The sequence below is a fragment of the Leisingera sp. S132 genome (genome assembly GCF_025144465.1).
Taxonomy (GTDB): Bacteria; Pseudomonadota; Alphaproteobacteria; order Rhodobacterales; family Rhodobacteraceae; genus Leisingera.
The window spans coordinates 82501-195388 of the sequence record NZ_CP083553.1 but is presented as its reverse complement, the minus strand read 5'-3'; the positions used below and the strand labels follow the sequence as shown (position 1 = coordinate 195388).

Annotated in this window: 106 protein-coding genes, 3 tRNA genes and 2 rRNA genes (2 of these 111 running past the window's edge); 63 read left to right on the top strand and 48 right to left on the bottom strand. The window is 64.6% G+C overall.

The window, feature by feature from the left end:
* The 3 genes in view from fghA to K3725_RS00935 are tightly spaced (at most 18 nt apart) and all read left to right on the top strand, a layout consistent with a single transcriptional unit that may run on beyond the window.
* Positions 1 to 606: the 3' portion of an S-formylglutathione hydrolase gene (fghA, locus tag K3725_RS00945; protein WP_260017035.1), read on the top strand. The gene continues 228 nt to the left of window position 1, outside the view; the window shows 606 of its 834 coding nt (coding positions 229-834); its start codon lies off the left edge, out of view; its stop codon occupies positions 604 to 606.
* 18 nt (positions 607 to 624) lie between these two features.
* Entirely contained in the window at positions 625 to 2121 is a 1497-nt protein-coding gene (gene sthA / locus K3725_RS00940; protein ID WP_260017034.1) for a Si-specific NAD(P)(+) transhydrogenase, read from the top strand.
* Entirely contained in the window at positions 2118 to 2576 is a 459-nt protein-coding gene (locus tag K3725_RS00935) for a YaiI/YqxD family protein (protein WP_260017033.1), read from the top strand. Before sthA ends, K3725_RS00935 begins: the two co-directional genes overlap by 4 nt.
* Here K3725_RS00935 and K3725_RS00930 read toward each other — a convergent pair.
* Positions 2573 to 2911, bottom strand: a complete 339-nt coding sequence (locus K3725_RS00930) for an NIPSNAP family protein (protein ID WP_260017032.1) — start codon at positions 2909 to 2911, stop codon at positions 2573 to 2575. The genes K3725_RS00935 and K3725_RS00930 overlap by 4 nt on opposite strands.
* Positions 2912 to 3310: 399 nt before the next feature.
* On the opposite strand from K3725_RS00930, the gene K3725_RS00925 reads away from it, so the two are divergent.
* The 4 genes from K3725_RS00925 to K3725_RS00910 are packed head-to-tail and all read left to right on the top strand — an operon-like array spanning position 3311 to position 6774.
* Complete coding sequence (locus K3725_RS00925) at positions 3311 to 4273, top strand: DMT family transporter (protein WP_260017031.1); 963 nt, start codon at positions 3311 to 3313, stop codon at positions 4271 to 4273.
* A gap of 5 nt (positions 4274 to 4278) precedes the next feature.
* Entirely contained in the window at positions 4279 to 4899 is a 621-nt protein-coding gene (locus K3725_RS00920) for an HAD family phosphatase (RefSeq protein WP_260017030.1), read from the top strand.
* Positions 4900 to 4930: 31 nt separating this feature from the next.
* Positions 4931 to 5848 (top strand): ornithine cyclodeaminase family protein, encoded by a 918-nt coding sequence (locus K3725_RS00915; protein WP_260017029.1) that lies wholly within the window; start codon positions 4931 to 4933, stop codon positions 5846 to 5848.
* The gene (locus K3725_RS00910; protein ID WP_260017028.1) at positions 5845 to 6774 is read left to right on the top strand and encodes an alpha/beta fold hydrolase; all 930 of its coding nucleotides are present in this window, start codon (positions 5845 to 5847) and stop codon (positions 6772 to 6774) included. Before K3725_RS00915 ends, K3725_RS00910 begins: the two co-directional genes overlap by 4 nt.
* 84 nt (positions 6775 to 6858) lie before the next feature.
* Here K3725_RS00910 and K3725_RS00905 read toward each other — a convergent pair whose 3' ends face one another.
* Positions 6859 to 8112, bottom strand: a complete 1254-nt coding sequence (locus K3725_RS00905) for an MFS transporter (protein ID WP_260017027.1) — start codon at positions 8110 to 8112, stop codon at positions 6859 to 6861.
* Between the two features lie 121 nt (positions 8113 to 8233).
* The gene (locus K3725_RS00900) at positions 8234 to 8755 is read right to left on the bottom strand and encodes a hypothetical protein (protein ID WP_260017026.1); all 522 of its coding nucleotides are present in this window, start codon (positions 8753 to 8755) and stop codon (positions 8234 to 8236) included.
* 204 nt (positions 8756 to 8959) lie between these two features.
* Between K3725_RS00900 and zapE the strand changes: the two genes are divergently transcribed.
* Positions 8960 to 10036, top strand: coding sequence for a cell division protein ZapE (gene zapE / locus K3725_RS00895; protein ID WP_260017025.1), 1077 nt, complete (start codon positions 8960 to 8962; stop codon positions 10034 to 10036).
* The gene (locus tag K3725_RS00890; protein ID WP_260017024.1) at positions 10033 to 10938 is read left to right on the top strand and encodes a bestrophin family protein; all 906 of its coding nucleotides are present in this window, start codon (positions 10033 to 10035) and stop codon (positions 10936 to 10938) included. Before zapE ends, K3725_RS00890 begins: the two co-directional genes overlap by 4 nt.
* Positions 10939 to 11103: 165 nt before the next feature.
* Here K3725_RS00890 and K3725_RS00885 read toward each other — a convergent pair whose 3' ends face one another.
* The 3 genes from K3725_RS00885 to K3725_RS00875 all read right to left on the bottom strand — a co-directional run bounded on the left by K3725_RS00885 (position 11104) and on the right by K3725_RS00875 (position 14389).
* Complete coding sequence (locus tag K3725_RS00885; protein ID WP_260017023.1) at positions 11104 to 12372, bottom strand: folylpolyglutamate synthase/dihydrofolate synthase family protein; 1269 nt, start codon at positions 12370 to 12372, stop codon at positions 11104 to 11106.
* Between the two features lie 112 nt (positions 12373 to 12484).
* Positions 12485 to 13435 carry an acetyl-CoA carboxylase, carboxyltransferase subunit beta gene (gene accD, locus K3725_RS00880; RefSeq protein WP_260017022.1) on the bottom strand — a complete coding sequence of 317 codons (951 nt, stop codon included), beginning with the start codon at positions 13433 to 13435 and terminating at the stop codon, positions 12485 to 12487.
* A gap of 63 nt (positions 13436 to 13498) precedes the next feature.
* A complete protein-coding gene (locus tag K3725_RS00875; RefSeq protein WP_260017021.1) occupies positions 13499 to 14389 on the bottom strand; it encodes a CPBP family intramembrane glutamic endopeptidase in 891 nt (296 codons plus the stop codon).
* 163 nt (positions 14390 to 14552) lie between these two features.
* On the opposite strand from K3725_RS00875, the gene K3725_RS00870 reads away from it, so the two are divergent.
* From K3725_RS00870 to K3725_RS00860, 3 genes are all read left to right on the top strand, one after another.
* Positions 14553 to 15392, top strand: a complete 840-nt coding sequence (locus K3725_RS00870; protein WP_260017020.1) for a hypothetical protein — start codon at positions 14553 to 14555, stop codon at positions 15390 to 15392.
* Between the two features lie 82 nt (positions 15393 to 15474).
* Complete coding sequence (locus K3725_RS00865; RefSeq protein ID WP_260017019.1) at positions 15475 to 16236, top strand: DUF6478 family protein; 762 nt, start codon at positions 15475 to 15477, stop codon at positions 16234 to 16236.
* A gap of 27 nt (positions 16237 to 16263) precedes the next feature.
* Positions 16264 to 16641: a hypothetical protein gene (locus K3725_RS00860; RefSeq protein WP_260017018.1), complete on the top strand. Its 378-nt coding sequence runs from the start codon at positions 16264 to 16266 to the stop codon at positions 16639 to 16641.
* 18 nt (positions 16642 to 16659) lie between these two features.
* Here K3725_RS00860 and K3725_RS00855 read toward each other — a convergent pair whose 3' ends face one another.
* From K3725_RS00855 to K3725_RS00830, 6 genes are all read right to left on the bottom strand, one after another.
* Complete coding sequence (locus tag K3725_RS00855) at positions 16660 to 17403, bottom strand: isocitrate lyase/phosphoenolpyruvate mutase family protein (protein ID WP_260017017.1); 744 nt, start codon at positions 17401 to 17403, stop codon at positions 16660 to 16662.
* A complete protein-coding gene (locus tag K3725_RS00850) occupies positions 17400 to 18464 on the bottom strand; it encodes a bifunctional transcriptional activator/DNA repair enzyme AdaA (RefSeq protein WP_260018545.1) in 1065 nt (354 codons plus the stop codon). The genes K3725_RS00855 and K3725_RS00850 overlap by 4 nt, the downstream gene beginning before the upstream one ends.
* Positions 18465 to 19091: 627 nt before the next feature.
* The gene (locus tag K3725_RS00845) at positions 19092 to 20426 is read right to left on the bottom strand and encodes a S41 family peptidase (protein WP_260017016.1); all 1335 of its coding nucleotides are present in this window, start codon (positions 20424 to 20426) and stop codon (positions 19092 to 19094) included.
* A 7-nt stretch (positions 20427 to 20433) separates the two neighbouring features.
* On the bottom strand, positions 20434 to 21567 hold the full coding sequence (locus tag K3725_RS00840; RefSeq protein WP_260017015.1) for a murein hydrolase activator EnvC: 1134 nt from the start codon (positions 21565 to 21567) through the stop codon (positions 20434 to 20436).
* A complete protein-coding gene (gene gpmI / locus K3725_RS00835; RefSeq protein ID WP_260017014.1) occupies positions 21564 to 23081 on the bottom strand; it encodes a 2,3-bisphosphoglycerate-independent phosphoglycerate mutase in 1518 nt (505 codons plus the stop codon). Before gpmI ends, K3725_RS00840 begins: the two co-directional genes overlap by 4 nt.
* 147 nt (positions 23082 to 23228) lie before the next feature.
* The gene (locus K3725_RS00830; protein WP_260017013.1) at positions 23229 to 26156 is read right to left on the bottom strand and encodes an error-prone DNA polymerase; all 2928 of its coding nucleotides are present in this window, start codon (positions 26154 to 26156) and stop codon (positions 23229 to 23231) included.
* Positions 26157 to 26389: 233 nt separating this feature from the next.
* On the opposite strand from K3725_RS00830, the gene K3725_RS00825 reads away from it, so the two are divergent.
* Positions 26390 to 26854: a DUF1203 domain-containing protein gene (locus K3725_RS00825; RefSeq protein ID WP_260017012.1), complete on the top strand. Its 465-nt coding sequence runs from the start codon at positions 26390 to 26392 to the stop codon at positions 26852 to 26854.
* A gap of 56 nt (positions 26855 to 26910) precedes the next feature.
* Here the strand turns inward: K3725_RS00825 and K3725_RS00820 are convergent, their stop codons facing one another.
* Positions 26911 to 28557: a helix-turn-helix transcriptional regulator gene (locus K3725_RS00820; RefSeq protein ID WP_260017011.1), complete on the bottom strand. Its 1647-nt coding sequence runs from the start codon at positions 28555 to 28557 to the stop codon at positions 26911 to 26913.
* Between the two features lie 25 nt (positions 28558 to 28582).
* Between K3725_RS00820 and K3725_RS00815 the strand changes: the two genes are divergently transcribed.
* Positions 28583 to 28834 carry a hypothetical protein gene (locus tag K3725_RS00815; RefSeq protein WP_260017010.1) on the top strand — a complete coding sequence of 84 codons (252 nt, stop codon included), beginning with the start codon at positions 28583 to 28585 and terminating at the stop codon, positions 28832 to 28834.
* 36 nt (positions 28835 to 28870) lie between these two features.
* Here K3725_RS00815 and K3725_RS00810 read toward each other — a convergent pair whose 3' ends face one another.
* Entirely contained in the window at positions 28871 to 29800 is a 930-nt protein-coding gene (locus K3725_RS00810) for an ABC transporter ATP-binding protein (RefSeq protein ID WP_260017009.1), read from the bottom strand.
* Positions 29801 to 29871: 71 nt separating this feature from the next.
* Between K3725_RS00810 and K3725_RS00805 the strand changes: the two genes are divergently transcribed.
* From K3725_RS00805 to polA, 3 genes are all read left to right on the top strand, one after another.
* Complete coding sequence (locus K3725_RS00805; RefSeq protein WP_260017008.1) at positions 29872 to 30054, top strand: zinc-finger domain-containing protein; 183 nt, start codon at positions 29872 to 29874, stop codon at positions 30052 to 30054.
* A 43-nt stretch (positions 30055 to 30097) separates the two neighbouring features.
* Entirely contained in the window at positions 30098 to 30583 is a 486-nt protein-coding gene (locus K3725_RS00800; RefSeq protein WP_260017007.1) for a flavodoxin family protein, read from the top strand.
* Positions 30584 to 30802: 219 nt separating this feature from the next.
* Complete coding sequence (polA, locus tag K3725_RS00795) at positions 30803 to 33610, top strand: DNA polymerase I (RefSeq protein WP_260017006.1); 2808 nt, start codon at positions 30803 to 30805, stop codon at positions 33608 to 33610.
* Between the two features lie 340 nt (positions 33611 to 33950).
* Here the strand turns inward: polA and K3725_RS00790 are convergent, their stop codons facing one another.
* The 4 genes from K3725_RS00790 to K3725_RS00775 form a co-directional block, all read right to left on the bottom strand.
* Positions 33951 to 34187 carry a DUF2798 domain-containing protein gene (locus K3725_RS00790; RefSeq protein ID WP_260017005.1) on the bottom strand — a complete coding sequence of 79 codons (237 nt, stop codon included), beginning with the start codon at positions 34185 to 34187 and terminating at the stop codon, positions 33951 to 33953.
* A 90-nt stretch (positions 34188 to 34277) separates the two neighbouring features.
* On the bottom strand, positions 34278 to 34514 hold the full coding sequence (locus tag K3725_RS00785; RefSeq protein WP_260017004.1) for a DUF2798 domain-containing protein: 237 nt from the start codon (positions 34512 to 34514) through the stop codon (positions 34278 to 34280).
* A 113-nt stretch (positions 34515 to 34627) separates the two neighbouring features.
* The gene (locus K3725_RS00780; RefSeq protein WP_260017003.1) at positions 34628 to 35380 is read right to left on the bottom strand and encodes a hydroxypyruvate isomerase family protein; all 753 of its coding nucleotides are present in this window, start codon (positions 35378 to 35380) and stop codon (positions 34628 to 34630) included.
* Positions 35381 to 35457: 77 nt separating this feature from the next.
* A complete protein-coding gene (locus tag K3725_RS00775; RefSeq protein ID WP_260017002.1) occupies positions 35458 to 35640 on the bottom strand; it encodes a hypothetical protein in 183 nt (60 codons plus the stop codon).
* A gap of 13 nt (positions 35641 to 35653) precedes the next feature.
* Between K3725_RS00775 and K3725_RS00770 the strand changes: the two genes are divergently transcribed.
* Positions 35654 to 35908: a cupin gene (locus K3725_RS00770; RefSeq protein WP_260017001.1), complete on the top strand. Its 255-nt coding sequence runs from the start codon at positions 35654 to 35656 to the stop codon at positions 35906 to 35908.
* A 3-nt stretch (positions 35909 to 35911) separates the two neighbouring features.
* Here K3725_RS00770 and K3725_RS00765 read toward each other — a convergent pair whose 3' ends face one another.
* Positions 35912 to 36496, bottom strand: coding sequence for a DUF1285 domain-containing protein (locus tag K3725_RS00765; RefSeq protein ID WP_260017000.1), 585 nt, complete (start codon positions 36494 to 36496; stop codon positions 35912 to 35914).
* Between the two features lie 64 nt (positions 36497 to 36560).
* Here K3725_RS00765 and K3725_RS00760 point away from each other — a divergent pair, with 64 nt between their 5' ends.
* From K3725_RS00760 to K3725_RS00745, 4 genes are read left to right on the top strand one after another with little or no spacing between them, the layout of a single operon-like run.
* A complete protein-coding gene (locus tag K3725_RS00760) occupies positions 36561 to 37568 on the top strand; it encodes a MoxR family ATPase (protein WP_260016999.1) in 1008 nt (335 codons plus the stop codon).
* On the top strand, positions 37565 to 38458 hold the full coding sequence (locus K3725_RS00755; protein WP_260016998.1) for a DUF58 domain-containing protein: 894 nt from the start codon (positions 37565 to 37567) through the stop codon (positions 38456 to 38458). The genes K3725_RS00760 and K3725_RS00755 overlap by 4 nt, the downstream gene beginning before the upstream one ends.
* On the top strand, positions 38455 to 41256 hold the full coding sequence (locus K3725_RS00750) for a DUF4159 domain-containing protein (protein ID WP_260016997.1): 2802 nt from the start codon (positions 38455 to 38457) through the stop codon (positions 41254 to 41256). Before K3725_RS00755 ends, K3725_RS00750 begins: the two co-directional genes overlap by 4 nt.
* A gap of 10 nt (positions 41257 to 41266) precedes the next feature.
* Positions 41267 to 43309: a hypothetical protein gene (locus tag K3725_RS00745; protein ID WP_260016996.1), complete on the top strand. Its 2043-nt coding sequence runs from the start codon at positions 41267 to 41269 to the stop codon at positions 43307 to 43309.
* 145 nt (positions 43310 to 43454) lie between these two features.
* Here the strand turns inward: K3725_RS00745 and K3725_RS00740 are convergent, their stop codons facing one another.
* From K3725_RS00740 to K3725_RS00730, 3 genes are all read right to left on the bottom strand, one after another.
* On the bottom strand, positions 43455 to 44303 hold the full coding sequence (locus K3725_RS00740) for a 2-keto-4-pentenoate hydratase (RefSeq protein WP_260016995.1): 849 nt from the start codon (positions 44301 to 44303) through the stop codon (positions 43455 to 43457).
* Between the two features lie 26 nt (positions 44304 to 44329).
* Positions 44330 to 46351 carry a penicillin-binding protein 1C gene (gene pbpC, locus K3725_RS00735; protein ID WP_260016994.1) on the bottom strand — a complete coding sequence of 674 codons (2022 nt, stop codon included), beginning with the start codon at positions 46349 to 46351 and terminating at the stop codon, positions 44330 to 44332.
* A gap of 122 nt (positions 46352 to 46473) precedes the next feature.
* Entirely contained in the window at positions 46474 to 51924 is a 5451-nt protein-coding gene (locus K3725_RS00730; protein WP_260016993.1) for an alpha-2-macroglobulin, read from the bottom strand.
* A gap of 150 nt (positions 51925 to 52074) precedes the next feature.
* Here K3725_RS00730 and K3725_RS00725 point away from each other — a divergent pair, with 150 nt between their 5' ends.
* Positions 52075 to 54399, top strand: coding sequence for a response regulator (locus K3725_RS00725; protein WP_260016992.1), 2325 nt, complete (start codon positions 52075 to 52077; stop codon positions 54397 to 54399).
* 397 nt (positions 54400 to 54796) lie between these two features.
* Here the strand turns inward: K3725_RS00725 and yaaA are convergent, their stop codons facing one another.
* From yaaA to K3725_RS00710, 3 genes are all read right to left on the bottom strand, one after another.
* Positions 54797 to 55561 (bottom strand): peroxide stress protein YaaA, encoded by a 765-nt coding sequence (gene yaaA / locus K3725_RS00720; RefSeq protein WP_260016991.1) that lies wholly within the window; start codon positions 55559 to 55561, stop codon positions 54797 to 54799.
* Positions 55562 to 55603: 42 nt separating this feature from the next.
* A complete protein-coding gene (recQ, locus tag K3725_RS00715; protein WP_260016990.1) occupies positions 55604 to 57661 on the bottom strand; it encodes a DNA helicase RecQ in 2058 nt (685 codons plus the stop codon).
* Between the two features lie 125 nt (positions 57662 to 57786).
* Positions 57787 to 58074: a YggT family protein gene (locus tag K3725_RS00710; protein ID WP_222509473.1), complete on the bottom strand. Its 288-nt coding sequence runs from the start codon at positions 58072 to 58074 to the stop codon at positions 57787 to 57789.
* A 133-nt stretch (positions 58075 to 58207) separates the two neighbouring features.
* Here K3725_RS00710 and K3725_RS00705 point away from each other — a divergent pair, with 133 nt between their 5' ends.
* The 12 genes from K3725_RS00705 to K3725_RS00650 all read left to right on the top strand — a co-directional run bounded on the left by K3725_RS00705 (position 58208) and on the right by K3725_RS00650 (position 68270).
* Positions 58208 to 58756, top strand: coding sequence for an acyl-CoA thioesterase (locus K3725_RS00705; RefSeq protein ID WP_260018544.1), 549 nt, complete (start codon positions 58208 to 58210; stop codon positions 58754 to 58756).
* Positions 58757 to 58835: 79 nt separating this feature from the next.
* Positions 58836 to 60200: an MFS transporter gene (locus K3725_RS00700; protein ID WP_260016989.1), complete on the top strand. Its 1365-nt coding sequence runs from the start codon at positions 58836 to 58838 to the stop codon at positions 60198 to 60200.
* Positions 60197 to 61066 (top strand): penicillin-insensitive murein endopeptidase, encoded by an 870-nt coding sequence (mepA, locus tag K3725_RS00695; RefSeq protein WP_409201580.1) that lies wholly within the window; start codon positions 60197 to 60199, stop codon positions 61064 to 61066. Before K3725_RS00700 ends, mepA begins: the two co-directional genes overlap by 4 nt.
* Positions 61039 to 61950 carry an esterase-like activity of phytase family protein gene (locus tag K3725_RS00690; RefSeq protein WP_260016988.1) on the top strand — a complete coding sequence of 304 codons (912 nt, stop codon included), beginning with the start codon at positions 61039 to 61041 and terminating at the stop codon, positions 61948 to 61950. The genes mepA and K3725_RS00690 overlap by 28 nt, the downstream gene beginning before the upstream one ends.
* Positions 61951 to 62145: 195 nt before the next feature.
* Positions 62146 to 62781, top strand: coding sequence for a queuosine precursor transporter (locus K3725_RS00685; protein ID WP_260016987.1), 636 nt, complete (start codon positions 62146 to 62148; stop codon positions 62779 to 62781).
* A 264-nt stretch (positions 62782 to 63045) separates the two neighbouring features.
* Positions 63046 to 63465: an alternative ribosome rescue aminoacyl-tRNA hydrolase ArfB gene (arfB, locus tag K3725_RS00680; protein WP_260016986.1), complete on the top strand. Its 420-nt coding sequence runs from the start codon at positions 63046 to 63048 to the stop codon at positions 63463 to 63465.
* A gap of 75 nt (positions 63466 to 63540) precedes the next feature.
* On the top strand, positions 63541 to 64287 hold the full coding sequence (locus K3725_RS00675) for an SDR family oxidoreductase (RefSeq protein ID WP_260016985.1): 747 nt from the start codon (positions 63541 to 63543) through the stop codon (positions 64285 to 64287).
* Positions 64288 to 64316: 29 nt separating this feature from the next.
* Complete coding sequence (locus K3725_RS00670) at positions 64317 to 64547, top strand: hypothetical protein (protein WP_260016984.1); 231 nt, start codon at positions 64317 to 64319, stop codon at positions 64545 to 64547.
* Between the two features lie 83 nt (positions 64548 to 64630).
* Entirely contained in the window at positions 64631 to 65653 is a 1023-nt protein-coding gene (locus K3725_RS00665) for a P1 family peptidase (protein ID WP_260016983.1), read from the top strand.
* Between the two features lie 109 nt (positions 65654 to 65762).
* Positions 65763 to 66239 carry a cytochrome c family protein gene (locus tag K3725_RS00660; RefSeq protein ID WP_260016982.1) on the top strand — a complete coding sequence of 159 codons (477 nt, stop codon included), beginning with the start codon at positions 65763 to 65765 and terminating at the stop codon, positions 66237 to 66239.
* 153 nt (positions 66240 to 66392) lie between these two features.
* Positions 66393 to 66935, top strand: a complete 543-nt coding sequence (gene idi / locus K3725_RS00655) for an isopentenyl-diphosphate Delta-isomerase (RefSeq protein WP_260016981.1) — start codon at positions 66393 to 66395, stop codon at positions 66933 to 66935.
* A gap of 78 nt (positions 66936 to 67013) precedes the next feature.
* Positions 67014 to 68270 carry a flavin-dependent oxidoreductase gene (locus tag K3725_RS00650; protein WP_260016980.1) on the top strand — a complete coding sequence of 419 codons (1257 nt, stop codon included), beginning with the start codon at positions 67014 to 67016 and terminating at the stop codon, positions 68268 to 68270.
* A gap of 251 nt (positions 68271 to 68521) precedes the next feature.
* Here K3725_RS00650 and glpK read toward each other — a convergent pair whose 3' ends face one another.
* The 3 genes from glpK to panB form a co-directional block, all read right to left on the bottom strand.
* Entirely contained in the window at positions 68522 to 70012 is a 1491-nt protein-coding gene (glpK, locus tag K3725_RS00645; protein ID WP_260016979.1) for a glycerol kinase GlpK, read from the bottom strand.
* Positions 70013 to 70079: 67 nt separating this feature from the next.
* On the bottom strand, positions 70080 to 70940 hold the full coding sequence (gene panC, locus K3725_RS00640; protein ID WP_260016978.1) for a pantoate--beta-alanine ligase: 861 nt from the start codon (positions 70938 to 70940) through the stop codon (positions 70080 to 70082).
* 8 nt (positions 70941 to 70948) lie between these two features.
* Complete coding sequence (gene panB / locus K3725_RS00635; protein WP_260016977.1) at positions 70949 to 71779, bottom strand: 3-methyl-2-oxobutanoate hydroxymethyltransferase; 831 nt, start codon at positions 71777 to 71779, stop codon at positions 70949 to 70951.
* Between the two features lie 164 nt (positions 71780 to 71943).
* On the opposite strand from panB, the gene K3725_RS00630 reads away from it, so the two are divergent.
* Positions 71944 to 73422 (top strand): ABC transporter substrate-binding protein, encoded by a 1479-nt coding sequence (locus K3725_RS00630; protein ID WP_260016976.1) that lies wholly within the window; start codon positions 71944 to 71946, stop codon positions 73420 to 73422.
* Positions 73423 to 73557: 135 nt separating this feature from the next.
* Here K3725_RS00630 and K3725_RS00625 read toward each other — a convergent pair whose 3' ends face one another.
* Complete coding sequence (locus K3725_RS00625) at positions 73558 to 74676, bottom strand: acetoin utilization protein AcuC (RefSeq protein WP_260016975.1); 1119 nt, start codon at positions 74674 to 74676, stop codon at positions 73558 to 73560.
* 139 nt (positions 74677 to 74815) lie between these two features.
* Between K3725_RS00625 and K3725_RS00620 the strand changes: the two genes are divergently transcribed.
* The 4 genes from K3725_RS00620 (at position 74816) to K3725_RS00605 (ending at position 79766) form a co-directional block, all read left to right on the top strand.
* The gene (locus K3725_RS00620; protein ID WP_260016974.1) at positions 74816 to 75763 is read left to right on the top strand and encodes an ABC transporter permease; all 948 of its coding nucleotides are present in this window, start codon (positions 74816 to 74818) and stop codon (positions 75761 to 75763) included.
* A 139-nt stretch (positions 75764 to 75902) separates the two neighbouring features.
* The gene (locus K3725_RS00615; protein WP_260016973.1) at positions 75903 to 76718 is read left to right on the top strand and encodes an ABC transporter permease; all 816 of its coding nucleotides are present in this window, start codon (positions 75903 to 75905) and stop codon (positions 76716 to 76718) included.
* Entirely contained in the window at positions 76715 to 78322 is a 1608-nt protein-coding gene (locus K3725_RS00610; RefSeq protein ID WP_260016972.1) for an ABC transporter ATP-binding protein, read from the top strand. The genes K3725_RS00615 and K3725_RS00610 overlap by 4 nt, the downstream gene beginning before the upstream one ends.
* Positions 78315 to 79766 carry an aldehyde dehydrogenase family protein gene (locus K3725_RS00605; RefSeq protein ID WP_260016971.1) on the top strand — a complete coding sequence of 484 codons (1452 nt, stop codon included), beginning with the start codon at positions 78315 to 78317 and terminating at the stop codon, positions 79764 to 79766. The genes K3725_RS00610 and K3725_RS00605 overlap by 8 nt, the downstream gene beginning before the upstream one ends.
* Before the next feature lie 120 nt (positions 79767 to 79886).
* On the opposite strand, the gene pncB is transcribed toward K3725_RS00605, so the two are convergent.
* From pncB to pncA, 3 genes are all read right to left on the bottom strand, one after another.
* The gene (gene pncB / locus K3725_RS00600) at positions 79887 to 81176 is read right to left on the bottom strand and encodes a nicotinate phosphoribosyltransferase (protein WP_260016970.1); all 1290 of its coding nucleotides are present in this window, start codon (positions 81174 to 81176) and stop codon (positions 79887 to 79889) included.
* A gap of 62 nt (positions 81177 to 81238) precedes the next feature.
* On the bottom strand, positions 81239 to 83503 hold the full coding sequence (locus K3725_RS00595) for an ATP-binding protein (RefSeq protein WP_260016969.1): 2265 nt from the start codon (positions 83501 to 83503) through the stop codon (positions 81239 to 81241).
* Between the two features lie 69 nt (positions 83504 to 83572).
* Positions 83573 to 84169: a bifunctional nicotinamidase/pyrazinamidase gene (pncA, locus tag K3725_RS00590; protein WP_260016968.1), complete on the bottom strand. Its 597-nt coding sequence runs from the start codon at positions 84167 to 84169 to the stop codon at positions 83573 to 83575.
* 177 nt (positions 84170 to 84346) lie between these two features.
* On the opposite strand from pncA, the gene K3725_RS00585 reads away from it, so the two are divergent.
* On the top strand, positions 84347 to 85258 hold the full coding sequence (locus K3725_RS00585; protein ID WP_260016967.1) for a rhodanese-related sulfurtransferase: 912 nt from the start codon (positions 84347 to 84349) through the stop codon (positions 85256 to 85258).
* 81 nt (positions 85259 to 85339) lie between these two features.
* Here the strand turns inward: K3725_RS00585 and K3725_RS00580 are convergent, their stop codons facing one another.
* Genes K3725_RS00580 through napE form a run of 6 tightly spaced genes read right to left on the bottom strand, consistent with a single transcriptional unit; the run spans position 85340 to position 89934 of the window.
* Entirely contained in the window at positions 85340 to 86008 is a 669-nt protein-coding gene (locus K3725_RS00580) for a NapC/NirT family cytochrome c (RefSeq protein ID WP_260016966.1), read from the bottom strand.
* Positions 86008 to 86478 (bottom strand): nitrate reductase cytochrome c-type subunit, encoded by a 471-nt coding sequence (locus tag K3725_RS00575; RefSeq protein WP_260016965.1) that lies wholly within the window; start codon positions 86476 to 86478, stop codon positions 86008 to 86010. Before K3725_RS00575 ends, K3725_RS00580 begins: the two co-directional genes overlap by 1 nt.
* 8 nt (positions 86479 to 86486) lie before the next feature.
* Positions 86487 to 88985, bottom strand: coding sequence for a nitrate reductase catalytic subunit NapA (napA, locus tag K3725_RS00570; protein ID WP_260016964.1), 2499 nt, complete (start codon positions 88983 to 88985; stop codon positions 86487 to 86489).
* On the bottom strand, positions 88982 to 89260 hold the full coding sequence (locus tag K3725_RS00565; RefSeq protein ID WP_260016963.1) for a chaperone NapD: 279 nt from the start codon (positions 89258 to 89260) through the stop codon (positions 88982 to 88984). The genes napA and K3725_RS00565 overlap by 4 nt, the downstream gene beginning before the upstream one ends.
* Positions 89257 to 89772 carry a ferredoxin-type protein NapF gene (gene napF, locus K3725_RS00560; RefSeq protein ID WP_260016962.1) on the bottom strand — a complete coding sequence of 172 codons (516 nt, stop codon included), beginning with the start codon at positions 89770 to 89772 and terminating at the stop codon, positions 89257 to 89259. The genes K3725_RS00565 and napF overlap by 4 nt, the downstream gene beginning before the upstream one ends.
* 12 nt (positions 89773 to 89784) lie before the next feature.
* Positions 89785 to 89934: a periplasmic nitrate reductase, NapE protein gene (gene napE, locus K3725_RS00555; protein ID WP_039128533.1), complete on the bottom strand. Its 150-nt coding sequence runs from the start codon at positions 89932 to 89934 to the stop codon at positions 89785 to 89787.
* Between the two features lie 218 nt (positions 89935 to 90152).
* On the opposite strand from napE, the gene K3725_RS00550 reads away from it, so the two are divergent.
* Positions 90153 to 90554: a hypothetical protein gene (locus K3725_RS00550; protein ID WP_260016961.1), complete on the top strand. Its 402-nt coding sequence runs from the start codon at positions 90153 to 90155 to the stop codon at positions 90552 to 90554.
* Here K3725_RS00550 and K3725_RS00545 read toward each other — a convergent pair.
* Positions 90533 to 90607, bottom strand: a tRNA-Thr gene (locus K3725_RS00545). The genes K3725_RS00550 and K3725_RS00545 overlap by 22 nt on opposite strands.
* An 85-nt stretch (positions 90608 to 90692) precedes the next feature.
* Here K3725_RS00545 and K3725_RS00540 point away from each other — a divergent pair.
* The 5 genes from K3725_RS00540 (at position 90693) to hisD (ending at position 94538) form a co-directional block, all read left to right on the top strand.
* On the top strand, positions 90693 to 90848 hold the full coding sequence (locus K3725_RS00540; RefSeq protein WP_260016960.1) for a hypothetical protein: 156 nt from the start codon (positions 90693 to 90695) through the stop codon (positions 90846 to 90848).
* Positions 90849 to 90854: 6 nt separating this feature from the next.
* Entirely contained in the window at positions 90855 to 92126 is a 1272-nt protein-coding gene (gene murA, locus K3725_RS00535) for a UDP-N-acetylglucosamine 1-carboxyvinyltransferase (RefSeq protein ID WP_260016959.1), read from the top strand.
* Positions 92123 to 92599: a DUF2948 family protein gene (locus tag K3725_RS00530; RefSeq protein ID WP_260016958.1), complete on the top strand. Its 477-nt coding sequence runs from the start codon at positions 92123 to 92125 to the stop codon at positions 92597 to 92599. Before murA ends, K3725_RS00530 begins: the two co-directional genes overlap by 4 nt.
* Before the next feature lie 3 nt (positions 92600 to 92602).
* Positions 92603 to 93115 (top strand): GNAT family N-acetyltransferase, encoded by a 513-nt coding sequence (locus K3725_RS00525; RefSeq protein ID WP_260016957.1) that lies wholly within the window; start codon positions 92603 to 92605, stop codon positions 93113 to 93115.
* 121 nt (positions 93116 to 93236) lie between these two features.
* Positions 93237 to 94538, top strand: coding sequence for a histidinol dehydrogenase (gene hisD, locus K3725_RS00520; protein WP_260016956.1), 1302 nt, complete (start codon positions 93237 to 93239; stop codon positions 94536 to 94538).
* Positions 94539 to 94568: 30 nt separating this feature from the next.
* Here the strand turns inward: hisD and K3725_RS00515 are convergent, their stop codons facing one another.
* The gene (locus K3725_RS00515) at positions 94569 to 95327 is read right to left on the bottom strand and encodes an SDR family oxidoreductase (protein ID WP_260016955.1); all 759 of its coding nucleotides are present in this window, start codon (positions 95325 to 95327) and stop codon (positions 94569 to 94571) included.
* A gap of 160 nt (positions 95328 to 95487) precedes the next feature.
* Here K3725_RS00515 and K3725_RS00510 point away from each other — a divergent pair, with 160 nt between their 5' ends.
* The 4 genes from K3725_RS00510 to K3725_RS00495 are packed head-to-tail and all read left to right on the top strand — an operon-like array spanning position 95488 to position 97408.
* Positions 95488 to 95967, top strand: a complete 480-nt coding sequence (locus tag K3725_RS00510; RefSeq protein ID WP_260016954.1) for a UPF0262 family protein — start codon at positions 95488 to 95490, stop codon at positions 95965 to 95967.
* Between the two features lie 3 nt (positions 95968 to 95970).
* Positions 95971 to 96429, top strand: coding sequence for a low molecular weight phosphatase family protein (locus K3725_RS00505; RefSeq protein ID WP_019295067.1), 459 nt, complete (start codon positions 95971 to 95973; stop codon positions 96427 to 96429).
* Positions 96426 to 96824 carry a ketosteroid isomerase-related protein gene (locus K3725_RS00500; protein WP_260016953.1) on the top strand — a complete coding sequence of 133 codons (399 nt, stop codon included), beginning with the start codon at positions 96426 to 96428 and terminating at the stop codon, positions 96822 to 96824. The genes K3725_RS00505 and K3725_RS00500 overlap by 4 nt, the downstream gene beginning before the upstream one ends.
* Positions 96821 to 97408, top strand: a complete 588-nt coding sequence (locus K3725_RS00495; RefSeq protein ID WP_260016952.1) for a GNAT family N-acetyltransferase — start codon at positions 96821 to 96823, stop codon at positions 97406 to 97408. Before K3725_RS00500 ends, K3725_RS00495 begins: the two co-directional genes overlap by 4 nt.
* A gap of 39 nt (positions 97409 to 97447) precedes the next feature.
* Here the strand turns inward: K3725_RS00495 and K3725_RS00490 are convergent, their stop codons facing one another.
* Positions 97448 to 98368, bottom strand: a complete 921-nt coding sequence (locus tag K3725_RS00490; protein WP_260016951.1) for a hypothetical protein — start codon at positions 98366 to 98368, stop codon at positions 97448 to 97450.
* A gap of 49 nt (positions 98369 to 98417) precedes the next feature.
* Here K3725_RS00490 and K3725_RS00485 point away from each other — a divergent pair, with 49 nt between their 5' ends.
* The 9 genes from K3725_RS00485 to K3725_RS00445 all read left to right on the top strand — a co-directional run bounded on the left by K3725_RS00485 (position 98418) and on the right by K3725_RS00445 (position 104090).
* Positions 98418 to 98609, top strand: coding sequence for a hypothetical protein (locus K3725_RS00485; RefSeq protein ID WP_260016950.1), 192 nt, complete (start codon positions 98418 to 98420; stop codon positions 98607 to 98609).
* Between the two features lie 16 nt (positions 98610 to 98625).
* A complete protein-coding gene (locus tag K3725_RS00480; RefSeq protein WP_260016949.1) occupies positions 98626 to 99504 on the top strand; it encodes a carbon-nitrogen hydrolase family protein in 879 nt (292 codons plus the stop codon).
* 83 nt (positions 99505 to 99587) lie between these two features.
* Positions 99588 to 99806, top strand: a complete 219-nt coding sequence (infA, locus tag K3725_RS00475) for a translation initiation factor IF-1 (RefSeq protein ID WP_005978431.1) — start codon at positions 99588 to 99590, stop codon at positions 99804 to 99806.
* A gap of 176 nt (positions 99807 to 99982) precedes the next feature.
* A complete protein-coding gene (locus K3725_RS00470) occupies positions 99983 to 100564 on the top strand; it encodes a nucleoside triphosphate pyrophosphatase (RefSeq protein ID WP_260016948.1) in 582 nt (193 codons plus the stop codon).
* Complete coding sequence (locus K3725_RS00465; RefSeq protein ID WP_260016947.1) at positions 100561 to 101583, top strand: ribonuclease E/G; 1023 nt, start codon at positions 100561 to 100563, stop codon at positions 101581 to 101583. The genes K3725_RS00470 and K3725_RS00465 overlap by 4 nt, the downstream gene beginning before the upstream one ends.
* Entirely contained in the window at positions 101580 to 101783 is a 204-nt protein-coding gene (locus K3725_RS00460; RefSeq protein WP_260016946.1) for a DNA gyrase inhibitor YacG, read from the top strand. Before K3725_RS00465 ends, K3725_RS00460 begins: the two co-directional genes overlap by 4 nt.
* Before the next feature lie 81 nt (positions 101784 to 101864).
* Positions 101865 to 101939 (top strand) — tRNA-Phe (locus K3725_RS00455).
* A 162-nt stretch (positions 101940 to 102101) separates the two neighbouring features.
* Complete coding sequence (locus K3725_RS00450) at positions 102102 to 103118, top strand: site-specific integrase (protein WP_260016945.1); 1017 nt, start codon at positions 102102 to 102104, stop codon at positions 103116 to 103118.
* Between the two features lie 39 nt (positions 103119 to 103157).
* Complete coding sequence (locus tag K3725_RS00445) at positions 103158 to 104090, top strand: IS5 family transposase (RefSeq protein WP_260016944.1); 933 nt, start codon at positions 103158 to 103160, stop codon at positions 104088 to 104090.
* Here the strand turns inward: K3725_RS00445 and K3725_RS00440 are convergent.
* From K3725_RS00440 to K3725_RS00425, 4 genes are all read right to left on the bottom strand, one after another.
* Positions 104021 to 104776 (bottom strand): recombinase family protein, encoded by a 756-nt coding sequence (locus K3725_RS00440; protein ID WP_260016943.1) that lies wholly within the window; start codon positions 104774 to 104776, stop codon positions 104021 to 104023. The genes K3725_RS00445 and K3725_RS00440 overlap by 70 nt on opposite strands.
* A 106-nt stretch (positions 104777 to 104882) precedes the next feature.
* Positions 104883 to 105311, bottom strand: a complete 429-nt coding sequence (locus K3725_RS00435) for a hypothetical protein (RefSeq protein WP_260016942.1) — start codon at positions 105309 to 105311, stop codon at positions 104883 to 104885.
* A complete protein-coding gene (locus K3725_RS00430) occupies positions 105308 to 107185 on the bottom strand; it encodes a hypothetical protein (RefSeq protein ID WP_260016941.1) in 1878 nt (625 codons plus the stop codon). The genes K3725_RS00435 and K3725_RS00430 overlap by 4 nt, the downstream gene beginning before the upstream one ends.
* Positions 107175 to 108248 (bottom strand): DUF4123 domain-containing protein, encoded by a 1074-nt coding sequence (locus K3725_RS00425; RefSeq protein WP_260016940.1) that lies wholly within the window; start codon positions 108246 to 108248, stop codon positions 107175 to 107177. The genes K3725_RS00430 and K3725_RS00425 overlap by 11 nt, the downstream gene beginning before the upstream one ends.
* Positions 108249 to 108517: 269 nt before the next feature.
* On the opposite strand from K3725_RS00425, the gene K3725_RS00420 reads away from it, so the two are divergent.
* From K3725_RS00420 to K3725_RS00410, 3 genes are all read left to right on the top strand, one after another.
* A complete protein-coding gene (locus K3725_RS00420) occupies positions 108518 to 109450 on the top strand; it encodes an IS5 family transposase (protein WP_260015482.1) in 933 nt (310 codons plus the stop codon).
* Between the two features lie 288 nt (positions 109451 to 109738).
* Positions 109739 to 110038, top strand: a complete 300-nt coding sequence (locus tag K3725_RS00415) for a hypothetical protein (RefSeq protein ID WP_260016939.1) — start codon at positions 109739 to 109741, stop codon at positions 110036 to 110038.
* Between the two features lie 29 nt (positions 110039 to 110067).
* Positions 110068 to 110382 (top strand): hypothetical protein, encoded by a 315-nt coding sequence (locus K3725_RS00410; RefSeq protein WP_260016938.1) that lies wholly within the window; start codon positions 110068 to 110070, stop codon positions 110380 to 110382.
* Between the two features lie 509 nt (positions 110383 to 110891).
* Here the strand turns inward: K3725_RS00410 and K3725_RS00405 are convergent.
* The 3 genes from K3725_RS00405 to K3725_RS00395 all read right to left on the bottom strand — a co-directional run.
* Positions 110892 to 110968, bottom strand: a tRNA-Met gene (locus K3725_RS00405).
* A gap of 45 nt (positions 110969 to 111013) precedes the next feature.
* Positions 111014 to 111128, bottom strand: a 5S ribosomal RNA gene (gene rrf, locus K3725_RS00400).
* A gap of 218 nt (positions 111129 to 111346) precedes the next feature.
* Positions 111347 to 112888, bottom strand: a 23S ribosomal RNA gene (locus K3725_RS00395); it runs 1286 nt beyond the window's last position.

The following is a 112888-nucleotide window of genomic DNA, read 5'->3' as shown; positions in this document are numbered from 1 at the left end:
GTCTTCCCCGACACCTCCCCCCGCGGTGAAGGCGTGGCCGACGATGACGCCTATGACCTGGGCCAGGGCGCAGGCTTCTACGTGAACGCCACGCAGGACCCCTGGGCGCCGCATTTCCGCATGTGGGACTACGTCGCCGAGGAACTGCCTGCACTCCTGGGCGAGACCTTCGCCATCGACCTGGACCGCCAGGCGATCACCGGCCACTCCATGGGCGGCCACGGCGCGCTGACCCTGGCGATGAACCTGCCTGGCCGCTACAAGTCGGTCTCTGCTTTCGCGCCGATTTCCAACCCGACCGCATCGGACTGGGGCCGCAAGCAGCTGAGCGCCTATCTGGGCGACGATGAAGCCGCCTGGGCCAAGCATGACGCCACCCTCCTGATGCGCGAGAAAGGGTTTGACGGCCCGGTCCTGATCGACACCGGAACCGCCGACCAGTTCATCGATCTGCTGAAGCCCGAGGCGCTGGCCCACGCGGCCGCCGAACGCCGCCAGCAGGCCACCCTGCGGATGCAGCCAGGCTATGACCACAGCTATTTCTTCGTGTCGACCTTCATGGAGGAGCACGTCTCCTTCCACGCCGACGCGCTGTACCAGAACTAAGAAACGAAGGACGCGGCCATGAGTGAAGACTTTGATTATGACCTGATCATCATCGGCTCCGGCCCCTCGGGCCGCGCCGCCGCCATCCAGGCGGGCAAACTGCACCGCCGGGTGCTGGTGATCGACCGCAAGGACCGGCTGGGGGGCGTGTCGGTGCACACCGGCACCATCCCGTCAAAGACCCTGCGCGAAACCGTGCTGAACCTCTCCGGCTGGCGCGAGCGGTCGTTCTACGGCCGCTCCTACCGGGTGAAGGACCAGATCGAGGCCAACGACCTGAAGGCGCGCCTGCACATGACCCTCGATTACGAGGTCGACGTGCTGGAGCACCAGTTCAACCGCAATCACGTGGACACCCTGCTGGGGCTGGCGAAATTCATCGGCCCGAATGAGGTCGAGGTGGCGACCGAGGCCGGCGAAACCACCCGCCTGACGGCAGAGAAATTCCTGATCTCCACCGGCACCAAGACCTACCGCCCGGACTACGTGCCCTTCAACGGCAGGACCGTGGTGGACGGTGACGAGTTCCTGGAGATGGCAGAAATCCCGCGCTCGCTAGTGGTGATCGGCGCCGGGGTGATCGGGGTGGAATACGCCACCATGTTCTCCGCTCTCGACGTGCGCGTCACCCTGATCGAGCCGCGCGAGACCTTCCTCGACTTCATCGACAAGACCCTGATCCAGGACTTCACCCACCAGATACGCGAAAACGGCGTTGACCTGCGGCTCGGCTCCGCCGTCGAAAGCATCGAGGACGCAGGCGAGCATATCGAAGTCACCCTCGACAACGGCCGCCACGTGCGCGCCGAGATGCTGCTGTTTGCAGCCGGCCGGATGGGCGCCACCTCCGCCCTGAACCTTGAGGCCGTCGGCCTCAAGACCGACCACCGCGGCCGCCTCAGCGTGGACCGCAAGACCTACCAGACCGCGGTGCCGCATATCTATGCGGCGGGTGATGTGATCGGCCACCCGTCGCTGGCCTCCACTTCGCTGCAGCAGGGCCGCGTTGCCGCCTGCCACGCGCTGGAAACCCCGACCCTGCCGGAAAGCCCCTGGTACCCCTACGGCATCTACTCGGTGCCGGAAATGTCCACCTGCGGCATGTCCGAGGAGGAGCTGAAGGAGCGCGGCATCCCTTACGAGGTCGGCGTCGCCCGCTTCCGCGAAACCTCCCGCGGCCACATCATGGGGCTGGAGCACGGCATGCTCAAGATGCTGTTCTCGCTGAAGACCCGCCGGGTGCTGGGCGTGCAGATCGTCGGCGAAGGCGCGACGGAACTGATCCACATCGCCCAGGCGGTGCTGAACCTCAAGGGCACGGTGGACTACTTCGTGCAGAACACCTTCAACTACCCGACCCTGGCCGAGGCCTATAAAATCGCCGGCCTCGACGCCTTCAACCGGATGCCGATCCCGGAAGAGTTCAAGGTCAGGAAACCCGCCCGCAAGACCAAAGCCAAACCCGAGGCCAAGGCGGAGAAAGCCCCCGCGGCCGAGAAGAAGGCGGCAGAGTGACCGCGCTTTACATCGACGCCGACGCCTGCCCGGTCAAGCAGGAGGCCGAGCGGATCGCCACCCGCCACGGGCTGCGCATGTTCGTGGTCTCCAACGGCGGGTTGCGCCCCTCGCAGAATCCGCTGGTGGAGAATGTGATCGTGTCTGAGGGCGCCGATGTGGCCGACATGTGGATCGCAGACCGCTGCGGCCCCGGCGACGTGGTGGTGACGGGGGATATCCCCTTGGCCGCCAAATGCATCGCGGCCGGCGCCCGCGTGCTGCGCCACAACGGCGAGCGGTTCACCGAAGCCAACATCGGCCAGCAGCTGGCGATGCGCGACCTGATGGCCGACCTGCGCGCCGCCAACCCCCTGGGCATGCAGGGCGGCGGCAAGGGCTTCACCAAGGCCGACCGCTCCCGCTTCCTGGATGCGCTGGAGCGCGAACTGCGCGCCGCCAAGGCGGGCCGCTAGGACATCGCGGCCTTAAGCGGCGCCAGATCCCCCTCCAGAACAGGGCGCAGGAAGGTCCGGTCATAGCGCCGGACAATGCCGTTTTCTCTGGCGAACCGGAATGCCGCCAGGCAGTCCTCATCCTCAAAACTCTTTGCGCGGTAGTCTTCATAAGCCGCCAGCGACGGGAAGGAAAACAGCGCCACCGCGAGATCATTGGCGCTTTCATGCGGCAGGAAATAGCCATGATGGGTGCCGCCGAAGCGCTCTACCAGCGGGATCCACGCCTTGGCGTAGACCTCAAAGGCCTCAACCTTGTCCGGGTGAATTTCGTAAGTGATGTAACAGGTGATCATGGCCGCCTCATGTGCTGGTTTGCAGCCAAACCTAAGCGCCGCTGCCCGCCGTGCCCAATGACTTTGCGTGATCCCTCTGTTCGCAAACGCAAATACACGCGCCCGCAGGCCAGCTCCCGGGTCAAGGCTCCGCGCCAGCGGACCGTGCTTTAGCACGGCTTGGCCTTGACGCGGGATCAGGCCGCCCCACACTCGGGCAGGCGCGTTCAGGGCAGACCTGCCCCTGAACCGCTTCTCAGCAGAAAGTCCAGCCTTTCCCCTACCCCAAACTGCCATGTTCCGCGGCCTAAAATTCCGCCCGGAATTTTGCCCGGAAAATTGCATTTTTCCGCCTCCGCCCATTGCCCGGCCAGATCAAATCCGCCACTGATCAAGGACAGCAGACGGGAGGGCAACCGCATGAGCGCAGAAGTCAAAATCAGCGTCCCCGGCCTGTTTGCCGCCGCCGGGGCCGGCATTGCCTTCTCTGTCATCGACATGATCTTCAAGTTCCTGTCCGGCGACTATCCGCTCTATGAAATGGTGCTGTTCCGCTCCGTCATCGCGGTGGCCGTCATGCTCGCCATCATCATGCCGCTGGAGGGCGGCTATCACCTGTTGCGCACCCATCAGCCCAAGCTGCACCTATTGCGCTGCCTAGTGGTGTTCTTTGCCAACATCTGCTTTTTCACCGGCCTCACCCTGCTGCCGCTGGCCGAAGCGGTGGCAATCGCCTTTGCCACGCCCCTTATCGTCACCACCCTGTCAGCCCTGTTCCTGGGCGAGCGCCCCGGCCCCTGGCGCTGGGGCGCGGTGGTGGCCGGGTTCCTGGGCGTGCTGATCATCATGCGCCCTGGTGCAGACACGTTCCAGCCCGCCGCCATCCTGCCGCTGCTGGGTGCCTGCGGCTATGCCACCCTGCATGTGCTGACCCGCCGCGCAGGCGGGTCCGAGGCCGGGGCGACGCTCGCCTTCTACCCGATGCTGGGCTTTCTGCTGCTCAGCGCGCTGGCCGGGCTGATCTTTGGCGACGGGCGTTTTGCCACCGGCGACAGCCCCGCCTTCGACTTCATCCTACGCGCCTGGATCTGGCCCGCGGCTGAGGACTGGCCCTATCTGATCGGTGTCGGCATCGCGGGCTCCGCCGGCGGCTATCTGGTCAGCCAGGCCTACCGCATGAACGAGGCCGCGCTGGCAGCCCCCTTTGAATACATCGCGATGCCGATGTCGGTCCTCTGGGGCGTGCTGATCTTCAACGAATGGCCCGACCTGCAGGTCTGGCTCGGCAGCGCCCTGATCATTGCCTCGGGCCTGGTCTCCGTCTGGCGCGAAACCCGCAAGAACCGCCCCGCCCCGCGGCCCCGCCCGCGCGCAGAAGGATAACCCCAATGCCCATTGACGCCGTCGTCTTCGACATTGGCCGCGTGCTGATCGAGTGGGAGCCGGAACGCTTCTACGACAGCCGCATCGGCGCCGCCCGCCGCAAGCAGCTGTTCGACGAGGTGCCGCTGGAGGAAATGAACCTGAACGTCGACCGCGGCCACCCCTTCCGCGGCAGCGTCTATGCGCTGGCAGAGCAGCACCCCGAATGGTCTGAGGAAATCCGCTGGTGGCACGACTGCTGGCTGCAGATGGTCCCGCGCGGCATCCCCCATTCCGTCCGCCTGATGCAGGCACTGCAGGCCAAAGGCATACCGGTCTTTGCTCTCAGCAACTTCGGCGCCGAGACCTTTGAGCTCGCCTGCAACACCTACCCCGCCTTGCGTGGCTTTGACCGCACATTTGTCTCCGCGCATCTGAAATGCATCAAGCCGGAGCCGGAAATCTATGCCATTCTCGAACGCGAAACCGGGGTGGCGCCGGGCAGGCTGCTGTTCACCGACGACCGCCCGGAAAACATCGAGGCCGCCGCTGCACGCGGCTGGCAGACCCACCTGTTCACCGCCCCCGCGCCGTTTGCGGCGCTGCTGGTGCAGGCGGGGCTGCTGACAGAGCAGGACGCCGCCTGAGACGGCCCGCAGGATGAAGGACAACATGCCCATGACCATCCCGTTCATCAGCTTTGACGAGGGCGAGGCGCTGCTCGACTGGATCACCTTCACGGACGCGCTGGCCGCCAGCCACGATCTGCCCAAGGCAGAGATCGGCGATACCTTCCTCTACCGCGGGTCTGACACGCTGCTCAGCCGCTCTGCCTGGATCGATGGCATGGGCCTGGCGGTGAAGACCGCCAATGTCTTCCCCGGCAACCCCGATGCGGGCAAGCCGATGATCAACGGCTCGGTGTGCCTCTACTCCGATGCGGACGGCACCCTTGAGGCCCTCGTGGATTTCCATCTGGTCACCAAGTGGAAGACCGCTGGCGACAGCCTGCTCGGCGCGCTGCGGCTCGCCAACCCCGATGCGCAAGAAGTGCTGATCGTCGGCGCCGGCACCGTCGGCGGCTCCCTGATCGAGGCCTTCTCCGCCGGTTTCCCGCAGGCGCAGATCCGGGTCTGGAACCGCACCGCGTCCAAGGCGCAGGAGCTCTGCGCCCAGTACCCCGGCACTAAACACGCCCCCGATCTGGAACCCGCCGTCAGGGCAGCGGATATCATTGTCACCTGCACCATGTCCCCGGTCCCGGTGATCAAGGGCGCATGGCTCCGCCCCGGCCAGCACCTCAACTTGATCGGCGCCTACCGCCCCGACATGCGTGAGGCCGATGACGAAGCCCTTACACGTGCGCAAATCTATTGCGACAGCTTCGGCACCACCCTGGACCACATCGGCGAATTCATGACACCGCTGGCCGCAGGCACCATCCAGCGCAGCGATGTGCTGGCGGATTTCTACAGCCTCAGCCGGTTCCCCGCCTATGACCCCGGGCAAATCACCCTGTTCAAGAACGGCGGCGGTGCCCATCTGGACCTGATGGCCAGCCACCACATCCTGCAAAAGTGGAAGGCCCGCACATGATCTGGCTGCTGCTTCTGGCCGTCCTTGCCATCGGCCTCGCCCCCTTCCTGCGCGAACATTTGCGCAAGCCGATGGATGCCCGGGCCCGCCAGACCGCCCCCGGCGCGCTGGCGCAGCTGCCCGGCGGCTGCACCCACTACCGTTGGACCGGCCCCCACCGCGGCCCGGTTGCGGTCTGCGTGCACGGGCTCACCACGCCGTCCTTCGTCTGGAACGGCATCGCCAAGGGGCTGGGCGCCATGGGCTACCGGGTGCTGACCTACGACCTTTACGGGCGCGGCTACTCTGACCGGCCCTCCGGCCTGCAGGACCGCGCCTTTTTCCTCAGCCAGCTGGAAGAGCTGCTGGTGGATCAGGAGGCCGGCGATGATATCACCCTGATCGGCTATTCCATGGGCGGCGCCATCGCCACTGCCTTTGCCGCCGCCCATCCCGAACGCCTGCGCGAGGTGATCCTGCTGGCGCCTGCTGGCTTCGGGCGCAGCCCGGACCGGGTGACGCAGATCATCCGCCATGTTCCGCTGATCGGCAGCTGGCTGATGCACGCAATCTACCCGTCCCTGCACATCCGCGGCACCGAGGCAGAGCGCACTCTCCCCTCCTCGGTGCCCGGCATCACCGAGCTGCAGCAGCAGGAATTGCGGTACCGCGGCTTCATCCCCGCGGTACTCGCCTCGCTGCGCGGCATCCTGAACGAGGATTTCACTGCCGAATTGCGCGGCCTTCACCAGAAAGGCGTGCCCGCACTGGCGATCTGGGGACAGGACGACGCAGTGATCCCGCCCACTTCAGCCGGCCGCCTGACAGAGCGCGCCCGCTCCGTCCGCCAGGAGGAGGTCCCCGGCGCCGGCCACGGCCTGCCCTATACCCACACCGACCAAGTGCTGGAGATCATCGCGGCAAACCACCGCCGCGGGTTGCTCTGAAAGCAGCGGCTGGGCGCGGTTGCTGCTTCTTTCTGGTCAATAATACCCGCAACGCACGGCCTGCCTCCCGGCAGGCCAGCCGCGTTACGCCGCCACCGGGGCTGCAGCCGGCTGACCCAGCGGACGCTCCTTCACCGGCAGATGCACAATCGCGCTGAACGCGCCGACACCAACGCCAATCCACCAGACCAGGGTGTAGTCGCCATAGGCATCATACATCCGCCCGCCCAGCCAAACGCCCAGGAAACTGCCCAGCTGGTGGCTGAAGAACACGATGCCATAGAGCGTCCCCATGTAACGCAGGCCATAGATATGCGCGACCAGCCCTGAGGTCAGCGGCACCGTCGCCAGCCACAGCGACCCCATCGCAACGGAGAAGATGATGACGCTCAGCGGCGTGATCGGGAACAGGATGAAGGCCGCCGCCGCAATCGTGCGCCCGGTATAGATCGCCGCCAGCAGGTATTTTTTGGAATAGCGCTTGCCCAGATAGCCCGCCAGCAGGGTGCCGCCCACATTGGCCGCCCCGATCAGTGAAATCGCCGCCGCGCCCAGCGCCGAGGTGGTGGTGATGCCAATGGAATGCAGCGCCCCGCCCGGCAGGATCGGCCCGCACATCTCAGTGACAAAGGCCGGAAAATGCGCGGTGACAAAGGCCAGCTGGTAACCGCAGCTGAAAAAGCCCAGGAAGATCAGCGTGTAAGACGGATCCTTGAACGCCTTCTTCAGGATCGCCCCCATGCTCTCTTCCAGTTCCGCCTTGCTGGCGGCCTCCGGCGCCCGCATCAAGGGCAACAGCGCAATCAGCGCCAGCACCACACCTGCAAACAGCAGAAAAATCGTTTGCCAGGGCAGAAAGCCCAGCAGCCACTCCGCCGTCGGCGCGCCGAAAATCTGCCCGGCGGACCCGGCCGCGGTGACAATCGCCAGCGACATCGAACGGTTCTCGTCCGAGCTCGCCCGCCCGACCACCGCCAGCACCACGCCGAACCCGGTGCCCGCAATGCCGAAGCCCACCAGCCATTCATAGGATTGCATCTCAAACGGCGTCGTTGACCAGGCGCTCAGCACCAGGCCCGCGGCATAGACAATCGCCCCCATGATGATCGCCTTGCGGTCGCCGATCTTCTCGGCAATGGCGCCGAAGATCGGCTGCCCGATGCCCCAGGCCAGGTTCTGGATTGCAATCGCCAGGGAGAACTCCGACCTGAGCCAGCCGAACTCCTCCGCAATCGGGATCTGAAAGACGCCAAAGGAGGCCCGCACGGCAAAGCTTGCCATGATAATGATGCAGCCCACGATCAGAACGGGGGTAAACAGCGGCGCGGAACGGTCCATGGGCTCTCTCCTGACAAGCCGGTGAACTGTCAGGGAAATCTGCCACCCGGTCAAATCAGGAATTTTGCGAGCATCATTAAGAAATTTTGATGTGAGAGCGGCTGCTCTTGCCTTTGCGCCTTCAATACCAAATCGTCGGCCGAGCCATGTGATGCAGAAACATAGAGCTAGGATCGTGTTCCAGCTCAACTCCTCTGTCCATCTGGATCGTTGTATGGATGAGTTCGGGACCAGACCCATACTCATGATAGAACAGGCCAATTGAGATCACACGATACGCGTCCGTTTCATGTACTGATCTGAAGCCCGTCAATGCGCCGCCACGCAACTTCTTTGCCTCAGTCGACACGCAGCGTCCTTCTCGTGAAGCAGCCAAATCAGCGCAGAACTGCTTTCGCTCCGCAAGATACCTTTGCCAGACTGATGCATGCGAGCCAGTGCCATAGGGTGCCAAAACCTCCAATCTCGCCTTCACTCGGCCCACACAAGTCAGACAGGTGTAGTGGATAGCTTCAGATGAAACACGAGCCTCCCATTCCCCTTTTTCCGCCATGCGCTGCAACAAGGGAGAGGCCGCCAGCCCCGAAATCCGCCCCTCCGAAGCAATGACTATTTGCGGCAAGAGCAGCACTGCCGCCGTCAATGAGGCCACAACTGTTTTCTTCTGAAAAATGTGCCGTCTTCCCATAAGGTACCAGCTCCAGCGCTAAGCAATTTTCAATCGGCCAATTGATCTTCAAAATCGATGCAAGCCAATAAAGCCGAACAAGATCTATCAACCAGCTTTGGCGCGGCATAGTCAAAGCCCTATCTTTCCATCCCCCGCGCCCCGCGCTATCCCTGTGCCATGACCCATCTGACCACGCTCTGCCGGCGGAAGATCGACGCGGGCGAATTGAAGCCCGACCCGGCCCAGGAGGCCGTGCTGCCCCATTTCGACCGCATCGCCGCAGGGCTGATGGCACCGCCGGTGAAACGCGGCTTCTTCCGCAAGGCGGAGTTTGAACCGGTGCAGGGGCTCTACCTCTGGGGCGGGGTCGGGCGCGGCAAGTCGATGCTGATGGATCTGTTTGTCGACAGTCTGGACGGCATCCCCGCGCGGCGGGTGCATTTCCATGCCTTCATGCAGGAAATCCACGCCAGGATGCACCAGGCACGCCAGGACGGTGTCGAGGACGCGCTGGCCCCGGCAGCGGCAGAGGTGGCGCAGTCGGTGCGGCTCTTGGCCTTTGACGAGATGCAGATCACCGACATCACCGATGCGATGATCGTCGGCCGTCTGTTCGAGGCGCTGTTTGCCGCTGGCGTTACGGTGATCACCACTTCCAACCGGGTGCCGGACGACCTTTATAAAAACGGCCTCAACCGGCAGCTGTTCCTGCCCTTCATCGGTCTGATCAAGGAGCATATGGCGGTGCATGAGATGGTCAGCGCCACCGACTACCGGCAGGACCGGCTGACCGGCGCCCAGGTCTATTTCGCGCCTGTGGACGGCGAGGCCCGGGCGCAGATCCGGGCGATCTGGCAGGATCTGTCGGGCGGCGGCGCGGCGCAGCCGCTGACGCTGGAGGTGAAGGGCCGCGAAGTCACCCTGCCCGCCTTCCGCAACGGGGTGGCGCGCGCCACCTTCTATGACCTCTGCGGCAAGATGCTGGGACCGGGCGACTACCTTGCCATCGCCGAGGAGGTGAAGGTTCTGGTTCTGGAGGACATCCCGCGCCTGTCCCGCAACAACTTCAACGAGGCCAAGCGGTTTGTGACCCTGATCGACGCTTTGTATGAGGCCAAGGTGCGGCTGATCTGCTCCGCTGCGGCACAGCCCGAGATGCTCTATGTCGAGGGCGAGGGCACCTTTGAGTTCGAACGCACCGCCTCCCGCCTGCGTGAGATGCAGGACAAGGACTGGGGCAGCGAAACCCCATGATCGTGCGTGAGACGCCCCGGCGGCGGGAGATTTTCCTGATCCTGAACGGATCGGTTGTGCCGCGTATCCTGCCCAACATCATCGGCGCCGCGCTCTGGGCGCTCCTCGTACTGGTGCTCGACCGCTATGTCATTGCGATGCCGCAGATTTCCATCGCCGCGATGGGCGTGTTCGGCCTGTCGCTGTCGCTGTTCCTCAGCTTCCGCAACAACGCCGCCTATGACCGCTGGTGGGAGGCGCGGCGGATCTGGGGCCGCATGGTATCGGATGTGCGCAGCCTGGCGCAGGAGCTCAGGATCTTTGCAGGCCACGGCCCGGACGAGGACTTCATCCTGACCCGCATCCTTGCCTTCCACCACCTGCACCGCGCCCAGCTGCGCGGTGACGAAGTGCGGGAGACGGTGGAGCATTGGGTTGGGCCGGAAGCCGCAGAGCCGCTGATGCAGGCGGAGAACAGCCCCAACGCCGCCCTGCGCGACATCGCCGCCCGCCTGCGCGAAATGGCAGAGGAGGGACGCATCGACGGCTTTGGCCAGCGCGCCCTGGCCGAACGGCTGGCCGCCTTCCCCGCCGCCCAGGCCGGGAACGAGCGGCTGCTGACCACGCCCTTGCCCTTCGTCTATTCGCTGCTGGTCTGGCGCACGACCTATCTCTACTGCCTGCTCTTGCCCTTTGCGCTCCTGGACAGCGCCGGCTGGTTCGAGCCGCTGGTGGCGGCGGTGGTGGCCTATGTGTTCTTCGGCCTCGCCGAGGTCACCCATGAGCTGGAGCACCCGTTCCGCAAACAGGCCAACTCAGTGCCGCTCAGCGCCCTGTGCCGGGTGATGGAAATCTCGGTTTGCAATGCGCTGGGGCGCGAGGCGCCGCCCAGGCTGGAGCCGGTGGATTACGTACTGGACTAGGAGCGGAGGGAAAAAAGGGGCGCTGCCCCCTCGGCCTTACGGCCTCCCCCCCGGAGTATTTGCAGAAAGATGAAGAATAGCCGCGCCAGCGGCGCCGGGCTGGGCGGGGTGAGACCGGCAGGTCGAAGCCGGGCGGGAGAACTTTCCCCGCCGCAGCCGTAAGCCTCAGCCGTTTTCGCGCAGGATATGGCCCGCCAGATAGAGCGAGCCGCAGATCAGCACCCGCGCCTGCGGGTCCTTGGCGGTGATCGCCTGCAGCGCCGCCATCGTGCTCTCCGCCGTGCCGGCCGCGATGCCCACGGATTTGGCCGCGGCCTCGGTCTCTTCGGCGCTCAGCGTGTTGATCTCATCCGGGATCGAAATCGCAGTCAGGCTTGCAACATGCGGCGCCAGCGGGGCCATGTAGCCGCTCACGTCCTTGGTGTTCAGCATGCCGCAGATCAGATGGGTGGGGCGTGCCGGCAGTTTCGCCAGCACATCCGCCAGCGCAATGCCCGCCGCGGCGTTGTGGCCGCCGTCCAGCCACAGTTCGGCCTCGGGTGCCGCCCCGATCAGCGGGCCGGTTTTCAGCTTCTGCATCCGGGCGGGCCATTCGGCGTTCGCCATTGCCGCCTCGCAAGCCGCCTCATCCGCGCCCAGATGGCGCAGTGCCGCCAGCGCCGCACCGGCGTTCTGAATCTGATGCGCACCCAAGAGCGCCGGCAGCGGCAGGTCCAGCAGGCCGTTTTCATCCTGGAACACCAGCCGGCCGCGCTCCTCCCAGACATGCCAGTGCTGGCCGTATGCAATCAGCGGCGCGCCAAGGCGGGCGGCAGTGGCTTCGATCACCTCCATCGCCTCCTCGGGCTGCGGGCCAACCACAACCGGCACGCCGCGCTTGATGATGCCGGCCTTCTCGCCTGCGATCTTGGCCAGCGTGTTGCCCAGGAACTGCTCATGATCGATGGAGATGGGGGTGATCACCGACACCTTGGGCGTGATCACATTGGTCGCATCCAGGCGCCCGCCCAGGCCAACCTCCAGCAGGGTGTAATCCGCCGGCGTGCGCGAAAACGCCAGGAGGCCGGCCACCGTGGTGATCTCGAAATAGGTGATGTTTTCGCCGCCGTTCCTGGCATAGCACTCGTCCAGCACCTCGGTGAGATGCGCCTCGCTGATCAGCTCCCCCGCCAGCCGGATCCGCTCATGGAACCGCGCCAGATGCGGCGAGGTATAGGCGTGCACGCTCTTGCCCATCCCCTCAAGCCCTGCCCGGATCATCGCCTGGGTCGAGCCCTTGCCGTTGGTGCCGGCCAGGTGGATCACCGGCGGCAGCTTGTCCTGCGGGTTGTCCAGCGCCGCCAAGAGCCGCCAGACCCGGTCCAGCGTCAGGTCGATGATCTTGGGGTGCAGCGCCATCATGCGGGCGAGGATCGCGTCGGAGGTCTGGGTCATCAGCCTGGGTCCTGTCAGGTCGGAAAGTCGTGTGTGGCAAAGAACAGCGCCCGCCCTGGAAGGGACGGGCGCTGACCGGCCTTCTCGGCCATGCGTATCTATCTAAACCGGTTTACTCGGCAGCTTCTTCGCTGACTGCGCCATCCGCCGGCGCGTTTGCGGCCTTGGCGGCGGCTTCCGCCTCCGGCGCGGGCAGATCACCCGCCACTTGCGGCGGCAGCCCCAGCAGCATGCGGATGATGGTGATCAGCTCTTCGCGCATCTCGGTGCGCGGGGTCACCCGGTCCAGCATGCCGTGGTCCAGCAGGTATTCAGCGCGCTGGAAGCCCTCGGGCAGCTTCTCGCGGATGGTCTGCTCGATCACCCGGGGGCCTGCAAAGCAGATCAGCGCATTGGGCTCGGCGATATGCACATCGCCCAGCATCGCATAAGACGCGGTCACCCCGCCGGTGGTCGGATGGGTCAGCACCACGATATAGGGCAGCCCCGCCTCTTTCAGCATCTCCACCGCAACGGTGGTGCGCGGCATCTGCATCAGCGACAGGATGCCTTCCTGCATCCGCGCGCCGCCGGCAGCCGAGAACAAGACCAGCGGGCGGCCCAGCTTCACCGCTTCCTCAGCCGCGGCGATGATGGCGTTGCCCACATACATGCCCATGGACCCGCCCATATAGGAGAAGTCCTGCGCGGCGGCGATAATGGGCGTGCGGCCGATCTCGCCCGCGGCCACCAGCATCGCGTCTTTCTCGCCGGTCTTCTTCTGCGCCGCCTTGATCCGCTCGGGGTATTTCTTCTGATCCTTGAACTTCAAGGGATCGGCCAGCGGCTCCGGCACCGCGATCTCGGTGAAGACACCGCCGTCAAACAGCGCTGTGAAGCGGTCCCGCGGGGTGATGTTCATGTGATGGCCGCAGCTGGTGCAGACGTTCTGGTTGTCGCTCAGCTCGCGGTGAAACAGCATGGTGCCGCATTCATCGCATTTCTGCCAAAGGTTCTCGGGCACTTCGCGGCGCGAAAAGATCGAGTTGATCTTGGGCCGGACGTAGTTGGTGATCCAGTTCATATTGCTTGCCTCTCCGGGGGCGCGGTTTGCCCCCCAGATAAGGCGCATTTGCCGCAATTGCAATCAGCGGCGTATGGCAAGCCGCGCGCAAAGCCAGCTGACCCCCATCAGAAGGAAATCCACCGCCATCCACGGCCGCAGCGCCTGCACGTCCGCCAGATCAAAGGGGATCAGATAGAGCGCAAGCCCATTGAGGCTGGTGGGAGAGCCGAACAAGAGCAGCGCCGTGACGTTGTTGAAGAAATGCACCGCCATTGCCGGGCCAAGGGTGCCGGCCCGCGCGGTCAGGTCCGCCATCAGCACCCCGAACAGCCCGGCCCAGGCGGTGATCACCAGCGCGTTGTCCCCGGCCTCGGCCGGCAGGTAATGGCCCAGCGCAAACAGCGCCGAGGGCACCAGCAGCCAGACAGCCGGATGGCGGAACCGGGCCGCCAGCGCCTGCTGGATATAGCCCCGGAACAGGATCTCCTCCGATCCGGTCTGCACCAGCACCGCGGCAATGGACAGCGGCAGCAGGCCGAGCCAGGTCCAGAACGGCAGGTTCCGGGTCATCGGCGGCCCCATGTCATAGGGCGGCAGGGCCATCAGCAGCAGGCTGAGCCCCAGAAGATACAGGCTGACCCGCCCGAACTGATGCACCAGCGGACGCAGATGGCCGGTCACGGTGGCAAAGCCGCGCTGGTGGAACAGCCGCGCCGCCATTGCCACCCCCAGCGACAGAAAGGCAAAGCTGCCCAGCAGCACCAGCATCGCGCCCGGCGTGCTGCCATCGGCCAGTCCCAGCAGCCAGTCGCCCGGGAACATCCCCGCCACCGCCACCTGCAGCGCCGCCGTCAGGGCAAAGCTGACCGAAGCCACCATCACCAGCCCCAGCATCAGGCGCCACAGCGCCGGCTGATGCCGGGCATAGCGCACCAGCGCCTCATGCGCCCTGTAGCTGTGCCTGTCGTGCATTGGTCCTCCGCGCCGCATCAGGATCAGGCGGCAATCCGGCCCACGTTATGCATTGCTGCAACGCCAAGGCAAGTCAGGCCCGCCTGCCGGCGGTTCTGGCTTGCCGCCCCGCCCCCCGCTCCGTAATGATTCCCGTAAAAAAACAAGACCGGCAGGACCAGCAGTGATCAGAACAAGCAACGGGAAACCCGTGCCTTTTGCCGCGCCCGGCGGAAAGGCGCCCAAGCGGCGCGGCGCAGCGGCGGCGATTGTGCTCGCAGCCCTCGCAGCGGCGGGATGCAGCCCCGCGCCCCAGGGGATGCCCTTTGCCTCCCGCACCGCCAGCCAGACGCCGCAGGCCGGGGTCCAGGTGATGTCCTTTGGCGGCGGCAATGTGCTTCTGGCCGCACCCGGCGCCTATTGCTTCGACCGGCGCAGCAGCCAGACCGACAAGGACGGCGGCTTTGCCCTTCTGGCCCATTGCAGCCGGATGGGCCGTCAAAACTGGTTCGGCGCCCGTAAGTCGGCGGTGCTCACCGCCTCGATCGGCCCGGCCAAACCCGCCGCCGCCGCCCCGCAGGCCGCTGACATCGCCGCCATGTTCCCGGGCGCCACGGTGCTGGAAACCCGCGAGGACCAGCTCCTGCCGCTGGTCAAGCTGGAGTTCCCCGGCGCCGTCGCCGACAGCGCCAGCCCGGTGCACTGGCGCGGCGCCTTCGTGCTCGACCGCCACCTTGTCGCGCTGGCGCTTTATGCGCCAGAGGGCAGCCGGGCGCTTGGCGGCCACGGCGCCGCCCTCCTGAACGAGATGACCCACCGCACGCTGGAGGCCTCCACCCTGCCATCGCTGGAAACCGCGGCGGCCCCGCCGCGCAGCGCCTCTGCCTCCGCCCTCCCGGCGCCCGCACCTGGCCTGCGCCCGCAGCCGCGCCCGGCTGAACTGCAGGCACTGGCAGCAAACAGCACAGAAGAGACAGGCAAAAAACGCGGGCTGCGCCAGCGGATTGCCGGTTTATTTCAATAGCCCCGACCGGTTACACTGCCGCCAGCCCCGCAGCGGGACCGGACAGGCACACAAGACCTTTTAACAGGCAAGAGAGAGCACTATGGGCAGGATCATGGACCGGTTGTTTCACCTGCGCAGCCTGCGCCGCTGGCGCGCCGCGGCTGAGGACTCCTCGCGCGCGCCGCTTGCCGAACTGCGCCGCCAGCGCAACCAGGCGCGCCAGCTGCGCACCCATCTGGACCGGCTCATCCACACTGCCGACGGCCGCCTGGCGCTGCCGCAGATCGGCTCATCTTTTTTTCCGCGCCCGCATGGCACCGACTGGTCCTGGCGGCCCCAGATGTGGCGCGGCCCCTTGCCGGAGCGCGGTCTTGCCGAAGTCCCGCCCAAGGCCCGCCTGGGCGATGAGGTGCAGCTGTTCCACGACTGCAGCGTTTCCGAACTGACCCTGCGCCAGCTCCGTAACACCCGCGAGGAGGATCTTGCCCCCTTCGGCCTGCGCATGGATGTGTTCAAATTCGACGGTTCCTTCCTGTCGCTGGTGATCGACCTGCCGCCCGAGGCGGTGCAGGGCATCACCCGTCAGCACCTGCTGCGGATCGACAGCATCATCGAATCCGAAAAACCGATCGAGATCTTCGCCCGCCTCAACATCCAGCACGGCCCCAACACCGAACAGCTGGTGCGCGAATTGCCCCAGGACGACAAGAACATCGTGGTCGAATTCGACCTCGCCTATTCCAAGCTGAACGAAAAACGGATCGAGAAGATCTGGCTCGACTTGATCTTTGAAGCCCCCGACCTGAACCAGGTGGTCCTGCGCGACCTGACCTTCTCGCGCCACCGCCGCGCGGCGATCTGAGGAACCCTGCCCCATGAGTGACCTGACATGAGCCGCCTGACACTGACCAAGATCCGCTTCCGCAACGGCATTTGGGAGGGCAAGATCGGCAACGCCCCCGCCACCGGCGCGCGGCCCGAAATCACCGTGATGTTCCAGGATCAGCCGGTCCGGGACGTGATCCTGACCGAGGGCCAGAAAGACGGCGACTGGCTGGTGGCCGTGCCGGTGCCGGCGGAGGCCGTAGCCGACGGCGTGCAGACCTTCGTGATCTTCGATGCCGCAGACAGCACCCGGCTGGGCGATTTCACCCTGATCGCGGGCGAGGCAGTGGCGGACGACCTGCGCGCCGAGGTGGAGCTGCTGCGTGCCGAGCTCGACATGCTGAAACGCGCCTTCCGCCGCCACTGCCTGGAAACGATGTAAGGTCCTGGCCCTCAGGGCTTATTCCAGCGCCTGAAAATGCGCGGCCAGCACCTGCATCAGTTTCGCATGCGGGATCGGGCCATAGCTGCAGCGTGCCACACCCGCCTGCCGCGCGGTCTCCAGCGTGATGCCGCGCATCATCGTGTTGACCGGCAGGGGGCAGCCCTCGCAGACCTGTGCAATCAGATCAGGATCACTCAGCCCCGGCACAAACAACCCGTTGCCGCCGGCCTCCGCATAGGCCGCCGCGCGCTCCAGCGCTTCGCCGACCAGCCCGGCGTGTTTTCCGGCGTCTTTTTCCTTCAGAAACAGATCGGTGCGCGCATTCACAAAGATATCCGCATCGGCTGCCCGCACCGCGGCCACCCGCCGCGCCTGCTCCTCGATGCTGTAAAAGCCCTCGCCGCCGACCACCTGATCCTCAAAGTTGAGGCCAACCGCGCCGGTCTCTGCCAGCCGTTTCACATTGGCGGTCAGCTGCTCCGGTTCGCGGGCGTATCCGCCCTCGAAATCGATGGTCACCGGCAGCTCCGTGGCGGCCACGATGCGCTCTGCATTGCCCAGCACAAACTCCAGCGGCACCTGTTCGCCATCCGCAAACCCCTGCGCTGCTGCCACCGGGAAGCTGCCGGTCGCCAGGGCCTTGGCGCCCGCCCCGGCAATCGCCCTGGCACTGCCTGCATCCCAGATGTTGTACAAAACCATCGGGTTGCCCGGCTGGTGCAGCGCCGCAAATGCCTTGGCGCGGTCGGAAAATGTCATGCTGAAATCCTCTGTCTGTAGCCTGTTTCAATCTCAATAAGCCGCTGCTTGCGCCACAACCCGCCGCCATAGCCGGTCAGCGCGCCGTCAGCTGCAATCACCCTATGGCAAGGCACCACCAGCGCCAGCTGATTTGCGCCGTTTGCGCGTGCAACTGCGCGTGTGGCCGAGGCGCGGCCCAGTTCGCGCGCGATCTGCGAGTAACTGCGCGTCTCGCCTGCCGGGATGGTCAGCAGATAGCGCCAGACCTCGCGCTCGAACCCGGTGCCATGCAGCGCCAGCGGGGTCCGGAACTCCGCGCCTTCGCCTGCAAAGAACCGGCGCAGCTCCTCCGCAATCTGCTCCGTCGGCGCCGGGCGGCCAAACCCCAGGCCGCCGGGCTGGCGTTGCTGCAGCTTGGCCACCTCGCGGGGCAGCGCCTTGCGGTCGGCAAACTCCAGGAGATGCAGCTGATGGGCACAGCTGATCGCAATCATCGCGCCCAGCGGCGTGTCGATCCAATCCGCCAGCAGAAGCGCATCCTTGCGGAACACGCCCGGCGCAATCCCAACCAGCTTGGCAAAGGCCGCACGGAAGGCGCTGGCGCTTTCGAAACCGGCATCAATCTGCGCCGCAATCACCGGCTCCCCGGCCTTCAGCGCCGTGAACCCCTCGCGCAACCGCCGCTGGCGTGCCATCTCCAGAAAGGTCATGCCGAAATGCCGCTTGAAGGCGCGCCGCACGGTCGAGGCATCCAGCCCCAGCCGCAGCAGATCATCCTCGCCCCAGCGGTAGGCAGGCCGCGCCTCCAGCCGCGCCAGCAGGTCCTGCACCATCGGATCATCGCCCGCGGCGGCAGCCAGCGGCCTGCAGCGCTTGCAGGCGCGGAAGCCCGCCTCGATGCACGCGCCCGGCGTGGCAAAAAACCGGCAGTTCTCAAACTTCGGCTTGCGCGCCGGGCAGGTCAGCCGGCAGAAGATGCCGGTGGAGGTCACACCGACATAGGCGCGCCCTTCATAGGCAGCGTCGCGGTCAAGCAGCGCCTGGTAGAGCGTGCGGGAATCAGGCAGGTCAAACATCATGCGCCGACCATAGCCCAGCCCGCCGCGCCAGTACGCCGGATATCGGGCGTTGATTTTCAAAACATTGCGATCCAGCCGGGCGGGCGCCTGCCCGCGGGGGGGCGCTGCAACACTGGTGCTGGGCAGTTTATCCCAGCCGCGTCCGTACGAGTTTTCAATGGAACACCACGTCCGCCAAAGCGACAGCCCGTGCGGGCGGGCCGGCGCTCGCCCGGCGGCGCTGCGCGCCTTGTTCCGGGCGGGATAGCTCACTTCCGCCAGGGTGTTGCGTACCCACCGTACGCCCTCTTCACGTGATCCTCATTTCCCTCCGCAATACTCCCAAAAGATCGCGATCCCCCGCCATGGCTCCGCGCATGGGCCATGATACGAGGCGCAGGTATCTGTGGAGCTGCCTGCGCGACACCCCGGAGACCGGCCCTGATAAAAAGGGGGTCGTCCAGGATATCCTGTCCGAGCAGGCCCCCCGTGGGGTCTGTCCACCTCCCCCCGGCGGCGCCGCCCCCTTAACTGGGACACAGCGCATGAACGGCACAGCAACCACCCCCGCCCAACCCGGCGGCACAGCAAAAATGAAAAAGGCCGCCCAACCGGACGGCCCCTTCCTGATGCGTGTCTGCTTCGGGCTTACTTCGGCCCCAGCGCCACCATCCCCTTCAGGATGTCGATGGCATAGGCCAGCTGGTAATCCTGCTCGCGCAGTTCCGCGGCTTTCTCGGCCTTCTCGCGCTCTTCCTCGATCTGGCGGATTTCATCCTCGGACAGGCTGTCGTTGTTCAGGCTGCCGCGCAGGTCGGCCTCTGAACGCGACCGGCGGGCAGGCGAGTCATTATCTTCCTCGGCTTCCGCGGTCCGGCGAGGCTGCGCTACCATGATGTCGGGCGACACGCCCAGCGCCTGGATCGAGCGGCCCGACGGCGTGTAATAGCGCGCGGTGGTCAGGCGCATCGCACCCTCGCCCTTCAGCGGCATCACGGTCTGGACCGACCCCTTGCCGAACGACTTGGTGCCCACCACGATGGCGCGGCGGTGATCCTGCAGTGCGCCCGCAACGATTTCCGAGGCCGAGGCCGAACCGCCGTTGATCAGCACCACAATCGGCTTGCCCTCTGCCAGGTCGCCGGGGGTGGCGTTGAACCGCTCGCCGTCTTCCGGGTCGCGGCCGCGGGTAGAGACGATCTCACCGGATTCCAGGAAGCTGTCGGCCACCTTGATCGCCTGGGTCAAGAGGCCGCCCGGGTTGTTGCGCAGGTCCAGCACGATGCCGTTGACGTTGTCGATGCCGCCGGCTTCCTCGATCTGCTTCTTGAGGTTTTCCTCAAGGTTCGGCGTGGTCTGGTCGTTGAATGTGGTGATCCGCATCACCACGGTGTCGCCCTCGGTGCGGGCACGCACCGCGGTCAGCTTGATGGTGTCGCGGATGATCGAGACATCAAACGGCTCCGCCTCGCCCTCGCGCACCACGGTGATCACGATTTCCGAGCCGACCGGCCCGCGCATCAGCTCCACCGCGTCGTCCAGCGACAGGCCCAGAACGCTTTCGCCGTCCACATGGGTGATGAAATCGCCGGCTTCCATCCCGGCCTCATCCGCCGGGGTGCCGTCGATCGGGGAGACAACTTTGACAAAGCCCTCTTCCTGGGTGACCTCGATCCCCAGGCCGCCGAACTCGCCGCGGGTCTGCACCCGCATGCTGGCCGCGTCATCCGGCGACAGATAGCTGGAATGCGGATCCAGCGAGGCCAGCATGCCGCTGATCGCCGCCTCGATCAGCTCCTTCTCGTCGACCTCCTCGACATATTGCGCACGGATGCGCTCGAAGATGTCGCCGAACAGGTCCAGCTGCTCATAGACGTTTGCCTCGCGCACGCCTTCCTGCGCCAGCAAGGGGCCCGCCACATAGGTTGTCGCCACGATCCCTGCCAGCGTGCCGCCAACGGCGGCCATCGCAAATTTCTTCATCAAGCCTTCATCCACCTTTTCCAGTGCGGAACCACGTTTCGGGGTCCACCGGGCTGTTGTCCATTCTCACTTCTATATAGAGCGTTTCTGTCCGGTCAGTTCCACCCCCTTCACCGCTTGTTGACAGAATTGCGTCCGGTTTCGGGTTTTCTCCGCTCATCAATCCGACCGGCGTGCCCTCGGGGATCACCTGCCCCGCCTCGCCAAAGACCTCAGCCAGGCCCGACAGCACAAACAGCGTTTCCGGCTGCGGCTCCAGAATCACCACGTTGCCCAGGTCCAAGAGCGGCCCGCGGTAACGGATGGTGGCCGCGGTGGGCGATGTCACCAGCGCCCGCGGGCGGGCGGCAATCAGCCAGCCGGGCCGGGCAATGCCCGCGGCATCGCGCTCGCCGTAACCGCGCAGCAGCAGCCCTTCGACCGGCAGCGGCAGCGCGCCGCGCAAACCGCTGATGTCCCCCTCGCTGGCGGAGATTTCCCCGCCGGCAATCTCGGCCAGCCCGTCGGCAAAGCCCGACAGTGTCTCGGTCGAGGAGATCAGGATGGCGGTGCGCACCGGGTCCTCGGTGAAGCGTTTCGGCAAAGTGGTGCGGTCGGCGATGGCAGTGGACAGCTGCACCCGCGCGCTTTGCACGCCCGCCAGCCCCTCCTCCAGCGTCCTGGCGGCGTTCTGCTGCAGCAGGCGCAAGGACTGCACCTCGTCCAGATCCGCCTTCAGCATCTCAGCCCGCGCCTGCAGCGCCGGCGTCACCTCTGCCAGCATCATCGCCGAGCGCGCCGCGCCCAGCGGCCCGGACGGATGCACCATCAGCACCGGCGGCGGCGAGGTCTCAATGGTCTGGATGATCCCCAGCAGACCCGAGACCTCCTCCTGCCGCGCTGCCAGCTGGGCGCTCAGCTGCCCTTCGCGCCGCGCCACCCGGCGCAGGCCCTCGCGCATCGCCGCCAGCCCCGCCTCATAGGCCTGCACGGTAGAGGTCAGCGCCTTCACCCGGTCGCGGGAACTGCCGGCATCCTGCAGCTGAACCGAGGCCGCTTCCAGCTGCTGCGCCGCATCCCGCGCAGCATCCGCCGGGTCCGCTGCGGTCTGCAGCGGCGCGGCCAGCAGGGCCAGCAGCATCAGGCCCGCACGCCGGATCATGACAGCAGGCTCTCCCCGGTCATCTCCGCCGGCTTCTCCAGCCCCATCAGCTCCAGAATGGTCGGCGCTAGATCGGCCAGGCGGCCATCGCGCAGGCGCGCGCCTTCGGGCCCGCCGACCAGCGCCACCGGCACCAGATTGAGCGTATGGGCGGTGTGCGCGCCGCCGGTTTCCGGGTCCACCATCATCTCGCAGTTGCCGTGGTCGGCGGTGACGATCATCGCGCCGCCCGCCTTCTCCAGCGCCTGAACCACCTTGGCCAGCCCCTGGTCCACCGCCTCGCAGGCGCGGATCGCCGCCTTCAGATCGCCGGTGTGGCCGACCATGTCGGGATTGGCGTAGTTGGTCACGATGAGATCATAGCCCGCCTCGATCGCCTCGACGAATTTCTCCGTCACCTCCGGCGCCGACATCTCCGGCTGCAAATCATAGGTCGCCACATTCGGCGACTTCGGCATAAAGCGGTCCTCGCCCTCCTCCGGCTCTTCCTTGCCGCCGTTGAGGAAGAAGGTCACATGCGGGTATTTCTCGGTTTCGGCCAGGCGGAACTGGGTCTTGCCGTGCTTGGCGACCCAGGCGCCCAGCGTGTTGACAATCGCCGCCTTCGGGTAGGCGGTAGACATATAATCATTGTGGGCATCGGAGTACTCCACCATGCCCAGAAGGCCCGCCAGCCTGGGCCGCACGCCGGTGTCGAATTCTTCAAAACCCGGCTCACCAATGGCGCGCAGGATCTCCCGCGCCCGGTCGGCGCGGAAGTTGAGACAGAAGAACCCGTCGCCGTCCTTCACCCCCTCAAAGCCCTGCAGCACGGTGGCGGCGATGAACTCATCGGTTTCTGACTGGTTGTAGGCATGGTCCACGGCGCCATGGGCATTCAGCCCCGGCCGCCCCTTGGCGTGGATCATCGCATCATAGGCCTCAGCCACGCGGCCCCAGCGGTTGTCGCGGTCCATTGCGAAATAGCGCCCGGTGACAGTGGCAATCCGCACGCCTTCGGGCAGTTTCTCCTCCAGCCGCCGGAAGTGGCGGAAGGCCGATTTCGGCGCCACGTCGCGCCCGTCAGTGATCGCATGCAGCCAGACCGGCACGCCGGCCTCATGAATGGCCTTCACCGCCGCCAGGATGTGGTTGATATGGCCGTGCACGCCGCCGTCAGAGACCAGCCCCATCAGATGCGCCGCACCGCCGCTTTCCTTCAGCTGCGCAATAAACGCCTGCAGCGCTTCGTTTTCAAAGAAGCTGCCATCCTCGATCGCCAGGTCGATCTGGCCCAGGTCCATCGCCACCACCCGGCCCGCGCCGATGTTGGTGTGGCCCACCTCGGAGTTGCCCATCTGCCCGGTCGGCAGCCCCACATCCGGCCCGTGGGTGATCAGCCGGGCGCTCGGCCCCTTGGCCATGATCGCATCAAAAGTTGGGGTCTGCGCCAGATACGGCGCATTCGCCTTGCCGGGCTCGCCGCTGCCCCAGCCATCAAGAATGCACAGGACAACGGGTTTGGGTGCGGTCATGGGTCAGCTCCGGGGCAGGGCAAGGTTGGGCAATGTTCGCAAGCCTTCTAGCGCCTTGCCGCGCCGGGGTGAACCGGCTTTCCTGCCACAGTTGGCGTTATCACGGCGCGGCACCCGGGCAATGCCGCTTCATCTTTCCCGAAATACTCAATCGCCCGGCCCGCCCTGCGCGCCGCCGCCCCTGTCCTGCGGCGTCAGCAAATGCCGGATCAGCGCTACCGGATGCGCCCGCAGGGACAGGCGCATAGCGACATAATCCTCCACCACCTCCTCGCCCAAGCCCATCTTCGGCAGGTCGGCGTCCGGCTCATAGATCCCCTCGCCCTCCAGCTCGCGGGCAAACAGCGGCAGCGGTTTGCGGGCGGTGATCGCCTTGGCGGCCCACAAGGCCTCGCGCCGGTTCAGGCCAAGGGCGGCAAAGGCATCCGCCTCGGCCAGCCGCTCGATCACCGGCGGCGCGATACCGGCCTTGCGCCAGATGTCCTCGACCTCATGGTAGCCGTTGCCACGGGCGGCCGTGAGCCAAGCGGCGTCCTCATCGCGCAGGCCCTTCACCTGCCGGAACCCCAGCCGCAGCGCCAGCCCGCCGTGGCCGTCCGGCTCCATCACGTTGTCCCAGTAGGAGTTGTTGATGCAGACCGGGCGCACATCGACTCCGTGCTCGCGGGCGTCGCGGACGATCTGTGCGGGCGCGTAAAATCCCATCGGCTGGGAGTTCAGCAGCGCGCAGGCAAAGATGCCCGGATGGTGGCACTTGATCCAGGCCGAGGCATAGACCAGCAGCGCGAAACTCGCCGCATGGCTTTCCGGAAACCCGTAGGAGCCGAAGCCCTCGATCTGGGAAAAGCAGCGTTCGGAGAACTCCTGATCATAGCCGTTCCTGGCCATGCCGCGCAGGAACAGGCTGCGGAATTCGCTGACATTGCCATGCTTCTTGAAGGTCGCCAAAGACCGCCGCAGCCGGTCGGCCTGCTCCGGGGTGAAGCCGGCGCCGACGATGGCGATCTGCATCGCCTGCTCCTGAAACAGCGGCACGCCGAGGGTCTTGCCCAAGACCTCGCCCAGCGCATCCGATGGGAAATGCACCGGCTCCTCCTTGTTCCTGCGGCGGATATAGGGGTGCACCATGTCGCCCTGGATCGGGCCGGGGCGGACGATGGCGACCTCGATCACCAGATCATAGAAATGGCGCGGCCGCATCCGGGGCAGAAAGTTCATCTGCGCCCGGCTTTCGACCTGAAACACCCCGATGCTGTCGGCGCGGCACAGCATGTTGTAGACCGCCGGGTCCTCGGGCGGCAGGGTGGCCAGGCTGTAGTCCAGCTGGTGGTGCTGGCGCATCAGATCAAACGCCTTGCGGATGCAAGTGAGCATGCCCAGCGACAGCACATCGACCTTGAGGATGCCCAGCGTGTCGATGTCGTCCTTGTCCCAGCAGATGACCGTGCGCCCCTCCATGGTGGCGTTTTCAATGGGCACCAGTTCGTCCAAGCGCCCCTGGGTGATGATGAAGCCGCCCACATGCTGGCTGAGGTGGCGCGGGAAGCCGATGATCTGCTCCACCAGCTGCAGGGTCAGCTGCAGGCGGCGGCTCGCGGGGTCCAGCCCGATCTCGCGCATCCGCTCGGCCTCTACCCCCTTGCTGCTGAAGAACCCCCAGAGCTGCGAGGACATGGCAGAGATGGTATCCTCGGTCAGTCCCATGGCGCGGCCCACCTCGCGGATGGCGCGTTTGCCGCGGTAGTGGATCACCGTGGCGCAGAGCCCTGCGCGCTCACGGCCGTAGCGTTCATAGATCCACTGGATCACCTCCTCGCGCCGCTCGTGTTCGAAATCGACGTCGATGTCGGGCGGCTCGTCGCGGGCCTCGGAGACGAAACGCTCGAACACCATGGTGCCCAGTTCCGGGCTGACGGAGGTGACGCCCAGACAGTAGCAGACCACCGAATTCGCCGCCGAGCCGCGCCCCTGGCAGAGGATCCCGCGGGAGCGGGCAAAGGCGACGATGTCGCGCACGGTGAGGAAATAGGGGTCGTATTTCAGCTTGGCGATCAGGGCGAGTTCATGCTCCAGCAGGCCGCGCACCTTGTCCGGCGCGCCGCCCGGGTAGCGCCAGCGGAGCCCCTCCTCCGCCAGCCGCCGCAGGCGCTGGGGCGGGGTTTCGCTTTCGCGGCCCTCGTCCGGGTAATCATAACGCAGCTCATCCAGCGAGAAGGTCAGCTGCGCTGCCAGAAGGGCGGCATTGTCCACCGCGGCCTCATGCCCCCGGAACAGGCGGCGCATCTCGGCCTCTGACCGCAGGCGCTGCTCCGCGTTGGCCATGGCGGCGCGGCCCAGCTCCTCCACCTTGCAGCGCAGCCGGATGGCACTCAGCACGTCGCCCAGGCGGCGGCGGCTGCCGTGGTGCATTCTGGGGGCGGCGCTGGCCAGGGGCAGCAGGTTCAGACGGGCGGCGAGGTCCGCCAGCCGGGCAAAGCGCGCCCGGTCGCCGCCGTCATAAGCAGGCGCCATCATCAGGTGCATGCGGGAGCCAAAGCGGCGCGTCAGCCCATCCATATGCGGCACCCATCCATCCGCGCCGCCGGGCAGATGCTGCGCCTGCGGCAGCAGGAGCAGGTGCAGGCCCTCCGCAAAGTCCAGGAGGTCCGAGAGATGCAGGGTGCAGCTGCCCTTTTCCGCCCTGAGCCGCCCGGTTGAGAGCAGCCGGGTCAGGCTGCCCCAGCCCGCGCGGGTCACCGGCAGGGCAATGACGTCCGGCGCATCGGTGAAGATCAGCTTTGCGGCCGGGATCAGCCGCACGGTTTCATAAACCGGGAAGGAGGCGGGCTGCGCAATACCCGCGGGCCGCGGCGGGCCGATCGGGGTGTTCTGCCGGTCCCAGGCCTGCCGCTCTGCCACCCGGCGGGCGATATCGCGGCACTCCGCATGGGCGCGCACGATGCCCGCCACCGAGTTTTCGTCCGCAATGGCAAAGGCACCCAAGCCCAGCGTCAGCGCGCGCGCCGCATACTCCTCCGGGTGGGAGGCCCCGGTGAGGAAGGTGAAGTTCGAGAGACAGGCGAATTCGGCAAACATGATCCACATGATATTCCCGTTTTGTTCTCATGTGGAGTCCTGCTGGACTGCGGTGCCGCGCCGCGCGCCAGCGCGGCGCCGCGCCCAACCGCCGCAGGGCATTTCAATGCCTGCACGGCGGGCGGGAGAGCCTTGCTTCAGGCGCCGCATGGCCCGGCTGCGGGATGCGCAGGATCCGGGTCGATTGCCGCCGCATGGTTCGGGCAGGGTGCTGGCAGCAAAGGAGAAACCCCATGACCAAGATCACCGCCCTGCCCACTGACACCGTCCGCGCCCTGCAGAATGGCGGTCCCGACGCCCATGGCCAGATGCCGGAGCGCACGGTGTCGGACGGCGGCGGCAACCCCTGCCGCCACTGCCTGCAATACATCCCCGAAGGCCAGGAGATGCTGATCCTCGCCCACCGCCCCTTCCCCGAGGCGCAGCCCTATGCCGAGACCGGACCCATATTCCTGTGCGCGGACCCTTGCGAACGCCATGAAGGGACAGAGGTGCCGGAGGTGCTGGAGAACGCGCCGGACTATCTGATCAAGGGCTACAGCACCGGGCACCGCATCGTTTACGGCACCGGCATTGTCATTCCGCAGGCGGAGATGATGGCACGGGCGGAGGCGATTTTTGCCGATGAACGGGTGGACTACATCCACATCCGGTCGTCGCGCAACAACTGCTATCAGGCGCGGATCGACCGGGGGTGAGGGCTGGGGGCGGGCGTGAAAAACTGAAGCGCTCCGCCCCAGCCCCATTCAAAAGCTTAGGTGCCGCCAAGCCCGCAGCGGGCTCCGGCGATCTTGGAGAGCAGGTCGTCAATCCGGTCATTCAGAACTTCATCTGACTTGGACATGATTGATTTTGCCTCCATCAGACGCGCTTCAGCTTCATCCAGCAGGTTTGGGTCAGGATCGACTGCAAACCGGTCCAGGGCAAGTTCGCCAAGACCGCCCACTGTGTTGGCCCAGTCATAGGGAGCCGTGTCAGGTTTGAGGATCTGTAGCGCCTTGCCATAGGCATCCTCAGCTTGATCAAAAAACACATGATCTCCCAAAATTCGAGCCAGATGCCGGTAGCAAATGGCAATGCTTACAGTTATTCGCGCCCGCTGTTCTAGCGTCATCTTCGAAGTGAATACCGGCAATGCAGCCTGATAAGCCTCCATTGCTGCCCAGCATCCGTCCGCGTCCTGCTCCAACGCCCCGAGACCAGAAAGCGCGCTACCAAGATTCCTTTGTGCGGTTGCCCAGTCTTCGACTTTGTTATCCTTTGAGCTCATATCAAGGACTTTGAGGTGACAGGCAATTGCTTCCCGGTGTGTAACAGGATCCTCTCTACGCCTTCCAATAACTGCCAGTACACTGCCTAGATTGCCAAGTGTCGCAGACCAGTTTCCTCGGTCACGCTTCTTGTCCATGAATTTCAAAGCAGCACGATAAGCTTGCTCCGCAGACTGCAACATCTCCAAACCGGCTCGGCGGCGCCCAATTGATTCTCTACAGATTCCAAGAGAATTTAGTGCTATGCCCTTTTGCCAGCCTTTTGCGCGTTTGAAATTCCGATTTGCAAGAACCAATGCGACCCTCAGATCAAACGGATCGCCCTGGCGCTCTCCGTTCCTACACCATTCGTGCAACGTGTCATCGGTCGACTTGACTATTCCCCCGGCAGGCGCGCGCCGGTGCAGATCACGGATCAACCTGTCCGCCGCAGCAGCCGGATCATCCCGAAGCCGGTCCTGGTCCAGGCGCCGCTCCAGCAGCAGCTGCGCCTGCTGCTCCATGCGGTCGCGTTCTGCCTTGTGGAGCTGAAGCATGCGCTTTTCTTCGGCTTCAAGCAGCGCGTCGGCGGCATCAACTTCGCCATGGGCGTTGAGCTGCGCCACCTCTTTCATGACGGCGTTGAACTGTGAGTCCGCATTGCCCGCAGGCATTTCACCCCGCTCACGGATCCGTTCCGCAGCCCGCAAGGCTTCGCGCAGGCCGACAAAAGCGGTGATCCGGTCGGTGTAACTCCCCTGTGCATGCTGGTTGGCGAGCAAGATCAGCAGGTCTTCACTGCCCTGCGGAATCGAGGGATCGTGCGCGACCGCTTTCATCAGCCGGTCGGCTTCCTGCTCCGTTTCGGTTTCATCGCTGTCCGCGCTGTCCTCCACATCAAGGAAGCGGTCAATCCAATCGGCATCCAAGCCCAGCGCGTTGATGAACCGGCCCACTGTGCGCGCGCTCAGGGCCTCCTTCTTTCCCTTTTCAACCTTGGAGATGAAAGATTTGCCGACAGGCGGATCAAACTCTGCGCCCAGCTGGTCCAGCGTCCAGCCACGCAGGGTCCGGTGCCTTTTGACGGCCAGGCCAAAGGCTTTGAGATCATCGGGGGAAACTTTGGGCAACTTCAGGAAACCGGGGGCCACTCTTCGCTATCAACGGAAACTCTGTGTGACTGAAACAGAAGTCAAAATCCACGATATTTTCAGTGTCGACAACGTCTTAACCAAGGCGGGCCCGCCGCAACTTAATGGAGATTACCCTATGTTGTGGCAACTGCAACCCTTCCTTGCGTGGTGTTTCACCGCGCAAAACCTGAACCTGGCCTTTGCGCTGATCTGCGTGCTGGCAATGCTTGATTTTCCACCGCGCTGGATCGCGGGGCTTTCTGCACTCCTCTATGTGGCGCTGGCCTTTGCTTAAATCTGTGGATGAGGCTAAGAAGGGGCGGCCCGCCCCTCACCCCGCCTTGGTCAGCGACAGGAACACATCTTCCAGATCGGCTTCCTCAGTCTTGACGTCGCGGATCGAAATGCCGGCGGCGTGGACCGCGGCCAGCACGTCCTCGGCGCTGGTGGCCTGGCTGCGGTAACGCAAGCAGACGGCGCCGTCTTCGCGCAGTTCGGCCTCGATGCCGTCGCCCTGCGGCAGCACCGTAACCGGCACCGCGGGCTGCACCACCATGGTCTTGGCGTCGAGCCGTCCCAGGAGGCTGGACTTGCTGTCGCGCGCCACCACCTCGCCCTGGTTGATGATGGCGATCTCGTCGCACATCTCCTCGGCTTCCTCCAGATAATGGGTGGTGAGGATGATGGTCATGCCTTGGGCGTTCAGTCTGCGGATGTTCTCCCACAGCATCTGGCGCAGTTCGATGTCGACGCCCGCGGTGGGTTCGTCCAGCACCAGCACGCTGGGACGGTGGACCAGCGCCTTGCCCAGCAAAAGCCGCCGCCGCATGCCGCCGCTCAGGGTCCGGGCATAGGCCTCTGCCTTGTCCTCCAGCCCGATCATCCTCAGAATCTCGTCGCTGTGGCGCTCGTGCTTGGGCACGCCGTAAAGACCAGCCTGCACCTCCAGCGCGCCGCGCGGGGTGAAGAACGGATCCAGGTTCAGTTCCTGCGGCATCACCCCGATGGCGGCACGGGCCTGGCGCGGGTTTGCGTCCTGGTCAAAGCCCCAGATCGAAACCGAGCCGGAGGTCTTGCGCACCAGGCCTGCGAGGATGTTGATCAGGGTGGATTTGCCCGCGCCGTTGGGGCCGAGCAGGCCGAACACAGAACCGCGCGGCACCGTCAGGTCAACGCCCTTGAGCGCGTGTTTCTCCGGCTGGCCTTTGTGGCCCTTGTAGATTTTCCGCAAAGCTTTGATCTGGATTGCGTCCGCACTCATCGCCGCACTTGCCCCCGGTTTTTCCTTGGCTCATAAAAGCGCCTAGCCGAAAAGTGAAAGGACTGCCAGCCATGAGCACCGAAGCGCCGGAAACCAGGATCGTGAACAGCCGCAAGGTGGCCTGCGACGGCAGCGAGGGCGCGCTGGGGCATCCGCGGGTCTATCTGCAGATCCCGGAGGAGCAGGGCTGGGTCGAATGCCCCTATTGCGACTGCAAATACGTCTATGAGGACGCGGCCAAGGCGGCGGAGTGATCCGGGCTTCCTGCCTGCTCGTTGACCGCTTAGGCTGCTGCCTATGACAAAGCTCCTGATCGTTTATCACTCACGGACCGGCGGCAGCCGCCGGATGGCGGAGGCGGCGGCGGAAGCTGCGCGCGGTGAGACCCGGACGGTTCTGAAGCGGGCCGAAGACACCATGCCGCAGGATCTGCTGGCGGCGGATGGCTACCTCTTCTGCGCGCCGGAGAACCTGGCGGCACTGTCCGGCCAGATGAAGGAATTCTTTGACCGCTGCTATTATCCGGTGCTGGGCCAAATAGAGGGGCGGCCTTATGCGCAGATGGTCTGCGCCGGCTCCGACGGGGAGAACGCGGCCCGGCAATGCGCGCGGATTGCCACCGGCTGGCGTCTGAAAGAGGTACAGAAGCCGCTGATTATCTGCACGCATGCTCAGACACCCGAGGCCATTCTGGCCGAGAAGGTGATCCCGGAGGAACAGCTGGAGGCCTGCCGCGAGCTGGGGCTGGCACTGGGCGCGGGGCTGGCGATGGGGGTGTTTTGAGTTGTAGCGCGCCCCTGCACGCATTGCTCGAAAAATTGTACCGCCCGGCGGCACCGCCCTTTCCATAAAATTACCGTCCGCCGGGCGCGGCCCGGGCTTGCAACCCGTGCCAGCCGGCATGGACCCGCGTCCGCCCCAAACACCAATTGCCCTTCCCTCCCGGATCACCGATAACCGGGAAACAGAACACGAACGGATTTTCCAGGGAGCGCGGCGCACATGAGCGGAACACACTTCGGCAAGGGCTGCCATCTGCATCTGATCGACGGCTCGGCCTTCATCTTCCGCGCCTATCACGCGCTGCCGCCCTTGACGCGCAAGTCCGATGGGCTGCCGATTGGAGCCGTGGCGGGGTTCTGCAACATGCTGTTCAAGCAGGTGGAGGACAACAAGGGCCCGGATGCGCCGACCCATGTGGCGGTGATTTTCGACTATTCCGGCAAGTCGTTCCGCAATGAGATGTACGATTTGTACAAGGCCAACCGTCCGCCTGCGCCGGAGGATCTGGTGCCGCAGTTCCCGCTGACCCGTGAGGCGACCCGCGCCTTCAACATCGCCTGCAAGGAGATCGAGGGCTTCGAGGCCGACGACATCATCGCAACGCTGGCACATCAGGCCCGTGATGCGGGCGGGCGGGTGACCATCATCTCCTCGGACAAGGACCTGATGCAGCTGGTCGGCGGCGGTGTCGAGATGCTGGACGCGATGAAGAACAAGCGCATCGATAGCGACGGCGTGGTGGAGAAGTTCGGCGTTGGTCCTGATCGGGTGGTGGATGTGCAGGCGCTGGCCGGCGACAGCGTCGACAACGTGCCGGGCGCGCCGGGCATCGGCATCAAGACTGCGGCGCTGCTGATCAACGAATTCGGCTCGCTGGAGGAGCTCTTGGACCGGGCGGAGGAGATCAAGCAGCCCAAGCGCCGCCAGACCCTGATCGAGAAGCGGGACCAGATCGAGCTCAGCAAGAAGCTGGTGCAGCTGGACTGCAATATGGAGCTGGATTTCACCCTGGACGATCTGGAGGTGAAGGAGCCGGATGCGGAAACCCTGCTAACGTTCCTGTCTGAGATGGAGTTCCGCACGCTGTCGAAACGCATGGCGGATCAGCTGGGCATGGAGGCGCCGGCCATTCCGGAAGCCCCCGCCGCAGCGGCAGCGTCCAGTGCGGCGGCGCCGGAAGCGGTGCCGTTCGACAAGGAAAAATACGAATGCGTCCGCGATGCCGCGGCGCTTCAGGCCTGGATCGGCCGCATCCGCGAGCGCGGCTGGGTGGCGGTAGATACCGAGACCACCGGCCTGGATGAGATGGTGGTGGATCTGGTCGGCATCTCGCTGTGTGTGGAGGCCGGCGAGGCCTGCTACATCCCCTTGGCGCATAAGGCTGGGAGTGATGATCTGTTCGGCGGCGAAGGGCTGTCCGAAGGGCAGATGCCGCTGGAAGAGGCGGTGGCGATGCTGAAACCGGTTCTGGAAGACCCGGCGATCCTCAAGATCGGCCAGAACATGAAATATGACGCCAAGATCCTGCACCGCTACGGGGTGGATGTGGCGCCGATTGATGACACCATGCTGATGTCCTATGCGCTGCATGCAGGCATGCACGGGCATGGCATGGACGCGCTGTCCGAACGCTATCTGGATCACACGCCGATCCCAATCAAGCCGCTGTTGGGCTCTGGCAAATCGGCGATCACCTTTGACCGGGTGCCGATCGAGGATGCGGTGCCTTATGCAGCGGAGGACGCCGACATCACCCTGCGCCTGTGGCAGACTTTCAAACCGCAGCTGCATCAGGAGCGCGTGACCACGGTCTATGAAACGCTGGAACGCCCGCTGGTGCCGGTACTGGCGGACATGGAGCGCAACGGCATCAAGGTGGACCGCGACACGCTCTCGCGCATGTCCAACGCCTTTGCCCAGAAGATGGCAGGGCTGGAGGCGGAGATTCACGAGCTGGCAGGGGAGACATTCAACGTCGGCTCGCCTGCTCAGCTGGGCGAGATCCTGTTCGACAAGATGGGATTGGAAGGCGGCAAGCGCGGTAAAAACGGGAAATACTCCACCGGCGCCGACATTCTGGAAGATCTGGCAACCGAGCACGATCTAGCTAGGCGGGTGCTGGACTGGCGCCAGCTGTCGAAGCTGAAATCGACCTATACGGACGCGCTGCAGGACCACATCAATCCCGACACAGGCCGGGTGCATACATCCTATGCCCAGACCGGGGCCAGCACCGGGCGCATGGCCTCCACCGATCCGAACCTGCAGAACATCCCGGTGCGCACCGAAGAAGGCCGCCGCATCCGCGAGGCGTTTGTGGCGGAAGAGGGCAATGTGCTCCTGTCGCTCGACTACAGCCAGATCGAGTTGCGGATTCTGGCGCATATGGCGGGTATTGACGCGCTGAAACAGGCTTTTGCGGAAGGGGTTGATATTCACGCGATGACCGCCTCCGAGATGTTCGAGGTGCCGCTGGAGGAGATGACGCCGGAAATCCGCCGTCAGGCCAAGGCGATCAACTTTGGTGTGATCTACGGCATCTCGGGCTTTGGCCTGGCGCGGAACCTGCGCATTCCGCGCAAGGATGCGCAGGGGTTCATCGACCGCTATTTCGACCGCTTCCCAGGCATCCGCAAATACATGGACTCGACGGTGGAATTCGCCAAGGAGCATGGCTACGTCCAGACCCTGTTCGGGCGCAAGATCCACACCGCGGAGATCAACGCCAAGGGGCCGAAGGCGGGTTTTGCCAAACGCGCGGCGATCAATGCGCCGATCCAGGGCACCGCAGCAGACGTGATCCGCCGGGCAATGATCCGGATGCCGGAGGCGATTGCTCATCTGCCTGCGCGGATGCTGCTGCAGGTGCACGACGAACTGCTGTTTGAGGTGCCGGAAGCGGCGGTGGAGGAGACCATCGAGACTGCGCGCCAGGTAATGGAAAACGCCGCCGATCCGGCTGTGCATCTGGACGTGAAGCTGGTGGTGGACGCAGGCCGCGGCTCGAACTGGGCCGAAGCGCACTAAGAGCCGACCCGAGAAGCCGGCGGGGCACTCCCGCCCGGCCTCGATCTGATGATCTCATCCCGTTGGGCATGGCGCCGCTGGCGCGGCGCGAAAGGATTTTTGCTGAGAAGCCCCTAAGGGCAGGTCTGCCCTTGAGGGGCGTTTGCGATTGTTTTCAGGGCCGGCCGCGTCAAGGGCAAGCCGCGCGGGACGCGCGGAGGCTGCGCCTCCCTTGACCCGGTGAGGCGAGTGTGCGGCACAATCCGCGCCGCGCCAGCGGCGCCACGCCCAACGGCTGCTCCTGCATCTTTGATGCAGCTTGCAGCGGGCGGGAGAGCCCCTGCCCTTTGACCGCCCGGTTTCAGCTGCCCGCAGGCTGCTTGACCAGTTTCGCCACCAGCCTGCGCACCATGGGCGCGGCAGTGAAGGCGACGGCGAAGGCGATCGGCCAGCTGACCATCCAGGCTTGCATCCAGGCCCCGCCGAAACCTGCGGAGAAACTCAGCGCCTTCCAGGTCGCCACACAGGTCACGATGCAGGACATCAGACCAGACAGGATCAGGCTGAACAGAACCGGGGCAAAACGGGCGGGGAGCATGGGCGGGGTCCTTTTACTGTTACGGCAGCTTATGCCGTTGCGGATCACACATTTCAATTCACGAATATGTATTCCGGCCTGCCGGAGCCATCATGCCGCATCCGGCGGGCGGATGGCGATAGCCACGATGCGGCGCACCAGCGGTGCCACCACCAGCACAACCGGGAAGGCCACCGGCCAGCTGAAGGCCCAGGCGGCCAGCCAGGCGGCGGCAAAACCCTGATCCGCGCCGGCAACCCGCAAGGCCGAGATGCCGGATACGATTGAGGACATCATCAGCGACATCAGGAAACCGGACAGAAGCGGGGCATAGCGGGCGGGGATCATGGCGGTCTCCGTGACGGCAGGGCATGGGGTGCTGCCTCGGATATGCGGAGCCTTGACTGCGGGACAATCTGCGCCGCTGCACAGATATCTGCGCGGGCGGGCTGGAAGGGCGGTCAGCGCATCCAGCCCAGGCTGTCCTCGGTGCGCCGGGTCGTGGGGGTGTATTCGGCGCTGACCCAGCCGCCGTAGCCGCTTTCGTCGATGGCTTCGAACAGCTCCTGGAAATCCACCGGGCCGGTGCCCGGCTCGCAGCGGCCCGGGGCGGCGCCGATCTGCACATGCACGGCGCGGGGGCCGAAGGTCTCCCACACTTTGAGCGCGTCGCCGTGGATCATCTGCGCATGGTAGGCGTCGTATTGCAGGCCGACGTTGGGGCGGTCCACCGCATCCAGAACCTCCACCGCGAGATTGTAGTCGTCGAGGAAATAGCCGGGCTGGTCGCCGCTGTTCAGCGGTTCGATGGTGAACTGCTGCTCCGGCGCGCGGTCGGCGGCCCATTGCAGGTTTTCGATGAATGTCTGCTGCGCCGCATCGCCCTTGGCATAGCCCGCCATCACATGGATCTTGCCCGCCTTCAGCGCCTCGGCGTAGCGCAGCACCCGGCGGATGTCGCGCTGGAAGCGGTCGGTGCCTTCGGGCACCGCCGCATAGCCGGGCATGCCGCCGGTGTAATTGGGCGGCGGCGCATTGATCAGCAAAAGCCGCAGCCCGTTGGCCATCAGCGCGCGCTGGGTTTCCTTGGCGGCGATTTCATAGGGAAACAGGATCTCCACCGCCTCAAACCCTGCCGCGGCGGCGGCCTGGAAGCGGTCGAGATAGGGCAGCTCAGCAAACAGCAGCGAGATATTGGCCGCGAAGCGGGGCATAGGATTCTCCTTGTTGCCTGATGGTCTAGCGCTGCGCGGCGGGGCAGCCAAGGCGTCAAAAGAGCAGAATTTTCATGTTAAACTTTCGTTAACCTGAGGCGGGCTGTTTTATTGCCGTCCGGCTGCTGGAAACTGGCAGCATCGGCGCGGGCAACTGGAGATAACGCCTTGGCCTGAAGCTGCCCTAGGCTGGCCGCATCAGAGGAGGCCACCATGTGCGATGCGAAGGGAACCGCCAAGCCGGTCAGCAGAATTGACAATAGCCGGGTCCGCGTGACCGAGTGGCGTTTTGCCAAGCGAGGCGACAATACCGGCTGGCACCGGCACGAGTTCGACTATGTCGTGGTGCCTCTGTTTGACGGCATTCTGGAGATTGCGCATCCCGACGGGTCGCGTACTGAAGCGGTGATGCAGCACGGGGTGCCCTACTTCCGTCAGGCCGGAGTCGAACACGACGTAATCAACGGCAATGACTTTGCCTGTGCCTTTGTCGAAACTGAGCTTTTGGAGAAAGCTCCCTCCACCTAGGGTTCAGTCCCCACCCAGCTCAGCGGAGGGAATCAGCCGGAAGAACGTGCCGCCGGACCAGACGCCGAACCAGCCGTCATGGTGCGCGCCCAGGTCCGCCAGCCGGTAGAAGCTCTTGCGGTCGATCAGCGCCTCAAGGCCCGCGCGGATCATGACATAAGGGGATGGTTCGCCGCTTTCCGGGTCGCGTTCTGCCCGGATCATATGCTCCGGCCCGGCCGCGGCACTGTCGCCGATGCTGGTGGTGAAGGTAATGACCTGATCGCGCCCCTGCCCGGCCACATCGAAATCCACCGCCACAAAGGGCGCGTCCTCAACCGTGATGCCGACCTTTTCGACTGGAGTCACAAGGTAATACTTGCCGTCCTCCAGCTTGAGGATGGAGGCAAACAGCTTGACCAGTTCGAACCGGGTAAACGGCGTGCCGAGGTAGTACCAAGCACCGTCGCGGGCAATGCGGATGTCCAGATCGCCGCAGAACGGCGGGTTCCACAGGTGGACGGGCGGCAACCCCTTGCCTTTGCCGGCTGCTTTTGCCGCCGCGGCGAGGCCCTCGGCATCGGGGGTCACGGGTTTTTGTCCGCTCATTGCTTTTGCCATTTCCTGTCAGCACGATAGAGTAACAGCATATATCCGGGAAACGAGGAATGTCATGCCTGAAACGGACGATCTGCTGGGGGGTATCGAAGCGCTGGAAGCCAAGCTGCAACAGGCGCGCGCGTCGATCACCAGGCGCTTTATCGGACAGGAGCGGGTGGTGGACCTCACGCTCTCGGTGCTGCTCTGCGGCGGCCACGGGCTGCTGATCGGCCTGCCGGGGCTGGGCAAGACCCGGCTGGTGGAGACGCTGAGCACGGTGATGGGGCTGGATGGCAACCGGATCCAGTTCACACCCGATCTGATGCCCGCCGACATTCTGGGCTCCGAGGTGCTGGACACCGCCGCCGACGGGCACCGGTCGTTCCGGTTTGTGCCGGGGCCGGTGTTCTGCCAGCTCCTGATGGCGGATGAGATCAACCGGGCGAGCCCGAGGACCCAGTCGGCGCTGCTGCAGGCGATGCAGGAGCGGGTGGTGACGGTGGCGGGCGAGGACCGGTCCCTGGGGGCGCCGTTCCATGTGCTGGCAACCCAGAACCCGATCGAGCAGGAGGGCACCTATCCGCTGCCGGAGGCGCAGCTGGACCGGTTCCTGCTGCAGATCGACGTGAATTACCCGGACCGCGCGACCGAGCGGGATATCCTGCTGGCGACCACCGGCGTTGAGGAGGACGAGGCCTTCCAGGTGTTCACGGCGGGAGAGCTGATCGCGGCGCAGACCCTGCTGCGGCGGATGCCGGTGGGGGAATCGGTTGTCGAGATGATCCTGGACCTGGTGCGCGCCTTCCGCCCGGATGAGCTGGGCGTGTCGGACCATGTGGCGCAGACCGTCGCCTGGGGGCCGGGTCCGCGGGCGGCGCAGGCGCTGATGCTGGCGGTACGGGCGCGGGCGCTGCTGCAGGGGCGGCTGGCGCCCAACGCCGAGGACGTGCTGGACATGGCGAAACCGGTCCTCAGCCACCGGATGCAGCTGAACTTTGCCGCGCGCGCACGGGGGGAAAGCCTGGCGGCGCTGATTGAGGAAACCGCGAGCGAACTGGCCCGGACCGGGGCCGCCGCGTGACCAGGCCTGCGGCCTCTGACGCTGCAACCGGATTGCGGCACCGGGCGGAGGCCGAGGCCAGCGCCCTGCCGCCGCTCCTGGTGCAGGCACGGCATCTGGCAGGCTCTGTCCTGATGGGCGAGCATGGCCGCCGCCGGGCCGGCACGGGGGATGATTTCTGGCAGTACCGCCCGGCGCAGGCCGGCGACAGCCGCCGGATGATCGATCACCGCCGTTCCGCCATGGGCGATGTGCAGTACGTGCGCGAGCGGGAGTGGCAGATTGCCCAGACGGTGCATCTGTGGGTGGATACCGGCGCCTCGATGCGCTTTGCCTCCGCGCCCAAGCTGCCGCAGAAGACAGAGCGCGCGCGGCTCTTGGGCCTCGCCGCTGCAGTGCTGATGGTGCAGGGCGGCGAACGCGTGGGCCTGACGGGCGGCACCCTGCCGCCGCGGCGCGGTAATGTGCAGATCCTGCGGCTGGCGGAAGCGCTGTCGGCGGATGACGCTGAAGATTACGCCCCGCCCGGCCACCGGGCGCTTATACCGCATGCGCGCGCCTTGTTCATCTCGGATTTCCTGGGGCCTTATGAACCGGTCGAACAGGCCCTGTCCAAAGCCGCCGCGCGCGGGGTGCGTGGCGTGCTCTTGCAGGTGCTGGACCCGGCGGAGGAGGCTTTTCCTTTCTCCGGCCGCACGCTGTTTCAGAGCATCGCGGGCGGTGTCACACATGAAACACTGAAAGCCTCTGCCCTGCAGGAGCGCTATCTGGACCGGCTGGCGGAGCGGCGGGACGCCTTGGAGCGGCTGTGCCGCGAGGCCGGCTGGCGGTTCGGGCAGCATCACACGGGCGACGCGGCGCAGGCGGCGCTGATGTGGCTTTACCACGCACTGGAGCGGACCGCACCATGACCATGATTGCAGGCATCGGCTTTACCGCGCCCTGGCTGCTGCTGGGCCTGCTGGCCCTGCCGGTGCTGTGGCTCTTGCTGCGCGCCATCCCGCCCGCGCCGAAACGCCAGCCGTTCCCGGCGGTGACGCTGCTGTTGGGGCTGAAGGATGACGAGAGCCTGTCGGACCGCACGCCGTGGTGGCTGCTGCTGCTGCGGCTGCTGGCGGTGGCGGCGGCGATCATCGGGCTGGCGGGGCCGGTGCTGAACCCCGCAACCGAGGATGCGGGCGGCAACGGGCCGCTGCTGATTGTGATGGACGCCAGCTGGGGCGGCGCGGCGGGCTGGAAACAGACCAGCGTCCGGGCCGCGGTGCAGCTGGACGAGGCCGGGCGTGCCGGGCGTCCGGTGGCAGTCTTGCGCCTGAGCGCACCGGACGCGTTGCAGTTCCGCGCCGCCAGCGACTGGCAGCGGCAACTGGCCGGGCTGGCGCCGCTGCCCTGGCAGCCGGGGCCGGAGCAGCTGGCGCAGGCCTTGCAGGCGATTGGCGCCGCCGAGGGCGGGTTTGACACCGTGTGGTTCAGCGACGGGCTGGATTATCCGGGCCGCGACGGGCTGATCGAGGCGCTGGGGCAGCGCGGCGAGATTGAAGTTTTTGAGCAGCCCTTGCCAGTGCTGGGCCTGATGCCCGCAACCTATACCGGCAGCGCGATTGAGCTGACAGTGCAGCGCAGCCGCGCCGGGCCTGCGCAGGAGGTCTCCGTGGTGGCGCAGGGCAAGGATCCGGGCGGCACCGAGCGCAGCCTGGCCTCGCTGCCGCTGCGGTTTGCCGATGGGGCGCGGGAAGCCACTGCCGAACTGTCGCTGCCTGCGGAGTTGCGCGCGCGGCTGTCGCGGTTTGAAATCAGCGGCGTGACATCGGCGGGTGCGGTGGCGCTGACGGACGACAGCCTGCGGCGGCGGGAGGTGGCGCTGGTCTCCTCGCAAAGCGCCGATGAGGGCCTCGCCCTCTTGTCGCCGCTGCATTACCTGCGCCAGGCGCTGGCGCCCTCAGCCGAACTGCTGGAAGGCGCGCTGCGGGATCTGCTGCCTGCCAATCCGGATGTGATCGTGCTGGCCGACGTGGCGCGGCTGGCACCGGCGCAGGAAGAGGCTGTGATCGAATGGGTGGAAAACGGCGGCCTGCTCCTGCGCTTTGCCGGACCGCGGCTGGCGGCCAGCGATACCGCGCGCAGCAGTGAAGAACCGCTGATGCCGGTGCGCCTGCGCATTGGCGGCCGCAGCATCGGCGGCGCCATGAGCTGGGGCGAGCCGAAGACGCTGGCTCCCTTTGGCGAGGCCTCGCCTTTCTACGGGCTGGAGGTGCCGGGCGAGGTCTCAATCAGTTCCCAAGTTGTGGCGCAGCCGGACCCCGAGCTGGCAGAGCGGGTGATTGCAGAGCTGGCGGACGGCACCCCCCTGGTCACACGCAAGACGCTGGGCCAGGGCCAGGTGGTGCTGTTTCACGTGACCGCCAATGCGGAGTGGAGCAGCTTGCCGCTGTCGGGCCTGTTCGTGTCGATGCTGGAGCGGCTGGCGGTCTCCTCCTCCGCCGCACAGCCCAAAGCGGAGGATCTGGAGGGCACCACCTGGACGCCGGTGGAGGTGCTGGACGGTTTCGGCCGCCTGGAGGCGGCGGAGACGCTGCCCGGAGTGTCCGGCCCGGATCTGGTGACGGCACCCGCAGGGCCAGAGCTGCGGCCCGGCGTCTATGACGGCGGGCCGCGGATGCTGGCACGCAATGTGCTGCGCCCGGGCGATGAGCTGATGGCCGCGCGCTGGCCGCCCTCGGTTGCGGTCAGCGGCTATGGCGCGCCGCAGGAGCTGCCGCTGGGCGGCACGCTGCTGACGCTGGCGCTGGGGCTGCTGGCGCTGGATGTGCTGGGCACGCTGGCGGTCTCCGGCCTGCTGGGCCGCGCCCGCACCGCGGCACTGGCGGCAGCGGTGGGTCTGGCGGCGCTGGTTCCGGCGCAGGAGCTGAGGGCGCAGGACACCGCCGCGCCCTCGCAAGCACAGACGCAGGAGGATTTGCGGGCGGCGGCCATTGCCTCGGAACTGGTGCTGGCGCATGTGCTGACCGGCGACGCGCAGGTGGACCGGGTCGCAGCGGCGGGGCTGCGCGGGCTGACGGACACGCTGTTCTTCCGCACCTCGGTCGAACCCGCCGCGCCGGCAGCTGTCGATCTGGAGCGCGATGAACTGGCGTTTTATCCGCTGCTCTACTGGCCCATCACCCGCGGCCAGCCGCTGCCCTCGTCTGAGGCCTATGCCAAACTCAACACCTATCTGCGGTCGGGCGGAATGATCCTGTTTGACACCCGCGATGCGGATCTGGCGGCCTCGGGCGCGACCAGCCCGGCAGCGCGGCGGCTGCAGCAGATTGCGCTGCCGCTGGACATTCCGCCGCTGGAGGTGGTGCCGGAGGACCATGTGCTGACCCGTGCCTTCTACCTGCTGCAGGCCTTTCCCGGCCGCCACGGGCGCGGCCCGGTCTGGGTCGAGGCGGCGCCGCCGGATGCGGAACAGGCCGAAGGCATCCCCTTCCGCAATCTGAATGACGGGGTGACGCCGGTGGTGATCGGCGGCAACGACTGGGCCGCGGCCTGGGCGGTGGATGACAATGGGCGGCCCTTGCTGCCGGTCGGGCGCGGCTATGCCGGCGAACGGCAGCGGGAGCTGGCGTTCCGGTTCGGCGTCAACCTGGTGATGCATGTGCTGACCGGCAACTACAAATCCGACCAGGTGCATGTGCCGGCCCTGCTGGACCGGCTGGGGCAATAGGAGTGCTGCGATGACACAGACGATCCTGTTCGACCCGCTGGTGCCCTGGCCGGTGATCTGGGCCGCGGGGGCTGTCACTCTGGCCGCCCTGCTGCTTGGGGTGTGGAAGGGGCTCGCGGGCTGGGCCTTGCGGGCGCTGGCGGCGCTGGTGCTGCTGGCTGCGTTGTCAGGCCCGGTGCATCAGAGCGAGGACCGCGTACCGCTGAGCGACATCGTCATCGTGGCAGAGGACCAGACCGCCAGCCAGCAGCTGCGGGACCGCCCGGAGCAGCTGGCGCGGGCGCGCAGCCAGCTGAAGGCGGCGCTGGCGGACCGGCCCGGCACCGATGTGCGCTGGGTCACCGTGCCGGACGGCGACGGCGACGCGGGCACGCGGCTGATGGCGGCCATCGCCCAGGCGCTGGCGGATGAGCCGCGGGCGCGGGTGGCGGGGATCATCGCGCTGAGTGACGGCCAGGTGCATGACGCGGAGCAGCCGGTGAACCTGCCCGCACCGATGCATCTGCTGCTGACCGGGCGCGCGGATGACTGGGACCGGCGCCTGATCGTGAAGAATGCCCCCGGCTTTGCCATCATCGGCGAGCCGGTGAAGCTGACGATCAGGATCGAGGATCAGGGCGCGGTGCCGGTGCGCGGCGGCTTTGCCGACATAGATGTCTCGGTTGCGGGCGGGCCGCCGCAGCGCTTTGCCCTGCCCGTGGGCGTGGATTTCGAGCTGCCGATGGTGCTGAAGCATGGCGGGCGCAACGTGATCCAATTCTCGGTGCCGGAAGAGCCGGGCGAACTGACCGCGCGCAACAACGCCGCGCTGGTGCAGATCAACGGGGTGCGCGACCGGCTGCGGGTCTTGCTGGTTTCCGGCGAGCCGCACGCGGGCGGGCGCACCTGGCGCAATCTGCTGAAGTCCGACAGCGCGGTGGATCTGGTGCATTTCACCATCCTGCGCCCGCCGGAGAAACAGGACGGGGTGCCGGTGGAGGAGCTGTCGCTGATCGCCTTCCCGACCCGCGAGCTGTTCCTGGAAAAGATCGAGGATTTCGACCTGATCATCTTTGACCGCTACAAGCGGCGCGGCATCCTGCCGGCCGTCTATCTGGACAATGTCGCCAACTACGCGATGAACGGCGGCGCGGTGCTGGTGGCGGCCGGCCCCGATTTCGCCAGCGCCGACAGCATCTACCGCTCACCCTTGTCGCTGATCCTGCCGGCAGAACCGTCGGCCCGGGTGCTGGAGGAGGCCTACCGCCCGGAAGTCACCGGTCTGGGCAAGCAGCACCCTGTCACATCGGGCCTTGAGGGCGCGGCGGACTGGGGCCGCTGGCTGCGCCAGATCGAGCTGCTGGCGCCGGAGGGCCATGTGCTGATGAGCGGCGCAGGCGAACGGCCTTTGCTGGTGCTGAACCGGGTGGGCGAGGGCCGGGTGGCCTTGCTGGCATCGGATCACGCCTGGCTGTGGAGCCGCGGCTATGAGGGCGGCGGCCCGCAGCTGGAACTGCTGCGCCGCCTTGCGCATTGGATGATGAAGGAGCCGGAGCTGGAGGAAGAGGCGCTGTGGGCCGAGGTGAGCGGCCAGCGGATGCGCATCCTGCGCCGCACGCTGGCGGGCCGGGTCGGGCCGGTGACGGTGACCGCGCCCGATGGCTCCGCCGTGGCGCTGGAGCTGCGCCAAACCGCGCCGGGCCAGTGGGAAACCCGCTATGAGGGGCCGGAGCCGGGTCTGTACCGGCTGGAAGAAGGCGAGGAGAGCACGGTCGTCGGGCTTGGGCCTGCGTCGCCCCGGGAGTTCGAGGAAACCATTGCCACAGGATCTGTGCTGGCGCCGGTGCTGGAGCCATTGCGCGGCGGTGTCTTGCGGCTGGAGGACGGGATGCCGTCCTTGCGCAGCGTGCGGCCCGGGCGGCCCGCATCGGGGCGCGGCTGGATCGGCCTGACCCCGCGGGAGGCCTATGAGACGCTTTCGGTCAGCCAAGGCCCGCTGCTGCCGGGCTGGCTGGCCCTGCTGCTGGCGTCCTTCTTCATCCTTGCAGGCTGGCTGCGCGAGGGGCGGCGGTAGGGGGCTCCTGCAGACGGGGCGCTCCCGCCCCTATCCGGCTTCCTGCCGGAATCCGTTCTGGTTGGGCCAAGCGCCGCGCCGAAGGCGCGGCGCGGGTCGCTTCGGGCACAGCCCGAAGCGAAACACCTCCCCCTGAGGCGGCGGATTATTCCGGGAAAAACACCTCTACCACCGGGTTGCCCGGCAGCCCTTCATAGGTGACGCTGACCCCGCCCTTGCCTGCGCGCGGCGGGAACAGCGGACCGAAAGACCCCACCGAAATCAGGTCGCCCGGTTTAAATACCACCCCTTTGGAGCGCAGCCACAAGGCGGCATTGACCGGGTTGCCCAGCACCGCCCGGCCCGGCGCCTGCACCAGAACGCCGCCCGCCGCATCGCGCATCGTGACGGACATCTCCTCCAGCATCCGGGCCATTGCTGCCGGGTCCTCCACCGCCACCGGCGCGCCGAGGACGCCGAGACGGGTGCCAACCCCCATTGCGGTGATGGTTTCCGCAGTGAAGGGCTGGCCCTTTGCCAGCGTCAGGTCCGGCAGCTCAATGAAGGGGCGGATGGCGGAGATATGGGCCAGCGCCTCCTCCGGCGTGGCGGCGGTGTTGATCGCTTCGTCCGCGACCACCAGCACCAGGTCGGCCTCGACCATCGGGATAGCACCCCAGGGCGCGTCCAGTTTGGCGCCGTTCTCCAGCATCATGTTTCGATACAGCAGGCCCCGCACCGGCTCGGTGGCGCCGAAACGCTCCTGCGCAGGTTTGCTGGTGAGGCCCGCTTTGTAGCCGATGAACGGCCCCATATGCGGTTCCAGCGCGGCGGCGAGTTTGGATTGGGAGCAGAGCGCATCCTCGATGCTGCCGCCGGGTGACAGCGCCTGCGCCGGGGTCTTGGCCAGGTAGCTTTCGACGAAGGCGGCGATTTCCGCATCTGTGGCGCAAGCGGCCAAGGCGGCGGGGGCCGTGAAGGCGAGGGAGCAGGCGGCAAGGAGGGGTTTCAGCATGGAAAGGGCCTCGATCAAGACGGGGATCAGTCGATCCTCAGGTTAACCCGGTCAGAGCGCCCCGTGCCATCGACAATCACCAGGGATGAAAAGCCGGGGCCGGGGCTGGGCAGGGAGAACTCGCGGCTGCGCTGGCCGGAGAGCACCGGCTGTCCGTTAGCCATCACCAGGAAAGGCGCGGTGCCGCCGCGGAGTTTCAGCGTGAGGTCCGCGCCCTCCAGCATCAGCCGGGCGCCTTCGAGCGGGAAGATCAGTTCGGGCGCGTCCGCGGGCTCTGAGAAGGCCGCGTCGCGGGGGCGGAAGCGCTGCAAGGGCGGCGGCAGGTCTGCGGCGCTGACGATCAGCGTGGCGGGCGGCGGCGGCGGCAGCGGGTCAAACGCGGGTTTCAGCCGCCCGAAAGCCTCAAACAGCACCGGCGCGGCCAGATCGCCGCCGAAAATGCCGGGAACGGGCGTGCCGTCCGCGCGGCCCATCCAGACACCGATCACATGGCGCCCGTCCCAGCCGATTGCCCAGGCATCGCGGTGGCCGTAGGAGGTGCCGGTCTTATAGGCGATGGTTCCGGCCCGCGCGCCCGCGGGCACTGGCAGGCCGCGCAGGATGTCTGCCACCTGCCAGGCGGCCTCCGGCGAGGTCAGGCGGCCCGCGGGCTGGGGTGCCTCGCCTTGCATTACCCGCAAGTGCGGCCCCTGCCCGCCTGCCGCCAGCCCGGCAAAAAGCTGCACCATGTCCTGCAGGCTGATGCCCAGGCCGCCAAGCGACAGCGCCAGGCCCGGGGCGCCGCCGGGCAGTTCCGGATTGGCGCCGCTGGCGCGCAAAGACGCCATCACCCGGGCCGGGCCAAGCTCCTGCGTGAGTTTCACCACGGGGATGTTGAGCGACAGGTGCAGCGCCTCGCGTACGGTTATGTCGCCGCGGAATGCGCCGTCGAAATTCTGCGGAGCGTAGCCTGCGAAGTTGACCGGGCCGTCGTGTATCAGGGTTTCGGGATGCGCCAGCCCCTGGTCGAAGGCAAGGCCGTAGATCAGCGGTTTCAGGGTGGAACCGGGGGAGCGGATGGCCTGGGTCATGTCGACAAAGCCGCGGCGGGTGGCGTCGGAGTAACCGGGGGAGCCCACCAGCGCCAGGACGTCACCGGTCTGATGGTCGGCGGCGATGAGGGCGGCGGAGAGATACGGGCCTGTGCGGCGGGCGGCTTCTGCCAGCAGGGTTTCCAACCGCGCTTGCACCGCGCCATCGAGGGTCAGGCGCAGCTGGCGCTGGCCGGGGTGCTGTGCCGCCACCCGGTCTGCCAGATGCGGGGCGAGGCGCGGGAAGGCAGCCATTTGATGCGGCAGCGGTGTGCGGCGGGCGGCCTGCGCCTGTTCTGCGCTGAGGATACCTTGGCGTTCCATGCGCTCCAGAACCCGGTTGCGGGCATCATTGGCCGCTTGCGGGAAACGGTCGGGGCGGCGGCGCTCGGGGCTCTGCGGCAGAGCAACCAGCAGCGCGGCCTCAGCCGGGGTCAGGCGCTTCGGCTCCTTGCCGAACCAGCTGTAGGTAGCCGCCCGAATGCCCTCAGCCGCGCCACCATAGGGGGCGTGGGTCAGGTAGAGGGTGAGGATCTCGTCCTTGCTGAGGCGGCGCTCCAGCGCCAGCGCCACCCGCATCTGGCGCAGCTTGCCGGACCAGCGGCCAGTGGTGCCATCCTCCAAGAGGCGCGCCACTTGCATAGTGAGGGTGGACCCGCCGGAGACTGTTCTGCCGTTCCACAACGCCTGGTCTGCGGCGCGCAGCAGGGCAACGGGGTCGACGCCGTTGTGGGAGCGGAAGCGCTTGTCCTCGTAACGCAGGAGCATGTCAAGGAAGCGCGGGTCGACGTCGGCGGGCTGGACGGCAAGGCGCCAGAGGCCGTCGCCGACGGGGTAGGCGCGCAAGAGCTTGCCATTGCGGTCGAGGACTTCGGTGGAGGTCTCCGACAGGGTGAGCGGGAGGTCTGTGCGGTCGATCCAAGTGTCGAAGGCGCGATAGGCGGTGAACGTCACCGCAATCAGGACTGCCAGGACCAAGGCGCTCCATTTTTGCCACTTGCCTGGCCGATAGGCCGGGCATCGCCCGTCCGCCCCCCCGGGCGGGCGATACTCGCCCACCCGCGGACGGGCAATTCCCTTAGCTTTGGTCCGCCAGCGCTTCACTTAACAACCACACGCCCCGTGCCGGTGCGGGCGCGGTAGGCGGGGCGGTACATGTCCTCAACCGAAGCCGCCGGGTGGTGGAACACGCCGGGTGTCACCGCGCGGACCACATAGGCCAGCGTCACCTGTGAGGCGTCGCGCAAATTCACCGCCGCCAGGAAACGGTCGCTGCGGAACTCGGCATATTCAGCCTCTGCCGGGTTCAGCCAGTCGAGATCGCGCAGGTCGCCGGAACGCAGGAGGTTCGGGTTGTCGATCTCAAACCCGGCGGGCAGCGGGTCGTTCACCATCAGCCGCGCACCGGTCTTCTCATGCGGTTTCACCCGCAGGACAGCCACAAACCGCGCGCCAGCAGCAACGGACTGCACGTCCAGCGGCTGGCCTTCCAGCGTGTAGTAGCTGCGCTCGATGGTGTAGCCGAAGCCGCCCGCGGCCGGCGGAACCTCTGGCACGCCAAGCGTTGTAAGGGTGATTTCCGCAGTGCGTCCGCTGGCGGCGGTGAGAGCCAGTTCCGGGATATCCTGACCATCTGCGGCCTGAACAAACGGGCCTTGGACGGGCTGGCCGTTGACCAGCAGGCCGGAGTCCTCGGGATTTTGGGTCAGCGCATGGGCCGCCATCAGGGTCCAGGCGGACTCCTGGGTGGAGCGGTAACCGCTGGCGTTAGAAATCCGCGCCGACAGGCTGGCGCGGTCCACGGCCTCTGATCCGGCCTCTGCCGCAAGCGCCAGAACGCCCGCGGTGTCACGCAGCCGGGTGCCGAAATCGGCGCGCCAGAGGCGGGCCTCATTTTGCCCTTCGCTGCCGATCATCTGCGCGGCGCGGGCAAACATCCGGTCAGCGCGGCGCTGGTCGCCATAGGCCGCAAGAGCAGCGCCCAGTTGGGCGGCAGCAAGGGGCGTGGCAAACCCCTCGCCCTTCACATCCGCATAGTAGCGCAGGTCCCCCATCTGGGCTGCGCCTTCACGCGCCAGAACCAGCAGGGCATAGGCAATCTCCTCGCCGCCGATGTCGAAGTCGGGGGCATAGTTGATGCGGTTGCGCAGGTTGTCCATCGCCTGCGCAAAGGCCTGCTGCGGCACCTCATACCCTTGGGCGCGGGCGCGGCTGAGGAAGTCGCTGGCATAGGCATCCAGCCAGAACTCGCCGCTGTCTGCCCGCCAGAGGCCGAAGGCGCCGGAGGGGGCCTGGCGGGTCAGCACCTGGCGGACGGCGGCATTGATACGCGCGTCCACCGCCGGGCCGTTGCCCAGCCCCGCCGCCTGCGCCACGCTGCTGAGGTAAAGGAGCGGCAGCGCCTTGGAAGTCACCTGCTCCGTGCAGCCATAGGGGTACTGATCCAGCTCCGCCAGAAGGCCCGGCACGTCGAATTTCGCCAGCGGGCCGGAGGAGATTGTGGCCCGCGCAGTGCCGGGGCGCAGGCCGGTGAAGACGTCCTTGCTGAACAGGAAAGTGTCGCCACCTGCCAAAGTGAAACGGCGGGTGTTGGACGTCACCGGGTCATTGGCGCGGACCGGCATCCGCAGGTCCTGCCGCAGCTCCTGCCCGTCCGGCGTGGTAACGGTGAGGATCAGGTTGTGGTCGCCCACGGTTTGGGCTGTGATTGGCAGTTCCAGCACCGTTTTGCCCTGCTCCGCTAAAGTGACAGAAGCCGGCAGGCTGCCAAGCGTCAGGCCGCCTGCGGTTCCGGCGCTCAGCGCCATCTCCCCAGCCGGGCCATCAGCGTGGACGATTTCAATCCGGGCGCGGCTTTGATCGCCCGGCGCCAGAAAGCGCGGCAGGGAGGCGGTGACCACAACCGGGTCGCGCACCAGCATGTCGGCCTCTGCCTGGCCCACGGCCTTGCCCGTCCAGGCGACCGCCATCATCCGCACGGTACCGTTGAAGGCGGGGAGCGTCAGGGGGAACTCCGCCTCGCCATTGGCATCTGCTTTCAGCGGGCCGGAGAACAGCGCCACCAGATCCTGCGTGGGCGGCGGCGATTGCATCTTCATGCCGCTGTCGGCGTCGCCGCCGGAGCGGATGCGGCCCATCGCGCCGTTGCCGGGGTCGATGAGGCGGCCATAAACATCGCGCAGCTCCACGCCTAAACGGCGCTGGCCGTAGTAATGCGCGCTGGGATCGGGGCTGGTGAAGCCAGTGAGGTTGAGGATGCCGAGATCGACGGCGGCCACCGTCAGCCAGACCTCCTCGCCCTCCGCCGCGCCGTCCACGCGGAGTTTGGCCACTTGGGTGCCGCGCGGGCGGGCGACTTCGGGGACGTCAATGGCGACCTGCAGCTGCTGGCCGGGCTGGGTGACGCTGGCGTGGGCCAGGCCCAGGGCGCGCAGCGGGGTGCGGCCGCGGCCGCCTGCCACGGGCTGGATCACGGTTGCCGTCACATAGGCGCCGCTGCCCCAGTCCTGCGTCACCTCCAGCGGGATCACGGTTTCGCCTGCGGGCACTTCCACTGCCATGCGGTGGATCAGATGGTTGGAGACCACCGAGACCAGCGCGGTGCCCGCTGCTTGCGGCACGATGCGCAGGCGGGCGGTGCCGCCGGGGGCATAGCTATCGCGGTCAAGCGACAGCTCCAGCTTGGCCGGGGTTTCGGTGCTGCCTTCGGGCGCATACCAGCCGGCGTAGAAGTCAATAGCGGCAGAGGCATAGGCGCCGTCGAGGCGCTCCACCACCAGCTCATAGCGGCCCCAATCGACGGGCTGCATCAGCGGCAGCGGATCGCTGCCCAGCTGCGCCTCGCCGGTGGCGATGCGGGTGCGGCGGGTGATCGGCTCCCAGTTCCAGTTGCCGTAAAGCTGATACCACTGGTAGCGCGTCTCGACCCGGTTCAGGGTCCATTTGACCCGCATCGGCATCGGCGTCAGGTCCGGGGCCAGGGCAATGAGTTCGAAACCAGCCTCGGAGCCCTCTGCCGCCACCTCATCAAACATGGGTTTGATGCCCAGGACCGGACCGGACGGCCGGACCGGCAATTCCATCGTGCGCTCCACCGGGCGGGCAGACCCGTCAGCCACGCGGGTGGTGAGGGTGGCCAGCAGCGGTTTACCCTCAGCCGGAGCAGCAGCGGGGAGGCTGGCAGCAATCACAGCGCTGCCGTCTGTGCCGGTTTCCTCGCCGCCGAAATACTCGGTCTGGGCCGAGGAAGGTTCATCATAGCGGCCGAAACGGAAGCCGGGCCACTGTTCGAGAGTATTGGCGGCGGTGAGGCGGAGGCTGCCCTCTACCTTCAGGCCCGCGCCGGGGGCGCCGAACAAGTAGTCGGCCTGCAGGCTGATCTGGGCAGCGGCGCCGGGCTGGAGGCTGCCGGCATTCGTAACCTCTTGCTCGAAGTCGATGCGCTCGGGCAGGAAATCCTCAACCAGGATCTGGCGGCTGGCCAGCGCCGGGGCCTTGAGGTCGCTTTTGATCTCGATCCGCCAGGTGCCGCGCGGGGCGGCGGGGCCGGTGGCAAGGGCAAAGACATGGCCGCCCTGATGGCCTGCGGCGGAGGTCTTGCGGGTGTATTCCACCCCGTCCGGGCGCAGCAGGATCGCGGTCAGCGGCAGGCCGCCGATGGCTTGCGCGTTGCTGTCACGGGCCAGCGCGGTCACATGCACGGTTTCACCGGCGCGGAAGGCGCCGCGGGTGGTGGCCAGGAACACATCCACTGGTCCCGATGCGGGGCGGCCCGAAACGCCGCGGTCCGACAGATCAAAGGCGGCATCATTGAGGGGCAGGAAGGTGAAGTCGCCCTTCCCCGCCCGCGCGGTGATCAGCGCCGGCGCCGCACCGCCGGTGCCGCGGGTGAGGCCGGGGGCAAAATGCACGTATCCGCTGGCGTCGCTGCTGGCGGTCGCCAGAACCTCGTTGGCGGCAGAGATCAGGCTGACCTCGGCATCCGCCTGCGGTTTGGAATCGCGCAGCCCCTGCACCTGAACATGCAGGCCATCGCTGCCGGACATGGTGCTGAGGCCAAGGCCGGTCAGCACGAACCACTGGGTGGCGCCGGCATCGTCATAGGGATCAGCGCCCGGCACCCGGGCGGTGAGGGCGTAAAGCCCCGGCTTCTTCTGCCCGCTCAGCGCATCGTCCAGCGGCAGGAGGCTGGTCATCACCTGGTTGATGGCGGTGTCCACTTCGGCGCTGCCGGTCCAGATTTCCTCGGCAATACTCGCGGCGAAATGCTCATCTTCCCATTGCGAGAGCGGCTTGGCGAAATAGCCCTCCTGCAGGGTGCGCAGCACATTGCGGCTGCTGACCCGGCGCAGGCGCAGGTCCAGGTCTGTGACATTCACCGTCTCCACCGGCAGCGCAGCCTGACCGCCCGCGGGCAGCACATAGGCGCGGCCCGGGAAGCGGACCTGCGGTGACCGGTCGCGGACGTAATGGGTCAGTTCCACGTCCTTCAGCAGCTGCTCGCCGCTGGCCGCGGGCAGGCCGCGGCGCAGGGTGATACGGTAGCGTTTTCCGTGCTCCACCCCGTCCACACACAGCTGGCGGCCCTGGGCCGTGACGGCGAGGCTGGCCTCATCCATACGGACGTAATTTTCATAGTCAGTGCCGGCCTGTTCCAAGTCTTCCGAGAACTCGGCGCAGATGCGCGGCGCGGCGCTGTCGCTTTCCACCGTGCTGGAGGTGACGCGGAAGCCGTATTTGCGGATCGCATAGTTCAGCAGTTCGGCATTGTCCTTGAGCGGAATGATCTCCTCTGCCAGATGCAGGAGCGGCAGCATGTCCCGCCCGCGGCCCAGTGTCTCAACCGCCTCTGCCGCCTGGCGCAGCGCCCGGGCCTGCGCCTCGGGCTCCGTGGCGCGCAGGTAGCCGTTCAGCGCCGCGGAAAAGGCCTGCGCGCGGTAGCGGCGCTGCTGACTGCGGCTGTTGCTGTCCTTGGCGGCAGCGAGCAAATATTCTGAGAATCCGGTCCAATCCGCGGCCTCATCCTGCAGCACAACGGCCTGGGCCATCCAGCGCAGGGCAGCGAGGGGCTCACCGTCCCGCTGCAGGCTCCGGGCGGCGGCGCGGGCCGTGTCTGCGTCATTGGTGTCCAGCGGATAGTCCAGTCCCAGGGAGCGGGAAAGGCCGGCGGCGCGCTGCAGCTCCTGTTCCTGCAGGAAATCCAGCCGGGCAGCGCGGGGCGCAGCCGCCGCAGCCAGCCCGGGCGCGGCAGGCTGTTTTACCGCAGACAGGGCGCCGGCATAGGGGCTGGACTGCTCCAGAGCCGATTTCGGAAAGCAGGCATTTGCCCGCTGATTGAAGACAAAGCCCGCACAGTCCGCCTGCGCTGCGCACGCCCGGGCGCAGGAGGCAGCGTCTGTATCAAACAGCGGCTGCAGGTCAGAGCCGAAAAAATCGGTATCCGCGTAGGCGCGGTAACGAAACTCAGGAACCGCCTGCTGCGCCTGAGCGGCTGGCGGAAACGCAACAAAAGCAATAAAATAGAGAAAAGCAGAAGCAAACAGACGCGGCATGGCACCCTCCAATACTAGGGGCAGGCTGGCACGGGCTTAACGTCATAGCAAGATTCCTCAGCGTAACAAAAAGAGAGAGCAGCACGGCTGCCCTGCGCGCAGAAATTGCTGCGCGCCTTTTTGTGGTGATGGATTGCGGAGTTCGCAGGGATGAGCCTTGCAGACAAACTGGCGGAAGAACGGCGGGCGCGGCTCGCTGCCGAACGGCTGCTTGAGCTGAAGCAGGCTGAGCTGTCCGCTGCAAACCGCAAGCTGGGCCGCCACGCGCTGGCGCTGACCAAGCAGATCGGCCAGACCCAGGCCGAGGTCGCCACCGTGCGCGATGAAAACGCCAAGGTGAAATCCGACCTGCACACCGCCAACGAAAAGATCGAGACCGCAGAGCGGCGGCTGTGGCATTCGATCCAGGCGTTTCAGGACGGGTTTGCCTTTTTTGACGCGGCCGGGCACCTGATCGGTGCCAATACCGCATACCTCAACATCTTTGACGGGCTGGAAGAGGTCACGCCTGGCATCACCTATGAACGGATCCTGGAGCTGCTGATCGAAGAGGGGCTGATCAGCACCGGCAGCATGAAGGCCCGCGACTGGCATGCGATGATGTCGGAGCGCTGGCATTGCGATTCCCCGGAGCCGGTGGTGGTCCAGCTCTGGGATGAGCGGTACCTGCGGCTGATCGACCAGCGCGGCCACGGCGGCGATGTGGTGACACTGGCGCTCGATATCACCTCGACCGTGCGATATGAGCAGGAGCTGCAGGATGCCCGCGCAAGGGCCGAGGCGGCGAACCGCGCCAAATCCGCCTTCCTCGCCAATATGAGCCACGAGATCCGCACCCCGATGAACGGGGTGGTCGGCATGGCCGAACTGCTGAACGATACCGAACTGGACGATGAACAGCGGCTTTATGCCAAGACGATCAAGAACTCGGGCGAGGCGCTGCTGGTCATCATCAATGACGTGCTGGATTACTCCAAGATCGAGGCGGACAAGCTGGAGCTGCACCCGCAGGAGTTCGATCTGGAGCGCAGCCTGCATGAGGTGGTGATGCTGCTGCAGCCCACCGCCCGCGACAAGGGGCTGGCGCTGCTGGTGGATTACGACCTGTTCCTGCCGACCCGGTTCGTCGGCGACCCGGGCCGGATCCGGCAGGTGCTGACAAACCTGGCCGGCAATGCGGTGAAATTCACCAAGGAGGGCCATGTGACCCTGCGGGTGACCGGCATCACCTCGCCCGAAGACGGGCAATGCGCGGTGCATGTCACCATCGAGGACACCGGCATCGGCATTCCGGCAGAGAAGCTGGAGCATGTGTTCGGCGAATTCAATCAGGTCGAGGATGAACGCAACCGCAAGTTCGAGGGCACCGGGCTGGGGCTGGCGATCTCCAAGCGGCTGATCGAGATGATGGGCGGCGAGATCTGGGTCGACAGCGAAGAGGGCAAGGGCTCCTGTTTCGGCTTCCGGCTGCCGCTGCCCGTGGCCGGCGGCACGGCAGAACAGACGCTGCCGAAGCTGCCCGGAACGCTGCGCCATGTGCTGCTGGTGGACGATGTGCCGCTGAACTGCGAGATCCTGCAGAAGCATTTGCAGATGCTGGGCCTCAAGGTGACCACGGCCGGCACAGCAACTGAGGCGCTGACAGCGATGCAGGGCGATATCAGCCTGGTGCTGAGCGGCCATAACCTGCCAGGGCTGGACGGCTTGCAGCTGGCCCGCGACCTCAGGTCCTATGGCTGGACCGGCGTGCCGGTCCTCTTGCTGAACTCCAGCCCGCATACTCCCATCGGTTCCGATCTGCGGCAGCTGGTCAGCGGCGTTCTGCAAAGCCCGGCCCCGCGCGATGACCTGTTCAGCCAGCTGGCCCGGCTGGGCAGCGGCACCACGGGTCCGGATGCGCGCCCCGCGGCGGCTGCTCCGGCTGCGGCAGCAGCCTCTGCGCCGGCGCCTGAGACGGCGGTGCCTCCCGCGCCAGAGGCCGCGGCGGCGGCGGCACCGGCCGCTCAGGCCGCTCCGGCCGCGCCCGCAGCTCCGGCGATCCGCAAAATGCGGGTGCTGGCAGCGGAGGACAACAAGACCAACCAGCTGGTATTCCGCAAGATCGTGAAGGAGCTGAACATCGAGCTGCAGTTTGCCGGCAACGGGCTGGAGGCGGTGGAAGCCTTCAAGACCTACCGCCCCGATCTGATCTTCATGGACATCTCGATGCCGATGATGGACGGCAAGCAGGCCACGATGGAGATCCGCAGGCTGGAGGCGGGGACCGGCCGCCATGTGCCGGTGGTGGCGCTGACCGCACACGCGATGGCAGGCGATTCCGAAGGTATTCTGGCCGCCGGACTGGACCATTACCTGACCAAGCCGCTGCGCAAGGCGCTGATCCACGAGCAGATCCGCGGCCACGCGCCGGCAGGCATCCAGCCGGTGGAGATGGAGGATGCCCCTGCCCAGGCCGCAGCGGGCGGCGCGCCCTGACCCGGAACCGGCACGGGCACCTGCTGCCACCCTATGCTTACAACCGATGCTGACGCTCATGTGCCCGCGGATATAACCTGCTGCACGGCAGCGCCGCTCCCGCATGATCCCCCGCCATTTGCGATTCAGCAGCATGGCGGCTCGACCACGCTCCGCATCGCATTCCGGATCCGCAGCCACCGCCGCCGCCGCAGCGGGGACCGGCCGCGGCTTGATTGCGTAAGGTTTGCAGGACAGCCAGGCAATGCTCCCGCGCCCGCGGGCGCATCGGCTGCACCGGACACACCCTTATGCGGCCTTGGGCCCGGCAGCGCGCGTTCCGCGCGCTGCCGGGCCCAACCGGGACGGTGCATTCCTTGAATGTGCCGGAGCGGGCGGGAGCCGCCCTTGGCGGACGTCAGGCTTTGCGCAGGAAGACGGGCTTGTCCGGCGCCGACATCTGCGGCTGGTAGGCATAGCCGCCGGCATCGAAGTCCTTGAGGCTTTCGCTATCCGTCAGCCGGCGCTGGATGATATAGCGCGCCATCGCACCGCGGGCGCGTTTGGCATAGAAGCTCACCACCTTGGGCGTGCCGTTCTTGTCTTCCATGAACACCGGCGTGACCACCCGCAGCTTCAGCGCCGCCAGATCCACGGCGCCGAAATATTCCTGGCTGGCGCAGTTCACCAGCACCTCCGCGCCCACGGCCTCTGCTTGCGCATTCAGCGCGTCCGAGATCTTGCGATCCCAGAACTCATAGAGGTTCTTGCCACGCGGGTTTTTCAGCCGCGAGCCCATTTCCAGCCGGTAGGGCTGCATCGCGTCCAACGGGCGCAGCACGCCGTAAAGACCCGACAGGATACGGAAATGCTGCTGCGCCCAGGTCATTTCGTCCGCGTCGAGCGAGGCTGCTTCCAGCCCTTGATACGTATCGCCGGCAAAGGCCAGCGCCGCCGGGCGGGTGGCCTCTGTTTTGGGGTCGGCGGCAAAGTCCTGGAAGCGGGCATGGTTCAGCTTGGCCAGATCCTCGCTGATGTGCATCAGCTTCATCAGGTCCGCCACCGATTGTTCGCGGGCCACCTCTGCCAGCGCCACCGCATCGTCATGCAGCGCAGGCCAGGTCATTTCCTGTTCCCGTTCCGCCCAGTCCAGCTTCTTGGCCGGAGAGGTTACTACCAGCATGTCTGCCCCCAAATTTTCCTAGCCCGGTTTCTTGGCGCGACCCTAGCCCGCGCCGCGCAGGACGTCCAGAAACGCCGAGGCGAAACGTTCGGCGCGGCGCTCCCCTAACAGTCTTGTGATGCCGGCCTCGTCATCGCTGCGCATCTGGGCGACTTTCGCCAGGAGGGACGCTGAGCAGCTAAGCGGCTTCAGGGTGCCGCATTCACCCCGCGCCAGCTGTGCCTGCACTTCCAAGAGCCCGTCATAAACGGAACCGGAGTCCCGACCCGCCAGCTTGCGCCGTGCCGGATGCAGCTGCTCAACCGCGCCGGTGATCACGCTCAGGAAGTCGTCGCCATAGCGTTCCAGCTTTTTGGCGCCGACACCGCTGATGCGGGCCATCTGGTCCAGGGTTTCCGGGCGCATCTCCGCCATCTCGATCAGGGTGCGGTCGGGGAAGATCACATAGGCCGGCACTTTCTGCGCCTCGGCCAGCGCCCGGCGCTTGGCCTTCAAGGCGGACAAGAGCGGCGCGTCCTCTTCGGAGACCAGCGCCTTGACCGCCGGGCGGCGGTCCGCGGATTTGATGGTGTCGCGGCGCAGCTCGATGGATTGTTCGCCGCGCAGGATCGGCAGCGCCGCTTCGGTAAAGCGCAGGGCGCCGTGGCGTTCCGGATCAGGGCGCAACAGGTCATGGCCCATCATCTGCCGGAACACCGCCTGCCACTGGCGCTTGCCGAACTCCTTGCCGCAGCCATAGACCGACAGCTCGTCATGGCGCTTGGCCCGGATCCGCTCGTTGTCGGCGCCCAAGAGGATGTCGATCAGATGGCCGGAGCCGAACCATTCCTCTGTCCTGAGCACCGCCGACAAGGCCTTGCGCACCACAGTAGTGCCGTCGAACACATCGGCGGGCGTGTCGCAGAGGTCGCAGTTGCCGCACGGCGCTGCCTCTTCACCGAAGTAGCCCAGCAGTTTCTGGCGGCGGCAGTGCAGCGCCTCGGCGAGGCCCAGCAGAGCATTCAGGCGGGCATGATCCGCGGCGCGGCGTTCGGGCGGGGCGAGGCCCTCGTCGATCTGGGCGCGGCGCAGGCGGATGTCGTCGGGGCCGAACAGGGTCAGGGTTTCGGCGGCCGCGCCGTCGCGGCCGGCGCGGCCGATTTCCTGGTAGTAGGCCTCGATGGATTTCGGCAGGTCGGCGTGGGCGACCCAGCGGATGTCGGGCTTGTCGATACCCATGCCAAAGGCCACCGTGGCAACCACGATCAGACCGTCTTCGCGCGCGAAACGGGTTTCGACGGTGCGGCGGTTTTCGGGATCCATGCCGCCGTGGTAGAAACAGGCGGAATGGCCATCCTCGCGCAGCGCGGCCGAAAGTGCCTCGGTCTTGGCGCGGGTGCCGCAGTAGACGATGCCGGACTGGCCCTTGCGGGCGGCGGCGAAGTCCAGGATCTGACGGCGCGGGCTGTCTTTGGCACCAAAGGCCAGATGGATATTGGGCCGGTCAAAGCCGCGCAGGAAGCTGCGGGGGGCCTCGCCGTCGAACAGCTTCTGGACGATTTCTTCCCGGGTTTCCTGATCCGCCGTGGCGGTGAAGGCCGCCAGCGGCACATCCAGGGCACGGCGCAGCTCGCCGATGCGCAGGTAGTCGGGGCGGAAATCATGACCCCATTGGCTGACGCAATGGGCCTCGTCCACCGCAATCAGGCTGACGCCGATACGGCGCAGCATCCCCATGGCGGCGCCGGAAGCCAACCGTTCGGGGGCCATGTAGAGGAGCTTGAGCCGCCCGGCCTCGATCGCCTCCCAGACCTGTTCGGTCTCTTCATCGGTGTTGCCGGAGGTAAGTGCGCCTGCATTGACGCCGGCCTCCTGCAGGGCGCGGACCTGATCGCGCATCAGCGCAATCAGGGGGGAGATCACCACGGTGATGCCGTCGCGCAGCAGCGCGGGCAGCTGGAAGCACAGCGACTTGCCGCCGCCGGTGGGCATGATCGCCAGCACGTTTTCCCCGGCGGTCACGGCGTCGACGATCTCCTCCTGCCCCGGGCGGAAGGCGTCAAAGCCGAAAATCTCGCGCAGAATGGGAGTCGCGCCGCTGAGGGCGGTCATATCCGTCATGGGGGCGGAGGGCCTCGTGGTCAGTGCTGCTCTTCTTTGGCAGGCACAATCCCACAGGAGGCATGGGGCGGCAAGGCCCGCAGGTTAAAAGCCCGGCAGGAAATGCCGGGCCGGAGATTTTCAGATCAGTAGAACGCCGAGACGTTGTTCACCAGGATAATGCGCAGCGCATAGACGCCGATCAGCACCGCCAGCGGCGCCAGGTCGATGCCGCCCATGCTGGGCAGGATGCGGCGCACCGGCGCGTAAAGCGGCTCCAGTATCCGATTCAGGCCGTACCAGATCTGCCCCACCAGCTGCTGGTGCAGGTTCAGAACCTGGAAGTTGATCAGCCAGCTCATGATCACATGGGCAATGATGAAGAACCAGACCACGTCCAGGATCAGCATCAGGATTTGGAACAGCGAGACCATCAGTATTTCCCTCTTTCGAACAGCCTCACAGGTAAGCAGACGCGGCGAAATGCGCAAGGCTTCCGCGAGGTTGCGGTTGACGCGCTGTAAACGGGTGGCATCACGGGCACATGCCATCAAGGAGCGCGCGCCGATGTACCCGATTTTCCGCCTGATCAAGGATACCGTTCTGGCCAGCCGGATGGAGCCGCTGCCGATCACCGGCATGCATGTCTCCAGCCACATCTGCTGGCCCTGGGACCTGGACATGTGGATGGAGCTGAACAACGGCCGTACCATGACGCTCTATGACCTGGGGCGCACCATGCTGGCGCAGCGGGTGGGGCTGATCCGCTGCCTGCGGCAGCAGCGCTGGGGGCTGACGGTGGCAGGATCCTCTGTGCGCTACCGCCGCCGCATCCGCGGTTTCGAGAAGTTTGAGATGCGCAGCCGCACCGCGGGCTGGGACGACAAATTCATCTATGTCGAGCAGTCGATGTGGAAGAAGAGCGGCGACTGCGCCAGCCATGTGATGCTGCGCACCGCAGTGACGGACCGCAACGGCATCGTGCCGCCCGAAAAAGTGCTGGCGGCGCTGGGGCAGGATGCGGAAGCCTCGCCCGAGCTGCCCGGCTGGATCAAGGAATGGTGCGCGGCGGATGGCGGCCGGCCCTGGCCGCCGATGCAGGACGGGCTTGCCTAGGCCCCTGCCCGCCTGCCATACCTGAAGGCAAGAGGGTGCAGACCCGTAATCCCTGCGCCCCGATAACAAGAGGGCGGGCATGCAGCAGGTATCCATGCGCAAGCGCATCTGGGGGTGGTGGTTCTTCGACTGGGCCAGCCAGCCCTATCACACCCTGCTGGTCACCTTTGTTTTCAGCCCGTTCTTTGCCGCCGTTGCCGCGGAGCATTTCATTGGCCAGGGACTGGCAGATGAGGCCGCCAAGGCACAGGCGCAGACCATCTGGTCGCTGTGCCTGACCGTGACCGGGCTGATCATCGGCTTCGGCGCGCCGTTCATGGGGGCGCTGGCCGATATCTCCGGCCGGCGGCGGCCCTGGATCGTTGTGTTTTCCTGCATGTATGTGCTGGGCGCCTGGGGGCTGTGGTTCATGGACCCGGGCGGCAGCAACCTTTGGTGGATGCTGATCAGCTTTGGCTTCGGCTTTATCGGGGCGGAATTTGCACTGATCTTCGTCAACGCCCAGCTGCCCTCGCTGGCCGGCAAGGAAGACGTCGGCAATGTCTCCGGCTCCGGCTTTGCCTTTGGCTACTTGGGCGGGGTGATTTCGCTGTTCATCATGCTCTTGCTGTTTGTCGAGCAGGCCAGCGGCAGGACCCTGATCGGCCTCAGCCCGCTGCTCGGGCTGGACGCCGAAGCACGCGAAGGCACCCGCGCGGTCGGGCCCTTCACCGCGCTGTGGTTTGCCGTCTTCATGATCCCCTATTTCCTGTGGGTGCATGAGGGCCGCGCCACCGGCCAGCGCGGCACCGTGGGCCAGGCGGTGGCACTGGTGGTGCAGTCGGTGAAAAACCTGCGCAACCGGGTCAGCCTCGCCAGCTACCTCGGCTCCTCCATGCTGTACCGCGATGCGCTGAACGGGCTTTACGGTTTTGGCGGCGTTTACGCCAAGCTGGTGCTGGGCTGGCAGATCACCCTCATTGGCGTCTTTGGCATCGTGGCGGCGCTGGCGGCCACCCTATTCTGCTGGGCCGGCGGCAAGGCGGACCGGAAATACGGGCCCAAGCCGGTGATAATCCTCTCTATCCTGGTGCTGAGCCTGGTCTGCCTGACCATCGTCAGCATGTCGCGCGAACAGATATTCGGCATTGCCCTGCCCGAGGGGTCGAAACTGCCGGACGCGGTGTTCTTTGGCTGCGGCGTGCTGATCGGCGGCTTTGGCGGCATCCTGCAATCGGCCAGCCGCAGCCTGATGGTGCGCCACACCGACCCGGCCAAGGCAACCGAGAGCTTTGGCCTTTATGGCCTGTCGGGCCGCGCCACCGCCTTTCTGGCGCCGATGCTGATCGGCGTTGCAACCACTGTCACCGGCAGCGCCCGGCTGGGGATCACCCCGGTCATCGGCCTGTTTCTGATCGGATTGGTACTGTTATTCTGGGTTCAAGGAGAAGGAGATCAGGGTTGAGACTGTTACTTGCCATCTGTCTGGCGGTTGCGGGACTGAGTGTTCCGGCAAGCGCGCAGACCCCCGCCAAGGCGCTGTTCGGGGCCAAGCCCAGCGCCTCGCAGCAGAAACCCGCGCCGTTCGGCTCCTACGCCAAGGGCTGCGTGGCCGGCGCCGAGCAGCTGCCGGAGACCGGCCCCACCTGGCAGGCGATGCGCCTCAGCCGCAACCGCAACTGGGGCCACCCCGCCGCGATTGATTTCGTCAAGGACCTGAGCCGCGTGGCCGCCAGACAGCGCGGCTGGAAGGGGCTTTATGTCGGCGACATCAGCCAGCCGCGCGGCGGGCCGATGCTGTCAGGCCACCGCAGCCACCAGATCGGCCTCGATATCGACATCTGGATGCGTCCGCCGGACCGGCTGAACCTGAGCCGCAGCGCGCGGGAAAACATCTCCTCGATCTCCATGCGCCGGGCCAAGGGCGCCTATGTGAACGCCAGCTGGACGCGGGCGCATCACGAGATCCTGAAGGCCGCTGCCCAGGACAAGCGGGTGGCGCGGATCTTCGTGTTTCCCGGCGCCAAGGTTCAGATGTGCAATGACGAGAAGGGCGACCGCCGCTGGCTGCGCAAGATCCGGCCGTGGTGGGGACATCACTACCACTTCCATGTGCGGCTGAACTGCCCGCGCGGCGCCCGCGGCTGCGTTGACCAGGATCCGCCGCCCAAGGGCGACGGCTGCGCCGATGCGCAGCGCTGGGTCAATGACATTCTGAACCCGCCGCCGCCGAAACCGGTTGACCCGAACGCGCCGAAGCCTAAACCGAGACGGGATTACACCCTTTCGGATCTGCCCCAGCAATGCGCCGCCGTTCTGCAATCAAACTGACCCTGGCTTTTGCCGCCGCCGCCGGACTGGCAGCGGCGGCCTTTGCGGCCAGCCGCCCGGCGCCGGCAATCAGCAAGGCGCAATTTCTGGGCAGCTACACCTGGAAGCTGAAACAGCCCTGGTTCGGCGGTTTCTCGGCGCTGAAGATCAGCGCTGGCGGGCAGGAAATGACGGTGCTCAGCGACCGGGCCACACTGGTAACAACCAGTCTTCAGCGCAACGGCGGGCTGATTTCCGGCGTGACCGCGCATTCGGCGCACGGGCTGCGCGCCTCCACCGGCAAGATGCTGACCGGCTTTGCCGGCGACAGCGAGGGCCTGGCCGTCGCCTCCGACGGCAGCCGCTTCATCTCCTTTGAAGGCGCCGCACGGGTTGCCCGCTACCGCCGCCCGGATAGCCGCGCCAAGGTGCTGCCGCGGCCCAAGGCCTTCCGCAAGCTGCCGCTCAACAAATCGCTGGAAACCTTGGCGATTGATGCCCGCGGCCATCTCTACACCCTGCCGGAGCGCGCCTTTGACAAACACGGGCAGATCCCGGTCTGGCGCTGGAACGGCAGCCGCTGGAGCCGGCCTTTCAGCCTGCCGCCGCGCGGCGGCTTCCTGCCGGTGGACGCGGATTTCGGTCCCGACGGCCGGTTCTACCTGTTGGAGCGCGACCTGACCCTGCTCGGCTTCCGCAGCCGGCTGCGGCGCTGGGATATCACCGCCGCTGGTCCGGTCAATGAAACCCTGCTGCTGCAAACAGGCCCCGGCACCCATGACAACCTCGAAGGCCTGTCGGTCTGGGCTGGCGCCGCCGGACGGATGTTCGCCACCATGGTCTCCGACGACAATTTCCTGCCGGTGCAGCGCACCGAACTGGTGGAATACGCCCTGCCCGACTGACCCGGCGTCCCGCGCCGCGCCAGCGGCGCCCGGCCCAACCGCAAGGGGGCCTTTGCAAAAGGCACCCGGCGCGGGCGGGAGCCCCCTCCCCTTGCACGCGGCAATCTTGCGAAACAGGCTCAAGCAGTTTAAGGGAGCCGGTCTTTTGCTGCTGCGCAGCCTTCTTCGCAGCCCCGGAACAAACGGATCCCGCGCATGACCCGCTCGCATATTCCCGGCATTCTTGCCATGGCCGCCGTGGTGGCGGCCTCCAACGTCCTGGTGCAATTCCTGTTCGGCAACTGGCTGACCTGGGGCGCTTTCACCTATCCGGTGGCTTTCCTGGTGACCGATGTGATGAACCGCGTCTACGGCGCCGCCGCCGCGCGCCGGGTTGTGGCGGCGGGCTTTGCCACCGGGGTGATCTGCTCGCTGATCGGCACCCGGATCATGCTGCAGGGCGATGGCTTCACCTATCCGGCGGTGACCCTGCGCATCGCGCTTGGCTCCGGCCTCGCCTTCCTGACGGCGCAGATGCTGGACGTCGCCATCTTCTCCGCCCTGCGCGAAGGGAAGTGGTGGCGGGCGCCGCTGGCCTCCACCCTGACCGGTTCCACCGTGGACACCGCGATCTTCTTCACCCTTGCCTTCTCGCCCGCGCTGATCTGGATCGAGCCGGGTAATGATGTGTCCTGGGCCGGCGACATGCTGCCGTTGATCGGACAGGGTCCTGTGGTGCCCTACTGGGTCTCGCTGGCCTTCGCCGACTGGCTGGTGAAACTGGCGCTGGCGCTGCTCGCGCTTGTGCCCTTCCGCATCATCGTGCGTAAGCTCTCCGTAAAGACCACATGATTTTGTTTTGACATTAACCGAATCTGTGGCAGGCTGGACTTACACGAAACATCAGAAAGGAGGTGCCCATTGTCTAGAGAAGCTATGGAGAGCAGTGCCGGAACAGTTCAGAAGGTGTGCGGCCGAGGCAGCCCTTGGTACGTATAGACCCATGAATTGGTGCTGACCTAACCGGTGCACCTCCTATCATCTCGAAGGGCTGTTCCCCGCGTGTGGAACAGCCCTTTCGATTTTGGAACACCCCGCCGAACACAGACCAGGACCATGATCCGCATCACCGACCAAATCGCCCTGCAGGACTGGGAAATGACCGAGAGCTTCATCCGCGCCTCGGGACCCGGCGGGCAGAATGTGAACAAGGTGGCGACCGCGGTCGAGCTGCGGTTCGAGGCGGAGCGTTCGCCGGCGCTGGCGCCCGCGGTCAAATCGCGGCTGAAACGGCTGGCAGGACGGCGCTGGACCAAGGACGGCGCCATCATCCTGCAATGCGACGAGACCCGGTCCCAGCAAAGGAACCGCGAGATCGTGCGCGAGCGGCTGGCAGAGCTGGTGCGCAAGGCGCTGGTGGCGCCGAAGCGGCGCATCGCCACCAAGCCGACCCGCGGATCGGTCAGGCGGCGGCTGGACGCCAAGAAGCAGCGCGGCGAACTGAAAGCGACGCGCGGTAAGATCGACCCGGATTAACCCAGCCCTGTTCCGGGGATTGCACCCGCCCGTCTCTCCGCCCATGCTGACGCCAAACAGTGCGGGAGGGAAATCATGCGGCTGGACGGAAAGACCGCCATCGTGACCGGCGGCGCCTCGGGCTTTGGCGCGGGCATCGTGCGCAAGTTCCTGGCGGAAGGCGCGCGGGTGATGATCGCCGACATCAATACCGCAGCAGCAGAGGCGATGGCAGCAGAGCTGGGCAGCAATGCGGTTGCGCAGACGGTAAATGTCGCGGATGGCTCGTCGGTCAGCGCAATGGCAGAGGCCGCGCTGGCAGCGTTCGGGCAGCTGGATATTCTGGTGAACAATGCCGGCGTCACCCATCTGCCCAGCCCCCTTGAGGAGATCAGTGAGGCGGATTTCGACCGGGTGCTGGGCGTCAACGTGAAATCGGTCTACCTGACCGCCCGTGCGCTGGTGCCGCATATGAAAGCCAACCGGCGCGGTGCGATCCTGAACGTCGCCTCCACCGCCGGCGTGTCGCCGCGCCCCAATCTCAATTGGTACAACGCCTCCAAGGGCTGGATGATCACCGCCACCAAGACGATGGCAGTGGAACTGGCCCCGCACGGCGTGCGGGTCAATGCGATCAACCCGGTGGCAGGGGAAACCCCGCTGCTCAAGTCCTTCATGGGTGAAGACACGCCGGAGATGCGCTCCAAGTTCCTGTCCACCATCCCGATCGGCCGGTTTTCAACGCCGGAGGACATGGGCAATGCAGCCTGCTTCCTGTGTTCGGACGAGGCCAGCATGGTGACGGGCGTCGCCATGGAAGTGGACGGAGGGCGCTGCATTTAACGCTTTTTGTCTTACGCTGAGGTCACACGATGCCGACTGACAAGATATCCATAGCTTTTACATTGGATGAGGCACTTGTCCTGTTGGAAGCTGCCGCGAAACTTAATGGGGCTGAATTATCAGCCGCCAACCTGGACGAATGCGAACAGCAAAGTCTCTTTGATCTTGAAGCACAGCTAGAGAAGAGCCTGCCAGCAGTTCTGTCGAACAACTATGCAGACGAATTGGTTGCCGCCAAGTTGAGGCTTGGGTCAAAATGAACGCTTCATTTCTTCTTTGAGGCAAATACTCCCGCCGGAGGCCGCGCGCGCCAGCGCGCTCCCCAGGAAAAGGACATCCCGCCATGCTCCCCGGCCCCAGGAACCTGATAACCGACGTGCCCGGCCTGCGGGTCGGCAACGCCCAGGATGCGGCATTGAAATCCGGCACCACGGTGCTGACGGCGGACAAACCCTTCACCGCTTCGGTGCATGTGATGGGCGGTGCGCCGGGCACGCGGGAGACCGATCTGCTGGCACCCGACAAATCGGTCGCCAGGATCGATGCACTGGTGCTGTCGGGCGGCTCGGCCTTCGGGCTGGATGCCTGTTCCGGTGTGATGGACGCGCTGCACGCGGCGGACCGCGGCTTTCCGGTCGGCCCGGTGCGGGTGCCGCTGGTGCCGGGGGCCATTCTTTTTGACCTGCTGAACGGCGGCGACAAGGGCTGGGACCAGAACCCCTACCGCGCTCTGGGCCGGGCCGCCTTTGACGCCGCGGCTGAGGCGTTTGAACTGGGCACCGCAGGCGCCGGCGCAGGTGCCCTGACGGCAATGCTGAAGGGGGGCTTGGGCTCTGCCTCTCTGGTTCTGGAGAACGGCGTCACCGTCGGCGCGCTGGTCGCGGCCAATCCGCTGGGCGCCGTCACCACCCCGGGAGAGCGGCATTTCTGGGCCGCGCCGTTTGAAATCGGCGATGAATTCGGCGGGATTGGCCCTGATACAGCCGCCGGGCTGGGCCGCAGCCTGCACAGCCGCAAGATCGAAGCGATCCAGAAACTGGGCGGCACCCCGCTGCCGCCTGAACGGGCCAATACCACCATCGCCATCGTGGCCACTGATGCCGCACTTTCAAAGGCCCAATGCCAGCGGCTGGCCACTGCGGCGCATGACGGCATCGGGCGTGCCATCGTGCCTGCCCATTCCCCCGGCGACGGCGATCTGGTCTTTGCCGCCTGCACCGGTGCCACAGCGCTGGACGCACCGGACGCGGAACTGGGACCGCTCTGCCATGCTGCCGCGCTGTGCCTGAGCCGTGCCATCGCCCGCGCGGTCTTTCACGCCCGGCCTGAACCCGGCGACCTGCTGCCCTGCTGGGCCGCGCCCTGAACTGCCGCAGCTTCCTGCCGGGACTTTGATGCGCGTCAAACTGCCGGTTGACACTGCCGGGTAATAAATCATGAGTCACATCTGCCAACTCAGAACTGGAGCAAGCAATATGAAACCTCTTATGACCGCCGCTATTTTCGGCCTCCTCGCAGCCCCTGCCTTTGCCGAAGGCGATCCGGCAGCTGGCGAGAAGGGGTTCAACAAGTGCAAGTCGTGCCACATGGTGGTGTCCGACGCGGGCGACGTGATCGTCAAGGGCGGCAAGACCGGCCCGAACCTGTGGGGCCTGGCCGGCCGTCAGGCAGGCACAGTTGAAGGCTTCAACTACGGCGCTGACCTGGTTGCGGCTGGCGAAGCAGGCCTGGTCTGGGACGAGGAGAAATTCATCGCCTTTGCCGCAGACCCCAAGAAGTTCCTGCAGGCTGAAACCGGCAACGCCAAGGCCAAGTCGAAAATGTCGTTCCGCCTGAAGAAAGGCGGCGAGGACATCTATGCCTTCCTGGCCAGCCACAGCCCGGCCCCGGCCGAAGAGGCCCCGGCAGCCGAAGCGGCGGCTGAGGACGGTGCAGAAGCCGCCACCGAATAAGCCCTCAGACCCGTCCGTGACGGCAGCGAAGCCGCGGCATTTTGGCCGCGGCTTTTCGCGTAATTGCTTTCCCTTCGCGCAGACGTTAGCGGTAGTTTTCAAAGCTGTCGAAATGCGGCAGGCCGCAGAACAAGAAACCGTCACGGACACAGCATGAGCCACATGATCCCCGCCTGGGTGAACGGCGAATTGACCCCGGTCGACAAGCTGGCCGCGCATGAGCGCGGGCTGAAGCACAAGGCGGTTTCCGTCTTTGTGGTGAAAGGCGTGGAAATCCTGATGCAGCGGCGCGCGATGGGGAAGTACCACACGCCGGGCCTTTGGGCGAACACCTGCTGCACCCATCCGATGTGGGATGAACAGTCCTCGGCCTGCGCGGTGCGGCGGATGAATGAGGAACTGGGGCTCTCAGGCCTTTACCCCGAATTCCGCCACCACCTGGAATACCGCGCCGACGTCGGCAACGGGCTGGTCGAGCATGAGGCAGTGGATGTGTTCCTGGCCCATGCCCACCGGCCGTTGCGGATCGATGCCAACCCGGATGAGGTGATGGAGACCCGCTGGGTCGATTACCATGACCTCTTGGCCGAGGTGAGCCGCCACCCGGAGCGCTTCACCCCCTGGCTGAAGATCTACCTGCACAACTACGCCGACGTGATCTTTGGCCCCGACCTGATCATCGGCGGTCGGCGCTGACCTCTTTCCCGCCCTGACAGCTTGCCCCGCTCCCCATGCCGTGGTTATCTGCGCCCGCAAATAGGGAGTATGCTTATCATGCCCATCCTGATCGCCGGCGGCGGCATTGCCGGGCTGACCCTGGGTCTGACGCTGCATCAGATCGGGGTGCCGTTCCGCATTTTCGAGGCCGCGCGGGAGCTGAAGCCGATGGGGGTTGGCATCAACCTGCAGCCCAACGCGGTGCGGGAGCTGTTCGATCTGGGGCTGGAGGCGGAACTGGACGCAACTGGCGTCAGGACAAGGCAGCTGGGGTTCTACAGCAAGCTGGGCAAGACGATCTGGGAAGAGCCCCGCGGCACCGGCGCGGGCTATGCCTGGCCGCAGTATTCGGTGCACCGCGGTGAATTGCAGATAATGCTCTACCGCGCCCTGATCGCGCGGGCCGGTGCGGGCTGCATTGAGCCCGGTGCGCGGGCCGCCGGGTTTGAAAACACGGACGGCGGCGCGGCGCTGCTGCTGGCGGACGGGCGGCGGATCGAAGGCAGCCTGGTTGTCGCGGCGGATGGCATCCACTCTGCCCTGCGCGCGCAGATGGTGCCGGATGAGGGCGCCCCCATCTGGAACGGCCGCATCTTGTGGCGCGCCACCACCCAAGCCCCCGAATTCAAGGGCGGCGCGGCGATGGCGATGATTGGCCATGATCATCTGCGGCTGGTGGCCTATCCGATCTCGCCCCCGGATGGCGATGGCCGCGTCATGATGAACTGGATTGCGGAAAAGAGCTTTGATCCCTCTGCCCCCTGGCGGAAGGAAGACTGGAACCGGCCCGCGGACATTCAGGACTTTCTGCCGGATTTCGAGGATTGGCAATTTGATTGGATCAATGTGCCAGCCCTGATCCGCGGTGCACAGGCCGTCTATGAGTACCCGATGGTGGACCGCGACCCGCTGGCGCCCTGGACCCATGGAAACGTCACCCTGATGGGCGACGCCGCGCATCCGACCTATCCGGTGGGATCGAACGGTGCCAGCCAGGCCATCGTCGACGCGCGGGTGATCGGCGCGAAGCTGCTGGCGCACGGCGTGACTGCTGCGGCGCTCGAGGCCTATGAAGCAGAGGTGCGCCCGGTGACGGCAGCGGTGGGCCTCGCCAACCGCGCGGGCAGCGGGCCGGACGGGGTGCTGCAGCGGGTCGAGGATCTTTGCGGCGGAGACTTTGCAGACATCAGCGAGGTGATCCCGCAGGCGGAGCTGGCCGCCCATGCCGCCAAGTACAAGTCGATTGCAGGCTTTTCCATCGAAGAGCTGAACGCCCGCCCCCCGACCATCCCGGCAGGCGCCCGCGTGAGCTGAAGCACTCCTGCGGCCAGCCGCGGGTCAAGGGCGGCGCAGCCGCCGTGCCGCAGGCACGGTTTACCCTTGAGGCGCGGATGGGCGTGAACACACTCGATCAGGCGCGTTTAAGGGCAGACCTGCCCTTAAACCGCTTCTCAGCAAAAAGAAAACGCCGCGCAAAGCGCGGCGCCACGCCCAACTGTGAGGCGCATTCTATGAATGCGGCGGAGCAGGCGGGAGCGCCCCGCCCTGCCCGTCACGCTGCCGGGTCAGACGCCGATCACCGCCTGCACTGCGCGCTGCCAGCGGGCGTAGGCCGCCTGCCGCGCCGCGGGCTGCATCAGCGGCGAGAACTGGCGGTCGAGCTTCCAGGTATCCGCAAACCCCGTCTGATCCGGATAGATCCCGGCCCGCATACCGGCCAGCCAGGCGGCGCCCAGCGCAGTGGTTTCCTGCATCACCGGGCGGTCGACCGCGGCGCCCAGGATGTCCGACAGGCTCTGCATGGTCCAGTCGCTGGCGCTCATGCCGCCATCGACGCGCAGTGTCACGGTGTGGTGGCTGTCGTCCTCCCAGTCGGCGCGCATCGCCTCGTAGAGATCGCGGGTCTGGTAGGCGACGCTTTGCAGCGCGGCGCGGGCAAACTCCGCCGGGCCGGAATTGCGGGTGAGGCCGAACATGCCGCCGCGGCACTCCGGCTCCCAGTAGGGCGCGCCGAGGCCGGTGAAGGCGGGCACCAGGATCACGTCCTGGCCCGGATCGGCGCGCAGGGCCAGCTCACCCGATTCCGACGCCTGTTCGATGATCCCCAGCCCATCGCGCAGCCATTGCACCGCGGCGCCGGCGATGAAGATCGAGCCTTCCAGCGCATAGGTCGGCTTGCCATCCAACTGATAGGCGATTGTGGTCAGCATCCGGTTCTTGGACACGACGGGTTCGTCCCCGGTGTTCAGCAGCGCGAAGCAGCCTGTCCCGTAGGTGGATTTCATCATCCCCGGCTGGAAACAGGCCTGGCCGATGGTAGCCGCCTGCTGGTCGCCCGCCACACCCAGGATCGGGATCGCACCGCCCAGGATTTCAGGATCGGTGGTGCCGAAATCGGCGGCGCTGTCCTTCACCTCCGGCAGCATCTGCTGCGGCACGTCCAGCAGGTCGCTGATGGTGCGGCTCCAGCGGCACTTGCGGATGTCATACATCAGCGTGCGCGCGGCGTTGGTGGCGTCGGTCACATGCGACACGCCGCCGGTCAGGCGCCAGATCAGGAAGCTGTCCACGGTGCCGAACAGCAGATCGCCCGCCGCCGCCCGCTCCCGCGCGCCGGGAACGGTGTCGAGGATCCATTTCACCTTGGTGCCGGAGAAATAGGGATCCAGCAGCAGCCCGGTTCGGTCGGCCACCATCTCTGCATGGCCCGCCTTGCGCAGATCCTCGCAGATGGCGGCGGTACGGCGGTCCTGCCAGACGATGGCGTTGTGGATCGCCTTGCCGCTGGATTTGTCCCAGACCACGGTGGTTTCGCGCTGGTTGGTGATGCCGATGCCCGCGATATCCACGGCAGACACATCCAGATCCGCCATCACCTTGCGGCAGACCGCAACAGTGGTGTCCCAGATCTCCTCCGGGTCATGCTCCACCCAGCCCGCCTGCGGGTAATGCTGGGTAAACTCCTGCTGCGCAGTGCCCGCGACCTGCATACCTGCATCAAACAGGATTGCCCGGGTCGACGTGGTGCCCTGATCAATTGCCAGAATATAGGTCATCGGCTGCCCTCCAGTCTCCTCTGACCGGGGACAATAAACGCAAAGGCGCTACCGCTGCCAGCCCCTACTAAAAATTTAGTTTGGATACTGCGATATTGTCGATCAGGCGGATGCCATCCATCCAGGCCGCGGCCAGCAGGCGAGCGGGACGGGTTGGAGTGTCCAGCGCCTCCAGCGTCTCAGAGCAGCGCAGATCGAAGTATTCCACGTCGCCAAACCCAGCCTCTGCCAGCACCTGCCGTGCAGCAGCTTCCAGCGGCGCCCAGGATTCGCCCGCGGATGCCTTGGCGGCGGCTTCGCGCATGGCCGCATTAAGGGCCGCAGCCTTGGCCAGCGCCTCTTCCGACAGACGCAGGTTGCGCGAGGACATGGCAAGGCCCGAAGCCTCCCGCACGGTTTCGCAGCCGATCACTTCGATCGGGATATCCAGATCGCGGGCCATGCGGGCCACCACCATCAGCTGCTGATAGTCCTTCTGGCCGAAGAACGCCTTGTCCGCGCTGGTCTGCAGGAACAGCTTGGCGACGACCGTTGCCACGCCATCGAAATGGCCGGGGCGGAAGGGGCCCTCCATCACCGCAGTGATGCTGCCGCCGACAGAGACATTGGTGGCATAGCCGTCCGGGTAAATCTGGTCCGGGTCCGGCACATAGATCAGGTCAACCCCGTAGGGGGCGAGCTTCTCCGCGTCCTCGACCTCGGTACGCGGGTAGTTCGCCAGATCCTCCGGGTTGTTGAACTGCTTGGGGTTCACAAAAATGGTCACGATCACGCGGTCGCAAGCGGCCTTGGCCGCCTCCACCAGCGACAGATGGCCCGCATGCAGTGCGCCCATGGTCGGCACAAGGCCGATGGTTTCGCCCTTGCGGCGCCAGTCCGCGGTCTGGGCGCGCAAATTAGACAAGCGGCGCAGGATCGGAGCAGTCATGCCGGCACTCATCCTTTGGAGGGCGCTTGATCAGCGAACACGTGCTCCGCTGCTGGAAAGCTGCGCGCCCGCACTTCGGCGGCGTATTCGGCAATGCCGGCCTCTGCCAGCGGGCCAAGGTCGGCGTATCGTTTGACGAATTTCGGTTTGAAGGCGGTGAAGAAGCCCAGCATGTCATCGACCACCAGGATCTGCCCGTCACAGCCGGCGCTGGCGCCGATGCCGATGGTGGGAATCGCAACCTCGGCGGTGATCTTGTCGGCCAGTTTCTGCGGCACCTTTTCCAGCACCACCGAAAACGCCCCGGCCTCGGCCACCGCGCGGGCATCCGCCAGCACCGCATCAGCCTGCGCATCGCGGCCCTGCACCTTGTAGCCGCCCAGGGTGTTGATCGACTGCGGCGTCAGCCCGATGTGCGCCATCACCGGGATGCCGCGCTTGACCAGGAAGCGGATCGTCTCTGCCATCTCGACGCCGCCTTCCAGCTTGACCGCAGCGCAGCCGGTTTCCGCCATCAGCCGGGCAGCGTTGCGGAACGCCTGCTGCGGGCCTTCCTCATACGATCCGAACGGCATGTCGATGACCAGCATCGCGCGTTCCAGGCCGCGCGCGACCGCTTGGCCGTGCAGGATCATCATCTCCAAGGTGACGCCCAGGGTGGAGGTCAGCCCGTGCAGCACCATACCGACGCTGTCGCCGACCAGCACGAAGTCGCAGTGCTTGTCCATCAGCCGCGCCATCGGCGTGGTATAGGCCGTCAGGCTCACCAAAGGAGTGCCGCCCTTGCGGGCACGGATGTCTTCGGCGTTGGGCGCCTGTTTCTTGGCTGTTGCGCTCATGGCTTCCTGTCCGCAGTTCGAATGGCGCACGGATTACCAATTAACGCCGCGTGCTTCCAGTGCGCGAAATGTCCCGTGGTCTTGATTACGTTCGGGAAACAGGGAAACTCGTTTCCAATAGGCGCCGTTTTCAGGCCCGCAGATTGCACACAGGGAGATTTCAGATGGGTTTCAGATCCTTTGTTTTTGCCGCCAGTTCCGCGCTGGCGCTGGTGGCGGGCGGCGCCTGGGCCAAGGACAGCGTCACCATCGGCCTGCAGCTGGAACCGCCGCATCTGGACCCGACCAGCGCCGCGGCGCAGGCCATCGACTCGGTGGTCTACAGCAACATCTTTGAGGGGCTGACGCGCTTCATGGGCGATGGCTCCGTGGTGCCAGGGCTGGCGGAAAGCTGGGAAATCTCCGGGGACGGCACCGTCTATACCTTCAAACTGCGTGAGGGCGTCACCTTTCATGACGGCAGCACGATGGATGCGGAGGACGTGAAATTCTCGCTCGACCGCGCCCGCGCTGAGGACAGCACCAATGCGCAAAAGGCGCTGTTTGAGGGGATCACGTCGGTCGAAGCGCTGGACCCGCAGACCGTGCGGATCACGCTGGAGGCGCCGAACGGCAGCCTGCTGTTCAACCTTGCCTGGGGCGACGCAGTAATTGTCGCGCCGGAGAGCATCGCGGACATCAAGACCAGCCCCATCGGCACCGGCGCCTATACCTTCCAGGAATGGGTGCAGGGCGACCGCATCACGCTGGCGCGCAACCCGGACTACTGGGGCGAACAGCCCGCGCTGGCCTCTGCCACCTTCAAGTTCATCTCCGACCCGACCGCCGCCTTTGCTGCGATGATGGCAGAGGACATTGACGCCTTTGACAACTTCCCGGCGCCGGAGAACCTGCCCCAGTTCGACGCCGATCCGCGGTTCCAGGTGCTGGTCGGCTCGACCGAGGGCGAGACGATCCTGTCCACCAACAACAAGCAGGCCCCGTTTGACGACATCCGGGTGCGGCAGGCCCTGGCCCATGCTATCGACCGGCAGGCGATCATCGATGGCGCAATGTTCGGATACGGCACCCCGATCGGCACCCATTTTGCACCGCACAACCCGGCCTACACGGACTTGACCGGCCAGTCAGCCTATGACCCGGATCAGGCCAAGGCGCTGCTGGCAGAGGCAGGTTTCCCGGACGGGTTTGAAACCACCCTGCACCTGCCGCCGCCGTCTTATGCGCGGCGCGGCGGCGAGATCATCGCGGCCCAGCTGGCCGCGGTGGGCATCAAGGCTGAGATCATCAACGTCGAATGGGCGCAATGGCTGGAAAGCGTGTTCCGCGGCAAGAGCTTTGGCCTGACCATCGTCAGCCATACCGAGCCGATGGACATCGGTATCTATGCCCGGCCCGAGTATTACTTCCAGTATGACAGCAAACCGTTCCAGGAACTGATGGCCACTCTGACCGCCACCACTGATGCGGACGCCCGCACCGCGATCCTGCAGGAAGCGCAGGAAATGATCGCGGCGGATTACGTGAACGGCTACCTGTTCCAGCTGGCCAAGCTGGGGGTGGCCAAGGCCGGGCTGCAGGGGTTGTGGGAGAACGCGCCGACAGCGGCCATCGACCTCAGCGCGCTCAGCTGGGCGAAGTAGCTTCACACGGATGTCTTGCCCGGCGGCACCGCCGGGCAGCGCCCGAACCGCCCCCGTCAAACCGCAGGTTTGCCTCCGGCAAAACGGGCGGGCGCTTTTCGCCCACCCCTCGGTTCGGGCGATGCCCTCAACGCTTCAAAGCCCCCGTCTTTTCCGCAGATAGGCCACCCGCTCCCGGATCTCCCGCCGCACCTCACCACCGCGCGGCTGGTCGCGGAGCGTGGTGAACCAATGCTCCGGCGGGTTGCGGCCCAGCCGGTTGCCGTTGAACTCCAGCCCGCGCAGCACCGTTTCGCCCGCAGCAGGCAGGCGGTCCGGCACCTCAAATCCGTTCAGCGTGGCCCAGACCCCGGTCCAGAGCCGCCCGACCGACCACGGGTTGTAACCGCCGCCGCCCAGCACCAGATAGCGCGGCGCCATCCCCATCAGCGCCCGCACCACCGCCCAATGGGCGTTGTTCGAAAGGTCCAGATGCGGCAGCGGGTCTTCAGTGACCGCATCCGCCCCGCATTGCAGCACGATGGCATCCGGGCCAAAGGCCTCCACCACCGGCAGGATCAGCGCGTCGCGGATATGCGCCATCTCGTCATCGTTGAAGCCACGCGGCACCGGCAGGTTCAGGGCTGATCCGCCTGCGTCATCGCTCAGCCTGCCGGTCTTGGGCCAGAGGTTCTCCTCGTGCACCGAGATCATCAGCACATCCGCGTCGCCGGCAAAGCCATGCTCCACCCCGTCGGCGTGATGGGCGTCGATATCTACATAGACGATCCGCTGCGCGCCATGGTGGCGCAACGACAGCATCGCCAGCACCGGATCGTTCAAATAGCAAAACCCGTTGGCCCGGTCCGGCATCCCGTGATGAGTGCCGCCCGCCGGGTTGTAGATGATGCCGCCCTCCGCCAGCAGCTCGCCCGCCAGGATCGACCCGCCCGCCGCGGTGGCCGGGCGCCGGAAGATTTCCGGAAATACAGGATTTGAGATCGTGCCCAGGCAGTGCCGCGCGCGCACTTCCGCACTCACCGCCTGCGCGGCCTCTGCCGCCTGCAGCGCCGCGACATATTCCGGCGTGTGCCAGATGGTCAGCGCCGCGGGTTTGGCCCGGGGGGAATTCACATAGACCGTATCCGGCAGCCAGCCCAGCGCGCGCGAGAGGTCCATCACGGTCGAAACCCGCGGCACCCGCAAGGGATGGGTGCGGCCATAAGACGAGCCGCGGTAGATTTCCGATCCGATGAAAAGGGGGCGGGCCAGCATGGCCTAGTGATAGCCGGTTTCAGCCGGATGCCAAAGGGCATAGCTCAACCCTTTGACGTTGCGCCTTTTTGCCCGGCCTCTCCGGTTTCGCTCCACCGCGCACTAGACCCGCCTCCTGCGGGCTCCTAACGTGGCATCCATGCTGCGTTACACCCTGAAACGCCTGGTGTCACTGATCCTCAGCCTGGCCGTTGCCTCGCTGGTGATTTTCCTCGTGGTGGAGGTGGCGCCGGGCGATCCCGCCTCCTTTATGCTGGGCGTCAACGCGCAGCCTGATACCGTCGCCGCGTTGCGGGCGGAGCTGGGGCTGGATCAGGGCAAGCCGGCCCGCTACCTGAACTGGGCCGCGGGCATGCTGAGCGGCGATTTCGGCACCTCCTATACCTACCGCACGCCGGTTGCGGGGATGATCGCCGACCGGCTGTGGGTGTCTCTGCCGCTGGCGCTTTTTGCACTGACGCTGTCCACCCTCATTGCCTTTCCAGCCGGCATCTACGCCGCTGCCCGCCGCGGCAAGCCGGGCGACATGGCGGTGATGGGCGCGACCCAGCTGGGCGTTGCGGTGCCGAACTTCTGGTTTGCGATGATGCTGGTGCTGATCTTTGCCATCAACCTGCGCTGGTTCGGCGCCGGCGGGTTTCCGGGCTGGGACGCGGGGCTTTGGGCGGGCCTCCATGCGCTCACCCTGCCCGCCATCGCGCTGGCGCTGCCGCAGGCGGCGATCCTGACCCGCGTCATGCGCTCCGCCCTGCTGGACATCCTCGGCGAGGACTTCATGCGCACCGCGCGGGCCAAGGGGCTGACACGCCGGCAGGCGTTGTGGCGCCACGGGGTGCGCAACGCGCTGATTCCGGTGCTGACCATCATCGGGCTGCAGTTTTCCTTCCTGCTGGCCGGCGCCATCATCATCGAGCAGGTGTTCTATCTGCCCGGCCTCGGGCGGCTGGTGTTCCAGGCGATTTCGTCGCGTGATCTGATCGTGGTGGAATCCGTTGTGATGCTCCTGGTCTTTGCCGTCATCACGGTGAATTTCCTGGTCGATCTCGCCTATGCGCTGGTCGACCCGCGGCTGAGGAGCCGGGCATGATCCGGAAACTTGAGCAACCATTTCTGTCTCTTGGCCCGGCAACGCCGGGCCGCGCCCTCCCCTCCCCCCGGGAGGGCGCTTCGCACCCTCCCAGGCTCGGGCGCGCCCCTCGGATCATTGACACAGGCGGGGGCGATAGATGACCCGCAATCTGATCCTTGGTGCCGTTTTGGCCTCACTGGTGCTGCTGGCAGCGGCGGTGTCGTTTCTTTGGACGCCGTTTGACCACGCGGCCATGAACATCCCGGCCAAGCTGCAGACGCCCAATGCACAGCACTGGCTGGGCACCGATCATTTCGGCCGCGACCTGATGTCGATGATCATGGTGGGTGCGCGCACCTCCATCGCCGTCGCCTTGGTGGCGGTTGGCATCGGCATGGGGGCAGGCGTGCCGCTGGGGCTGGCGGCAGCCGCGCGCAAGGGATCGTGGCTGGATGAGCTGATCATGCGCGGCAATGATCTGGTCTTTGCCTTCCCCTCGCTGGTGATCGCCATCCTGATCACCGCCGTTCTGGGCGCGGGCGCCGTCAACGCCATCATCGCCATCGGCATCTTCAACATCCCCGTCTTTGCCCGCATCACCCGCGGCGCGGCGCTGTCCCTTTGGGAACGCGAGTTCATCCTGGCCGCCCGCGTCGCAGGCAAGGGCGCGGCACGCATATCAGCTGAGCATATCCTGCCCAACGTGATGAACCTCTTGATCGTGCAGGGCACCATCCAGTTCTCGCTCGGCATTCTGGCGGAAGCCGGCCTCAGCTATGTCGGCCTTGGCGCGCAGCCGCCCACGCCCAGCTGGGGGCGGATGCTGGCCGATGCGCAGACCATGGTCAGCTTTGCCCCGCATCTGGCGCTGGTCCCGGGTTTGGCGATCATCCTGACGGTGCTGGGGCTGAACCTGCTGGGCGACGGCTTACGCGATTATCTGGACCCGAAACTGAGGATGGCGCGCGCATGACCCTGTTGGATGTCACCAGCCTGTCAGTCAGCATCGGCGCCCTTCAGGTGCTGAGGGACGTGTCCTTCCACGTGGATCCGGGCGAGATTGTCGCCGTCACCGGCGAGAGCGGATCGGGCAAGTCGCTGACCGCGCTGGCGGTGATGCAACTGCTGCCGGAACTGGCGGAGGCCAAGGGATACATCACCCTGGACGGCACCCAACTGTTTGAGCAGCCTGAGGACCGCATGTGCGCCATCCGCGGCCAGTCCGTGGGCATGGTGTTCCAGGAGCCAATGACCGCACTGAACCCGGTCAAGACCATCGGCGCGCAGGTGATGGAAACCATCCTGATCCACAAGGCGATGCCGCGCGAACAGGCCGAAGCCCGCGCCCGCGAGGTGCTGGAGCGGGTCGGGCTGCCGCAGGACCGCTTTCCGCTGTCGCGCTATCCGCATGAGCTGTCGGGCGGCCAGCGCCAGCGGGTGGTGATTGCCATGGCCATCGCCCTGCGTCCGAAACTGCTGATCGCGGATGAGCCGACAACCGCGCTGGATGTGACCACCCAGGCGCAGATCCTGGCGCTGCTGAAGGACCTGGTGCAGGACTATGGCATGGGTCTGCTGATCATCACCCATGATCTGGCGGTGGTGGCGGATCTGGCAGACCGCATCGTCGTCATGCGCCACGGCGAAGTGGTGGAGACCGGACACACCGGTTGGCTCTTGCGCAACATGCGTCATCCCTACACGCAGATGCTGTTTGAAGCCTCAAACCATCAGGTGGCACTGCCCCAACCGCCCGCACCAGCGCCGCTGCTGGAAGTCAGGAACGCGGTGCGCGACTACAAGACCCCGCGCCCGTCGCTGTTTGCAAAACCCGGCACATTCCGCGCAGTGAACGATGTCTCCTTCACCCTGAACCGCGGTGAGCGGCTGGGGCTGGTGGGGGAGTCGGGCTGCGGAAAATCGACCCTAACACGGGCAATTCTGGGGCTGGAGCCGCTGCAAGGCGGGGATATCCTGTTGGATGGCGCGCCCGTGACAACCGGGCTTGATCCCGGTCTCAGGCGCAAGATGCAGGTGGTGTTCCAGGATCCCTACGGCAGCTTTAACCCGCGCCACCGGGTGGAGCGGCTGATCACCGAACCGTTCCATACGCTGCCTGACCCGCCCGCCGGGTCAGCGCGCCGGGATCTGATTGCCGGGACACTCTCCGCAGTCGGGCTGAAACCGGAGGATGCCGGCAAATACATCCACCAATTCTCCGGCGGCCAGCGCCAGCGCATTGCCATCGCCCGCGCCCTGATCACAAGGCCGGAGCTGATCATCTTTGACGAGGCGGTCTCAGCCCTCGATGTTTCGGTCCGCGCCCGTATCCTCGACCTGCTGGCAGAGCTGTGCGGGGCCTATTCCCTCACCTATCTGTTCATCAGCCACGACCTGAGCGTGGTTCGCACGGTCACCGACCGCTGCCTGGTGATGCAGCACGGAGAGATTGTGGAGCAGGGCGAAACTGAAGCCGTGTTCAGCGATCCCCAGCACCCCTACACCCGCCAGCTGATCGCCGCAGCGCCGGTGCTGCCCGATCTCAATGGCCTCCAAAGGAGCCCCCAGCATGTCTGATCCCCTCTGGTTCGATCCCGCGCTTTGCCTGATTGGCGGCAAGTGGCTGCCCGCAGCCAGCGGCGGCACGCTGCCGCTGGTGAACCCATCAGACGGCAGCGGGATCTGCCAGATCGCCCGCGGCGGCGCAGCCGATATCGAGGCCGCCGTGCTGGAAGCAGAGGCGGCGCTGGACGGCGAATGGGGCCGCATGACCGCGCTGGAGCGGGGCCGCATCCTGACCCGGATCGGCCAGTTCGTGCTGGAGCGGGTGGAGCCGCTGGCCGCGATCGAGGCGATGGACGTGGGCAAACCGCTGACCCAGGCGCGCGCCGACGCGGTGGCGCTGGCGCGCTACTGCGAATTCTACGGCGGCGCGGCGGACAAGGTGATGGGGGAGACCATCCCGTATCTCGACGGCTACACCGTCTATACCCTGCGGGAGCCGCATGGGGTGACGGGCCATATCGTGCCGTGGAACTACCCGATGCAGATCATCGGCCGTTCTGTGGGGGCCGCGCTGGCGATGGGCAATGCCTGCGTTCTGAAACCGGCGGAGGAGGCCTGCCTGACCGCGCTGGCGTTCGCCCATATCGCCATGGAGGCCGGGCTGCCTGCGGGGGCCCTGAACGTGGTGCCGGGCCTGGGGGCTGAGGCCGGCGCGGCGCTGGCGGCGCATCCCGGTGTGCATCACATCTCCTTCACCGGGTCGGTCCGAACCGGCGCGCTGGTGCAGCAGGCGGCAGGGGCCAATGTGGTGCCGGTTACGCTGGAGCTGGGCGGCAAGTCCCCGCAGCTGGTGTTTGACGATGCCGACCTGGACGCTGCGCTGCCGTTTCTGGTGAACGCCGGCATCCAGAACGCGGGCCAGACCTGTTCCGCCTCCTCGCGCATCCTGGTGCAGCGCGGGGTTTACGAGGAGGTGAAGGCACGGATGGCAGCGGCCTATGGGGCGCTGACCGTGGGGCCGGCGGCAGAGGATCTGCGGGTCGGGCCGCTGATTTCAGCCCGGCAAAAGCAGATTGTCGAGGCCTATCTGAAACAGGGGGCGGACCTGCCGGTTGCGGCGCAGGGGGCGGTTGTGCCCCATGCGCCGGAAAGCGGCGCCTATGTGCCCCCCACCCTGTTCGCGGACGTGCCGGAGGATCATGTGCTGGCGCGGGAGGAAATCTTTGGCCCGGTGCAGGTGCTGATCCCGTTCGACACCGAAGAAGACGCCCTGCGGATTGCCAATGACACGGACTATGGCCTGGTCGCAAGCGTCTGGACCCGCGACGGGGCGCGGCAGATGCGGCTGGCAAAACGGCTGCGGGCGGGCCAGGTGTTCCTCAACAACTACGGGGCCGGCGGCGGGGTGGAACTGCCCTTCGGCGGGGTCGGGAAGTCCGGCCACGGGCGGGAAAAAGGGTTCGAGGCGCTTTACGGGTTTTCGCAATTGAAGACCGTGGCGGCACATCACGGGTAAGGTCTGAAAATAGGTCAGCCGTTATGTCCAAATGTTTCGCGCGCGAAACATTTGGACAGTGACTCTGCCACTAATTGTGCTGATTGACGAAAACCCTGCCGCAAGACTGGCGAAGTGTTATCAGACTATTACCGCCTGCCGCTCCTGCTCCCCAACGCCGAAAACCCGCTTGTAGCGGGTGATTTCCTCTGCCGGACCCATCGCCTTTTCCGGGTTGTCGGACAGTTTCACCGTGGGACGACCGTTGGCTGCAACCGCCTTGCACACCAACGAGAACGGCGCCAGCGCGTCATCCGGCACCAGCTTGCGGAAGTCGTTGGTCAGCAGCGTGCCCCAGCCAAAGGAAACCTTGGTGCGGTCCGAGAACTGCGCGTGCAGGTCCTGGATCTGCTGCACGTCGAGGCCGTCGGAAAAGATCACCCGTTTCTCTGCCGGGTCTTCGCCGCGCGCCCTCCACCAGTTGATTGCCACCTCGGCGCCCTTTGCCGGGTCGCCGCTGTCGATGCGGATGCCGGTCCAGCCGGCCAGCCAGTCCGGCGCGCGGTCAAGGAAGCCTTGGGTGCCGTAGGTGTCCGGCAGGATGATCCGCAGGTTGCCCTCGTGCTCGTCATGCCAGTCGGACAAAACATCATAGGGGGCCTGCGCCAGGTCCGCGTCGCTGTCTGCCAGCGCGGAATAGACCATCGGCAGTTCGTGGGCATTGGTGCCGATCGCCTCCACCTCGCGGCGCATGGCGATGAGGCAGTTCGAGGTGCCGGTGAATTTCTCTCCCAGCCCCTCGATCATCGCCTGCACGCACCAGTCCTGCCAGAGAAAGGAATGGCGGCGGCGGGTGCCGAAATCGGCGATGGTGAGGCCCTCCACCTCGCGCAGGCGTTCGATCTTTTCCCAGACACGGGTCATGGCGCGGGCGTAAAGCACCTGCAGTTCAAACCGGCCCATGCTGTTGATCACGGCGCGGCTGCGCAGCTCCATCAGCACCGCCAGCGCCGGGATTTCCCACAGCATGACCTCGTGCCATTTGCCCTCGAACGTCAGCTCATACTGGTCGCCCTTGCGCTCCAGATGGTAGGGTGGCAGCCGCAGCCCCTCGAACCACTCCATGAAATCGGGGCGGAACATCTGCCGCTTGCCATAAAAGGTGTTGCCCCGCAGCCAGGTGCTTTCGCCGCGGGAAAGGGACAGCGAGCGGATGTGATCCAGCTGCTCGCGCAGTTCGCCCTCGTCGATCAGTTTTGCCAGCGGCACATGCGCCGAACGGTTGATCAGCGAGAAGGTCACCGTGGTGTCCGGCTTGTTGCGGAACACCGACTGGCACATCAAAAGCTTGTAGAAATCAGTATCAATCAGCGACCGGACGATCGGGTCGATCTTCCATTTGTGATTGTAGACGCGGGTTGCAATATCCACCGGCGGCCTCGTGCATAAGGGTCACTGATTGATAGGACAGCGCGGCAGCCGGGGCAAGGAGATCAGCCCGCGCGGCGGCTTTGCGCCTGCGGCGCCAGCCGGTCCAGCAGCGCCAGCAGCTTGGGCTTGCTGATCGGTTTGCTCATGAAATCGTCCATGCCGGCCTCCAGGCAGGCCTTGCGGTCGGAGTCAAAGGCATTGGCGGTCAGCGCCACGATCACCGGCTGCGGCCGGGCCAGGGCACGGATCGCGCGGGTGGCTTCCAGCCCGTCCATTTCCGGCATCGACATGTCCATCAGGATGACATCCGGCGCAAAGGCTTCGAACTGCGCCACCGCCTCGCGGCCGTCCTGGGCAAAGGCCAGTTCGACAGGCGCGGCGTGCAGGAATTTCTCCACCAGCAGCCGGTTTACGGCGTTGTCCTCGGCCACCAGCACCCGCAGGCCATCGAGCGCCGCAGTGTCGCCCGGTGCCGCGGGTTCAGGCAGCGCGGCGGCTTCATCCTGCGCGTCCTGCAGAAGAAGGCGAACCGCAAAACAGGAGCCCCTGCCCAGTTCCGAGGACACGGCGATTCTGCCGCCCATGGCCTCTGCCAGGCGGCGGGAGATGGCCAGCCCCAGGCCGGTGCCGCCAAACCGGCGGCTGATGGCGGCATCTGCTTGCGAAAACCGCTCAAACACATTGTCCAGTTTGTCTTCGGCAATGCCGATACCGCTATCCGTCACCGAAAACGTCAGCTCATACCCGCCGCCCGCCGCGGGAGTGCCGCCCAGCGCCACCGAAACCCGGCCCCGCTTGGTGAACTTGATCGCATTGCCGGCCAGGTTCATCAGGATCTGCCGGATCCGCCTGTCGTCCCCATACAGCCGTGCGGGCAGGTCCTTCTGGATCTCCAGCGCCAGGTCCAGCCCCTTGGCATCCGCCTGGGCCTGCAGCAGGCGGATGGTGGTTTCGAAACAGGCACGGGGGTCAAAGCTGACCGGGCTGAGCGTGAGCTCCTCTGCCTCCATCTTGGAGAAATCGAGCACATCATTGATCAGCCCCAGCAGCATGTCCGCGGAGCTGAGGATTGTATCGGCGTAAAGCGCCTGCTCTTCGCTGAGGCCGCTGTCGCGCAAAAGCTGCGCCATGCCGATCACCCCGTTCATCGGGGTGCGGATTTCGTGGCTCATGGTCGCCAGGAAGTCCGATTTGGCGCGGGCGCCTTCCTCCGCCGCGGCGCGTGCTTCTTCCAGCTGCTGGGCATGTTCCTTGGCGGCGGTGATGTCGCGCTCCACCGCGATCAGGGTTTCCAGCTTGCCGCCGCTGTCCAGCATCGGCACCTGGCTGGTTTCAATCCAGACCAGCCGCCCGTCCTTGCAGCGGTTGCGGATCTCAACCCGGACCGGCTGGGCGTAGCGGATACTGTCCTGCAGCAGCTTAATTGCGCCCGGGTCGGTCTCACCGCTGTTCAGCAGGTCGCCGGGCAGCTGGCCAAGCGCCTCCTCAAAGGAATAGCCGGTGATGCGGGTGAAACTGTCGTTGACCCAGGTGATCCGCCCGGTCCGGTCCATCAGCATCACGCTGTCATTGGCATTTTCCGCAACCAGCGCCAGGCGGCGGGCCTCGATCCGCTGCTCCTGCAGGCGGGTGTTCGCGGCTTCCAGTTCCTGCTGCTGGGTGGCGGTGGCCAGGTTGTACTGCCTGGTGTTTTCAAAGGTCCGCCGCCCATAGGCGGCCAGCCAGAACATGAAACCGGTCAAGGTTATGATACCAACAGCATGCAGCTGCCATTCGGTGGTAAAGCCGCCGCCCGCAAGAAGGTCGACAGCAAGCATGGCTGCGGGCACGGCACAGAAGAACACCATCCAGGCAACTGAGGCCGGACGGTGGTACGGCAGAGTGATTGCGGCATTCATCGCAATGCCGGCAAGGAACGCGATGGTGAACAGAATGTCGAGGTGATGGTCGGTATCAACGCCGGTCTCCGCCCAAGGCCAGTATGGCAGTGTGGCGCAGATGCTCATCCCGATGCCATACACGGCGGCGGAAAAGGTCGACAGCAGGCGCAGTCTGGATTCAGGGATGCCTCTGGCTGCCAGAGCTGAAAGACGCCACAGGCAGTAACTGTCAGCGATGTCGCCTATCAACGCAGCCGCGAACGCCAGAGCGGCAATCCTCATGTCGGTTGCCAGGCCAAGCAGCACGCAAATACCGAGAACAAAGACCTGGCGCGGCCAGAAAGTTTTATATCGCCCCTTGGCATAGCGCATCATCAGCTCAGACGAGCTGTACTTTCTTTCATAGCTGGCCAGCGGGCCGTCTTGCGGCCCCTTCCCCATGTTCATCAGTCAGCCTTGCTGTCCGGACTCCCTGCCAGTGTTAAGTGTAACTGGTTAATATTTGGAAACGTCACCTCAGGATTGAAGCTCTACCCCTGCAGCCTCCATTTTCGTCAAAGCGGCCTGGAGAGAGCCATCCAGATCAATGGCGCGGCAGGCAGACAGCTGCACCGTCACGCCAAATCCCAGACCTGCCGCATCCAGTGCGGTGAAAGCGACGCAGAAATCGGTGGCCAGCCCGGCCAGTGTCAGATGCGTGATGCCGCGGCTGCGCAGGTATCCCTCCAGCCCGGTGGGCGTGGTCTGATCGTTCTCGAAGAAACCGGAATAGCTGTCGATCGCGGGCCTGAAGCCCTTGCGGATGATCAGATCGCCATCGGTGCGCAGGTCCTTGTGAAACGCAGCACCGTCAGTGCCCTGAACGCAGTGATCCGGCCACAGAACCTGTGGGCCATAGGGCATCTCAGTGGTTTCAAACGGCGCTTTGCCCGGGTGCGAGGAAGCAAAGGAGGAATGCGCCGCCGGGTGCCAGTCCTGGGTCAGTATGACCGCATCAAACCGGCCCATCATCGCGTTGATCGGGGCCACCACCTCATCCCCGCCGGGCACCGCCAGCGCGCCGCCGGGGCAGAAATCATTTTGCACATCGACAACGATCAGGGCGTGGGTCATCGGCATCTCCTATGCTGTGTACACAATATCTAGCGGTACAGGCGGGTCATGGGAACTGTTGCTGCACGACGGCACGCACGCGAGGCGAAAACATACATCCAAAGCCCTTGTTTTATTGGGGCTGCCGGGCGGGTTCTTTGACTTGAAAACCCGGGCGCATGGTTCTAAGGGCGGGGCATGTACACGATTGCTGCCCTCTATCACTTCACCCGTTTCCCCGATCCCGCCGCGATCCGGCCGACGCTTTTGGACCTGTGCCGGGCACAGGATGTCAAAGGCTCCTTGCTGCTGGCACAGGAGGGGATCAATGGCACCATTGCAGGCCCGCGGGCCGGCATCGACGCGGTGCTGGCGCATATCAAATCCCTGCCGGGCTGCGCGGGGCTGGAATGGAAAGAGGCGGCGGCGTCCGAGCCGCCGTTCGGCAGGATGAAGGTGCGGCTGAAGAAAGAGATCGTGACCATGGGCCAGCCGGACGTGGATCCGCTGGCCTCTGTCGGGCATTACGTCGAGCCGGAGGAGTGGAACGACCTGATCCGGCAGGACGATGTTGTGCTGATCGACACCCGCAACGATTACGAGGTGGCCATCGGCACCTTTGAGGGCGCGATCGACCCCAAGACCGAGAGCTTCCGCGACTTCCCCGCCTGGTGGGAGGCGAACAAGGACCGTTTCCACAACAAGCGGGTTGCGATGTTCTGCACCGGCGGCATCCGCTGTGAGAAATCGACCAACTACCTGCTGGGCCAGGGGGTGGAGGATGTCTATCACCTGAAGGGCGGCATCCTGCGCTATCTGGAGGAAATGCCTGCCGAGAACAGCACCTGGGAAGGCGAATGCTTTGTGTTCGACAACCGGGTGTCGGTCGGCCACGGGCTGGTCGAAGGCCCGCATGAGCTGTGCCACGGCTGCCGCCGCCCGATCCTGCCCGAGGACAAGGCACGCCCCGAGTTCGAGCAGGGCGTCAGCTGCCACCTGTGCATCGATCAGACCTCGGAAGAGGACAAGACCCGGTTCCGCGAGCGGCAGAAACAGATGCAGCTGGCCCGCGCGCGCGGCGAGGAGCATCTGGGCAGCATCCCGCTGTAAGCTTGAACCTGAAAGCAGACACTGAGAAGGCCGCTGTTCATCGGGACAGCGGCCTTTTCGTGTTTTGCGGGGCCGGCAGCGTCAGTCGCTGCTCAGGCCCAGGTAGCTGCGGGTGCTGGCCAGCAGGCCCTCGCCGTGGGCCGGAGCCAGCAGGCCTGCGTGATCCTCGCCTTCGGCTGCGGCCATGTCAGGCAGCTGGTGAGCGATACCCTTGTGGCAGCTGATACAGGTCTTCTCGCCGGTGAACAGGAAGCGCTCATGCGCATCCGCTGCCCGCTTGGACTGGCGGGTGATATCCATCGACTCGTCCGAGTGGCAGTTGCGGCACTCCAAGCTGTCATTGGCCTCAAGCCGCGCCCATTCGTGCTGCGCCAGTTCCAGCCGGTGCTCCAGGAATTTCTCCCGCGTGTTGATGGTGCCGAAGATCTTGCCCCAAACCTCCTTGGAGGCCTGCATCTTGCGGGCGATCTTGTTGGTCCAGTTGTGCGGCACGTGGCAGTCCGGGCAGGACGCCCTGACGCCGGAACGGTTGGAATAGTGGATCGTCGGCTTCAGCTCCTCGAACACGTTGTCGCGCATTTCGTGACAGCTGGTGCAGAAGGCCTCGGTGTTGGTGACCTCCAGCGCGGTGTTGAAGCCGCCCCAGAAGATGATCCCCATCACAAAGCCGCCCATGGTCAGGAAGCCGAGCGAGAAATAGGCGCTGGGACGGCGGATGATCCACCAGAGCCGTTTCAGGAAAGCAATCATCAGTCCGCCCCGCCCTGCTGTGCCTTGACGTAGTCGATCACCTTGTCGACATCGACGAACTCATTCTCGACCAGCGGCCGGGCGTTGGTCTGCACCACGTGGCACTGGGTGCAGAAATAGCGCCGCGGGCTGACTGCGCCGAGGGTCTGGCCCTCGCGGTTCATGAAGTGGGTGACCGAGATCATCGGCGCCTGGCTGACCTCCACGGCGGTGCGGCTGTGGCAGGTCAGGCATTTGTTCGAGTTCAGATCGACCTGGTAGTTGTCGGTCTTGTGCGGGATCAGCGGCGGCTGATCCGGGTAGTTGCGCACCTGGCGGATGTCGGTGTTGACGATGCCCGGGATCTGGGTGGCTTCGCCCTCCTGATCCAGCGGCGCGGTGTTGCGCAGCGTGGCGACCTGGTTCTGGGCGAAGGCTGCCGTGGCCATAAAAACCGGAACAGCCAGGATAGCGAGACGGAGATGTTTCATGACGGGCCTCACACTGCTTCGATACGGACTGCGCATTTTTTGAAGTCCGTCTGTTTCGAGATCGGATCGGTGGCGTCCAGCGTGACCTTGTTGATCAGCCGGCGCGCATCGAACCAGGGCACAAAGACCAGGCCTTTGGGCGGTTTGTTGCGGCCGCGGGTTTCCACCCGGGTGCGGATTTCGCCGCGCCGGGAGACGATCCGCACCTCGGTGCCGCGCCGGAAACCCTGCGCCTGGGCATCGTCCGGATGCATGTAGCAGAGCGCATCGGGAACGGCCTGATACAGCTCCGGCACCCGCTGGGTCATCGAGCCGGAGTGCCAGTGCTCCAGCACGCGGCCTGTCGCCAGCCACATCGGGTATTCGTCATCCGGGCTTTCCGCCGGCGGCTCATACGGCAGCGCAAAGATCACCGCCTTGCCGTCGGGCTTGCCGTAGAAATCATAGTCCGATCCGGGTTTTGCGTAGGGGTCGGAGCCTTCCTTGAAGCGCCAGCGGGTTTCCTGGCCATCCACAACGGGCCAGCGCAGGCCGCGCACTTCGTGGTACCGGTCGAATGGCGCCAGGTCGTGGGCCTTGCCGCGGCCGAACTCGGCGTATTCCTCGAACAGGCCCTTCTGGATGTAAAAGCCGAAGTCCTCGGATTCGTGGTTGCCGTATTCGCGGGCCTTTTCGGTCAGCTCGTATTTGTTGACCTTGCCGTTGGCGAACAGCACGTCGAACAGGGTCTTGCCCTTGTATTCCGGATTGGCATCCAGCAGTTCTGCCGGCCAGACCTCATCCGTGGTGAAGCGCTTGGAGAATTCTGCCAGCTGCCACAGGTCGGATTTGGATTCGCCCGGCGCGTTGACCAGCTGGTACCAGAACTGGGTGCGGCGTTCGGCATTGCCATAGGCGCCTTCCTTCTCGACCCACATGGCGGCGGGCAGGATCAGGTCGGCGGCCTCTGCCGTCACTGTCGGGTAGGCATCGGACACCACGATGAAGTTATCGGGGTTGCGGTAGCCCGGCAGCCCTTCCTCCATCATGTTGGGGGCGGCCTGCATGTTGTTGTTCACCTGAACCCAGTAGCAGTTGATCTTGCCGTCTTTCAGGTCGCGGTTCTGCTTCACCGCGTGGGAGCCGACCCAGCCCGGAACGGTGCCTTCGGGCAGTTTCCAGATCTTTTCGGCATAGGCGCGGTGCTCCGGGTTCTTCACCACCATGTCCGCAGGCAGGCGGTGCGAGAAGGTGCCCACCTCGCGCGCGGTGCCGCAGGCCGACGGCTGGCCGGTCAGCGAGAACGGCGAGTTGCCGGGGGTGGAGATTTTACCGGTCAGCAGGTGGATGTTGTAGATCATGTTGTTGACCCAGACACCTCGGGTGTGCTGGTTCACGCCCATGGTCCAGAGCGACATGACCTTGGTATCCGGATCGGCATAGAGCTTGGCGATCTTCTCCAGGGTCTCTGCCGGGACACCGGACATTTCCGACGCTTTTTCAAGCGTGTACTCGGAGACGAACTCGGCAAATTCCTCAAACGTCATATCCGACGCACCGCCGGCCTTGTCCGCGTTCTCGGCCATCTGCTCCAGCGGGTGTTCCGGACGCAGACCATAGCCGATGTCCTGGTTGCCGCGCTTGAAGTTGACGTGCTTGGCGACGAAGTCCTCGTTCACCGCGCCGTTCTGGATGATGTAGTTGGCGATGTAGTTCAGCATCACCAGGTCGGTGTGCGGAGTGAACACCGCCGGGATGTCGGCCAGGTCGAAGCTGCGGTGGGTGAAGGTCGACAGCACCGCCACCTTGACGTGCGGATGGCTGAAGCGGCGGTCGGTAATGCGGGTCCACAGGATCGGGTGCATCTCCGCCATGTTCGAGCCCCACAGCACGAAGGCGTCGGCATTCTCGAAGTCGTCATAGCAGCCCATCGGTTCGTCGATGCCGAAGGTGCGCATGAAGCCGCCCACGGCAGAGGCCATGCAGTGGCGCGCGTTGGGGTCGATGTTGTTGGAGCGGAAGCCCGCCTTCATCAGCTTCGACGCCGCATAGCCTTCCCAGACCGTCCACTGGCCGGAGCCGAACATGCCGATGCCCTCGGGGCCTTTCTCGGCCAGGGTCTTCTTCCACTTCTCGGCCATGATGTCGAAGGCTTCATCCCAGCTGACCGGGGTGAATTCGCCGTTCTTGTCATATTCGCCATTGGTTTTGCGCAGCAGCGGCGTGGTCAGGCGGTCGGCGCCATACATGATCTTGGACAGGAAGTAGCCCTTGACGCAGTTCAGGCCGCGGTTGACCTCTGCCTGGGTGTCGCCGTGGGTGGCGACCACGCGGCCGGCCTTGGTGGCGACCATGATCGAGCAGCCGGTGCCGCAAAAGCGGCAGGCCGCCTTGGACCATTTGAGTTCGGTCACACTTGCATCGGTAACAAGGTTCTGCGCGGCGGCAGGAACCGGCAGGCCGGCGGCAAGCGCGGCGGCTGCAGCGGCCTGCGCCTTGATGGCGTCACGGCGGGTAAGTCCGGTCATTGGGGGACTCCTTCTTCAATGGCGAGGTCCTGCGCATCGCAGGTTTGATGGAAGACAAGCGCCGCGCTGGCGACACCGTCGAGAAGCTGTATTCTGGCGAGCGCATCGCCGATGGCCCGGTCACTGTCCGCCTCGAACAGGACCACGATCTTGCCCGAGGGATCGGTCTGCGAAATCTCGGCGCGGGGCATGGATTCGATGTCGGCCAGGACGGCTTCCATCCGCGCCGGGTTGCTGCGCACCAGCAGGCTGGAGATATGGATTTCTTCTGTCACGCGGACGTCCTTTGCTGGCGGGGATCGGTGATCGCTATGGCGTTGTTCGGGCAGGTGGACAGGCAGGCGCCGCAGCCGGTGCAGGCACTGGCATCCACCTGGATGGCGCCAACCGGGCGGACCGACAGATCCATCCGCAAGGCGCGCGGATCGCAGATGTCCGTGCACAGCTGGCAGGCAATGCCGGCGGCGTTCAGACAGCTGCCGGTGATCTCTACCGTGACCGGCCAGGGCGCGGGCTGCGTCAGATCGAAAACCGGTTCCGGGCAAGCCTCTGCGCAGGCGGTGCAGAAGGTGCATTCCCCGCCGCGGAAACTGATCCGCGGACGGCCCCGGCTGTCGAATTCGATAATGTTCTCCGGGCAGGCCTCCACGCAGGCGTTGCAGCTTGTGCAATGCGCCTGCACCCGGGCCTCATCCGTCCAGGGCGGGCGGAACTCGGGATCCGGGCGGGCCACTCTTCCAGTCAGGAAGGCGCGCCGCGAGGGGGCTGTGCTGGCATGTGCTGGCATCGGCCTGGGCCCTTAACCTGCGGGCGGTCCCAGGAAGATCTGCGAGATCCAGATGATCAGGCCGTATCCGCCGACGATTCCCACTGCCAGAACCGGCGCCAGGACCACTGCGAGGAACAGAAAAGTGTTCCTCTCTTCGGCTTTGGTTGGCTGTTCGGACATATGAGTCCTCCTTGGCTGATATTATCACACAATCGGTTTGCGGCCTAACCGCAGCCTGCCGTGCAAGCGTTTGCAGAGTGGTCCGGTGCTGCCCTATGGCTCTCTAACAGTGATGTCAGATCCATCTTTTCAGCTGTCCGGTTTCAGCTCTGCCAGCGCCACCATGGAAAAGCGGCGCCGCCTGCACCTTGATCTGAATCATTTCGCAGGAGGCGGATTTGAAAAAGATAAATATTCAAAAAAGTGAAATTGAAACTCGGCCCGCCGGATCACCCCGCCAGATGAAGGTTTCAGGCGGCCGAACCGGAGTTCTTTGCCGCATCAGCCGACAGCCTGCCCGCGCCCGAATCCCTCGCGGCGCCTTTGGCGCCAACCCGGAGGCAGAGCATAACCGGCTGCTGCGCTTGACCGCTCCCCCCTGCCGGCGCGGTGCTTCGGGAAAGCGAAAAACGATTCGCAAAGACCCGGCTGATGCAGAATCCGGAGATGGCCTGCCGTACGCACCGGCAGGGGATCTGAAACGCATAAAACCAGCGCCAGAAACACGATCGGCCCAACATTTGAGCTGGGTGGAAAGTTCAGCGATTTCAGTGATTAATGGTGCTGCTGGAGAGAATTGAACTCTCGACCTCTCCCTTACCAAGGGAGTGCTCTACCTCTGAGCTACAGCAGCGCCGGTGAGGGGGCTTTTAGGCATAAACGCTGGGGGGTGCAAGAGCATTCTGGACGGTTTTTTCGCACTAAGTTACAGAAGTCTTATGGCAGAGAAGAAATCACCTAAAAACGACGGTTCCGCAGTATCGCGCGAAGACCGGCTGAAGGCCGCGCTGAAGGCTAACATGGCCCGGCGCAAGGCTCAGGCCAAGGCGCGGGCAGACAAGCAGGACCAGGATACGGGCAAGAGTGGAGAATAACGTCAGATGGATTCGATTCTGGTAACGGGCAACGGCCCGCTGAACGGGCAGATCCCGATTGCCGGCGCCAAAAACGCCTGCCTTACCCTGATGCCGGCAACGCTGCTGAGCGAGGAGCCGCTGACACTGACCAACGCGCCGCGCCTCAGCGACATCAAGACAATGACACTGCTGCTGCAATCGCTGGGCGCCGAAGTGTCCAGCCTGCAGGACGGGCAGGTGCTGGCTATGTCGAGCCATGACCTGACCAGCCACGTCGCCGACTATGACATCGTCCGCAAGATGCGCGCGTCGAACCTGGTGCTGGGCCCGATGCTGGCGCGGCTGGGCCAGGCGGTGGTGTCGCTGCCCGGCGGCTGCGCCATTGGCGCACGGCCAATGGACTTGCATATCCACGGGCTGGAAGCCTTGGGCGCAGAGATTGAGCTGAAAGACGGCTATTTGCACGCCAAGGCGCCGGGCGGCCTGAAAGGCGCGGTGGTGGAGCTGAGCTTTGCCTCTGTCGGGGCGACCGAGAACATCATGATGGCGGCGACGCTTGCCAAGGGCACCACCGTCATCAAGAACGCCGCGCGCGAGCCGGAGATCGTCGATCTGGCCGACTGCCTGCGCAAGATGGGCGCGCAGATCGAGGGCGACGGATCGCCGGACATCACCATTCAGGGTGTTGACCGGTTGCATGGCGCGACTCATCAGGTGGTGACCGACCGGATCGAGCTGGGCACCTATATGCTGGCCCCCGCGATCTGCGGCGGCGAGGTGGAGCTGCTGGGCGGACGCCGCAGCCTGCTGGAAAGCTTCTGTGCCAAGCTGGAAGCGGCCGGCATCGAAATCTCTGAGGGTGAAAACAGCCTGACCGTCTGCCGCAAGAACGGCCGGGTGCGGGCGGTGGACGTGGTGACCGAACCCTTCCCTGGCTTCCCCACCGACCTGCAGGCGCAGATGATGGCGCTGATGTGCACCGCTGAGGGCACTTCGGTGCTGGAAGAGAAGATCTTTGAGAACCGGTTCATGCATGCGCCGGAACTGGTGCGCATGGGCGCCGAGATCGAGGTGCACGGCGGCCACGCCACGGTGACCGGTGTCGAGAAGCTGAAAGGCGCCCCGGTGATGGCCACCGACCTGCGCGCCTCTGTCTCGCTGATTCTGGCAGGCATGGCGGCGGAAGGCGAAACCCGTGTCAGCCGGGTCTACCACCTGGACCGCGGTTATGAGCATGTGGTGCGCAAGCTGTCCGGTGTCGGCGCGAAAATCGAGCGGATCAAGGAACAGTCATGACGGATGCCAGTTTCGAGGACGGCCGCGAGGCGCCGCTGAACCTGGGCGCGCTGGAGGAAGAGGACCTTAAGGTGCTGTCCTCGCTGCTGCAGGACGCGGTGTTTCCGGTGACTGAAATGAGCTGGCGCGCGTCTGAGCGCCGCTTTGCCCTGCTGGTGAACCGGTTCCGCTGGGAAGACCGCGACGCGGCGGAGCGGCGCGGCCGGGCTTTTGAGCGGGTGCAGTCCTTGCTGACGGTGGACAATGTGCTGGGGGTGTCCTCGCAGGGCGTGGACCGCAAGGACAAAGACCTGATCCTGTCGCTGCTTTCCGTCACGTTTGAGCCAGGCAGCGACGGAGCGGGCCATGTGCTGTTGACCCTTGCAGGCGACGGCGCATTGCGTCTGGCGGTGGAAGCACTGGAGGTGTCCCTGCGCGATGTCACCCGGCCTTATAAGGCCCCGTCCGGCCAGGCGCCGGATCACGGCGACTGAGCCGTGCAGAACAAGCGCGGCATTTCCCAGGCCTTCGCCGCCCCGGCGGCACCGCTGGAAATCCGCGCTGCCACGGTTTTTGACGTTTTCGCCATGAGCCAGGTTCTGGTTGCCTCGATCCGCGATCTGTGCACGGCCGACCACGGCGGCGATGCCGCCCGGATCGCAGATTGGACCGCTAACAAGACTCCGGAGCAGATCCGCGGCTGGATTGGCGGCCCCGGGCGATACTGGCTGGCAGACCGTGGCGGAGAGGCCGCAGCCGTGGGCGGGCTGTCTCCGGACGGCTCCATCTCCCTGCTGTATGTTGCCCCTGCCGCAGCAGGCCGGGGCACTGGCGGCGCCATGCTGGCGCATCTCGAAGCGGAACTGCTGCGCGATGGCCATGCCGAGGGCCGCCTTGACGCCACCCGGACAGCGCTGGGTTTCTACCGCAAGCACGGCTGGCAGACGGCTGAAGAGACCGGCGGATGCTGCGGAACCCCCTGCATCCCGATGCGCAAAGCCCTGAGCTAGGATCTAAACGGCTTATGCCGGTTTGCACCGGTCATTTGCTTGCGTCCAATTGCACCGGCCCCGCGCATAAATCTTGAGGCTCTGCCCCCTTGCGGATATGCGGGGGCGAAAGGAGATCCCGATGCCGCAGTTTCTGAACACCTCTGATGCCGGTTTTGAACAGTCCTTCACCGCGCTTCTGGGCGCCAAGCGCGAGGACAGTCCGGATGTGGACGCCATCGTGGCCGGTATCATTGCAGATGTCCGCGCCCGCGGCGATGCGGCGCTGGTGGAGCTGACGGCGAAATTCGACCGGCTGGAACTGGACGCATCGCAGCTGCGTTTCACCGAGGCCGAGGTGGATGCTGCGATCGCCAATGTTCCGGCAGAAGAACGCACCGCACTGGAACTGGCGGCAGAGCGTATCCGTGCCTATCACGCGCGCCAGATGCCCGAAGATGCGCAGTGGACGGACGAGAGCGGCGCAACGCTCGGCTGGCGCTGGTCGGCGGTCTCCGCGGCCGGGCTTTATGTGCCGGGCGGGCTGGCCTCCTACCCGTCCTCAGTGCTGATGAACGCAATCCCGGCCAAGGTTGCCGGTGTCGAACGGCTGGCGATCACGGTACCGACCCCGGACGGGCAGGTGAACCCGCTGGTGCTGCTGGCGGCCCGGCTGGCGGGTGTGGATGAGATCTACCGCATTGGCGGCGCGCAGGCGGTGGCGGCGCTGGCCTACGGCACAGACAGCATCGCGCCGGTGGACAAGATCACCGGCCCCGGCAACGCCTTTGTCGCCGCGGCCAAGCGGCGGGTGTTCGGCAAGGTCGGCATCGACATGATTGCAGGGCCTTCGGAGATCCTGGTGATTGCGGACAAGGACAACAACTCGGACTGGATTGCCCTGGACCTGATGAGCCAGGCCGAACACGATGAAAGCGCCCAGTCGATCCTGATCACCGATGACGAGGGGTTTGGCCGTGCGGTAGCAGAAGCCGTGGGCAATCGTCTGGAAACGCTGGAGCGCCGCGCCATTGCCGGGACCTCCTGGCGCGATTTCGGCGCGGTGATCACGGTGCGGGATCTGAATGAAGCCGCAGCGCTGTCGAACCGCATTGCGCCGGAACACCTGGAGCTGTGTGTCGCCGATCCGGTTGCTCTGAGTGAAAAGACCGTCCATGCCGGGGCCATCTTCCTCGGCCAGTACACCCCCGAAGCAATCGGCGATTATGTCGGCGGCCCGAACCATGTGCTGCCGACCGCGCGCTCTGCCCGGTTCTCTTCCGGCCTGTCGGTGATGGATTTCCTCAAGCGCACCACGCTGAGCCAGATGACCCCGGACTCACTGCGTGCCATCGGCCCGGCAGCAGAGGTGCTGGCAAAAAGCGAAAGCCTGGAAGCGCACGGGCTGTCCGTGACTGCCCGTCTGGATGCGCTGAACGGGTAAGGGAGCGAGGGGCGCAGCCCCTCTGCGCGCTCAGTAGTGCGCAGTATAGCCGCCATCCACGGCCAGCACCTGCCCGGTGATGTAGGAGGCCGCAGGCGAGGCGAGGAACAAGATAGCGGGCGCCAGTTCCTCCGGCTTACCCCAGCGGCCCAGCGCGGTGGCGCTTTTTAGCTTTTCCGCGATCGCTGGATCCTCGGCTGCGGCCATATTCGGTGCGGTCTTGAAGAAGCCGGGGGCGATGGCGTTCACGGTAATTCCCTGGGGGCCAAGCTCTGCTGCCAGCGCCTTGGACATACCGTTGATGCCCGCCTTGGCGGTGGTATAGGCGGCGTCACCGGATTGCGCGATGAGACCGGCAATCGACGAGATATTGATGATGCGGCCCCAGCCCTTGGGCGCCATCTGCGCCGCCGCCATCTGGGACAGGCGGAAGGGCGAGACCAGATCGACCTCCCACAGCTTTTGCAGGTCGGCGCGGGTGAATTCCGGCAGGCTGCGCCGGTCGCGCTGGCCGACGTTGTTGATCAGGATGTCCAGCCCGCCCTCCTGTGCAATCCCGGCCATCGCCGTGGTCGCGGCGCTTTCGTCGGCGATATCCAGTACCAGCGGGCGGGCGGTGCCGGGCAGCCGGGCGAGCGCGGCATCCACCCGCGCCGGGCTGCGGCCGTTGATCCAGACCTCGGCCCCGGCCTCTGCCAGAAGGCTGGCCGCGGCGAAGCCGAGACCGCCGGTGGAGCCGGTCACCAGCGCGCGGCGGCCGTGAAGGGAAAACTGTTCAAGGGCTGTCATTGTGCTGTCTCCTGCTGGCGGCAGGCTGGTTGCGGAGACGTGGCCTGTCAAGCACTGCCGCAAACGGGCAGGAGATTGACGCCCGCTGCTGCATTGCCCCGGGCTGAGCGGTGCGATACTCATGGCCGGACGCCCCTGCGCATATCAGAGACAAAGACCCATGAGCCGCATCAGCCATATCGAACTGGACGACCGCAACCTGCCGCCTCCGACGCCCGAGATCGAGCAGGAGCGCAAGGTGGCGATCTATGACCTGATCGAGGACAACAGTTTCGCCTTGCCGCAGCGGGAAGACCGCGATGTGCCGAAGGGCCCCTACCATCTGGGGCTGGCTATCCGCGACAAGCGGCTGGTCTTTGATATCAACACCGAAGCCGGCGAGAAGGCGGCAGAGTTCCACTTGTCGCTGTCGCCGTTCCGGCAGGTGGTCAAGGACTACTACCAGATCTGCGAAAGCTACTTCACCGCGGTGAAGACCATGCCGCCAAGCCAGATCGAGACCATCGACATGGCGCGGCGCGGCATCCACAACGAAGGCAGCCGGGTTCTGCAGGAACGGCTGGAGGGCAAGGCCGAGGTTGACACCGACACCGCCCGCCGCCTGTTCACCCTGATCTGCGTCCTGCACTTCGGAGGCTGACGCGTGGAGGAGCTGCCGCAGTCCGTTCTGTTCTGTTGCGACCACAATTCGGTCCGCTCTCCGATGGCGGAGGGCATCATGAAGAAATTCTATGGCACCGGCACCTATGTGCAGTCCGCCGGCGTCAAGAACGACATGGAGATCGACGGCTTCTCGATCGCGGTCTGCCAGGAGATCGACGTCGAACTGTCGCGGCACCGGTCGCGTTCATTCGACGAAATGGAGCGCTGGGGCGACGACCTGTCGTCCTTTGATCTGGTGGTGGCGCTGTCGCCTGCCAGCCAGCGCCGGGCGCTGGAGCTTACCCGTTTTTTTCACCTCGATGTCGAATATTGGCCGATTATGGACCCTACCGGGCTCGGCGAGACGCGCCAGGCCAAGTTAGATATCTACCGTCAAACACGGGATCAAATCATCCAGCATCTGAAGAACCGCTGGGGTGAACCGACGGAGAGAACATGACCGACACCATCGCGCGCTATTTCGCGGCCTTCAACGCCGGCGACACGGACACCATGCTGGACTGCCTGGATGAGCAGATTGCTCATCACGTGAACGAGGGCAAAATCCGTGTGGGGAAAGAGGAATTCGCGGAGTTCTGCGCCCATATGAGCCGCTGCTACAAGGAAGAGCTGACCGATATGGTGATCTTTTCCGGCAACGACGGCAGCCGCGCGGCGGCGGAATTCATCGTCAACGGCACCTATCTGGTGACAGACGACGGCCTGCCGGAGGCCAGGGGCCAGACGTACCGCCTGCCCGGCGGGTCGTTCTTTGAGCTGAAGGACGGCAAGATTTCCCGCGTCACCACCTTTTACAACCTGGCCGACTGGATCGCCCAGGTTTCGGCAGGATGACGATCCGGGTCGAAGCGATGACCGGCGCGGCACTGGAGGCCGCGCTGGATGATGTGGCGCGCCTGCGCATCAAGGTATTCCGCGCCTGGCCGTATCTATACGACGGCGATCTGGCCTATGAGCGGGAGTACCTGCAAAGCTACCGCGACAGCACCCGCGCCGTGGTCGTGGGCGCCTTTTACGGCGAGACCCTCGTGGGTGCCTCCACCGGGGCGCCGCTGAGCGACCACGCGGATGATTTCGCGGCGGCGTTTGCGGGCACCGGGATTGATCTAAACGACGTCTTTTATTGCGCCGAATCCGTGCTGCTGCCGGAATACCGCGGCCATGGCGTCGGCCACGGGTTCTTTGATGCCCGCGAAACCCATGCCCGCAAGCACGGGTTCAGGAAAACCGCCTTTTGCGGCGTGCAGCGCCCGGCGGACCACCCGCTGCGGCCTGTGGGCTACGCACCGCTGGATCCGTTCTGGCGCAAGCGCGGCCATGCCCCGCTGGAGGGTGCTGTTGCGCATTTTTCCTGGAAAGACGTGGACCAGGCAGAAGAGACCAAGAAGCCGCTGCAATTCTGGATCCGGGATCTGTAATGGACAACAGGCGCCCGGCGGACGCCTGTTGTCTTTGGTTCAGACCCCTTCAGGCCGCGCCGCCTGTACTTCTTCCAGCGCGATCTTCTGCTGGGCAGCATACAGCTTCACGGAATCGCGGGCGTCATCAAAGGTGCGCTTGGCCGCTGTCACTGCCTTGCCGGCCGCAACGTATTCCTTTTTATTGTAGTCTTCCTGTTTGAACTGCTTGTAGTTCTCAGCCAGTTCCTTGAACAGATTTGGCAGGGCGCCTTTCACGTTTTTTGCGTGCGCATCGATCTTGTAGGCCTTGGTCAGGCCGCGAATGCCCTTGTCGGCCTGGGCTTCGATCGTGGAACGGTCCGCGCCCTCCTTGTGATAGGCGGCCTTCCAAGCCGTCTTGATCGCTTCCAGCTTGTCCAGCGCGGCGTTCACATCCTTGGAAATGTCCAGGCAGGCGGCTTCGATCTTCTTGCCACGCACTTCGGCTGCCTTGATTTCCTTGAGGAGCAGTTTGCGGGTTTCTTCATGCTCTTTCTTGAGCTTGGCCAGATGCTTGTCGGTCTCCTCGTTGGCCTTTTCGGCCTTCAGCTGTTGCGCCATCTGCTTTTGCTTGATCTTGTCCGCATTGCGGGCGAGGTCAGCTGCCGTATCTTCGCGTTTTTCGATCTGCTTGGCGTAGGCCAGGCACAGCTCCCGGCTGTGGGACTGCAGCTTGCCGCATTTGCCGCGCGCCTTGAGCATCGCATTGGCCAGCATGCTGAAGGCCTGAACAATCTCCGGCATGTTGTCCAGATCCGCCTTGGCCGGGTCACCTGACGGCGGAACGCCCAATTTCTCCAGCACGTCCATGTATTTACCCACGCCGCTGCCTTTGCAGGCGCCGGCCCTGTATTCGCGCCAAAATTTGGTGCGGAAACCTCTTTTAGGGATGTCGGCAATAACGCCCTTCAGGTTCTTGTCATCAAGCTTGGTTGCCAAGGGAGTGGTCCTCTTTTCCAATAAATCAAATGATCTGCTGCCTGCGAGAATGGCCAAATTGCCGGGCAGCACCAAGTTGAAACGCAGTACGCGCCTGTTTCCGTTGCAAAAATGTGCAATCTTTTTGGGGTTTTTCCCGGCGCGCCCGGCAGCAGCTGAAACTTGGGTGCTGCGCGGCCTTGCGCAGGGCTGCCTTGCCGGGCAATCCTGCCCAAGGACCGCACCGGAATGCGGCCGCTGACCGCCGGAGAGACCGCATGAAAATCGCCACTGCCGCCTATCCGCTCGATTGGCTCGACAGCTGGGCACAGTATGAAGACAAACTGGCCGCCTGGGTCGCAGAGGCGGCCGGCAAGGGCGCCGAGCTGCTGGTCTTTCCCGAATACGGCGCAATGGAGCTGTCGACACTGGATGGGGCGGCAGTGGCCGGCGATCTGGAGCAGTCGATCCATTCGGTGTCGGAGAAGATGGAGGATGCGGCGGCGCTGCATCTGAAACTGGCGGCCGAGCACGGCGTGCATATCCTCGGCGCTTCCGCACCGGTGAACAGCGGGCTGGACCGGCCGGTGAACCGGGCAGAGCTGTACACGCCCGCGGGCAAGCGGGACCATCAGGACAAGCAGATCATGACCCGGTTCGAGCGCGAGGAGTGGGGTATCATGGGAGGCGGGCCGCTCAAGATCTTCGACACGGCCCTGGGGAGAATCGGGGTGCTGATCTGCTATGACAGCGAGTTCCCGCTCCTGGGCCGCGCGCTGGCGGAGACGGATGTGATTCTCGTCCCCTCCTGCACCGAGGCGCTGGCCGGATACTGGCGGGTGCGCATCGGTGCAATGTCGCGGGCGCTGGAAAACCAGTGCGTGACCGCCATGGCCTCCATTGTCGGGGCCAATGAATGGTCGGAAGCCGTGGACATGAACACCGGCACCGGCGGCATTTTCGGCCCGCCGGACAAGGGCTTCCCAGGCACCGGGGTGCTGTCTGAGGGCGCGCTGAACCAGCCGGGCTGGACCTATGGCGAAGCGGACCTGGAAGCGATCGCCCATGTAAGGGCGGATGGCGGCGTGCTGAACCGCCTGCACTGGGAGGAGCAGGCCCCTCGCGTGAAATCGGTCACAAAGGCCGCAGTTTGCTGATTGAGCCCTTGAATTATTGGGAAAATGACCCCATTTAAGCGCACGTCCCGCAGTTTGCGGGTTAACCCAATGATGGAGACAACATGGCCAAGGAAGATACGCTCGAATTTCCCGGTGTCGTGAAGGAACTCCTGCCTAACGCGACGTTTCGGGTCGAGCTTGAGAACGGCCATGAGATCATCGCACATACGGCAGGCAAGATGCGCAAGAACCGCATCCGTGTTCTGGCTGGCGACAAGGTCCAGGTGGAAATGACCCCCTATGACCTGACCAAAGGACGGATCAACTACCGCTTCAAGTAAGCGTTTGATCTGGATTAAATATCAAGGCCCGGCATTCTGCCGGGCTTTTGTTTTTGGCGGCCTGCTGGCCGTTGCCTCCGGCTGGGACATTTCGGGCAAGCGCAAAAGACCCGGACCGCTTTCCTGCTGGCGGATTTCGCCTTATGACAGGCGCAAAGAGGTAAGAGGGCCACGGCATGGCATTTATCCTGGGATCGGGCAGCCCGCGGCGGCTGCAATTGCTGGCGCAGCTGGGTGTGCATCCGGACGAGGTGCGCCCGCCGGAGATCGATGAGACCCCTCGAAACGGCGAACTGCCGCGCGCCTACTGCGCACGCGTCACGCGGGAAAAAACCCAAGCTGTCCCTGCGGGGACAGACGACGTCGTGCTCTGCGCGGATACCACCGTGGCACTTGGCCGCCGCATCCTGGGCAAGCCGCGCGATGCGGGCGAGGCAGCCGAGTTCCTGCTGGCACTTTCCGGCCGCCGCCACCGGGTGATCACCGCCGTTGCGGTGCGCCGCGGGGACCGGGTCTGGGAGAAAGACGTGGTCAGCCAGGTGAAAATGAAAAACCTCTCCGACGAGGAACTGAACGCCTATCTTGCGACCGGCGACTGGGAAGGCAAGGCCGGCGCCTATGCCATCCAGGGCCCCGCCGGCGCCTTCATTCCATGGATCAGCGGCTCTTTCACCGGCATTGTCGGGTTGCCGCTCTCCGAAACCGCAAATCTGCTGCGCGCCGCCGGGCTGCCGCTTTACCAGGAGGCCGCCGCATGAAGGGCCGTACCATCATTCTCGACCACATCCAGCACCGCGAAGCCGCGGCACTAATGGTGGACGGCAAGCTGGACGACTTTCTGGTTGAAAGCGATGCCCCTGCTGCCGGCACCATCTACCGCGCCCGCGCCGACCGGCCGGTCAAGGGCCAGGGCGGTATGTTTCTGACAACCCCGGACGGTCCGGCCTTCCTGCGCCAGGTCAAGGGGCTTGCACCGGGCCAGATGATCCTGGTGCAGGTCTCCGGCTACGCCGAGCCGGGCAAAGCCATTCCGGTCACCCAGAAGCTCCTGTTCAAGAGCCGCTATGCCATTGTCACGCCAGAGGCGCCGGGGCTGAACATCTCACGCAGCATCCGCGACGAGGATGAACGCGACCGGCTGCTGGAGATTGCCCATGAGGAAATGGACGCGTCTGGCTACGGCCTGATCCTGCGCTCTGCCTGCGCCGGGGCGGACGGCGAAGAGATTGCCGAAGACGTTGCCGCGATGGCCGCGATGGCCGCACAGGTTATGCAGGACGAAGGATCCGAACCCGAGGTTCTGGCCGAAGGCGACACGCCGCATCTGCTGGCCTGGCGGGACTGGGTGGAACCGGCGGATATTGAGCGCGAGCCGGGCGGGTTTGAGCGCTTCGGCGTGCTGGACGCACTGGACACCGCACGCGGCATCCGCGAGCCGCTCCCGGGGGGCGCCTTCCTGTTCATCGAGCCGACCCGCGCCCTGGTCGCGGTGGATGTGAACACCGGTTCGGACACCTCTCTTGCGGCGGGCATCAAGGCCAATATGGCCGCCGCCAAGGCCCTGCCCCGTGCCTTGCGGGTGCGCGGCCTGGGCGGACAGATCGTGCTGGACCTCGCCCCGATGCCAAAGAAGGACCGCCGCGGGTTTGAAACCGCGCTGCGGGCCGCTTTCCGGGCGGATTCCGAGGAAACCGTGCTGGCGGGCTGGACCAGCCTTGGCCACTATGAATTGCAGCGCAAGCGCGGCCGGATTGCCCTGAGCGGGGTGCTGAAATGAGCTGTCCGGTCTGCGGCGGGGATTCGCAAAAGAGCTACCGCCCGTTCTGCTCCAAGCGCTGCGCCGATATCGATCTCGGCAAATGGCTGACCGGCGCCTATTCGGTGCCCAGCCAGGACCCGGAAGACATTGAAAACGCTTTGGAAGAAGCCGGACGCGCCTCAGCGCAGGAGGAAAATCCGCAGCAAACCCGGCATTAGCGATTTTCTTTGAAAAACCCTCTGGACACCGCCGCGCCCAGAGCATAGAAGGCCCCCACCCAAGGCGATCAGCCTTCCCGTGCCCGGGTAGCTCAGGGGTAGAGCAGTGGATTGAAAATCCTCGTGTCGGTGGTTCGATTCCGCCCCCGGGCACCACTAAATCACTGAAATAGTTGATTTATTTGGTACGTTGAGATCGTCAGATTTCACCCGTAAAAGTTACACACAGTTATACACTCCTCTGACGGGCTCGATTTGTCCCAAGATTCCAAAAACCGAATACTCAAGATCAAGCATCTCCGGAAAGGGCTGGCCATCGTGCTGACAGCCCGAAGCCCGTACTGGCTTATCCGCTTCAGGGACCCCCTTGCAGGGAAATACGTCCACAGGTCGTCCAAGGAGATATCGCGGCTGGATGCGATTGAAGTGGCCTATGAGTTTGCCGACTCATACCGCAGCAAGGCCAACAGCGACCATGCTCAGAAGAAAGCCACCAGTTTCGAGCACTATGCCAAGAAGCTGATGAGCATTCAGAAAGGCAAGTCCAAGTGGTCGGACGGCGACAACAAGCTGCTGAACCGATCGAAGGACGGCCTGATCTGCTATTTCGGTAAGTATGATGTCACGAAGATCACCACCGGCAAGGTTCGGGATTACCTGGTTCATCTGGACGAGAACCGGCCAAAGCGGCTGGCGGAATCGACCAAGGCCAAACACACAATCATCATCCGCAAAGTTCTGACTCTGGCGGTGGAAGACGGCATTCTGAACGTGCTGCCGGTGATGCCAAAGCAGAAGACCGTGGACACGCCCCGCCACACCTTCACGGACGACGAGTACAAACGGTTCATGAAAGCTGCCGGTGAATGTGCCAAACGCGGTGATGTGGTCCGTGGTGTTCAGATCACCGGCCACCACGCCAAGATGTTCCGCTTTGTCGTTCACACGTTCCTTCGGCCTACTGAAGGTGAGCTGTTCGGGTTGAAGCACAAGGACATTCAGATCAAAGGCGACCCGCCGCACTTGGAGATGAACGTCCGTGGCGGCAAGACCGGTGGCCGCACTAGCGTGACAATGCCGCTGGCTGTTCCCCTCTATCAGGGAACCCTGAACCCTTTCGATGAGAGCGGCCCAGATCGGAACGGTTATGTGTGGATGCCGGAATATTCCAACCGCAGGACAGCCATCAACACCGCCCGCCGCCTGTTCAACCATATCCTGGAGAAGGCTGAGCTGCTGGACGAAGACAGGAAGCTGTCTCCGTACTCCCTCCGGCACTACGCCATCCAAGCACGCCTCAGAGGCTCCCAGGGCTCTGTTGCGCAAATCGGGTGAGGGATTCATCTCATGAATCCAGCGTGATAGCTGGAGGGCATGAGCAGACCAACACCCCCGACCTACAAGATCAAGAACTGGCGGGCCTATAACGAAGCGCTGAAGCGTCGTGGCTCTCTGACGATCTGGTTCGATCCCGAGATGACGTGGGAGGCCCGGCCGACCGGCAAGAGAGGCCGACAGCCCATCTATAGCGACGCCGCGATCAAGACCTGCCTGACGATGAAGGTGCTGTTCCGTATGGCGCTCAGGCAGACGACCGGCTTCGTGGAAAGTCTCCTGCGATTGAGTGGATTGGACTGGTCGGTACCGGATTTTAGCACGCTTTCACGCCGCCAGAAGTCTCTCGCCGTGAACATCCCGTATCGTGGTTCTGAGGGGCCGCTACACCTGCTGATCGACAGCACTGGGATAAAGGTAGAGGGCGAAGGCGAGTGGAATGCGCGCAAGCACGGTGGCTCGAAACGCCGCGTGTGGCGCAAGGTTCACCTCGGTATCGACGAAAAGACACTGGAAATCCGGGCAGTCGAGTTCACCAGTAGCAACATTGGTGATGCGCCCATGCTGCCGGAACTGCTTAATCAGATCCCGCCCGAGCAGGAGATCGGCAGTGTCACGGCAGATGGCGCCTACGATACGCGCAAGTGCCACGATGCCATCGCCAACCGAGGTGCCAATGCCGTCGTCCCGCCCCGCAAGAACGCCAAGCCCTGGAAACCCGACACCGCAGGCGCGATTGCGCGCAACGAAGCGCTGCGGGCGTCGAAATACCTTGGCCGAGCGCTTTGGCGGAAATGGAGTGGATACCACCGCCGAAGTCGTGCCGAAACCAAGATGCACTGCATGAAACTGCTGGGACAAAGACTGATAGCACGGGATCCTGGACGTCAGGTTGCCGAGCTTCAGCTCCGTGTTGCGGTCATGAACGGATTCACCGCGCTTGGCATACCCGTCACAGAGGCAGTAGGATAAGTCCGTCTGGGGAAAGGGGAACCTTGGCCCTCAACCGATTTGCGCAACAGAGTCCCGTCCGTGAATACAGCGTAATTCTTAACCGTCTGGGGATGCCAGCGGCCACCTTTGTATGTTGTCACCCTCCGCTCATTCAACAACCGTGCCACGCCCGAGAGCGACCCCGCCTCGGCAACCGCCTGCTCGAACTCAGGGCGTATTGTCTCGAAGAAACCTCGCTTTTCTAACCGCCGTTGAGCCGCTAAGGCCTGGGCGTTCCGGCCAAGCACGGTCCCCCGTTTCTTGGCGGCTCTGAGCGCGGCTCTGGTGCGTTCTGAAATCTGGCGGCGCTCCTCCTCAGCGAAGCAGGCCAGCAGGTGCAGGAAGAAGGTCGACACGTTCGGGTGTTCGCAGACGGTCAACTCGATACCCTGATCGATGATCCCTGATATGAAAGACACCTTCCGGGAGAACCGGTCCAGCTTCGGGATCAGCAGCTTAGACCGGGTTTTCTTGACGAGGTTGATCGCGTTCCACAGCTCGGCCCGGTCGTCCCGTTTGCCGGACTGGATTTCGGTGAACTCGGCAATCACGTTGTCGGTGGGCTGAAGGAACTGCTCGACCATCGCCCGCTGCGCTTCCAGCCCCAGGCCAGACCGCCCCTGCCGTTCCGTCGAAACCCGATAGTAGACAACATATTCTGCCATTCCGCTCCCTCCGTAGCCGACAAACGTTGGTTTGTCGTAGACGGCGTCCGGCAGGATGGCGGGAGAAATCAACTGGTTTGGGGTCAAGGCCTGCAAGAGGGTCCGCTTAACGATATCCCCAGGCAGGCGGGTTGGCTTCGAACGCAGCCATCCAATCGGCCCATTCGTCGAGGTCCTCCCCGAATTCCTCGCTGGTGATCCAGTGCAGGCGCTCGAGCATCTCTGCGCGGGTCAGTTTGGCCTGCATCAGCTCGCCTTTGCCCATCAGATTGGACACGCGATCGACCCAGAGGAAGTCGTAGATTTTTTCCGGTTCTGTCGGCTCAGGATCGTCCAGAAGCGCCCGGATGATCGCGACGGCTTCATTCAAGTGTTCGCCGATGCGGGCAGAAAGCGCCTGCCGAGAAAATTGTTCCGAGAAAAGATCATACGCTTCAAGGAAGGCCTCGCCGGAAAGCGTCTCCACATTTTCTTCGAAGTACGAGTCTGCTTTGGCTTCTAGCCGAGACAGGTAATATGGCGCGTTTCGTTTCATTCGATTCCACCGTTTGCAGAGACGTAAGCACGTGAATCGTCAAGCGCCTCGTTCAAAAGCTGTTGAAGACGCGCGGCTTCAGCTGACGAACCGTACAATTGCTCCTGAGCAATACGTGGCCTTGCTATTTGTTCGGTCCATTCGCGTGCAGCCAGCTCAACACTCACTTCTTCAGCCTTGTTGAGGGGGGATTGTGCTCCGAAAACTCGCCAGTACTCCTCTGGAGATTTACCAGTTCTCAGCCAAGCCGACAACCGTTGAGCATGGGTCAGCTCATGGAAGATCTCATTCATAGCGATGAATTCATTGAAGTCGACCATCGGCTGGCGGCCAAGATTTCGAGCATACCCGATATCGGTTGCGACTCGCAAAGCACCACGCGCGTTGAAGCTGCTAGTTCGTCCGCCAAAACTGATTGCCGATATGAGCTGATCAGTCATGCGTTGACTCATCCCCATATGCGCCGCAGTTTGGTACACTAACTGCTTAGCATCATTAAGGTTTAATACTCCCCCTCGCAGGGCGATCAGACCGGCCTCGCCAGCTTGCAGTTTGCTGGCCCGTTCCTGAACAAACTCCCTTTTTGTCGTGTTCATCCTGAGCCTGAGGCGTGTCAGGCTTTCCCAATGGGGGGCGACGATGCGGCCGACGCCTTGGACGTTCATGGCAATGCGGCCCGAGGGCAGCGGTGCGTAGCTGACGGTCAGCTGGCCGAAGCGGGCGTTTTTGACGCCGACAATGGCCTGCCGCGCTGTTGCAAGGGCGCGGGCCGGGGCTTCGGCCACGAAATCCAGATTGCGGGCCGCCATCCCGGCGCGGTTGGCCTGGACCACATCGCCTGCAAAGCCCAGAACGCCAGCCCCGCCCAGGCTCAGCCCCAGCATGGCAAAGGACCAATAGCGGTTGAACGAGGTCTGATCGTTCTGCTCCAGCACGCCGAATTCGTTCATCATGGCAAAGGCGCCGTCGCCGAGCCAGCCCGCACTGTGCGAGGACTCAACGGGCGTCCGCCACATATCGATGCCCTGGGTGATCGCCTCAAACCCGGCAATGGAAAGCGCGCCGCCCGCGACGGTGCCCCAGCCCAAAGTGCCGACGGTCAGGGCCACACCGCCAATCACCTCGGCGGCGCCAAACACCACATTCAACGTGCCCCAGGTGATGCGGGAACTGAAACTGTCGGTGAATTCCTCATCACGTGTAGCGCCGGGGATACCTGAGCGCACCATCCAGTCGCCCATCACCGCATTCAGCCAATCCGCGCCTTCTTCGTTGGTGGCGGCGCGGTTGATCAGGTCCTCATCATCGCCGAGGAGGAAGTTGTTCACGTCGATGTTGCGGTTGATCCGGGTGCTCAGGTAGATCTCTCCCGGGGCGAAATGCCAATGCCGCATGGCATTCAGGCGGCGCTGCTCCCGGGCATAGGCGTCGCGCATTTCGTTGAGCAGCGCGTAATCCTCGTTGGTGGCGGCATTGCGGGTCTGACGCCTGACCATCGCGCCATAGTTTTGCAGCCAGGTCTCCAGCTCGGCTTCGGCGGCGGTCGGGTTTTCCTCAAATGTGATGCGGTAGCCCTGGGTTTCGATCAGCGCGTTCAGCAGCTGCGCGCGCTCCGGGTATTTGCGCGCAAAACAGTCCATCAGCCCGTCCAGCGTCAGCAGCGCCGCGTCCAGGATGACCGGGAACACCTCATCGGTCAGCGGGTAGCTGTCCACATTGGCCAGCCCAAGATCCGCCTGAACATCCGCGTCCGACCCGGCAAACAGTGCATCCAGTGCCGTGTTGCCGATTTGCTGAGGAATGAACACGCCCTCGCCGGGGCAGGATGCACCATTCGCGCAATCATCATTCGGCAAATAAAATTCAGCTTCCATGACCGCGGTAATTCCTGATTTTGGAGCCAAAGACATGTTTCATCTCGCGCGCCATAAGCACGAACCTGTCATTGGGGTTAATGTCTGAGCGTTGAATGTGGTTTTGCATGCTGGGCGTCCGGGTCTCGAAATCCCCGTTCAGCGCCAATGCCCAATAGGCAAAGCTCCCAAGGTGGTATCTGCTCTTGAAGCCGTGCCGGTAGTATTTCTGGACAATCGCCGCAGAGAAATCTTTTGCCTGCTGCAGCGCCTGCGGGCCAAGGCTTTGTCCTGCAAAATAGCTTTCGGCGAAGTTGAATGCATGGCTCCTCAGGGCCAGAAACCGCAGAACCGGCATGTCAATATCAGCCCGGATCTCCGCGTTGTGCCCCGTCATGTTGACAACCGAACAAACCCGCGCCTTGTCCCGGTGCCTGCTGATATAACTGTGCACAAGGGGGGCGGACGGTTCCATCGGATCAAACCCGAACAGAGGCCGAAAATCGCTTTGGCCATGTGTTTCGGCAAAGCCTAGGTAGTTAATCAGACAGTCTGCCTCCCAAAACCGGAAATAAAACCACTTCCCGTTTTCGTCCCGGACACGGGTGAACTTCCGCAGCTGCTGCCACATCTGTTCCAGTGTCCCGCGGGAGCGCAGATACAGGCCCGGCTCCGCATCCCAAAGGTGCCAGGGCGCATCAGAGTGCGTGAACAGGCTGCGGGTGAAGCTGTTGCCCTCTTCAAGGCGCACGATCCAAGGGGCTGCCTCTTTCAGCTCGTCATAGGCCGTGCCCTTGAACAGGCAGCGGTGTTCCAGCCCTGATGTCTCCAGAAGCTCAAGCAGTGCAGGCACCTTCGCCGCATCAAGGAGTGCATAAGTGTTTAAGCGCCGCTTGCCCTCCGGCTCATCGCCCAAGCCGGGCTGGCCGAAGATTGCCGGGTGCAGAATATCCGGTACCGTCTTGGGCTGGTCCGCACCGAACTGGGTGCCAAGCGGCTCAACCTCCGCAAGTGTGCCGAACTCCAACTGCAATACCGGCTGATTGTCAGGAGCGCCAGCTGGCTGCCCCCAATCGCCGTCCATCCCGCTCGTGCGCAACGTCAGAAACCTGTCATAAATAAATCAAAGCAATGGCTCTACTGGTATTGAGCATCTCCTGATCTTGCAAGATGCCCAATGGCCTGGACCGGCACCGCCCGCCAGTGCAGTATTGCAACTTTGCCGTGAACAGCCGCCCTCAAGTGCGATGCAACGCACACAGCGGATTGCCTCCTTGTCTTGTCCGCTGCGGCTCTGTTGCGCAAATCGGGTGAGGGATTCATCTCATGAATCCAGCGTGATAGCTGGAGGGCATGAGCAGACCAACACCCCCGACCTACAAGATCAAGAACTGGCGGGCCTATAACGAAGCGCTGAAGCGTCGTGGCTCTCTGACGATCTGGTTCGATCCCGAGATGACGTGGGAGGCCCGGCCGACCGGCAAGAGAGGCCGACAGCCCATCTATAGCGACGCCGCGATCAAGACCTGCCTGACGATGAAGGTGCTGTTCCGTATGGCGCTCAGGCAGACGACCGGCTTCGTGGAAAGTCTCCTGCGATTGAGTGGATTGGACTGGTCGGTACCGGATTTTAGCACGCTTTCACGCCGCCAGAAGTCTCTCGCCGTGAACATCCCGTATCGTGGTTCTGAGGGGCCGCTACACCTGCTGATCGACAGCACTGGGATAAAGGTAGAGGGCGAAGGCGAGTGGAATGCGCGCAAGCACGGTGGCTCGAAACGCCGCGTGTGGCGCAAGGTTCACCTCGGTATCGACGAAAAGACACTGGAAATCCGGGCAGTCGAGTTCACCAGTAGCAACATTGGTGATGCGCCCATGCTGCCGGAACTGCTTAATCAGATCCCGCCCGAGCAGGAGATCGGCAGTGTCACGGCAGATGGCGCCTACGATACGCGCAAGTGCCACGATGCCATCGCCAACCGAGGTGCCAATGCCGTCGTCCCGCCCCGCAAGAACGCCAAGCCCTGGAAACCCGACACCGCAGGCGCGATTGCGCGCAACGAAGCGCTGCGGGCGTCGAAATACCTTGGCCGAGCGCTTTGGCGGAAATGGAGTGGATACCACCGCCGAAGTCGTGCCGAAACCAAGATGCACTGCATGAAACTGCTGGGACAAAGACTGATGGCACGGGATCCTGGACGTCAGGTTGCCGAGCTTCAGCTCCGTGTTGCGGTCATGAACGGATTCACCGCGCTTGGCATACCCGTCACAGAGGCAGTGGGATAAGTCCGTCTGGGGAAAGGGGAACCTTGGCCCTCAACCGATTTGCGCAACAGAGTCCATCAGAGCCATCAAAGAAGATAACGCTGCGGGCAGTCGATATCTTCGGCCTAATTTTCAGACGCGAATTAAAGGATACTCTACTACCAATGGACTTCCGGGACCTTCCGTCGATTATGAGCCCACCCCATTCAACTCAAACACAAAAATATTCGCAATATTTCGGAAAGACGCGAATGGAACACCTAAGCTTCTCACTATGTATCCCGATCCGTAGTTAAACTGAGTGACCACATGAAGACAGAAGTGTCAGATACTCTCGCCAATGTATTTATCTGGTGGGGAGGCAACTCCTATTATCCAGAGTATGGGCTCGAATACAAGAACAACCTCAATGAAGAATCAGTTGCCTCCCTTCGGAAGGATATGGAGGAAATAATAAAAAAACAAACAGCAGACTGCGAACTAATGAACAACCTAACTAGCGACATGGGGTTTCAAAATGATCAGCAGGCCGCTGATTTTTTCGAATCCGTATACAAATACTTATTCAAAAATGGATCCGAGCCAGATATTGACAACTACACAGGTTGAAATGAATGAATAGCCACCCGGAACGAAAGATGAACGGCCTGATTACACTTTTTATAAACCCAAGCATAGGCAGCCCAAGCGGGTTTAGAAAACGTTTTCAACGTTTCCAATCTGGTGAAGCAAATGATTTAGCCGTTGAGGGAATGCATCAAGACCGCGCGGCATTCGAAGATTTCCTTAAGCGCCGTTACATGAATGTGGATCACTTCGACAACGCCACCAACGGCCTCTACATGAAATCCGAAAAAGCAATCTACCAGTACATGGACGCAGTATACGACTACGTATACAAAGATGGAAAGGAGCCGGACTGGAAAGACTATATACATCCTGACTATATATAGAAACTCCGATGTGCTGCGGTCTGCCAGAAGAGCATCGAGCGCCTGATTTGCCCACTAATTGACACTTTGGCAACCGGTGCCGGGGCGGCTCCGGCGGTGGCGCTTTTGGCGGCACGGGCAGCCTCCACCGTGGCCAAAACCCGTCAGTTGATCAAAGGCGCAGGCAATACGTTCCGCACATCACCTGCTTCCTTGCTCCTCTGCAGCCGGTCTACGCCAAGATCGCCCTCAGGTCCGCAAGCTGAGCGGCAGCACCAGCGATAGGCGAGGATCAGTTGGGCTTTTTCACACAACCACCGTTCGGACCGGATGCCGAAGCAATAGTGCAGCGTTTCCCTTCCCCGGCTTTTTATGGCTGGGCGGGGCAAAATCACTTGGGGGCTCTGTGGCGGTTTCGCCACGGCTCCAATCCGCTCCACTTGCTTCCGTAGTGGTTCCAGAGCCGCAGGTGCAAACGCAAGAAGCCCCGCGACTTCGGAGTGTAAAGCATTGTAATAATTTGATGTTTTTGGTTGCGGGAGCAGGATTTGAACCTGCGACCTTCAGGTTATGAGCCTGACGAGCTACCTGGCTGCTCCATCCCGCGTCAGGTTTTTTTGTATCGTTTAGAGAGATGTTTGGATTTTACTAGGTTTGGCGGTGACCTACTCTCCCAGGGCTTGAGCCCAAGTACCATCGGCGCGACAGTGCTTAACTTCCGGGTTCGGGATGGGACCGGGTGTTTCACTTGTGCTGTAGCCACCAAACCAAGAAAAATCCAACTCCGACGGCCTTGCGGAGCAAGGCTGGCGAGCGGCAGGCAGCGTATTTGCTTCAGCAAATGCGCGTTGCCGCCCGGTTGCTGTGTCACCGCCGGGTAGCGGCAGGCACAACAACCTGCGTCGGTTACAATCAACAGTCCAAGTTTTGCGTTTTGGGATGTGTTTGCTTATTTGGTTCCGTGTAACACTGTCTGTTACTGGATCAAATCAAGCCTATCGGGCGATTAGTACCGGTCAGCTGAACGCATTGCTGCGCTTACACCTCCGGCCTATCGGCGTGGTGGTCTTCCACGGCCCTCAGGGATACCTTGTTTTGAGGGGGGCTTCCCGCTTAGATGCCTTCAGCGGTTATCCTGTCCGATCATAGCTACCCAGCACTGCTATTGGCATAACAACTGGTCCACCAGTGGATCGTTCACCCCGGTCCTCTCGTACTAGGGGCAACTCCTCTCAAGTATCCTACACCCACGGCAGATAGGGACCGAACTGTCTCACGACGTTCTAAACCCAGCTCACGTACCTCTTTAAACGGCGAACAGCCGTACCCTTGGGACCTGCTCCAGCCCCAGGATGAGATGAGCCGACATCGAGGTGCCAAACACTGCCGTCGATATGGACTCTTGGGCAGTATCAGCCTGTTATCCCCGGCGTACCTTTTATCCGTTGAGCGATGGCCCTTCCACGCGGGACCACCGGATCACTATGGCCGACTTTCGTCTCTGCTCGACTTGTCAGTCTTGCAGTCAGGCTGGCTTCTGCCATTGCACTCAACGAGCGATTTCCGACCGCTCTGAGCCAACCTTCGCGCGCCTCCGTTACTCTTTAGGAGGCGACCGCCCCAGTCAAACTACCCGCCACGCAGGGTCCCGGATCCGGATAACGGACCGCGGTTAGACATCAAGAGTGCGAAGGGTGGTATCTCAAGGGAGGCTCCACCGGGACTTGCGTCCCGGCTTCGATGCCTACCACCTATCCTGCACATCACAATCCTGATGCCAGTGCGAAGCTGTAGTAAAGGTGCACGGGGTCTTTCCGTCTAACCGCGGGAAGCCTGCATCTTGACAGGCAATTCAATTTCGCTGAGTCGATGTTGGAGACAGCGGGGAAGTCGTTACGCCATTCGTGCAGGTCGGAACTTACCCGACAAGGAATTTCGCTACCTTAGGACCGTTATAGTTACGGCCGCCGTTTACCTGGGCTTCAATTCGGAGCTCTCACCCCTCCTTTTAACCTTCAGGCACCGGGCAGGCGTCAGACCCTATACGTCGCCTTACGGCTTCGCAGAGCCCTGTGTTTTTAATAAACAGTCGCCACCCCCTGGTTTGTGCCCCCGGATCCAAGTTGCCTTGAACCCGGGCCTCCTTCTCGCGAACTTACGGAGGTATTTTGCCGAGTTCCTTCAACATCGTTCTCTCAAGCGCCTTGGTATTCTCTACCAGTCCACCTGTGTCGGTTTAGGGTACGGTCTGATGGAGGGCTATTTCCAGGGACCAATCAGCGGCCCGCCCAATCCGATAAGGGCGAACAACCTTCATGATCCGTCACATCCTCCTGGCCTAGGAATATTAACCTAGTTCCCATCGCCTACGCCTTTCGGCCTCGGCTTAGGGGCCGGCTTACCCTGCTCAGATTAGCTTTAAGCAGGAACCCTTGGACTTTCGGCGAGAGTGTCTCTCACACTCTTTGTCGCTACTCATGTCATCATTCTCGCTAGTGATCTCTCCACCGGATGGCTCACGCCCCGG

Excerpts from the sequence above, each read along its gene's own strand:
- K3725_RS00750 (WP_260016997.1), top strand. The coding sequence starts at position 38,455 with ATGACCATGATTGCAGGCATCGGCTTTACCGCGCCCTGGCTGCTGCTG.
- K3725_RS00530 (WP_260016958.1), top strand. The coding sequence starts at position 92,123 with ATGACGGATGCCAGTTTCGAGGACGGCCGCGAGGCGCCGCTGAACCTG.
- K3725_RS00840 (WP_260017015.1), bottom strand. The coding sequence starts at position 21,567 with ATGATCCGGCGTGCGGGCCTGATGCTGCTGGCCCTGCTGGCCGCGCCG.
- napF (WP_260016962.1), bottom strand. The coding sequence starts at position 89,772 with ATGCCAGCACATGCCAGCACAGCCCCCTCGCGGCGCGCCTTCCTGACT.
- K3725_RS00855 (WP_260017017.1), bottom strand. The coding sequence starts at position 17,403 with ATGACATTTTCCGACCGCGCCAAGGCATTTGCGGCGCTGCACCAGCCG.
- K3725_RS00580 (WP_260016966.1), bottom strand. The coding sequence starts at position 86,008 with ATGATTGCTTTCCTGAAACGGCTCTGGTGGATCATCCGCCGTCCCAGC.
- K3725_RS00425 (WP_260016940.1), bottom strand. The coding sequence starts at position 108,248 with ATGGACGGCGATTGGGGGCAGCCAGCTGGCGCTCCTGACAATCAGCCG.
- K3725_RS00510 (WP_260016954.1), top strand. The coding sequence starts at position 95,488 with ATGAGCCGCATCAGCCATATCGAACTGGACGACCGCAACCTGCCGCCT.
- K3725_RS00810 (WP_260017009.1), bottom strand. The coding sequence starts at position 29,800 with ATGAGTGCGGACGCAATCCAGATCAAAGCTTTGCGGAAAATCTACAAG.
- K3725_RS00910 (WP_260017028.1), top strand. The coding sequence starts at position 5,845 with ATGATCTGGCTGCTGCTTCTGGCCGTCCTTGCCATCGGCCTCGCCCCC.
- K3725_RS00435 (WP_260016942.1), bottom strand. The coding sequence starts at position 105,311 with ATGAAACGAAACGCGCCATATTACCTGTCTCGGCTAGAAGCCAAAGCA.
- K3725_RS00465 (WP_260016947.1), top strand. The coding sequence starts at position 100,561 with ATGAAGGGCCGTACCATCATTCTCGACCACATCCAGCACCGCGAAGCC.
- K3725_RS00705 (WP_260018544.1), top strand. The coding sequence starts at position 58,208 with ATGTACCCGATTTTCCGCCTGATCAAGGATACCGTTCTGGCCAGCCGG.
- K3725_RS00595 (WP_260016969.1), bottom strand. The coding sequence starts at position 83,503 with ATGAACATGGGGAAGGGGCCGCAAGACGGCCCGCTGGCCAGCTATGAA.
- K3725_RS00515 (WP_260016955.1), bottom strand. The coding sequence starts at position 95,327 with ATGACAGCCCTTGAACAGTTTTCCCTTCACGGCCGCCGCGCGCTGGTG.
- K3725_RS00470 (WP_260016948.1), top strand. The coding sequence starts at position 99,983 with ATGGCATTTATCCTGGGATCGGGCAGCCCGCGGCGGCTGCAATTGCTG.
- pncA (WP_260016968.1), bottom strand. The coding sequence starts at position 84,169 with ATGACCCACGCCCTGATCGTTGTCGATGTGCAAAATGATTTCTGCCCC.
- K3725_RS00630 (WP_260016976.1), top strand. The coding sequence starts at position 71,944 with ATGGGTTTCAGATCCTTTGTTTTTGCCGCCAGTTCCGCGCTGGCGCTG.
- K3725_RS00605 (WP_260016971.1), top strand. The coding sequence starts at position 78,315 with ATGTCTGATCCCCTCTGGTTCGATCCCGCGCTTTGCCTGATTGGCGGC.
- K3725_RS00500 (WP_260016953.1), top strand. The coding sequence starts at position 96,426 with ATGACCGACACCATCGCGCGCTATTTCGCGGCCTTCAACGCCGGCGAC.
- K3725_RS00420 (WP_260015482.1), top strand. The coding sequence starts at position 108,518 with ATGAGCAGACCAACACCCCCGACCTACAAGATCAAGAACTGGCGGGCC.
- K3725_RS00785 (WP_260017004.1), bottom strand. The coding sequence starts at position 34,514 with ATGATCCCCGCCCGCTATGCCCCGCTTCTGTCCGGTTTCCTGATGTCG.
- K3725_RS00625 (WP_260016975.1), bottom strand. The coding sequence starts at position 74,676 with ATGCTGGCCCGCCCCCTTTTCATCGGATCGGAAATCTACCGCGGCTCG.
- K3725_RS00930 (WP_260017032.1), bottom strand. The coding sequence starts at position 2,911 with ATGATCACCTGTTACATCACTTACGAAATTCACCCGGACAAGGTTGAG.
- K3725_RS00415 (WP_260016939.1), top strand. The coding sequence starts at position 109,739 with ATGAAGACAGAAGTGTCAGATACTCTCGCCAATGTATTTATCTGGTGG.
- K3725_RS00915 (WP_260017029.1), top strand. The coding sequence starts at position 4,931 with ATGACCATCCCGTTCATCAGCTTTGACGAGGGCGAGGCGCTGCTCGAC.
- K3725_RS00925 (WP_260017031.1), top strand. The coding sequence starts at position 3,311 with ATGAGCGCAGAAGTCAAAATCAGCGTCCCCGGCCTGTTTGCCGCCGCC.
- polA (WP_260017006.1), top strand. The coding sequence starts at position 30,803 with ATGAGCGGAACACACTTCGGCAAGGGCTGCCATCTGCATCTGATCGAC.
- panB (WP_260016977.1), bottom strand. The coding sequence starts at position 71,779 with ATGAGCGCAACAGCCAAGAAACAGGCGCCCAACGCCGAAGACATCCGT.
- K3725_RS00495 (WP_260016952.1), top strand. The coding sequence starts at position 96,821 with ATGACGATCCGGGTCGAAGCGATGACCGGCGCGGCACTGGAGGCCGCG.
- K3725_RS00875 (WP_260017021.1), bottom strand. The coding sequence starts at position 14,389 with ATGCACGACAGGCACAGCTACAGGGCGCATGAGGCGCTGGTGCGCTAT.
- K3725_RS00670 (WP_260016984.1), top strand. The coding sequence starts at position 64,317 with ATGCCGACTGACAAGATATCCATAGCTTTTACATTGGATGAGGCACTT.
- K3725_RS00710 (WP_222509473.1), bottom strand. The coding sequence starts at position 58,074 with ATGGTCTCGCTGTTCCAAATCCTGATGCTGATCCTGGACGTGGTCTGG.
- K3725_RS00765 (WP_260017000.1), bottom strand. The coding sequence starts at position 36,496 with ATGAGCGGACAAAAACCCGTGACCCCCGATGCCGAGGGCCTCGCCGCG.
- K3725_RS00660 (WP_260016982.1), top strand. The coding sequence starts at position 65,763 with ATGAAACCTCTTATGACCGCCGCTATTTTCGGCCTCCTCGCAGCCCCT.
- K3725_RS00485 (WP_260016950.1), top strand. The coding sequence starts at position 98,418 with ATGGCCAAATTGCCGGGCAGCACCAAGTTGAAACGCAGTACGCGCCTG.
- K3725_RS00790 (WP_260017005.1), bottom strand. The coding sequence starts at position 34,187 with ATGCTCCCCGCCCGTTTTGCCCCGGTTCTGTTCAGCCTGATCCTGTCT.
- K3725_RS00460 (WP_260016946.1), top strand. The coding sequence starts at position 101,580 with ATGAGCTGTCCGGTCTGCGGCGGGGATTCGCAAAAGAGCTACCGCCCG.
- idi (WP_260016981.1), top strand. The coding sequence starts at position 66,393 with ATGAGCCACATGATCCCCGCCTGGGTGAACGGCGAATTGACCCCGGTC.
- K3725_RS00850 (WP_260018545.1), bottom strand. The coding sequence starts at position 18,464 with ATGATGTTTGACCTGCCTGATTCCCGCACGCTCTACCAGGCGCTGCTT.
- K3725_RS00740 (WP_260016995.1), bottom strand. The coding sequence starts at position 44,303 with ATGCTGAAACCCCTCCTTGCCGCCTGCTCCCTCGCCTTCACGGCCCCC.
- K3725_RS00800 (WP_260017007.1), top strand. The coding sequence starts at position 30,098 with ATGACAAAGCTCCTGATCGTTTATCACTCACGGACCGGCGGCAGCCGC.
- accD (WP_260017022.1), bottom strand. The coding sequence starts at position 13,435 with ATGAACTGGATCACCAACTACGTCCGGCCCAAGATCAACTCGATCTTT.
- K3725_RS00860 (WP_260017018.1), top strand. The coding sequence starts at position 16,264 with ATGAGCCGCCTGACACTGACCAAGATCCGCTTCCGCAACGGCATTTGG.
- K3725_RS00700 (WP_260016989.1), top strand. The coding sequence starts at position 58,836 with ATGCAGCAGGTATCCATGCGCAAGCGCATCTGGGGGTGGTGGTTCTTC.
- K3725_RS00620 (WP_260016974.1), top strand. The coding sequence starts at position 74,816 with ATGCTGCGTTACACCCTGAAACGCCTGGTGTCACTGATCCTCAGCCTG.
- K3725_RS00410 (WP_260016938.1), top strand. The coding sequence starts at position 110,068 with ATGAACGGCCTGATTACACTTTTTATAAACCCAAGCATAGGCAGCCCA.
- K3725_RS00730 (WP_260016993.1), bottom strand. The coding sequence starts at position 51,924 with ATGCCGCGTCTGTTTGCTTCTGCTTTTCTCTATTTTATTGCTTTTGTT.
- K3725_RS00725 (WP_260016992.1), top strand. The coding sequence starts at position 52,075 with ATGAGCCTTGCAGACAAACTGGCGGAAGAACGGCGGGCGCGGCTCGCT.
- K3725_RS00920 (WP_260017030.1), top strand. The coding sequence starts at position 4,279 with ATGCCCATTGACGCCGTCGTCTTCGACATTGGCCGCGTGCTGATCGAG.
- glpK (WP_260016979.1), bottom strand. The coding sequence starts at position 70,012 with ATGACCTATATTCTGGCAATTGATCAGGGCACCACGTCGACCCGGGCA.
- K3725_RS00445 (WP_260016944.1), top strand. The coding sequence starts at position 103,158 with ATGAGCAGACCAACACCCCCGACCTACAAGATCAAGAACTGGCGGGCC.
- K3725_RS00610 (WP_260016972.1), top strand. The coding sequence starts at position 76,715 with ATGACCCTGTTGGATGTCACCAGCCTGTCAGTCAGCATCGGCGCCCTT.
- K3725_RS00675 (WP_260016985.1), top strand. The coding sequence starts at position 63,541 with ATGCGGCTGGACGGAAAGACCGCCATCGTGACCGGCGGCGCCTCGGGC.
- K3725_RS00745 (WP_260016996.1), top strand. The coding sequence starts at position 41,267 with ATGACACAGACGATCCTGTTCGACCCGCTGGTGCCCTGGCCGGTGATC.
- K3725_RS00575 (WP_260016965.1), bottom strand. The coding sequence starts at position 86,478 with ATGAAACATCTCCGTCTCGCTATCCTGGCTGTTCCGGTTTTTATGGCC.
- gpmI (WP_260017014.1), bottom strand. The coding sequence starts at position 23,081 with ATGACCGCACCCAAACCCGTTGTCCTGTGCATTCTTGATGGCTGGGGC.
- arfB (WP_260016986.1), top strand. The coding sequence starts at position 63,046 with ATGATCCGCATCACCGACCAAATCGCCCTGCAGGACTGGGAAATGACC.
- K3725_RS00685 (WP_260016987.1), top strand. The coding sequence starts at position 62,146 with ATGACCCGCTCGCATATTCCCGGCATTCTTGCCATGGCCGCCGTGGTG.
- K3725_RS00885 (WP_260017023.1), bottom strand. The coding sequence starts at position 12,372 with ATGACCCAGACCTCCGACGCGATCCTCGCCCGCATGATGGCGCTGCAC.
- napE (WP_039128533.1), bottom strand. The coding sequence starts at position 89,934 with ATGTCCGAACAGCCAACCAAAGCCGAAGAGAGGAACACTTTTCTGTTC.
- K3725_RS00825 (WP_260017012.1), top strand. The coding sequence starts at position 26,390 with ATGACCAAGATCACCGCCCTGCCCACTGACACCGTCCGCGCCCTGCAG.
- K3725_RS00905 (WP_260017027.1), bottom strand. The coding sequence starts at position 8,112 with ATGGACCGTTCCGCGCCGCTGTTTACCCCCGTTCTGATCGTGGGCTGC.
- sthA (WP_260017034.1), top strand. The coding sequence starts at position 625 with ATGAGTGAAGACTTTGATTATGACCTGATCATCATCGGCTCCGGCCCC.
- K3725_RS00430 (WP_260016941.1), bottom strand. The coding sequence starts at position 107,185 with ATGGAAGCTGAATTTTATTTGCCGAATGATGATTGCGCGAATGGTGCA.
- infA (WP_005978431.1), top strand. The coding sequence starts at position 99,588 with ATGGCCAAGGAAGATACGCTCGAATTTCCCGGTGTCGTGAAGGAACTC.
- napA (WP_260016964.1), bottom strand. The coding sequence starts at position 88,985 with ATGACCGGACTTACCCGCCGTGACGCCATCAAGGCGCAGGCCGCTGCA.
- K3725_RS00690 (WP_260016988.1), top strand. The coding sequence starts at position 61,039 with ATGCGCCGCCGTTCTGCAATCAAACTGACCCTGGCTTTTGCCGCCGCC.
- K3725_RS00540 (WP_260016960.1), top strand. The coding sequence starts at position 90,693 with ATGGCAGAGAAGAAATCACCTAAAAACGACGGTTCCGCAGTATCGCGC.
- murA (WP_260016959.1), top strand. The coding sequence starts at position 90,855 with ATGGATTCGATTCTGGTAACGGGCAACGGCCCGCTGAACGGGCAGATC.
- K3725_RS00665 (WP_260016983.1), top strand. The coding sequence starts at position 64,631 with ATGCTCCCCGGCCCCAGGAACCTGATAACCGACGTGCCCGGCCTGCGG.
- K3725_RS00805 (WP_260017008.1), top strand. The coding sequence starts at position 29,872 with ATGAGCACCGAAGCGCCGGAAACCAGGATCGTGAACAGCCGCAAGGTG.
- K3725_RS00615 (WP_260016973.1), top strand. The coding sequence starts at position 75,903 with ATGACCCGCAATCTGATCCTTGGTGCCGTTTTGGCCTCACTGGTGCTG.
- K3725_RS00865 (WP_260017019.1), top strand. The coding sequence starts at position 15,475 with ATGGGCAGGATCATGGACCGGTTGTTTCACCTGCGCAGCCTGCGCCGC.
- zapE (WP_260017025.1), top strand. The coding sequence starts at position 8,960 with ATGACCCATCTGACCACGCTCTGCCGGCGGAAGATCGACGCGGGCGAA.
- K3725_RS00760 (WP_260016999.1), top strand. The coding sequence starts at position 36,561 with ATGCCTGAAACGGACGATCTGCTGGGGGGTATCGAAGCGCTGGAAGCC.
- K3725_RS00440 (WP_260016943.1), bottom strand. The coding sequence starts at position 104,776 with ATGGCAGAATATGTTGTCTACTATCGGGTTTCGACGGAACGGCAGGGG.
- hisD (WP_260016956.1), top strand. The coding sequence starts at position 93,237 with ATGCCGCAGTTTCTGAACACCTCTGATGCCGGTTTTGAACAGTCCTTC.
- K3725_RS00480 (WP_260016949.1), top strand. The coding sequence starts at position 98,626 with ATGAAAATCGCCACTGCCGCCTATCCGCTCGATTGGCTCGACAGCTGG.
- K3725_RS00830 (WP_260017013.1), bottom strand. The coding sequence starts at position 26,156 with ATGTTTGCCGAATTCGCCTGTCTCTCGAACTTCACCTTCCTCACCGGG.
- K3725_RS00845 (WP_260017016.1), bottom strand. The coding sequence starts at position 20,426 with ATGAAGAAATTTGCGATGGCCGCCGTTGGCGGCACGCTGGCAGGGATC.
- panC (WP_260016978.1), bottom strand. The coding sequence starts at position 70,940 with ATGACTGCTCCGATCCTGCGCCGCTTGTCTAATTTGCGCGCCCAGACC.
- K3725_RS00650 (WP_260016980.1), top strand. The coding sequence starts at position 67,014 with ATGCCCATCCTGATCGCCGGCGGCGGCATTGCCGGGCTGACCCTGGGT.
- K3725_RS00780 (WP_260017003.1), bottom strand. The coding sequence starts at position 35,380 with ATGCCCCGCTTCGCGGCCAATATCTCGCTGCTGTTTGCTGAGCTGCCC.
- K3725_RS00890 (WP_260017024.1), top strand. The coding sequence starts at position 10,033 with ATGATCGTGCGTGAGACGCCCCGGCGGCGGGAGATTTTCCTGATCCTG.
- K3725_RS00585 (WP_260016967.1), top strand. The coding sequence starts at position 84,347 with ATGTACACGATTGCTGCCCTCTATCACTTCACCCGTTTCCCCGATCCC.
- recQ (WP_260016990.1), bottom strand. The coding sequence starts at position 57,661 with ATGACGGATATGACCGCCCTCAGCGGCGCGACTCCCATTCTGCGCGAG.
- yaaA (WP_260016991.1), bottom strand. The coding sequence starts at position 55,561 with ATGCTGGTAGTAACCTCTCCGGCCAAGAAGCTGGACTGGGCGGAACGG.